101 protein-coding genes (2 of these 101 cut by a window edge) are annotated in these 115,343 nt (G+C 48.5%); 68 read left to right on the plus strand and 33 right to left on the minus strand.

Annotated elements, in window-relative coordinates; translation table 11 throughout:
- A protein-coding gene (locus ICL55_RS26655) for an efflux RND transporter permease subunit (RefSeq protein WP_188103327.1) crosses the window boundary here: on the plus strand, positions 1–980 show its final stretch. 2,203 nt of this gene lie to the left of the window's left edge; only the last 980 of its 3,183 coding nucleotides appear in the window; its start codon lies off the left edge, out of view; the stop codon is at positions 978–980.
- 67 nt (positions 981–1,047) lie between these two features.
- On the opposite strand, the gene ICL55_RS26660 is transcribed toward ICL55_RS26655, so the two are convergent.
- A complete protein-coding gene (locus ICL55_RS26660) occupies positions 1,048–1,431 on the minus strand; it encodes an SdpI family protein (RefSeq protein WP_188103329.1) in 384 nt (127 codons plus the stop codon).
- Between the two features lie 102 nt (positions 1,432–1,533).
- Positions 1,534–4,239 carry an AsmA-like C-terminal region-containing protein gene (locus ICL55_RS26665; protein WP_188103332.1) on the minus strand — a complete coding sequence of 902 codons (2,706 nt, stop codon included), beginning with the start codon at positions 4,237–4,239 and terminating at the stop codon, positions 1,534–1,536.
- 131 nt (positions 4,240–4,370) lie between these two features.
- On the opposite strand from ICL55_RS26665, the gene ICL55_RS26670 reads away from it, so the two are divergent.
- From ICL55_RS26670 to ICL55_RS26740, 15 genes are all read left to right on the plus strand, one after another.
- A complete protein-coding gene (locus tag ICL55_RS26670) occupies positions 4,371–4,967 on the plus strand; it encodes a TrmH family RNA methyltransferase (RefSeq protein WP_188103334.1) in 597 nt (198 codons plus the stop codon).
- Between the two features lie 158 nt (positions 4,968–5,125).
- A complete protein-coding gene (locus ICL55_RS26675) occupies positions 5,126–5,836 on the plus strand; it encodes a hypothetical protein (protein ID WP_188103336.1) in 711 nt (236 codons plus the stop codon).
- A gap of 4 nt (positions 5,837–5,840) precedes the next feature.
- The gene (locus ICL55_RS26680; RefSeq protein ID WP_188103338.1) at positions 5,841–6,539 is read left to right on the plus strand and encodes a hypothetical protein; all 699 of its coding nucleotides are present in this window, start codon (positions 5,841–5,843) and stop codon (positions 6,537–6,539) included.
- A gap of 157 nt (positions 6,540–6,696) precedes the next feature.
- Positions 6,697–7,479 carry a hypothetical protein gene (locus tag ICL55_RS26685; RefSeq protein ID WP_188103340.1) on the plus strand — a complete coding sequence of 261 codons (783 nt, stop codon included), beginning with the start codon at positions 6,697–6,699 and terminating at the stop codon, positions 7,477–7,479.
- Positions 7,480–7,491: 12 nt separating this feature from the next.
- Positions 7,492–7,752, plus strand: coding sequence for a hypothetical protein (locus ICL55_RS26690; protein ID WP_188103342.1), 261 nt, complete (start codon positions 7,492–7,494; stop codon positions 7,750–7,752).
- A gap of 338 nt (positions 7,753–8,090) precedes the next feature.
- The gene (locus tag ICL55_RS26695) at positions 8,091–10,916 is read left to right on the plus strand and encodes a PKD domain-containing protein (RefSeq protein WP_188103344.1); all 2,826 of its coding nucleotides are present in this window, start codon (positions 8,091–8,093) and stop codon (positions 10,914–10,916) included.
- A gap of 178 nt (positions 10,917–11,094) precedes the next feature.
- Positions 11,095–13,554, plus strand: coding sequence for a hypothetical protein (locus tag ICL55_RS26700; protein WP_188103347.1), 2,460 nt, complete (start codon positions 11,095–11,097; stop codon positions 13,552–13,554).
- A gap of 6 nt (positions 13,555–13,560) precedes the next feature.
- Complete coding sequence (locus tag ICL55_RS26705; RefSeq protein ID WP_188103349.1) at positions 13,561–14,652, plus strand: DUF928 domain-containing protein; 1,092 nt, start codon at positions 13,561–13,563, stop codon at positions 14,650–14,652.
- Between the two features lie 10 nt (positions 14,653–14,662).
- Complete coding sequence (locus ICL55_RS26710) at positions 14,663–15,184, plus strand: hypothetical protein (protein WP_188103351.1); 522 nt, start codon at positions 14,663–14,665, stop codon at positions 15,182–15,184.
- On the plus strand, positions 15,181–21,828 hold the full coding sequence (locus tag ICL55_RS26715) for a PA14 domain-containing protein (RefSeq protein WP_188103353.1): 6,648 nt from the start codon (positions 15,181–15,183) through the stop codon (positions 21,826–21,828). The genes ICL55_RS26710 and ICL55_RS26715 overlap by 4 nt, the downstream gene beginning before the upstream one ends.
- 23 nt (positions 21,829–21,851) lie before the next feature.
- Positions 21,852–22,640: a hypothetical protein gene (locus tag ICL55_RS26720; protein WP_188103355.1), complete on the plus strand. Its 789-nt coding sequence runs from the start codon at positions 21,852–21,854 to the stop codon at positions 22,638–22,640.
- A gap of 16 nt (positions 22,641–22,656) precedes the next feature.
- Positions 22,657–30,879, plus strand: a complete 8,223-nt coding sequence (locus ICL55_RS26725) for an RHS repeat domain-containing protein (protein ID WP_188103357.1) — start codon at positions 22,657–22,659, stop codon at positions 30,877–30,879.
- Positions 30,880–30,885: 6 nt separating this feature from the next.
- On the plus strand, positions 30,886–31,110 hold the full coding sequence (locus tag ICL55_RS26730) for a hypothetical protein (protein WP_188103359.1): 225 nt from the start codon (positions 30,886–30,888) through the stop codon (positions 31,108–31,110).
- A 311-nt stretch (positions 31,111–31,421) separates the two neighbouring features.
- A complete protein-coding gene (locus ICL55_RS26735; protein WP_188103361.1) occupies positions 31,422–32,462 on the plus strand; it encodes an RHS repeat domain-containing protein in 1,041 nt (346 codons plus the stop codon).
- Between the two features lie 3 nt (positions 32,463–32,465).
- Positions 32,466–32,915, plus strand: coding sequence for a hypothetical protein (locus ICL55_RS26740; protein ID WP_188103363.1), 450 nt, complete (start codon positions 32,466–32,468; stop codon positions 32,913–32,915).
- Between the two features lie 49 nt (positions 32,916–32,964).
- Here ICL55_RS26740 and ICL55_RS26745 read toward each other — a convergent pair whose 3' ends face one another.
- A complete protein-coding gene (locus tag ICL55_RS26745) occupies positions 32,965–33,237 on the minus strand; it encodes a helix-turn-helix domain-containing protein (protein WP_223151617.1) in 273 nt (90 codons plus the stop codon).
- Positions 33,238–33,463: 226 nt separating this feature from the next.
- On the opposite strand from ICL55_RS26745, the gene ICL55_RS26750 reads away from it, so the two are divergent.
- The 15 genes from ICL55_RS26750 to ICL55_RS26820 all read left to right on the plus strand — a co-directional run bounded on the left by ICL55_RS26750 (position 33,464) and on the right by ICL55_RS26820 (position 45,502).
- A complete protein-coding gene (locus ICL55_RS26750) occupies positions 33,464–33,691 on the plus strand; it encodes a SymE family type I addiction module toxin (RefSeq protein ID WP_188103365.1) in 228 nt (75 codons plus the stop codon).
- Positions 33,678–33,836, plus strand: coding sequence for a CHC2 zinc finger domain-containing protein (locus ICL55_RS35675; protein ID WP_188103367.1), 159 nt, complete (start codon positions 33,678–33,680; stop codon positions 33,834–33,836). The genes ICL55_RS26750 and ICL55_RS35675 overlap by 14 nt, the downstream gene beginning before the upstream one ends.
- Before the next feature lie 2 nt (positions 33,837–33,838).
- Positions 33,839–34,549 carry a toprim domain-containing protein gene (locus tag ICL55_RS26760; RefSeq protein WP_281392630.1) on the plus strand — a complete coding sequence of 237 codons (711 nt, stop codon included), beginning with the start codon at positions 33,839–33,841 and terminating at the stop codon, positions 34,547–34,549.
- 15 nt (positions 34,550–34,564) lie between these two features.
- The gene (locus ICL55_RS26765) at positions 34,565–34,996 is read left to right on the plus strand and encodes a hypothetical protein (protein WP_188103369.1); all 432 of its coding nucleotides are present in this window, start codon (positions 34,565–34,567) and stop codon (positions 34,994–34,996) included.
- Positions 34,941–35,792: a hypothetical protein gene (locus ICL55_RS26770; RefSeq protein WP_188103371.1), complete on the plus strand. Its 852-nt coding sequence runs from the start codon at positions 34,941–34,943 to the stop codon at positions 35,790–35,792. The genes ICL55_RS26765 and ICL55_RS26770 overlap by 56 nt, the downstream gene beginning before the upstream one ends.
- Before the next feature lie 227 nt (positions 35,793–36,019).
- Positions 36,020–36,814, plus strand: a complete 795-nt coding sequence (locus tag ICL55_RS26775; RefSeq protein ID WP_188103373.1) for a tyrosine-type recombinase/integrase — start codon at positions 36,020–36,022, stop codon at positions 36,812–36,814.
- Positions 36,811–37,083 carry a site-specific integrase gene (locus tag ICL55_RS26780; protein ID WP_188103375.1) on the plus strand — a complete coding sequence of 91 codons (273 nt, stop codon included), beginning with the start codon at positions 36,811–36,813 and terminating at the stop codon, positions 37,081–37,083. Before ICL55_RS26775 ends, ICL55_RS26780 begins: the two co-directional genes overlap by 4 nt.
- Before the next feature lie 12 nt (positions 37,084–37,095).
- Positions 37,096–37,674, plus strand: a complete 579-nt coding sequence (locus ICL55_RS26785) for a tyrosine-type recombinase/integrase (protein ID WP_188103377.1) — start codon at positions 37,096–37,098, stop codon at positions 37,672–37,674.
- A 1,386-nt stretch (positions 37,675–39,060) separates the two neighbouring features.
- The gene (locus tag ICL55_RS26790) at positions 39,061–40,068 is read left to right on the plus strand and encodes an RHS repeat-associated core domain-containing protein (RefSeq protein WP_188103379.1); all 1,008 of its coding nucleotides are present in this window, start codon (positions 39,061–39,063) and stop codon (positions 40,066–40,068) included.
- Positions 40,069–40,081: 13 nt separating this feature from the next.
- Positions 40,082–40,468, plus strand: a complete 387-nt coding sequence (locus ICL55_RS26795; protein ID WP_188103381.1) for a hypothetical protein — start codon at positions 40,082–40,084, stop codon at positions 40,466–40,468.
- Between the two features lie 503 nt (positions 40,469–40,971).
- Positions 40,972–42,027 carry an RHS repeat domain-containing protein gene (locus ICL55_RS26800; protein ID WP_188103383.1) on the plus strand — a complete coding sequence of 352 codons (1,056 nt, stop codon included), beginning with the start codon at positions 40,972–40,974 and terminating at the stop codon, positions 42,025–42,027.
- A gap of 50 nt (positions 42,028–42,077) precedes the next feature.
- The gene (locus tag ICL55_RS26805; protein WP_188103385.1) at positions 42,078–42,635 is read left to right on the plus strand and encodes a hypothetical protein; all 558 of its coding nucleotides are present in this window, start codon (positions 42,078–42,080) and stop codon (positions 42,633–42,635) included.
- A gap of 571 nt (positions 42,636–43,206) precedes the next feature.
- Positions 43,207–43,659, plus strand: a complete 453-nt coding sequence (locus ICL55_RS26810; RefSeq protein ID WP_188103387.1) for a hypothetical protein — start codon at positions 43,207–43,209, stop codon at positions 43,657–43,659.
- 847 nt (positions 43,660–44,506) lie between these two features.
- Complete coding sequence (locus tag ICL55_RS26815) at positions 44,507–44,938, plus strand: hypothetical protein (protein ID WP_188103389.1); 432 nt, start codon at positions 44,507–44,509, stop codon at positions 44,936–44,938.
- Positions 44,939–45,013: 75 nt separating this feature from the next.
- Positions 45,014–45,502, plus strand: coding sequence for a hypothetical protein (locus ICL55_RS26820; RefSeq protein ID WP_188103391.1), 489 nt, complete (start codon positions 45,014–45,016; stop codon positions 45,500–45,502).
- Positions 45,503–45,641: 139 nt separating this feature from the next.
- Here the strand turns inward: ICL55_RS26820 and ICL55_RS26825 are convergent, their stop codons facing one another.
- A complete protein-coding gene (locus ICL55_RS26825; RefSeq protein ID WP_188103393.1) occupies positions 45,642–46,250 on the minus strand; it encodes an FMN-dependent NADH-azoreductase in 609 nt (202 codons plus the stop codon).
- Between the two features lie 107 nt (positions 46,251–46,357).
- Between ICL55_RS26825 and ICL55_RS26830 the strand changes: the two genes are divergently transcribed.
- The 3 genes from ICL55_RS26830 (at position 46,358) to ICL55_RS26840 (ending at position 47,853) form a co-directional block, all read left to right on the plus strand.
- Complete coding sequence (locus ICL55_RS26830; RefSeq protein WP_188103396.1) at positions 46,358–46,738, plus strand: winged helix-turn-helix transcriptional regulator; 381 nt, start codon at positions 46,358–46,360, stop codon at positions 46,736–46,738.
- A 168-nt stretch (positions 46,739–46,906) separates the two neighbouring features.
- Complete coding sequence (locus ICL55_RS26835) at positions 46,907–47,350, plus strand: SMI1/KNR4 family protein (RefSeq protein ID WP_188103398.1); 444 nt, start codon at positions 46,907–46,909, stop codon at positions 47,348–47,350.
- A 104-nt stretch (positions 47,351–47,454) separates the two neighbouring features.
- A complete protein-coding gene (locus ICL55_RS26840; RefSeq protein WP_188103400.1) occupies positions 47,455–47,853 on the plus strand; it encodes a DMP19 family protein in 399 nt (132 codons plus the stop codon).
- Between the two features lie 162 nt (positions 47,854–48,015).
- On the opposite strand, the gene ICL55_RS26845 is transcribed toward ICL55_RS26840, so the two are convergent.
- Positions 48,016–50,901 (minus strand): SGNH/GDSL hydrolase family protein, encoded by a 2,886-nt coding sequence (locus ICL55_RS26845; protein WP_188103401.1) that lies wholly within the window; start codon positions 50,899–50,901, stop codon positions 48,016–48,018.
- Between the two features lie 12 nt (positions 50,902–50,913).
- Positions 50,914–51,345, minus strand: a complete 432-nt coding sequence (locus ICL55_RS26850; protein WP_188103403.1) for a hypothetical protein — start codon at positions 51,343–51,345, stop codon at positions 50,914–50,916.
- A gap of 489 nt (positions 51,346–51,834) precedes the next feature.
- On the opposite strand from ICL55_RS26850, the gene ICL55_RS26855 reads away from it, so the two are divergent.
- From ICL55_RS26855 to ICL55_RS26865, 3 genes are all read left to right on the plus strand, one after another.
- Positions 51,835–52,218 (plus strand): hypothetical protein, encoded by a 384-nt coding sequence (locus tag ICL55_RS26855; RefSeq protein ID WP_188103405.1) that lies wholly within the window; start codon positions 51,835–51,837, stop codon positions 52,216–52,218.
- 353 nt (positions 52,219–52,571) lie between these two features.
- Positions 52,572–52,892: a YrhB domain-containing protein gene (locus ICL55_RS26860; protein ID WP_188103408.1), complete on the plus strand. Its 321-nt coding sequence runs from the start codon at positions 52,572–52,574 to the stop codon at positions 52,890–52,892.
- Positions 52,889–53,476: a hypothetical protein gene (locus ICL55_RS26865; RefSeq protein WP_188103410.1), complete on the plus strand. Its 588-nt coding sequence runs from the start codon at positions 52,889–52,891 to the stop codon at positions 53,474–53,476. The genes ICL55_RS26860 and ICL55_RS26865 overlap by 4 nt, the downstream gene beginning before the upstream one ends.
- A gap of 514 nt (positions 53,477–53,990) precedes the next feature.
- Here the strand turns inward: ICL55_RS26865 and ICL55_RS26870 are convergent.
- Positions 53,991–56,366 (minus strand): ribonucleoside-diphosphate reductase subunit alpha, encoded by a 2,376-nt coding sequence (locus ICL55_RS26870; RefSeq protein ID WP_188103412.1) that lies wholly within the window; start codon positions 56,364–56,366, stop codon positions 53,991–53,993.
- Between the two features lie 92 nt (positions 56,367–56,458).
- Positions 56,459–57,433 (minus strand): ribonucleoside-diphosphate reductase small subunit, encoded by a 975-nt coding sequence (locus tag ICL55_RS26875; RefSeq protein ID WP_188103414.1) that lies wholly within the window; start codon positions 57,431–57,433, stop codon positions 56,459–56,461.
- Positions 57,434–57,872: 439 nt separating this feature from the next.
- On the opposite strand from ICL55_RS26875, the gene ICL55_RS26880 reads away from it, so the two are divergent.
- Both ICL55_RS26880 and ICL55_RS26885 read left to right on the plus strand, forming a co-directional pair.
- Positions 57,873–58,514, plus strand: coding sequence for an ABC transporter ATP-binding protein (locus ICL55_RS26880; protein ID WP_188103417.1), 642 nt, complete (start codon positions 57,873–57,875; stop codon positions 58,512–58,514).
- Between the two features lies 1 nt (position 58,515).
- Entirely contained in the window at positions 58,516–59,637 is a 1,122-nt protein-coding gene (locus tag ICL55_RS26885) for a hypothetical protein (protein WP_188103419.1), read from the plus strand.
- Positions 59,638–60,117: 480 nt separating this feature from the next.
- Here the strand turns inward: ICL55_RS26885 and ICL55_RS26890 are convergent, their stop codons facing one another.
- Both ICL55_RS26890 and ICL55_RS26895 read right to left on the minus strand, forming a co-directional pair.
- Positions 60,118–60,687, minus strand: coding sequence for an NADPH-dependent FMN reductase (locus ICL55_RS26890; RefSeq protein WP_188103422.1), 570 nt, complete (start codon positions 60,685–60,687; stop codon positions 60,118–60,120).
- Between the two features lie 16 nt (positions 60,688–60,703).
- Positions 60,704–62,257, minus strand: a complete 1,554-nt coding sequence (locus ICL55_RS26895) for a hypothetical protein (protein WP_168869649.1) — start codon at positions 62,255–62,257, stop codon at positions 60,704–60,706.
- A gap of 154 nt (positions 62,258–62,411) precedes the next feature.
- On the opposite strand from ICL55_RS26895, the gene leuC reads away from it, so the two are divergent.
- The 7 genes from leuC to ICL55_RS26930 all read left to right on the plus strand — a co-directional run bounded on the left by leuC (position 62,412) and on the right by ICL55_RS26930 (position 68,823).
- Positions 62,412–63,809, plus strand: coding sequence for a 3-isopropylmalate dehydratase large subunit (leuC, locus tag ICL55_RS26900; protein ID WP_188103424.1), 1,398 nt, complete (start codon positions 62,412–62,414; stop codon positions 63,807–63,809).
- A gap of 32 nt (positions 63,810–63,841) precedes the next feature.
- A complete protein-coding gene (locus ICL55_RS26905; RefSeq protein ID WP_188103427.1) occupies positions 63,842–64,591 on the plus strand; it encodes a methyltransferase domain-containing protein in 750 nt (249 codons plus the stop codon).
- A gap of 12 nt (positions 64,592–64,603) precedes the next feature.
- On the plus strand, positions 64,604–65,203 hold the full coding sequence (leuD, locus tag ICL55_RS26910) for a 3-isopropylmalate dehydratase small subunit (protein WP_188103429.1): 600 nt from the start codon (positions 64,604–64,606) through the stop codon (positions 65,201–65,203).
- Positions 65,204–65,240: 37 nt separating this feature from the next.
- Positions 65,241–66,320, plus strand: a complete 1,080-nt coding sequence (gene leuB / locus ICL55_RS26915; protein ID WP_188103431.1) for a 3-isopropylmalate dehydrogenase — start codon at positions 65,241–65,243, stop codon at positions 66,318–66,320.
- A 27-nt stretch (positions 66,321–66,347) separates the two neighbouring features.
- Positions 66,348–67,853, plus strand: coding sequence for a 2-isopropylmalate synthase (locus ICL55_RS26920; protein ID WP_188103434.1), 1,506 nt, complete (start codon positions 66,348–66,350; stop codon positions 67,851–67,853).
- Between the two features lie 122 nt (positions 67,854–67,975).
- Positions 67,976–68,338 carry a hypothetical protein gene (locus ICL55_RS26925; RefSeq protein ID WP_188103436.1) on the plus strand — a complete coding sequence of 121 codons (363 nt, stop codon included), beginning with the start codon at positions 67,976–67,978 and terminating at the stop codon, positions 68,336–68,338.
- A gap of 128 nt (positions 68,339–68,466) precedes the next feature.
- Entirely contained in the window at positions 68,467–68,823 is a 357-nt protein-coding gene (locus ICL55_RS26930; protein WP_188103438.1) for a hypothetical protein, read from the plus strand.
- 52 nt (positions 68,824–68,875) lie between these two features.
- Here ICL55_RS26930 and ICL55_RS26935 read toward each other — a convergent pair whose 3' ends face one another.
- Positions 68,876–69,562, minus strand: coding sequence for a M15 family metallopeptidase (locus tag ICL55_RS26935; RefSeq protein WP_188103440.1), 687 nt, complete (start codon positions 69,560–69,562; stop codon positions 68,876–68,878).
- 145 nt (positions 69,563–69,707) lie between these two features.
- Between ICL55_RS26935 and ICL55_RS26940 the strand changes: the two genes are divergently transcribed.
- The 9 genes from ICL55_RS26940 (at position 69,708) to ICL55_RS26980 (ending at position 77,452) form a co-directional block, all read left to right on the plus strand.
- Positions 69,708–70,490 carry an SDR family NAD(P)-dependent oxidoreductase gene (locus ICL55_RS26940; RefSeq protein WP_223151619.1) on the plus strand — a complete coding sequence of 261 codons (783 nt, stop codon included), beginning with the start codon at positions 69,708–69,710 and terminating at the stop codon, positions 70,488–70,490.
- Positions 70,491–70,565: 75 nt separating this feature from the next.
- A complete protein-coding gene (locus tag ICL55_RS26945) occupies positions 70,566–71,321 on the plus strand; it encodes a hypothetical protein (RefSeq protein WP_188103443.1) in 756 nt (251 codons plus the stop codon).
- 24 nt (positions 71,322–71,345) lie between these two features.
- Positions 71,346–72,197, plus strand: a complete 852-nt coding sequence (locus ICL55_RS26950) for a fumarylacetoacetate hydrolase family protein (protein WP_188103446.1) — start codon at positions 71,346–71,348, stop codon at positions 72,195–72,197.
- 6 nt (positions 72,198–72,203) lie between these two features.
- Positions 72,204–72,533, plus strand: a complete 330-nt coding sequence (locus ICL55_RS26955) for an L-rhamnose mutarotase (protein ID WP_188103448.1) — start codon at positions 72,204–72,206, stop codon at positions 72,531–72,533.
- 76 nt (positions 72,534–72,609) lie between these two features.
- The gene (locus tag ICL55_RS26960) at positions 72,610–73,437 is read left to right on the plus strand and encodes an amidohydrolase family protein (RefSeq protein ID WP_188103450.1); all 828 of its coding nucleotides are present in this window, start codon (positions 72,610–72,612) and stop codon (positions 73,435–73,437) included.
- 22 nt (positions 73,438–73,459) lie between these two features.
- A complete protein-coding gene (locus ICL55_RS26965; protein WP_188103452.1) occupies positions 73,460–74,242 on the plus strand; it encodes an L-fucose dehydrogenase in 783 nt (260 codons plus the stop codon).
- A gap of 57 nt (positions 74,243–74,299) precedes the next feature.
- Entirely contained in the window at positions 74,300–75,538 is a 1,239-nt protein-coding gene (locus ICL55_RS26970; protein ID WP_188103454.1) for a sugar MFS transporter, read from the plus strand.
- 64 nt (positions 75,539–75,602) lie between these two features.
- Positions 75,603–76,379 (plus strand): MbnP family protein, encoded by a 777-nt coding sequence (locus tag ICL55_RS26975; protein ID WP_188103456.1) that lies wholly within the window; start codon positions 75,603–75,605, stop codon positions 76,377–76,379.
- A gap of 8 nt (positions 76,380–76,387) precedes the next feature.
- Complete coding sequence (locus tag ICL55_RS26980) at positions 76,388–77,452, plus strand: cytochrome-c peroxidase (RefSeq protein ID WP_246496650.1); 1,065 nt, start codon at positions 76,388–76,390, stop codon at positions 77,450–77,452.
- Positions 77,453–77,510: 58 nt separating this feature from the next.
- On the opposite strand, the gene ICL55_RS26985 is transcribed toward ICL55_RS26980, so the two are convergent.
- The 4 genes from ICL55_RS26985 to ICL55_RS27000 form a co-directional block, all read right to left on the minus strand.
- On the minus strand, positions 77,511–78,083 hold the full coding sequence (locus tag ICL55_RS26985; RefSeq protein WP_188103458.1) for a DNA-3-methyladenine glycosylase I: 573 nt from the start codon (positions 78,081–78,083) through the stop codon (positions 77,511–77,513).
- Entirely contained in the window at positions 78,071–80,272 is a 2,202-nt protein-coding gene (locus ICL55_RS26990; protein ID WP_188103460.1) for a DUF4954 family protein, read from the minus strand. Before ICL55_RS26990 ends, ICL55_RS26985 begins: the two co-directional genes overlap by 13 nt.
- Positions 80,273–80,286: 14 nt before the next feature.
- The gene (gene glmS, locus ICL55_RS26995) at positions 80,287–82,122 is read right to left on the minus strand and encodes a glutamine--fructose-6-phosphate transaminase (isomerizing) (RefSeq protein ID WP_188103462.1); all 1,836 of its coding nucleotides are present in this window, start codon (positions 82,120–82,122) and stop codon (positions 80,287–80,289) included.
- A 267-nt stretch (positions 82,123–82,389) separates the two neighbouring features.
- Positions 82,390–84,759, minus strand: a complete 2,370-nt coding sequence (locus ICL55_RS27000; RefSeq protein WP_188103464.1) for a S9 family peptidase — start codon at positions 84,757–84,759, stop codon at positions 82,390–82,392.
- Between the two features lie 101 nt (positions 84,760–84,860).
- Between ICL55_RS27000 and ICL55_RS27005 the strand changes: the two genes are divergently transcribed.
- Positions 84,861–85,397 carry a phosphoglycerate mutase family protein gene (locus tag ICL55_RS27005; RefSeq protein WP_188103466.1) on the plus strand — a complete coding sequence of 179 codons (537 nt, stop codon included), beginning with the start codon at positions 84,861–84,863 and terminating at the stop codon, positions 85,395–85,397.
- A 167-nt stretch (positions 85,398–85,564) separates the two neighbouring features.
- Here ICL55_RS27005 and mgtE read toward each other — a convergent pair whose 3' ends face one another.
- Positions 85,565–86,941 (minus strand): magnesium transporter, encoded by a 1,377-nt coding sequence (gene mgtE, locus ICL55_RS27010; protein ID WP_188103468.1) that lies wholly within the window; start codon positions 86,939–86,941, stop codon positions 85,565–85,567.
- Between the two features lie 59 nt (positions 86,942–87,000).
- Positions 87,001–87,876, minus strand: coding sequence for a bestrophin family protein (locus ICL55_RS27015; RefSeq protein ID WP_188103470.1), 876 nt, complete (start codon positions 87,874–87,876; stop codon positions 87,001–87,003).
- A gap of 175 nt (positions 87,877–88,051) precedes the next feature.
- Between ICL55_RS27015 and ICL55_RS27020 the strand changes: the two genes are divergently transcribed.
- From ICL55_RS27020 to hutG, 6 genes are all read left to right on the plus strand, one after another.
- Positions 88,052–88,465, plus strand: coding sequence for an SET domain-containing protein (locus tag ICL55_RS27020; protein ID WP_188103472.1), 414 nt, complete (start codon positions 88,052–88,054; stop codon positions 88,463–88,465).
- A 357-nt stretch (positions 88,466–88,822) separates the two neighbouring features.
- Positions 88,823–89,314 carry a MarR family winged helix-turn-helix transcriptional regulator gene (locus ICL55_RS27025; protein WP_188103475.1) on the plus strand — a complete coding sequence of 164 codons (492 nt, stop codon included), beginning with the start codon at positions 88,823–88,825 and terminating at the stop codon, positions 89,312–89,314.
- A 38-nt stretch (positions 89,315–89,352) separates the two neighbouring features.
- Positions 89,353–90,921: a histidine ammonia-lyase gene (gene hutH, locus ICL55_RS27030; RefSeq protein WP_188103477.1), complete on the plus strand. Its 1,569-nt coding sequence runs from the start codon at positions 89,353–89,355 to the stop codon at positions 90,919–90,921.
- Positions 90,899–92,569, plus strand: a complete 1,671-nt coding sequence (gene hutU, locus ICL55_RS27035) for a urocanate hydratase (protein WP_188103479.1) — start codon at positions 90,899–90,901, stop codon at positions 92,567–92,569. Before hutH ends, hutU begins: the two co-directional genes overlap by 23 nt.
- 91 nt (positions 92,570–92,660) lie before the next feature.
- Entirely contained in the window at positions 92,661–93,890 is a 1,230-nt protein-coding gene (hutI, locus tag ICL55_RS27040; RefSeq protein ID WP_188103482.1) for an imidazolonepropionase, read from the plus strand.
- Between the two features lie 4 nt (positions 93,891–93,894).
- Positions 93,895–94,896, plus strand: a complete 1,002-nt coding sequence (gene hutG / locus ICL55_RS27045) for a formimidoylglutamase (RefSeq protein ID WP_188103484.1) — start codon at positions 93,895–93,897, stop codon at positions 94,894–94,896.
- Between the two features lie 180 nt (positions 94,897–95,076).
- On the opposite strand, the gene ICL55_RS27050 is transcribed toward hutG, so the two are convergent.
- Complete coding sequence (locus tag ICL55_RS27050; protein WP_188103486.1) at positions 95,077–95,895, minus strand: CHAD domain-containing protein; 819 nt, start codon at positions 95,893–95,895, stop codon at positions 95,077–95,079.
- 107 nt (positions 95,896–96,002) lie between these two features.
- On the opposite strand from ICL55_RS27050, the gene ICL55_RS27055 reads away from it, so the two are divergent.
- Positions 96,003–96,593: a hypothetical protein gene (locus ICL55_RS27055; protein ID WP_188103488.1), complete on the plus strand. Its 591-nt coding sequence runs from the start codon at positions 96,003–96,005 to the stop codon at positions 96,591–96,593.
- 97 nt (positions 96,594–96,690) lie between these two features.
- Here the strand turns inward: ICL55_RS27055 and purU are convergent, their stop codons facing one another.
- Positions 96,691–97,557 (minus strand): formyltetrahydrofolate deformylase, encoded by an 867-nt coding sequence (gene purU, locus ICL55_RS27060; RefSeq protein WP_188103490.1) that lies wholly within the window; start codon positions 97,555–97,557, stop codon positions 96,691–96,693.
- Between the two features lie 64 nt (positions 97,558–97,621).
- Between purU and ICL55_RS27065 the strand changes: the two genes are divergently transcribed.
- Both ICL55_RS27065 and ICL55_RS27070 read left to right on the plus strand, forming a co-directional pair.
- Positions 97,622–98,095, plus strand: a complete 474-nt coding sequence (locus ICL55_RS27065) for a metallophosphoesterase family protein (RefSeq protein WP_281392607.1) — start codon at positions 97,622–97,624, stop codon at positions 98,093–98,095.
- Between the two features lie 23 nt (positions 98,096–98,118).
- Complete coding sequence (locus tag ICL55_RS27070) at positions 98,119–99,177, plus strand: DUF4421 domain-containing protein (RefSeq protein ID WP_188103494.1); 1,059 nt, start codon at positions 98,119–98,121, stop codon at positions 99,175–99,177.
- Positions 99,178–99,435: 258 nt separating this feature from the next.
- Here ICL55_RS27070 and ICL55_RS27075 read toward each other — a convergent pair whose 3' ends face one another.
- The 3 genes from ICL55_RS27075 to ICL55_RS27085 form a co-directional block, all read right to left on the minus strand.
- The gene (locus tag ICL55_RS27075; RefSeq protein ID WP_188103496.1) at positions 99,436–100,017 is read right to left on the minus strand and encodes an LOG family protein; all 582 of its coding nucleotides are present in this window, start codon (positions 100,015–100,017) and stop codon (positions 99,436–99,438) included.
- Between the two features lie 15 nt (positions 100,018–100,032).
- Positions 100,033–100,662: an HD domain-containing protein gene (locus ICL55_RS27080; protein ID WP_188103498.1), complete on the minus strand. Its 630-nt coding sequence runs from the start codon at positions 100,660–100,662 to the stop codon at positions 100,033–100,035.
- A 90-nt stretch (positions 100,663–100,752) separates the two neighbouring features.
- Positions 100,753–103,026, minus strand: coding sequence for an aconitate hydratase (locus ICL55_RS27085; RefSeq protein WP_188103501.1), 2,274 nt, complete (start codon positions 103,024–103,026; stop codon positions 100,753–100,755).
- Between the two features lie 294 nt (positions 103,027–103,320).
- Here ICL55_RS27085 and ICL55_RS27090 point away from each other — a divergent pair, with 294 nt between their 5' ends.
- Complete coding sequence (locus tag ICL55_RS27090) at positions 103,321–103,542, plus strand: PspC domain-containing protein (protein WP_169224613.1); 222 nt, start codon at positions 103,321–103,323, stop codon at positions 103,540–103,542.
- A gap of 160 nt (positions 103,543–103,702) precedes the next feature.
- On the opposite strand, the gene ICL55_RS27095 is transcribed toward ICL55_RS27090, so the two are convergent.
- A complete protein-coding gene (locus ICL55_RS27095; RefSeq protein ID WP_188103503.1) occupies positions 103,703–104,110 on the minus strand; it encodes a hypothetical protein in 408 nt (135 codons plus the stop codon).
- Positions 104,111–104,177: 67 nt separating this feature from the next.
- Positions 104,178–104,999, minus strand: a complete 822-nt coding sequence (kdsA, locus tag ICL55_RS27100) for a 3-deoxy-8-phosphooctulonate synthase (RefSeq protein ID WP_188103505.1) — start codon at positions 104,997–104,999, stop codon at positions 104,178–104,180.
- A 253-nt stretch (positions 105,000–105,252) separates the two neighbouring features.
- Here kdsA and ICL55_RS27105 point away from each other — a divergent pair, with 253 nt between their 5' ends.
- Positions 105,253–106,191 carry an NAD-dependent epimerase/dehydratase family protein gene (locus ICL55_RS27105; protein ID WP_188103507.1) on the plus strand — a complete coding sequence of 313 codons (939 nt, stop codon included), beginning with the start codon at positions 105,253–105,255 and terminating at the stop codon, positions 106,189–106,191.
- 132 nt (positions 106,192–106,323) lie between these two features.
- Here the strand turns inward: ICL55_RS27105 and ICL55_RS27110 are convergent, their stop codons facing one another.
- From ICL55_RS27110 to ICL55_RS27150, 9 genes are all read right to left on the minus strand, one after another.
- Entirely contained in the window at positions 106,324–107,571 is a 1,248-nt protein-coding gene (locus ICL55_RS27110) for a sulfate adenylyltransferase subunit 1 (protein WP_188103510.1), read from the minus strand.
- A 33-nt stretch (positions 107,572–107,604) separates the two neighbouring features.
- The gene (cysD, locus tag ICL55_RS27115; protein WP_188103512.1) at positions 107,605–108,513 is read right to left on the minus strand and encodes a sulfate adenylyltransferase subunit CysD; all 909 of its coding nucleotides are present in this window, start codon (positions 108,511–108,513) and stop codon (positions 107,605–107,607) included.
- A 39-nt stretch (positions 108,514–108,552) separates the two neighbouring features.
- Complete coding sequence (locus ICL55_RS27120) at positions 108,553–109,236, minus strand: phosphoadenylyl-sulfate reductase (RefSeq protein WP_188103515.1); 684 nt, start codon at positions 109,234–109,236, stop codon at positions 108,553–108,555.
- 645 nt (positions 109,237–109,881) lie between these two features.
- Positions 109,882–110,301 (minus strand): RrF2 family transcriptional regulator, encoded by a 420-nt coding sequence (locus tag ICL55_RS27125; protein WP_078672022.1) that lies wholly within the window; start codon positions 110,299–110,301, stop codon positions 109,882–109,884.
- Positions 110,302–110,461: 160 nt separating this feature from the next.
- Positions 110,462–111,178 carry a 4-hydroxy-tetrahydrodipicolinate reductase gene (gene dapB, locus ICL55_RS27130; protein ID WP_188103517.1) on the minus strand — a complete coding sequence of 239 codons (717 nt, stop codon included), beginning with the start codon at positions 111,176–111,178 and terminating at the stop codon, positions 110,462–110,464.
- Between the two features lie 37 nt (positions 111,179–111,215).
- The gene (locus tag ICL55_RS27135) at positions 111,216–111,917 is read right to left on the minus strand and encodes a DUF5683 domain-containing protein (protein WP_188103519.1); all 702 of its coding nucleotides are present in this window, start codon (positions 111,915–111,917) and stop codon (positions 111,216–111,218) included.
- Between the two features lies 1 nt (position 111,918).
- Positions 111,919–112,827, minus strand: coding sequence for a ParB/RepB/Spo0J family partition protein (locus ICL55_RS27140; protein ID WP_188103521.1), 909 nt, complete (start codon positions 112,825–112,827; stop codon positions 111,919–111,921).
- On the minus strand, positions 112,824–113,624 hold the full coding sequence (locus ICL55_RS27145) for a ParA family protein (RefSeq protein WP_188103523.1): 801 nt from the start codon (positions 113,622–113,624) through the stop codon (positions 112,824–112,826). Before ICL55_RS27145 ends, ICL55_RS27140 begins: the two co-directional genes overlap by 4 nt.
- A gap of 67 nt (positions 113,625–113,691) precedes the next feature.
- Entirely contained in the window at positions 113,692–114,372 is a 681-nt protein-coding gene (locus ICL55_RS27150) for a metal-dependent hydrolase (protein WP_188103525.1), read from the minus strand.
- 387 nt (positions 114,373–114,759) lie between these two features.
- On the opposite strand from ICL55_RS27150, the gene ICL55_RS27155 reads away from it, so the two are divergent.
- Positions 114,760–115,343 carry the 5' end (the start) of a metallophosphoesterase gene (locus tag ICL55_RS27155; RefSeq protein ID WP_188103527.1) on the plus strand. The gene runs 685 nt beyond the window's last position, so only the first 584 of its 1,269 coding nucleotides appear in the window; the start codon lies at positions 114,760–114,762; its stop codon lies off the right edge, out of view.

Raw genomic sequence — 115,343 nt, forward strand, 5'->3', positions numbered from 1 at the left:
AAAAAGCGAAGAAAATGGGCGTGAAGATCTCTGACATCGCCACCGCTTTACAGACGTATATGGGGAGTGCTTATATCAACGACTTCACCGTATATGGCCGTAACTTCCGCGTGGTAACGCAGGCAGACTCCTCTTATCGCGGGGATATCAAGAACCTGGGCCAGTTTTATGTGCGCAACAGCTCCGGTGCCATGGTGCCATTGAGCGCGCTCACATCTTACAAAGTGATCGAGAACGCGCCGGTGATCTCCCACTATAACCTGTTCCGCTCTGCGGAAATCAACGGTAACCCGGCTCCGGGCTATAGTAGTGGTGATGCGATCAACGCCCTGAAAGAGGTGGCTGCGCAGGTATTACCGGAAGGGTATGGATATGAATTCTCCGGTCTGAGCCGTGAGGAGATATTATCCGGCTCCAAAACCGTATATATCTTTGCGTTATCCATCATCTTCGTGTTCCTGTTCCTTGCCGCATTGTACGAAAGCTGGTCTGTTCCGTTCTCCGTACTGCTGGCCGTACCTATCGGTGCGTTCGGTGCGATCACGGTACTCACGTTCCTGCCTAAACTGAGCAATAACGTATATGCCCAGATTGGTCTGATCACGCTGATTGGTCTGTCGGCAAAAAACGCCATCCTGATCGTAGAGTTTGCCAAAGAGCGTGTGGACAGAGGCATGGACCTGGTAACGGCCGCCGTGGAAGCTGCTAAGCTGCGTCTGCGCCCGATCATCATGACATCGCTTGCGTTCCTGCTCGGTATCATGCCGCTGGTATTATCTTCCGGCGCCGGCGCCGAAGCCCGTAAAACGATGGGCTGGACGGTACTGGGTGGTATGTTTACTGCCACCTTCCTTGCTATCTTCATTGTACCGGTACTGTATGTAGTCATCACCCGACTGGCATATGGTAAAGAGAAACTGAAGAAAATGAAAGAGAATTATCAGGCCGTACCGGAGCATGACATACAAGGCAAATTGTAGTTGTAGTAAGTACATAATAGCTGCCCCCATTGACGGTATGTCAATGGGGGCTTTTTATGGATGGGGGTTATAAGTTGTCGTTGTCTTCCGGTGATTCCGGCTCTATTTGCTGGAGACGCCATTCTGTATAGCCAACCATGTACATAGCGCCTGTCACCACTGCTCCTACGGTGATGTACCAGAACCAGTCGGTCTGGCTGTCGAAGAAGAGGGCGCAGGCGAGCCCGGTGGGTATCAGGATGATACCGATGCGCCTGGAAATATAGGCTGCATGCTGATTGGCGGCCTGCCACATTTCGGGGCTGCGGGTAGCCAGGGCACTACGATAGCCATACCACGATCTGGTGCTTTTAGGAGGATAACGCCGGATAAAATACCCCATGAAGACGAAGATGATCCCAGCGAAAATAGCTGCATTACAGTAGGTGGAATGCACGAAATTCATGAACATGGGAAAGGGGTTTGGTTACTATAAGTTACGAAAAAATAACGGGTACAATAAAAAAAGCTCCTGCGTATGGCAGGAGCTTTTTGATGATCAGTAATAATGCATTTATTGTTTCGTAGAATCGGCGGCTGGTTTCTTCTTGCCAAACAGGCCGTTGAGCGTGTTTTTCACGGATTCTCCGGCTTGTTTGCCTACATTTTCCAGTGGTTTGCCACCGGTGTGGGCAGAATCTTTTTTGCCGCTCAATTGATTTTTAAGTTCGTCTTTTAAGGCGTTGACTGCATTGTTTTTGATCTGTTTTACGGAGTCGCGTACCACGTTTTTCACGGTGTCTATTTTATTTTTCACCAGTTCGGTGGCCTGATTTTTCAGGTTGTTGGCGCTTTCTTTCAGATCTGTTTTCAGGGAAGGCTTCATGATGTTACCCGCCATGAGTACCTGCAGATGAACGCTGTCGCCCAGATTTACGGGGATGCCTTTGTTCTGTGCCTGTGACACGAGGTTGTTCACCAGGCTGTTGCCGGCAGCGCCCATGAGGCTGCGGGGCAGCGCCAGTTGCAAGGTATAGTCGAGCGACTGGTCGAAGCCGTGAGAACCGGCGATGTTCATGGTAACGCCGTTGACGGCTACTTTGAACGGATTCACTTTTACGCGGCCGTTTTCGAAGGCGAAATAGTTTTTGATATCGCGCAGGGAGATGTCTTTCAGCTGGGAGACGTTGAGCGTGTTGGCCAGTTGATCTACCGGTGCGAACTGTTTCAGGAAGCCTTGTATCAGCAGCAGGTTACCGTCGCCGGTGAGGGTATTGAGCACGGGGCTCATGTCTTTACCCAGTTTACCGTGCATTTTCAGCTGAGAGGTGATTTTACCGGAGAGGAATTTACCGATAGGCATCAGTTTCTGGACCGTATTGAAGGTGTTGAAAGTCTGTTGCACGTCGAGGTTCTGCACATCATAGGCGATGTTAACATCCGGATTGGTCTTGCTGTTTTTGGTGCTGTAGCTGCCGTTGATTTCCATGGTACCCTGCAGTGCGTTGGCTTTCAGCTGTTGCATGGTGAGGGTTTCATCTTTCAGCAGCAGGGTGCCGGTGACGTTGTTCAGTTCTGCTTTATCGTACAGTACTTTGCCTACGGCTGTTTGCAGGCTGATATTCAGATTGGCCGGAACGGCGAACGGCATCATGGCTGCGGAGTCCACTTTGGCGGGAGCTGCGGCGGTGTTGGCAGCAGGCGTGGTGGTAGCGCCCATGAACTTGTTCACATTCACCTGATCGGCTTTGAAGTTCAGTTTACCGTCGAGGGGAGCGTTTTTAAACGTATAGGCGAGCAGGTTATTTACTTCACCGTTAGCATCGAAGTTGGTGCCCAGGTATTGACCGCTCAGTTCTTTCACGGTCACGTTTTTGGGGTTGAACTGCAGGAAGAGGTTTTTTACGTTCACGCCGTCGGGGTAGTCTTGGCTTTTGTACAGCATATTGCTGAGTTGCAGGGTACCGGCGGCATAGAAGCGGTCGTATTGTTGTTTTTCGATGGCGCTCATATTGCCTTTGGCGGAGATATCTGCATCGAGGAGGCCGTTGAGGGTGGTGCCTGTCCCCAGTTTCACGAACTGTGTGATTTTAGACAGGTCTATTTTGCCTTTGGCGGCGCCGTCCAGGTACATGTCAGATACCGGTGTTTTCACCAGCAGGCGCAGGTCCAGCGGGGTGTTGTCCATTTCGAGGTGCGCAGTAGGCATATCCACTACGGTATGGTCGGGCACACCATCGGGGTTGCTGACTTTCATCGCGATCTGGATATTTTTCACTGGTTTAGGCAGGTCAGGATATTGGAAGAAACCGTCTTTTACGTGGAGGTCCAGTCCGAAGGCCGGCATTTGCGCCGGAGAGTAGTTGCCTTTTACATATCCGCCGAAAGCAGCGTTGCCGCTGGTTTTGATTTTATCGAAATCAGCTTTGTAGATGGCCGGCACGAGCGACAGGATGTCTTTGAAGTTGGTAGAAGGAGCTTTAAAGCTGAGGTCCATGCCGTAGGTGGAATCATTGACCAGTTTAAAGAAGCCTTGCAGGGCCACTTCCAGGTTGTTGAGGCCTGCTTTACCTTCTTTCAGTGTATACGTGCTCGTGGTATTATCTATCTGAATATCAGCGTCCAGTTTTGTTTTTACACTGGAGAGATAAGGGATAGGGCCATAGCGGAAAGTGATGCCATCCGCTTTGGTGCTGGTAGACAGGGTAAATTTGTCCTGGGTGAAGTCACCTTTACCCTGATGGGTCAGTCCGTCGATGATCAGCTGCATATTGCCCTGCTGGTCGTCGTAGTTGATCAGCGCGTCTTCAATTTTATATTGCTGAAGGCTCAGGGCGAAAGTGGTTTTGCTGGTATCTGCCGGCGTGGCCTGTGCAGTATCCGGTTTGGTGATGTTCCAGTTGGCCGCCCCGTTTTTATGTACAACTGCGTATATGCGTGGGTTGATAAGGGCTACGTTATAGATGTCCATTTTACCGCCTTTGATGACGCTCATCAGATCGAGGGCTACATCTATCTGTTTTACAGCCAGCAGGGTATCTCCTTCAAATTCGCCGGTACCGGTTACCTGGAGCTGGTCCAGTCCCACCGCCAGCCGTGGGAAATGCCGGAACAGGCTGATATCCACATCTTTAAAGTCTACTTTGGCTGTCAGGTGTTTATTGAGTTCTGTTTTCACTTTGGCGATGATCTTGTCCTTAAAGAAATAAGGAATGGCGATGGCCGCCAAAATGAGTACTACCAGTGTAACCGCTACAATCTTCAGGATTTTTTTGAGCATAGGTTATCTTTTGATTTTTATGAATGTGAAGGTAGTTTTTTCCGGGAAAGGAGCAAAGCCTTCGGGGAGGTAACCTGGCAGCTTCCTGTCATTTTTAGTATTTTTGCGGTATTCGCGAAAATATCAGACGTATGACACCAGAAAGGAAGGAGCGGTTATTGACCACCCTGAACAGGCGGCAAGCCAATTTAACCGTTGTATTGGAAGATGTGCAGGACCCGCATAACGTTTCTGCCGTATTACGTACCTGCGATGCCGTGGGCATCCAGGATGTATATGTTATCACTACCATGGCCCCACGCCAGAAGAAATGGGGACATAGGAGCAGCAGCAGCGCCGCCATGTGGCTGACGATCCATCAGTTTGACAATGTGGAGGAGTGTATGACCGCACTGCGTGCCAAATATGATAAAATATATACCACCCATCTGACTTCAGATGCCATCAGTCTTTATAATATCGACTTCACCGGCTCCGTAGCGCTGGTATTTGGAAATGAACAAATGGGTGTCAGCGAAAAGATAAGGTCCTTGTCGGATGGGAATTTCATCATTCCGCAAATGGGCATTATCAAGTCCCTGAACATATCTGTTGCCTGTGCGGTGAGTATCTATGAAGCCATGCGTCAGAAGACACTGGCCGGTCATTATGATAAGCCGGGCTTACCCCCTGAACAATATAACGCCCTCGCCGAACAGTGGGGGTATCAGCAGGAGGAGGGGGAATAAACCCCTCCTTTTTTGTGTTGAAAATGCTGTATCTTGTAGCTGCCTATACTGAATGAGTGTGTTGTTAACTGTTTATACCTGAAATGTACCTCCCCGGGTAGATAATTTTATAACTGGTGGATAGCTGGAGAAGCTATTAGCATAAAGTATGTCCAAAAATGAATGATTTTCTGCTGAAAGTAGATCGGGTAGCCACGGTAGAGGAAGCAATGGCATTGGAACAGCTGGGGGTGGATCTCATTACGGTGTCTGTGATGGAAGATGTCCGGTTTCCTGATACCAGAAGTGTGGATATCCCGACAGCATTAGCTATCCGGAATGCGTTACAGCATTGTAAACTGATAATAGAATTTCCGCATGATGTACGAGCGATTGACACGGTTCCGATACTGAATGAAATTTCTCCGGTTTGCGTACAGTACAATGGTTACGGGTTGCCTGGTGATGACTTTATTCATGAGATGCAACGGAGGGGATTATCGATCATCTATGCAGGTATAGAAGCTTCTCATGATGATGATGGATCGTGGGTTGCCGGTTTTCATAACGAGGCATCAAGGGAGCTGAATCGGGTTTATCTGCAGATTGATTTGATCCCTGAGTACAATGATTCCTGGGACTATTTAAAGCAGGAGGCTTGGAAGTATAGCGACTCCCTGCAGCAGGAAGATATATTGGAGATAGGAGAGAAATTTCCCCTCTTGGTTACTACGGATATTGATGCCTTTAACGTGAGAGAGATAATAGAAGAACTGCATACGGTAGAAGGAATTACGTTCATTCTGTGTGATGTGGCGCCGAAATGGGCGGTACATACGTTTGAATACGAAGATGTAGTCTTAATACTACAGCAGTTGAAAGAAAAGTAGTTTCATGAAAAAGTATTTCCCTGTACTCGTCATTATTGTGCTTGTTATAGCATGCAGCCATCCCAATAATTACCATTATTATGAAGACGGTGATACAATACGCATGTTGAGCCCTGAAAGACCGAAGACGATCAGTTTGGGAGGTGGTTACATAGATAGTTTGTTCAAGGCGTTATCGAAGGATTTTGATACAATTGGCTCAATCGTGAAGGATGCCGGTTATGCGGTGAAAACTGCGTATATGCCTACCCTTAAGCGGAGTATCCACCTCGATGATGAGGCCTATACCGCTGCTATGCTCGTATTTGGAGGTTGTGATATGACGCTTTTTAGCAACAGTGGCGATTTTTATGATTTTGTGCCTGTGGAAGAGCTGCCACAGCCATGTAAGGAGCTGGTGCGGGACCACGCGCTGGCGGAGGGCGCTAAGGTGTATATCCGTGGTACTGTGTTGCGATTGGACCGTAAGGATATCGTAAACCTGGATGAGTACTCATCAGTAGACAATCCTCTAAATATTACTATGCCCGAAACCGTTTCACGCATTAGCGGTAAGCAGGGGGAGGTATTTTACTTTATGTCTTCCATCAGAGATATGGACTACGCTTATATCGCTTTTATTTTCAGGCGGGGCGGCAAATACCAAATAAAGGCTTTTCAGGCGGAGTTGTGTGATGATGACTGGATCAGAGCGAATAAATAAAAAGGATGGGGGGATGTTGTTTGTTGGAAGGGCTATTAGTCCGGATTCCTTTGTGGTGAATCAATATGATATATTGATGAATGGGGATGTTAAGCGTGTGAAACGGGATAGCACTATATATGGTATTCCATTTTGAAAAAGATATTTGTAATTCAATATGCGATTTGAACAGCTAACATTTGACGCGGTACAAGCGCTGCTACGGTCAACTATAATACCCGTAGCCGGAAGAAAAAAGTTTGATTTTCTTCCTGATACTATATGGGACCATGCGAAGGCATCGGGTTGTGACATTGTGGCGAGACAGATTGAGAACTGGGAGATACATGATTTTGATGAGAATGATTTTCTCCGGTTGATCACTGAAAAATATACGTTTGATGCCGGTACCAGGGTGATATTTATATCGGATGAATGTTTTCCGGATAAAGCTGCATTCGTTTTTACTTTGAGCGACTATTTAACATTTGTAGCATACTTTGAAGAGCAGTTTAACAGAGCCTTCTTTCAACCATCGGATTATATTTTGATATTCCCGGATGAGAGAAAGTTGGTGATGATTCATCATGAAGGATATTTAATTTGTATCAGCGTGGGAGCATTTAATAGATTAACGTTAAAAGATTTGCCTTGCCCGTTCTGCGATGCCAGGCATGACTGGATCGTGCAGTTCAAATACGGCGAGTGCTGGCAGCATGAGTATGTATTGCAGGATGAATTAAAGTGGGGTGCTAATGAAACGGGGGATTCTTCAGCAAGAATAGTGCTGGTAGAGGGTATTGCGGAGCAGGATTGTCCGCATTGCGGAGCGGAAGAGGTGTATGCGAGAATATTTGTGGATGATAATAAAATTGTAGCAGTGAGTCTGGTGAAGAATTTCATCAGTTTTGTTGTGCTTGAAGGAGACTATATGGGCGATTATATTATTATCAATAAATAAAAGCGCTTGCTTATGATCATGGAAAAATTGAATAAATGGTCTGCACGATGGGGAAGTATCTTCGTTGTATCAGTAGGTGTGCTGTTGATTTTAATCACTGCTATCTGGCAATGGCGTGGAGGTACAAGCTATGAATATTATGATCTCAGACGGCATAATGGCGTGGTGGATATAACGCTGGAGATTAACTATGCACTCGGTAGCCTTATGCTACTTGTGGGCTTTAGGAAAGCGTGGTTGGTGAAATGGAAAAGCAAGGTAAAACAAAAATAGCCCCTACTCGAAAATATTAACCGGAAATATTTTTTAGAAATATTTTGTAATCTGGAAATTATTGTATCTTTATTGTGACCTTGATTTTGTAACCTTTATAATTACCTATACCAGTTTTTAAGTGTATTGTTAACTTCTTGCCCTGTTCGTTATGCAAGAAATCCAATCAAAATATAATTACCTATATGAATGCAGTTAATCCTGTGTCCATATTAGTCAATCTGTGAAGTTAAGTTTTATTGTTCCCTGATGTAGTATAGCCTGAAAGCTATGCCTGCTGGTCATTTGCCATCGCTGTAAAGTGGAGATCAATGATTGGTGTTAATATCCTTATGCTCATGAAATATATTCTATGCTGTTTGTTTGCCATCCTGATGTTGTGTCAGGCTAAAGGCCAGTCCGGTTTAACCGTCAAGCGTGATACCGTGATCATCAAAAATGAATTTGTACTGCAAAACAGTTCCCGATTAGTGCCGGGTATATTGTTTAATAACGGTAATGGTTATACGGAATTTAAAAAGATGCGCCTTGAAAACCTAGGAGATACCGCTATTGCTATTACGGGACAGGACACGATTCGCTTTAGAGGTGGCGGGGGCGGGAATGCTGGTACAGAGCCATTTCCGTTGATATTGTCTGTACGCTCTCTGAACGGTTCGCAGCAACAACTGAAATGGTGGAAAGCACCGGATGACCTGTATACTGTGCCCCGCGTAGGTATCCTTGGCGGCAGCCAGGGAACGGGTGATTATACCAGCATCCCGGCTAATTCCATTTCAGGGAGATTAACCAGTTACATTGCGTCGGTGACAACAGGTGGTGCGGTAACCAACTACAGTTATCCGGGATATAATACCCGTAAGATGATGCCCAATGGGGCTAATCAATGGGTGGACAATAACAGGAATATCACCAAAGCACTGGCTGATGGTAACAAAATTATCATCCTCGTTACACCGAGTAACGACGCTGATCCCCGCAACCAATACGGTGGTGTGACACCCCTGACTGAAACAATGGCCAACATTGCAGCGATAGAAGATGCCTGTAACAGGGCAGGTGCAACCTTGTTGGTGTTTAGCGGATTTCCACGCCACGACTTCCCCGAACAGTCGGCACGTATACAGCAGCTAGACCTGAGTAACCTGCTGTTGAAAAAATTTGATGGTCGTTGTGCATATGTTTATAAACTGCTGGAGGATCCCGCGAATCCCTATCAGCTTAATCCCATACTGGAGCGTGGCGATCATGCCCATCTCAATGACCAGGGCGCTGCGGTAGCTTTTGCGGTATTGAGGGACGTATTAACGGGGTACTATACTTCCAATACGGCCATCTCAAAATATGTGCTGCAACGCACACTCTCGCTGAACAGCCCCTTTGTGGAATCGCAGGTATTCACCACACCAAACGTTAACTACGCAAATATTGCACTCGACAATAACTTTTACCGGATACGGTATTTTAACCGTGACGGCACTTATTCTTCCTGGAGCAATGTGGTACAGGGAGTAGGCGGCGGCACCGGAGGTCCTGCCGTAGACGCGGGGCCGGACCAGACGGTTACCTTACCGGCTACACTGTCCCTGTCCGCTACCGGCAGTGATCCTTCGGGAAATATTACCAGTTATGTATGGACGAAACAGTCCGGCGGCGCTGCGAATATCACCGCGCCGAACGCAGCACAGACAACGGTAACCGGATTGGAGGCAGGTGTTTATGTGTTTCGCTGTACCGTCACCAATAACTCCGGCGCACAGGCGTATGACGAGGTGAATGTGACGGTGGCTACTGCTTCAGGCAACAAGGCTGCTAAGTTCAATTTCAGCGTCACTCAGCGACAGGTAGCGGGTTATATCAACCTGTATGGACATCCGCATTTAGGTGTCCTCTCCCAAACAGACCCGGCATCGGGCATAGGATTGAATACCGTCGCTGCATCAGCATGGGCGCCTAACGGCGCTGCCTCGGCGGTGGAAAACCTCGCCGTAGTGAATGATGGCGGCGGCTTTGTGGTAGATCAGGCAACCCTGTCAAGCGCCTTCTTTACGGCTAACAATACCGCGGTGAATAATCTTCAGCTGACAGGATTAACGCCAGGCAAGCTGGTTAAAATACTGGTGACAGGAAATGCGGTGTCATCTCCCCGCTATACCAAAGTGGCCATCGGCAGTGACGTGAAAGAATACAACGCCACCGGCAACAGCAGCAAGGCCGCCACATTCGATAATATAACGGTGCCGGCTGACGGAAAAATCAACATTGCTATGTATGCCAGTACCACCTCCGCTACGCCGTTCGGTATTGCCGCAGTAGTTACTGTAGAAGAAAAAACAGGCGAGGCGCCGGTTAACCAGCCACCGGTAGTGAATGCAGGCAACAGCCAAACGATAACGCTGCCGGCTACACTCAGCCTCTCAGCCACTGCCAGCGATCCGGATGGCACGGTTGCCAGTTACACCTGGACAAAAACCTCTGGCGTCAATGCGGTGATCACCACGCCCAATGCAGCCACCACCACTGTTACAGGGCTTACCGGCGGCACCTATGTGTTCAGATGTACGGTGACAGATGACAAAGGAGCTACTGCCTTTAGTGAGGTACAGGTAACTGTGGTGAATCCTAATGTCGCCAAAACAGCCAGCTTCAACTTCAGTCTGGGCAGCAAACTGGTAGCCGGATTCGTGAATGTAAATGGTAATCCGCATTTGGCAGTACTGAGCGGTACCAGTCCCTCCGGCATCGGTGTTAATACGATCGCCACGAACGTGTATGTGCACAACCTTAACGAAACGGCGAAAGACAACCTGAGTGTGGTGGATGACGGCGGCGGCTTCATCGTTCCGTCGGCAGTGCTGGCGAATTTAATCTTCACAGCTTCGTCTACACCAACGGACAATCTGCAGGTGACAGGCCTGACCCCCGGTAAACACTGTAAAATCACGCTGACTGCCAACGCGGTGTCTACACCCAGGATCAACAGGGTCAGGATTAATGGCGCCGTCCAGGAGTTCAATGCGGTACAAAACAGCAGCAAGGCTGCTATATTCGACAACCTCGTGATCCCGGCAGACGGCAAGATCAACATCGCATTTTATGCGAAGGATGCTTCCTCCTACGCGGGACTGGCCTCAGCTGTTATTATCGAAGAATATGTAAACTAAATAAGACATGGTGGCTGGTGAAAACTGCCAGCCACGGATAATATGACAAGATTGTAAGGTTCGACTACCCAAAAGAATTTATTCCAGTATGAAAGGGAGAATGCCTGGCCATACCCGTGGATACGCGTAGCGTATGCTCATATGTCCCGCATCCGTCTGTTCTGTTTAACGCTATACCATGATGAAGTCGCTATGTTCTATTCTATTGTTAATGCTGATGCTACAGGCAACGTTGTGGGCCCAGTCGCCCGCCGGTGAGCACCAACCGGTGTCAAAGCATCGCCCTCAGGCGCTACCGGCAACTGTCCCGCTATTACAGGGTTCCCTGATCAATGCTATCAATAACAGGGTACCCGGCACCGTTATAAAGGATGTCCGGCCGTCGGTTATTCCTGCCCTGCACCCTGTGGCCAAACAGGATTTTTACGCCTACGTGAAACAACTTTACGGGGATAAACAACTACAGCAAGTGCAGAAAGGTGTTGCACTGCTCAATGATACCGCCAGGATTGGCAGGTACCTGGATGAAAAGCTACGTGGATTCTATGCCCTGAAAGGTAATACGGATGTCACTGTTTTTTTGAAAGCCGGCGCTTATAGTAACCACTTCAAAGGTGCATCAGCGGAAGCTTTTACAGATAATGCCGCCGGCGCCCTCATGCCGGCAGGTATCAACGCCCGCATACAGGATGATGTAGTATTGGGAAATATCCCGGTAAACCTTCAGTTTTCACATATCGCGGGCCGGTCTTTTGTGGACCGTGCCGCGCTGAATAACGCACTCGGCAAAGTGTCCTTTGATAAAGACGCTTATCTGGAACGCATGAACGGCTATGTGAACAAAGCTTTCGATCTCAATAAATACTTTTTACAGGATATTGATGTAAGAGCTGCCTTTAAAGATTATGCGGATAAAAAATTGATAAAGCTCCGGGAAGATATGTCCCGCCTGACAATGGAAAGCGGACAGCAGCTGGCTGCACTCACCGGTCTTCTGTCACCGGACCAGCTGATTTATCTGGATAGTAACCAGATCAAAAACCTACTGCTCGATATCCCCGCTTTTAAAGTCGACGAAGCACAACTGTTGAGTCAGTTGCCGGATAGCGCATTGGCGCCGCAAACAGCGATGGCGCGCAACTACCTGCATAAACTATGGGAACTAAAATCTACCCTGTCGCAGGGACTGGCCGCGCAGCAAACGCTCGCTGCGCAGCAGGCGGTGGAAAACAGCATTCAGAAAAGCCTGAACAGCCACGATAGCAAAGTGAGGAATATCAAACAGCTGTTGCCGCTCAATTTCCTGCAACGCCTCCTGCTGCAAGCCAAAAGTCTACAAGCGGGCAAAATTGCTGCCGGCGAAAAAGGCGGTGCGGTGCAGGATCTCTTTATGGCCGGCGCAGCAGGCAGCTTTCTCAACAATAATAAATTCATGATGCTCGGCGCCGGCGTACGTAACGATGCGGCCGATATTAAAAATATAGGACTGAATGAAGGTGTGGACCCCTCTTCCTTTTCGCTGCAGTTTCTGCAACTGGGTAAAGGAGACGTGTCCGGCCCACACAGCCATATTGGCATCGTGAATGCCAATACCCGTAACGCCTCAGGGCACCAGCTCAATCCTAATACCCTCGCCCGCAATGTCTTTGTGGGAGCGGTGTCCGAACAGGTAAGCCTGGGAGAATACGGAACGATTGCGGCAGAGATTTCCAAATCGAACAGTGAATACAGAAATGCTGCTAACGGCAACGACTATGCGCTTACTTCCAAAGCCGCTGCGGTTACACTGTTCAACGATTTCTGGCAAACCGTTTCGGTAGGACTGGATTATTCCGGTACCGTCAAATCGCTGGACCTTTCACAGCGGGCATATGTCAGCTATTCCGGCCTCGGCTATAGTAACCCGGCGTCGCCGGGGTCTGCCAGAGGAACGGTCCGGTATGGTGTAAACCTGCGGCGCTCGTGGAATAAACGCCGCGTAACGATCGGTTTCCGCGCCGACTTACAGGATATGCGCATGTCTGCCATTACAGACAGCCGCTGGAAGAACAGCGCTTACACAGTAGATGCCCGCGTGAAAGTGAAAAAGAACTTCACCCTTTCTTCCCGTATAGGCCAGTCCGTGATGAAAGGCATCAGTGAGAAGGCTGACCAGCCGGGATATGTGAACCGGCACGTGAGCCTTACTTCGCAGTATAGCGGCAAACTCTGGTCACTTCCGCAGAACAATAATGTCACTTTCAGCCTGCAACAGATGGACATCTTGCCGGTAAAGAGCCTGCTGGTGAACCTGAATGTCAACCAGAGTTTTATCATCAATACCAATATGCTCACCTTAAGTGTGATGTACAATAAAGATGTGAAAGGGCAGGCGCTGTATGGAAATCTGCTGACAGCCGAAACAGGATGGAGTTATACAGTACTGAAGAAGATTGCCTGTACCAGCAGCATCACCTATCTGAATAACAAAGCAGTGGTGGAGCAGGCCGGCATCAAACAAAGCATCGGTACGGAGCTGCTGCCCAGACTGAACGTTAACCTTTACCTGGACTGCCGGAAGAACATGGTTAATACTTCCCAAAACTATCTCTTTGGAAATTTCAGCTCACAGCTGATGATACATTACTTATTGAATTGACAGGTTATGAGAAAATTTTGTATTGGATTATTGCTGATGATACTGTTGTTGCAGTTACATGCCAAGGCGCAGGTGTCATTTGCCTTTATGCCCGAGGTGCAGGGCAGGACGCTCGACGGCCTGCTACAGGTACGTGTAGGCGGTCAGGCAGCCGGCGGGCAGGAGGTAACGTTGAAAATAACGGTGACGGCTAAACCGGTGGGCACTGTGGTGTCTATCAAAACACCTGTTTTTCGGCTGCTGCCCGGCCTGAATACGTTACCCCCGGGATTGCTGGCCGGCGCCGATATCCGTTTCGGTAACAACCGCATTGCGGACATGTGCCGGCAGTCAGGATACTTTACAGAAGCGGAATATGAATATTGTTTTGAGGTAGTGGACGCCGGGAAAGGCACGTTAGGCGAACAGTGCTTTGACTATATGCTGCAGCCTTTTTCACCGCTTATCCTCGCTGCTCCGACGGATGAAGATGCCATCTGCGACAAACGCCCTACGTTTTTCTGGCAGCCGTTGCTGCCGGCTGTCCCGGGCATGATGTACCGGTTGATCCTGAGTGAAGTGAAGCCCGGTCAGGCTAAAGCAGAAGCGTTGCGTTACAACATGCCGCTGATCAACCAGCAGTTTATCAATATGCCCATGTTGTTTTTCCCGCCGGTAGCGAGAGAGCTGTCGGAAGGAAAAGAATACATCTGGCAGGTGACCGCCTACAGAGGAGATATGCTGCTGGCCACTTCTGAGATGTGGATATTCCGTGTGAACTGCACTGACAGTGCCGAAGTCCGGACGCCGGAGAGCTTCCGGGATATCGAAGATCTGGCGCTGGGTAATTTCTATCTCGCCAAAGGCACCCTACGTTTCGCGGTCCGCAATACCTACGCACCGGTCAAATTATCCTATAGCATTAGCGGTATCACGGATCCCTCGGCACGGATCCGCAAACTACCCACTATTCAACTGAAACACGGCAATAATCATATTCTCATTGACCTATCGGATAACAGTGCATTTAAGGATGGAAATTATTACCAGCTGGAACTGAAGCTGCCTGACGGCAACGAGCGTAAGTTGAGGTTCCTCTATAAGCAAGAAACGGAATAAACGGCTGCATATGAAAAAAGGAATAATCGCGATGGCCCTGCTGATGGCAGGATGTGTAAACAATGACCAGCAAAAGCTACAGGCACTTCTACGGGATACCCATAACGGACTGGTTACGGAAAAGAATATAGGCGGCACCGTAGTAACCTGCACTTACCTGCCTCGTTGCTGGGACCAGTTGACGCCTTCTGCAGTGGCTAATGACAACGAACTGTCGTTTAAAATCAATGTCCGCTCTGATAAGCCGGATATGAAAGAAAAAAGCGGACAGCAGGCGGCCAGCTACGGACTGGAAGAAGCTTTTCAGCTGGTGACGGACAACGATACGCTGTCGCCTGTGATCGCGCAACGCATTGCAAATGGCAATATGGGCGGCGTAGAATATTTGGTCACCTGGCAACGGCCGGTATGGCAGCAAAAGAAAGTCGCTGCGCTGATATTCAAAGACCAGGTGTTTACCACCACCAGACTGGTTTTTCCCCTGATGATAAATTCATTGTTACAATCGGACTCTCTAAGCTGTAGGCTATGATGATAAAAAATACTAAAGTAAAAAGGGCGCTGGCCTTGTTTTTTCTTTCACTGATGGTGACGGAAACCGCATTGCCACTACGTGCGCTGGCATTAACATCCGGTCCTGCACAGCCAGAACATACACAGTTTTCCCCCTATGGGGCCAACGATATGGTGGACTTATTTACGGGAGGATTCAAATACAATATCCCGCTGTTGGATGTGGATGGTTATCCCATCAATCTCAACTATGCTTCCGGTGCCGGCATGGACGATGAAGCCAGTTGGGTAGGACTCGGCTGGAACCTCAATGTGGGCGCTATTAACCGGCAGCTGCGTGGTTTGCCCGATGACATGGGAGGAGATATTATTACCACAGAACACGATACCAAACCTAAAATCACTTATGGTGGTAAAGGGACCGTGAGGATGGAGGTATTTGGGGGGAATATCATCAAGCTGGGCGGCTCCGTCTCAGTCGGTATTTTTAGTGACAACTACCTGGGCATGGGTGCAGAATTTGGCGCCAATGCGGGTTTAGGACTGCAGCTGGGCAACTCCGGGTTACTGAGCGGTGGGCTGGACCTGAACGCAGGCGTCAACTCTAACACCAGCAGCGGTGTGTCTACAGAAACCGGTTTATCGCTGGACGCGAATTTTCTGAAAGGCTATCGCGCCAACATCTCTATGGGCGTTTCTGCCACGCTCAGTTATAATACGCGTGAGGGTATCAAAGATCTGACACTGGGTTCTTCTTATACCATCGGTAAGAATGATTTCGGGACGAAACGCATATTCTCTTACAATACGCCTCCTTTTAATCCGAAAATAGGTGTTGGGTATGAAACCAGTAACGGTTCTTTTTCCCTGGATTTCGGTCCTAACGGGTGGGGGATCTTCACCGGCTTCGGTTTTACCGGTTATAAAACCGTGGCCAAGGTGCTTGATAAAACGAAAAAAACCAAAGCATATGGCTTTTTGTATGCAGACAAGGGCACCAATGTTCAGGAAGCAGTGATGGATTTTCAGCGGGAGAAGGAAAACCCAGTCATCGCTAATTTGCCTAACCTGCCATTACCCATCGCCACGCCCGATGTGTTTTCTTATACCAACCAAACCGGCAGCGGTCAGTTCCGGCTGAACAGAGGTAATGCGGGGATCGTATTCGACAATTATGCCACAGATGTTGCCAGCAACAAGTCCTTGTCCATGGAATATGGTGCTGGTGCCTATTTTCATGGTGGGATCGCTTTTTATGATCAGCAGATCACCAATACTACCAGCAAGTGGAAAAGAGAAAATGCCTTCCTGCCGTTATCGGATTATAAGTTGACCACCAGCGATTCTACAGAAGAACAGGCATATTTCAAGGTACTGGGAGAACAGACCGCGGAAGATGCAGGCTTCGCCTCCAGGATAAGAGGTACAGGCGTGGTGTCGGTGCCGCTTAGTAACAGGGCTGCCTTGGGACAGTTGAAAGACAAGCAGGGCGACACTTATTCTACCAATGGTGAATTAAAAAAGAATGGTCGGCAGATGCGGAATACCGTAGTAAGTTATATGACGGCCGGAGAACTTAGCAGAACAAAGGACAGAGGCACGATAAACTCCTATCCTATGCTGACACCTTCTTCCATGCTCCAGAATTGTGGACCTGGAAATCCTACTTCCATTTCCCGGGTGGTCGGTTATCGTAAATCGCATCATATCAGTGAGATCACGGTAACGGAGCCAGACGGTAAACGCGCTGTATATGGTATTCCCGTGTATAATACAAGGCAGGAGGAATATACGTTTGCCGTCAACCCACAAAACAAGCCGGATACCGGAAAGAGTCTTATTCCGGTGGAGATGAATGGTGACAACGGATTCAAACATGATTATGGCCGCGATAACTTTTATCAGCATGAGAGCCAGCCGGCATATGCGGCCTCTTACCTGCTGACACAACTACTGAGCCCCGATTATGTAGATGTGGGTAATGATGGCATTACCGCTGACGACCTGGGTACTGCGATTAAGTTTAACTATTCGAAATTACCGGACGTATACAAATGGAGAACACCCATAGAGCCGGGGAAAGCACAGTACAGCCGCGGCCAGCTGGCAGACGGAGACGACGATAAGGGTAATGTGGTATACGGCGAAAAAGAAATATGGTATCTGCAATCTATCGAAACCAAAACCAAGGTCGTTTATTTTATTACGGAGAACAGGGATGATGCCAGGGGAGTTGCCAATCTGTATGGTACCAGGAATGATGCAAATGCCATACAGCGCCGGCTTTCTGAGATAAGGGTATATTCCAAAAGTGATCCGATGACCCCTATTAAGACAGTGGTTTTCCGTTATAATTATAATTCGTGTCAACAGGTGCCTAATAACCCCACTGGTATGGGAAAGCTGACACTGGATTCATTGTATTTCACGTACAATACCTCTACCCGTGGAAAGCACCACCCTTATACCTTTAAGTACAACAATGTTTCTGAATACAGGAATATGTCCTCAGATCGTTGGGGTTATTTCAAAGCGAAGTATGATAACGCCTCTTTCGGTTTTGGCAATTTATTCAATGATGAATTTCCTTATGCAGTGCAGAACCGTGGGAAAGCCAACGAAAATGCGAAAGGCTGGAACCTGAATAAAATTACCCTGCCAACGGGCGGTGAAATTGAAGTGGATTACGAGGCCGGTGATTATGCCTATGTGCAGGACAGACGGGCAATGGTGATGACCGGCATTAAAAATCTGATCACTGATAGTCTGGGTGCGACTACCAGCGATCTGGCGCTGGCCCATGGTTTCAGGGTAGATGCTCCCGGGCCGCTCAGGGGTAATAGCGACGCCAGTATCCTGCGAAATTTTGTGTCCGATTATATGGGAGGCAGAAATGACTTTTATGCCCGGTTGTATGTGAATGTCACAGATCATCCCACTACCGATGGCCGGGAAGATTATGATTTCGTTTCCTGTTATGCGGAAGTCACGAAAATCAGGGATAACCACGACGGAACGTATAATATTCTTTTTAAAGATATGAACGAAGGGCGGGTGACGGTCAATCCATTCATTATGGCTGCCTGGCAGAAAATGAAACTGGAATATCCGATGTATGCCTATCCGGGTTATAAAAACCGTATATCCAATGACGTGGGTATAGAAGAAGCTTTGTCTGCATTAGTGAGTGCGGTGGGCAACCTGGCAGAGTTGCGGCAGAATTTTTATGAGCGCGCCATGAGGAAACGCTTTGCTTCCAGGGTAGATCTGCGTAGGAGCTTTGTCCGCATGGCCAAAGGTGATGGTATTAAAATCGGTGGTGCACCCCGCGTAAAAAAGGTGAGTATTAAAGATAACTGGTCTCAGATGACAGGGACAGCTGCTCCTTCCGCCACTTATGGACAGCAATATGAATACCGTATCACAGAAAACGGTAAAACTATCAGCAGCGGTGTAGCCGCTTACGAACCTTACACCGGCGCTGATGAAAATCCGATGCGCATGCCTGTGCCATATAGCCAGGAATCGAAAGGTGCGTTGACCAATTATTTTTATCTGGAAGAGCCTTTCGGGGAGTCATTGTTTCCGGCGCCACAGGTAGGATACCGCAATGTAGTGGTACGGCAGCTGGATGCAAGTGGGAACGTTGATCCCCTGGCGCGTACAGGTTGGAGCCAACATGAGTTTTATACCGCAAAGGATTTTCCGGTGATCGTGGAGTCAGACACGAAGCCCGATATGCGGCGCTATGGTCCTTCCGGATGGGCGTCGTTCACCGGCGGTTCGCAGGTATATGAACTGGCCATGTCTCAGGGATACGTGGTATGGTTGAATGATATGCATGGTAAACCCAAGGCCGAAAGGGTCTTTAATCAGTCGGGCGCTGAAATATCTTCCAATGTGATTTATTATAAATCTTCTCCGCTGGATGGCGGCAAACAAAGGCTCAATAGCACCGTGACCACCATCAATGAAAACGGCGTTATTAATCAGGAAGAAATGTTGGGCCGGGAGATTGAAATGATGACCGATATGCGCGAGCAGGAGAGCACTGATCAGGGGACTTCTATTCACATTGGTATAGATGTGATTCCTTTTATCTGGTTCCCGCTACCCATACCACACTGGCCACGTAAAGAAAATAACAGTTATAAATTGTTCCGTTCTGCATCTACCCTGAAAACCATTCAACAAACGGGCATTGTGGATCGTGTAGTCAAGACCGTGAATGGCTCTTCGGTAACGTCCGCCACCCTGGTTTTTGACAGAAATACTGGTGCGGCTGTTGTAACCAGTACCACCAATGAGTATGGTGACCCGGTGTATAGCGTGAATATGCCGGCCTATTGGGTGTATAATAAAATGGGTGGTGCGTACCGGAATATACAAACGCTGCTGACAACCAAAACAGATGCCAATGGAGCCATCACATCTAATACGAGCTACTTCACGGCGGGTGACGAACTGTTGTCACAAATCGGTGGGCAGCGATGGTGGGTAGCTTATTCCCCTGTGCAGAATGGAACAACAAAACAGTTCCGTCTGATCGATGATAATGGCCAGGTGGTGAAGAATTATAATGGCCGGGTACGGATCCTTCGTTCGGGATATCGTAACCAGACTGCGGCTGCCACCGCCACGCTGTTGTGCCTGAAGAACCCCATTGCCGGAAATCGTTTGGGAGTATTGACAACCGAAACAGGAGCACCGAATACATATCAGGTGATCGATGCTAAGACCTCCCTGTTTGAAGAAGAGTGGAATGCCAGTTTGTGTGGCTGTCCGCCGGGTTATGTTCCCAGCGAAGACGGTACTTCCTGTGTGCTGTTGCCGGTGGAGACGCCCAATGACACGCTGAAATTGACCTGTATGGCGTCGTTGCCACGTTATGGTGTGCAGGGTACCATTTTTAATACGGGACCAGGAGTATGGACGCAACCGAGAACAGATGGTATCTGGGGTACCGGTTGTTCTGTTGGTGGTACCATGAAAACCGCTACAGCCCGGGAAGTGATGCCGATGGTGGCAGGAAGTTGCAATCCTACCATTTGTGGCAGGCTGAATGCGTCGAGTGTTTGGCTCAAGGGGGCTGAAGGCCCGTTGGACAGGTATTGGCTGGGACTTGAAACCTGTGTTTCTGTTCCGGAAACGAGACGGTATTCCATTGGTTACGCCGCGGATAATCTGATCCGTATCTATGTTGATGGCAATCTGGTGGTAAACAGGGATACCAACCCCGACAGTGATGTGTACGAACTATGGCGGGTTATTCCGATAGATCTGGGCAAGGGCTCCCATACCTTAAGGATAGAGTTTATGAATGATACGGGTACTCCTCAGGCCTATGATGCTGCGGTAGGTGTGGAGTTGTATTGGGCCACTCCCACTGAGCTGTCAACGTCAAGCACCCTGATAGCCTTGTTTAATACCCGGGATCTGGTCAACTCTAATACGCCGTATAACACCTATATCACCAATAAAGATGGCTCCATTCGCCTCACGCGCTACACCTGTGGCGGCGCCCCGATCCGGATGGATTGCAGCAAACCTTTTTCCTGCGGTATCACCCCAACATTAAACCCCTATCTGACAGGTATACTAGGTAACTGGCGACCTGCTGAAGACAAAGTGTACCTGGTGAACCGGGCAGACCAGAACATCTTTGCTGCCAACGGAGGAGGGCTTAATCTCCGCAATAGTGGCGGATATAAGAGCTTTATGCCATATTGGTTTTACAACAGTGGCGGCGGTAGTGCCTGGAACGCCTATACGATATTAACAACTCCGTGGACGACCAGCCGCTATGTTACTGCTTATGATAAGTATGGCCAGGAGTTGGAAAATAAAGATGCCTTGTTGCGCTATAGCAGCGTGTTGTATGGTTACGACGGCGCTGTGCCGCTGGCTGTGGCCAACAACGCCCGCAAACGCGAAATCTTCTATGACGGATTCGAGGACTATAATTTCTTTTATCTCTGTTATGGTACTTCAAGCTGTATGAAAGATAGTTTCACCATCCGGAACGCCATAGCTGGCGGAACATCGTCACCCATTGTCAGCAATGAGTCGCATACCGGTTTGTATTCTTTGAAACTGGAGAAGCCAATAACCCTCACAACGAAGGTGCACAACGTGGATAAGAAACCGGGATACGGTAACTACACCGCCTGGGATGGCCTCGGGCAATACATCCGCAAGCCGGGGCCGGGATTGTATGAAGATGGATTTCAGCCGGTGCCTGGTGGCAGATACATTTTCTCTGTATGGGTGAAAGACAACGCTGCTCCCGCTAGTGACCCCAACATCACGGTGACCGCCAACGGGCAGGGTATCCAACTGACGAAAAAAGCCGTGGTGGAAGGCTGGAAACTAATGGAGGGAGCGTTCACGGTGAACGCTACTGCCAGACAGTTAACGCTCAATATCCCTACTGCCACTAACGTGCTGGTTGATGATATCCGCATCTTTCCCTATGATGGTAACATCAAGACTTTCGCGTATGATGATAAAGCGCTGAAACTGATCGCGGAGCTGGATGAAAATAACTATGCCACCTTTTACGAATATGATGAAGAAGGCACACTGGTGCGGGTGAAGAAAGAAACGGAAAGAGGCATCATGACATTGAAAGAAACCAGATCAGCCTTCAGAAAAGCAGATTAATTCAAAAATGAAATTATCAGAATATGAAAAAGATCATGTTGTTGGTTAGAACGTTGTTGCCGCTGCTACTGGTGGTAGGGGTAGTGATCGCAGTGGCGTCTTCTCCGGTATTTAAACCGGTATTAAGAGAACCTGCCACCAATGCAATGGCGTGGACAACCTACCACTTTACACAGGACGAAAAGGCAACGATGATGTCGGTGTTTAACCTGTACGCACATATCGATACCTGTCGTACGCTTTACCTCAGCGGTAATATCAGCGCCACTGATCCGGCAGACAGCACTGCCAATATGAGTCAGGCATTTCGCTTTTGCCGCCGCGGGGAGGAATTGTATTACCAGCTGGGCGATGTGGAGATGATTTCCCTGAAAGACCGATTCATCACGATCAGTCATCAGGCAGAGAAAATCATCGTCTCTGCACCGAAGAAACTGGTGGCGCCTTTTCAGCTGCCGGTGGATACGCTGATGAAAATATGGGAAAGTGAAAACTACCGGGTGAAAGGTAGTATTCGTGGGAAGGATTCCGTGGTGAGCCTGCATTGCGCCAATCATGCATCGTGTAAGGAATACCGGTTTGTGTTTGACCCTTCCGCAACAGCTCTCCGGGAGCTTTATATGCGGATGACCAATCTCGATGACCCGCTCAATGAAGCGATGGACAGGGAGATGCGCATTGCAATGGATACGTGGAAAGAAGGATATGTTCCTGATAAGCTGTTACAGGTTGATACTTACCTGACCGGCGATCAGTCTTCCTGGCAGCCGGCTGGTAACTACCGCCATTATGAATTGATCAATAAGTTTTAATTGTTAATCCGAAGATATGTCCCTATACCTCAGAATGAAAACATGGGTACCCTGCCTGATAACAGCTTTACTGCTGTTATGGGCAGGCATGGCCCATGCAGCCATTGAGCCTTATCAGCAACAGCTTTCGGGCAAATTGAAAAAAGGTGATACGCTGATTGTGAAGGATGAGAAGTTTGAAAATCCGGCCTACGACTGGCGGGCTATCCGCAACAATGGTGTATTGGACCGTATCACTTTTATGGTCAACCCAGATACCGTGGTGACCTTCAAAAAGAATTTCTCCTGCAAGGTAGACCTTAAAATAGAATACTGGAGCGGCCCCGGACAGGATAACCCCATTACGCTGCCCGGCATACCCCTGACCATCCGTTATGATACAACGGCAGGAGCGGTGTACCAGCTGTCTGACCAATATGATTTTAAGAATGCCTACAGAATAAAAATCACCATCAACGATATCAGTAGTGCAGAGCTGGGAGAATTACCGCCTGTATTTCTGCTGCGGGCACAGGTGGTGGTAAACCGCGATTATCTGCCGCAGAAAGACCATCAGCTGGAACCAGTGGTGTCTCTCGTACCTATGGGCATGCAGGCAAAGACGCTTACGGCAAATGCTGCTGCCAATGCCAATGCAGGTACCGGTCAGGTGCAGATCAGTTGGGATGCCAATGGTGCACAGAAGTTTGACCTGGAATGGACCTTTGTGGATGAAGAGTCTGTGTATGGCCGGATGTTGGAACAATTTCCCAGTCAGCCAGACGCCATGATGGCGATGATTTTCCGCAATAATTCCAGCCGGGTGACCGTGATGGAGAATAGCTACCGTATTCCTGTCACACAGCAATACAAGTTCCTGCTGGTACGTATTCGCACGGTAGATGAAAGTAGTCAGTACAGAACAGAAGGCCCGTGGGTGTATACCTGTAAACTGGATGGTGTGCAACAGCCTGGCGTTATTGCACTGGATGCAGCCTGGCATCAGCCGAAGCTGAACTGGCAGTACAGTGTCAGCTTCGCTGAAGATGGTAAACGCAAGGAAGTGATGAGTTACCTGGATGGTACCCTGCGGAACCGCCAGACCGTGACACTGAACAACAGCGATCAGGTAGCCGTGGCTGCGGAATCTCTACTAGACGATTTTGGCCGGCCAGTGGCCAGTATTCTGCCCGCTCCGCTGGCAGCCAATAAAATTGACTATTATCCACTGTTGAATAAAAGCCTGAGTGGAGGCGCCTATACCGCAACCAATATTTTCAAGGGACTCACTGGTAACTGCATCGGGAAACCAGATCCGTTGAATACTTCCAGTGGCGCCGGGTATTATTACTCTTCGTCTAACCAAGCTCTGGGTGGGGATTTCAGGAAATATATTCCCGATGCGGAAGGGTATCCGCTTGCTGTTACTTCCTATACAGCAGACAATACCGGTCGTATCAGTCAGCAAGGCGGCGTGGGTGCTTCCCTGCAGCCAGACCCCGTACCTGCCAATAGCCATGCTACCCGTTACTATTACGGCAAACCGGAGCAATGGGAGCTGGACCGCATCTTTGGTAACGACGCCGGTTACGCGAACCACTACCTCAAAAATATGGTGGTGGACCCGAACGGCGAGGTCGCTATCAGTTATCTGAATGCCGCCGGTAAAACGGTAGCGACGGCGCTGACCGGTGCTAATCCGAATACAAGCCTGTTGCCACTGAATTCCCGTCCGGCAGCGGTGCGGGCTACCGTTACGCTGTTACAGCCTGGACGCTTTGTGTTTGATCCGCAGCTGCTGAAGCTCACTGCTTCCACTACTTACCTGGCTTCAGTGCCTAATGTGACCGATAACCTGACCTTCAATATGCCAAGTCTGATCAAAGGGTATCAGCAAAATGGCGTAAGCATCTGCAGTAACTGTTATTATGAACTGAAAGTAGTGGTGGCAGATGATTGTAATAATAAACTGGTAGAAATGACGGATGTGAAGACCGGTAAAGAGTTGTCGGATTGTAGCGCTACTGCGGATTATACCAATACCATCGCTGTTCCCATCAATAAGATCGGAGAATATTATATCACGTTTGAGCTGGCGCTGAATCCAAAGGTAATTGAAGCTTACACAGAAGATTTTATCACCCGTAATACCAATCTGAAAACACAGTTTCAGTTTGTGATGGAGGCATTGGCCAGAGAAGATTTTGCCGGTTGTTTTTCAGAATGTACAACGTGTAAGGCCGCGCTGGGGGCGAAGGATGATTTCGTGAATGCGCTTCGTGGACGGCTGCAGCGCGATGGGGTGGACGTGGTGGCCAATGCATCAGTCATCAATACCTGGGCACAGGGACTGTATGATGCTTTATACAGTAACTGTATGACTTTGCGGGCGACCTGCATGCCATCACCCTGTGATAAATTGAGGAAATTATTGGAAGCTGATGTGAAACCCGGCGGACAGTTTTCTCCTTTTGATGCAGATGGCAATCCGTTGGAAACAGATATTAACATTGTTTTTAAAAACTGGCGAAAGGTATTTCCGGAACGGCAACCAGGGACCACTGAATACGAAAGTGAGAGAATCGACCTCGAAGATGGTTCCTATACCAGTCCGTATGACGCCAACTTTGGCTGGGCTATGGTGAAACGTTACTGGAAAGAAGAATGGGCGGCGAAATTTATCGGTGAGCATCCGGAGTACTGCGCCCTGCTGTACTGTGAGCAGAACAGCAGCTATATGGCCTGGGACCAGCGTGCGCAGGAGGTGTATACCAGTGCCGCTGATATTCCTGTGATAGCGCCGGGATTACAGTATAGTTATACAAATGGGCACTGGCTGGCAGATGTGGACCCTTTCTTTACAAATGGTCCGGGAAACAGCATGGCCACAGCTTTTAAAGCAGACCTGGATAATTACACGCGGAATGTGTTGGGTGTGAAGGATACGCGTTTGTACAATAAAGATCTTAGTGCTTATGTGGATTACCAGCTGTATTGTGCAGACTCTTTAAATACCACTAATACCACCGGTAACAATCTCGAGGGAAGCGTACGGTGGAACAGCTGTTCACCGGCTGCTGGCTGCCGTGTGCCTGACAGAGAATGGCAGCAGTATGCGGAGTATTATTTTCAGTTGAAGGAGCGCTATTATCAGCGGGCCAGGAATGCCGGGCCTTGTTCGGGGAAATGTCTTGTAGGGGCTTATCCGGGTGCAACTGTTGGGGGAGCGTCTGTGGCTGATCAATGTGCCAGGTTTGATGTCAGTATGTTTAGTTACTATGAGACCTGGCCTCCTGATGATATTCATCCATTGATTTATCTGGAGAAGGTGAGCGGGCCACCAATTCCCAAAGGGATTACGCTGATCATTAACCTGTACAGCCCGAAGGACCCTGCCAACCCCGGCGGCCCTACCGGCTCTATACTAGACGATACAGAGTTCTTTACCTATAACTCTCCTACAAAGAAGCTCCTCACTTTAAACTCATATCCGTTGAGGACCTTAACCATGGAATGTACCGGTTATGTAGCAGAACCGGATTCTTGTCCTGCCGGGTATAAAAATAAAGTATCTCATATTAATAATCTGGGATACAAACCCGCTGCTACTGTAAACCTTGATTCCAGTCTGGCAGCAGGAAGGGATTCTATGAATGTGCATATAGGCCGTGCCTGTAAGGCAAATGTGGATAATTTCATCACCAGCCTGTCGGCATCACCGGCTTACCAATCGCTTGCACCTGCTGTCAAAACGCAATTCCGCGCCCGTTTAGAAGAAGTATGCCGTAACGGTAGCGACAATACACATGTAAATGGTTCCAGTTCCGTAAAACCTGGTAACCTGAATGCAGATGGCGATGCCTCCTTCGAACAGGTGGTACGCCGGTACCTGGGCAACTTTGATCTGGTTAAGAATCCATGGGTACAGGACGGATTGTATCCCTATGATGTCCCGGTTCAAAGTGTGGTCAAAGTGATCAGCAATACAGATGAGGCTATCTGTAATCGTCTGAATATACTGATACAGGAAAAAAACAACACGCAGCCGGGCGCCACGCTGTATAACTTCCTTGTGGGGAAATATGGCGCTAATATGACGCTCACAGAGCCGGAATTGAACGCGTTGATAAAAGGTTGCAGCAACTGTCGCCGGCTGCTGGACAGAGCCATTAAATTGCCGGTCTTCCTGGATGGCAATGCCATCGGGTGTATCAAAGCGGATGCTTTTCATGCCGCAGAAAGTGCTTTCAATGCAGCATTTGGAGGTGCCCCTGATACAGACCATCCTAACTATGAAGACGTATACCGCAATTTCATGAACCAGCGGTTTGGTTTTACCCTTAGCTATATTGAGTATAAGAGCTATAAAGAGAAGATTGCCGGTACTCCTTCAGAAATGCTGTGCAACAATCCGGTGTATGACGTAGTGACGGTAAATCCCTACCAGTGCATGCTGGAATTGACAGATGGCGCCGTGGCGGGTGCGTCACGACTATATGCAGCTTATGTCGATTCTGTGAAGAGAGTGTTCCGTAATGAGTATGTGGCGTTATGTGGCAGTGTTCAGCCGAAAGTGTCGCTGGAAACATCACAGCAGCATTATCATTATACGCTGTATTACTATGACCTGGCGGGTTCACTGGTACGTACCGTTCCGCCGGAGGGGGTAGATATTATCAATGATCAGGAGATGCTCGACAGAGTCGACAAGGCCCGTCGTGTAGATTATAGCAGCTGTTCCTATAACGGCCCGGCAGCCAATACCGATGCACAGGCCGCGCTGGACATGCTTTCTACGGCTGTTACCAGCACCGTTAACCGTTCTGTGGAATTCTGGTTGCACAGTGAAAACGGCAGCGCTTCGCAGGTGATCACCCCGGCAGGAAACAACAAGATTTATTTCTATCTCTGCCAGAGTGATAAATACCTGAGTGTATCCGTCTATAATCTGGAGTACCCTTCACAAACGAAGATCGATATCCTGTCGTCTAAACATATGACAGTAGATCTGAGTTCCATATTGCCTTTGGGGCAGTTTACCCATGTGGTGGTACAAGGCGCTAATCTGTCCGACCCATCAGCGCCGCTGAATATTTTCGTCAATGGCCGTGCCTTTACGCCGCTGGCAGACCCGCCATCATCAGCCTGTGGGTGGACGATTACCGTCGGTCCCGATGGCATCTCTTCCTTTACCGCAGACTTGACGCAGCTGAAGCAGCTGCGTGTATACAACCGCGAATTATCTGGTGCTGAAATAGCGGCCAATGCGCAGGAAGTATGTATGGGTATGGCGCCGTTATACAGCAGTGGCCTGTTGCGGGACAACATGATCTGGTCAAGGTTTAACACCCCTGTACCGGGATCACCTTCTACTGTACCGGGCCAGGGCACCACGGAAGGACAGGTATTGGCGGTTTATCCCCGTCACCGGTTAACCACCGACTATGCCTACAACTCACTGGGGCAGGTGGTGCAACAACGTACTCCTGATGCCGGTATGAATTATTTCTGGTATGATTACAAAGGCCGCCTGGTGGCATCCCGGAATGCTATCCAGATTGAAAAACCAGACCAGTACAGCTATACAGCTTACGATTTATTGGGTCGTGTAGTGGAAGTGGGAGAAAAGAAAAATGCGACCAGTCTGGGTAACGCTGATTTTGTGCCACCATCGATCCTGAATTCGTTCGAAGCTTCCGGAGCCGTATCACAGATCACGCGTACCTACTATGATGACAAAATACCCGGAACACCTTACGATCAGGCCAACCTGCGTAAAAGAGTGGCCGCCAGTTTGTATAGAGAAACACCGGAATCTGAAGCCGTGGGTACCTACTACAGTTATGATGCCGCCGGCAACGTGAAAACCCTGTGGCAGAAACTGTATGGGCTATACGAAGTAAAGCAGACCGACTACAACTATGATCTCGTCAGCGGAAAAGTAAATGCCGTACGGTACCAGTTCGGTAAGCCGGACCAGTTCTTTTATAACTACGAATACGATGCAGAAAACAGGTTAATAGGCGCCTTAACGGACGTTGCACATGCCGGCGATGGGTGGAAGGTATTCCCTCGTAATGGAGCCAACCGCAATGCCAACTACCGCTATTACCTGCATGGTCCGCTGGGCCGTACAGAAATCGGTAAAGAGGTACAGGGCATCGACTATATCTACACGCTGCAAGGCTGGCTGAAGGGTATCAATGGCACCGGCCTTCTACCAACGCAGGAAATGGGGCAGGACGGCGCCCCCGGTGCACGGAGCACTTTCGCCCCGGATGTGATGGCCTACTCACTGGATTACTATAGCGGCGACTATAAGCCAATTGATGCTTCCGCTAATGCGCTGGCCATGAAATATGCTGCTTCCGCCGACGATATCACCGGTCATAACCTGTATAATGGTAATATCAGTCGCACTACGCTGGCACTCAGTAAGTTGAACAGCGGCTCCCCGGTGGGCTACAGTTACCGCTACGATCAGCTCAACAGGCTTGTTCGTATGCGGCAGCATCAGCAGCCTGTCGGTACCACGTCATGGGGAATGGCGCAGGCGGTAGATGATTTCAAAGAAGATATCAGCTACGACGGTAACGGCAATATCCTGTCGTACCTGCGTAACGGTACCCGCGATATCAGCGTTCCCATGGACAACCTCACCTATTATTATCCCCGTAACGGTGATGGTAAGCTGGTGTCCAACCAGTTGCGCCATGTTAAAGATGCAGTGGATGATGCTGTCTACAAATTGGATATAGATAATATGCGCGACGATAATTATCTTTATGATAACATCGGTAACCTGGTAAAAGACCAGGCGGCAGGTATCAATGTCAACTGGAATCTGTACGGCAAAATCAGTAGCATCCGATTCGATGATGGCAGCTCTTTGGAATACAAATACGACGCCAGCGGTAACCGTACCTATAAAGCCTTCCTGAAAAATGGTGTCACCACCCGTACCTGGTATAGTCGCGACGCACAGGGTAATCCCCTCGCCGTCTACAGCGATAACGGTAGCAGCCAGGTATACTGGAAAGAACAGCAGCTGTATGGCAGTTCCCGCCTCGGTATGTGGATGCCTGAAATGGCCGTCAGCGGCGGTACAATCGGTAACGCTACTACGCTTTGGGGACAGACAAATCTGATCCGGTATGAGCTGTCTAATCACTTAGGGAATGTGATGGCGACTATTTCTGATGTTAAGACCGGTACAGATGCGACGGTGTTCTCAGCGACGGACTATGCGCCTTTTGGGATGCAGATGGTGGGGAGGAAGTGGAGTCTGAGCGGGGGGTATAGGTATGGGTTTAACGGGAAGGAGAATGATAATGAGGTGAAGGGAGAGGGGAACCAGCAGGATTATGGGTTTAGGATATATGATCCGAGGGTTGGAAAGTTCTTGAGTGTAGATCCACTCACCGGAAAATATCCCGAATTGACGCCATATCAGTTTGCAAGTAATAGGCCAATAGATGGTGTTGATCTTGATGGATTGGAATATTCCCCACCAATGAAATTCAATGAAAATGGAAAGACCGTTGTCGATTCTAAGGCTGCTACAGAACAACATACAGGTCCGCACAACGTAAATACATTGGCAGTTGCAGGGCTTGTGGCCGCAGATATGTTAACCGATGGAGCACTAACTCCACTAATATTTGCGTCGAGTGTTATTTCTCATACTCCTTCTAAGAATCTTGAAGGACGTCAAGCACAAGAGGAACGAGGAAAAGAGGCCTTAACGAACTTAGCGACGACTTTGGCGTTGCAAAAAAGCTTAAGTCTTGCTGGTAACGTGCTCAACTTAGTTGTGAAAAATGCTTCGAAAGCGATTTATACCAGGTTAGGATCATTAAAAAGTCCAGCAAGAGAAATTTTACCTGGTGAGGATATTCCTCTCCAGGCTGGTAAGCAGAATAGATCTTTTTTTTCCGAAAAATTCTCCGATATTAATACTGGAGCATATGGCGATCAGTCAACTAAATATATATGGACTATCGATGATGGAGGTATTAACATCGGCTACGAGAATACCCCAATTGGAGGAAATTCTGTAATTAAACATACCAACCTGAGTCCAAAAGCTTATTCTGGAGGAGAGGCGTGGTTTACAGATTCGAAGACTGTTCATATAAACGCTTGGTCTGGACGATTCGGGGCCGGTGCAAAAATGACAACTGAACAGTATAATGCTTCTATAGATGGATGGAAAAGTTTGGGATACAAAGTTGTTGCTGAACCGTATATGCCTAAATAGATAATTATGGATAATTATATAAGAAATTCGCAGATCTTGATTGAAAATAATTGGATAGAAGTTGAGCCTATGTCTTTTAGACATAATATTGATAAAGAATTGGAGATATTATTTGACACTTCTGACCAGATTGAGATATACAAAAAAGGAAAGCGAATAGGCGGATTCTATATTAAGGATTCCGATTATTTACTTCAAATTATTCATGGCTTAACTGGTGGGTCTATTTGAATCAGACAATTCTTTTTCAAGTAGGAATTCTCTACGATTTACCTTAGTAAGCATTGTATCAAAATCATGTTACAGTGCTTGTCAAACTCTTTTCTCTTCGGATGTCTTTTACCTTTTAGTGAACTGAAAAAAATAGCAGCCATACAGTAGCTTGCTTTGGTATGTGGGTGCCTGAAATAATCGTCAGCGGCGGTACTATCGGCAATGCCACTACGCTGTGGGACAGACGAATCTGATCCGGTATGAGCTGTCTAATCACTTAGGGAACGTGATGGCCACTATTTCTGACGCTAACCACCGTGCTCTCAGCGATGGACTATGCGCCGTTCGGGATGCAGATGGTGGGGAGGAAGTGGAATTTGAAAGGGGTATATCGTTATGGGTTTAACGGGAAGGAAAATGATAATGAAGTAAAGGGGGAGGGGAACCAGCAGGATTATGGGATGAGGGTGTATGATCCGAGGATAGGGAAGTTCTTATCTGTAGACCCACTATCCAAATCCTATCCATGGAATAGTACATATGCTTATGCAGAAAATAGGGTAATAGATGGTGTTGACTTAGATGGAGGAGAGGTTTTACATTACTCGCTGAATTTGAAAGATGGCAGGGCGACATCAATTTCTTTAGATAATGTTCAGCGTACAATTCCTTGGAATATAGAAACCATTTTGGAAACCAAAATGAGAATAGATGTTCCTGCTGAACAGTTTGGGAAGGCCTACGTATTACACTTTGGATATTACCGATATGCTTTTGGTAGTATGCGTGAGATGGCTGGTGCAATTAAAGGGCTTAATAAGTACTTGGATAATGGTGGTAGTTTGGGCAGTTTGCATTCGCTTCCTGGTGTGCCTTACAATAAAACATTGGAATATGCTGATGAATTTGGAGAAAGTTTACAGAGGGTTGGTAATCTTGCAGGAGCTGGCGCAACATTAGGCGTCGGACTTAGAAATCTAGTTGGATATTTTGGTTTTGAGGTGCCGTTAGGAGGACGTTATAAAGATATTCCTAAAAAGGAATACTTTGATAATCATGAATTACCATCAAAATCTACATTGAAAAAGTTTGGTATTCCAGCTGGCGATGCACCTGCAGTTCAGATGGAAACACCAGCTCATAATTTAACAGGAAGTTTTAAAAATACCCGTAGTGCTCGTGAATTTAGAGCTCGTGAAGCATTATTGATAGAAGAAAAGAAATATAACGAATTGTGGAATTTTGTTGAGAAAGATTACAGACAGGCAATGAAAAATGCAGGTTATGAAGTCAATGAGAGGGCTCTTAATCAGGCGAAAAAATATTTCTTCGAGGAAACAGTTCCAAAATTAAATACTAATACTAAATAAGCTATGATATTAGATATTCTGCCGTATGAAAGAGTCGGAGATATTTATTTAGGCTCAAAGAAAGATGCGATAAATAAAGCTCTGGGTGATAAATTTGTGTTTATGACTTATGATTATAGTACGGATACTGCTGATTACTATAAGGAGTATGGGCTCAGTTTTGATTATGATGATCTAAAGAACTGTATCTCGATCAATGTAGAAGCTCCGTCAGTAGCCATTTATGATGGTATAGATGTGCTTAGAACTAGTTTTTCAGATTTAAAATCCATGTTCATAAGTAAAGAGAAGAATGCTTTTGTTGATGATAATAATGTTCTGTTCCTTGACTTAGGAATAGGGTTGTCATTTGGTGATGGTGAAGAACTGGAAGGGCAATCTCCAACAGTTTTGACCATATTTATTAAAGGCTTGTTTGATAAGTACATTCAAGAATATGAACGCTTATGGTAAAAGAGCTTTTGCACATAAATAGTAAACCCCGGTCACCGACCGGGGTTTACTATTTATGTGCAAAAGCCTTTTTAGTTCTAGCGTTCTGTAATAGGCTGTCGATAGTATATAAAATACAGTGTTTATCCTCTTCAGGTAGTGAGTTGATCTCATTAAGACGCTGTAACATGGCAGGGTCTTTAAATGTACTGCTACTGGAGGCTTCACCGAGCAAATAACCGACAGTAGTGTCCAGGAGTCGGGCGAGATTTTTAGCGACTTCAATGGAAGGCAGCATCTCATCCCGTTCATACTTGCCAATGACAGTGTATGAAGTTTTCATCTGCTTAGCTAACTATTGCTGGGAGAGGCTTTTAGCCTCCCTGCACTCCCTGAGTTTTTTACCGAAAGTAGCCATTTTTAAACTGGATTAGGTACTAAATGACCGTATTCTACGGTGTTTTTGCAAATAAATAGTACTAATAGGCTACAGAAAAATCTGAAAAAGTTTGTCAAATAAATATGATTAAGTGTGTTTGTATTGGATTGGGTACAAAAAATATTTTTTCATGGAAACACGAAATAAAACTACGCGGCGTGCGAAGGTGCATGGCCGTTGTCAGGAAGTGTACAGGCTTTATCCTGATGGTCGTTCCGGTTACCGGGAAGTGCCGTTATTACGAATCGGAGGTTTATGGATGGAGAAGGTAGGTTTTAAGGTGGGTGACCAGATAGAAATCAAAGTAGAGAATGGAGCCCTGGTCATTAAAAAGCTGCGTGGTCATGGAAATCGCTGAGATCAAGCAACAGCTGTCGTTATCAACGGTACTACAACACTACGGGTTAAAACCAGATAAGCACCTTCGCCTGCATTGCCCGTTCCATGATGATAAGACACCCAGCCTGCAGGTGTATACCCGAAAGCCGCCACGGAACGACTGATACTGACGGAAGCGATTATAGACGCAGCTACGTTGCTCCAACAATCCGCTGTTACCAGTTCTTATAGTGTGTTGTCCTGCTATGGTACGAATGGGTTTACACAGGAACATCAGGCAGCCATCCGGAGCCTACCCCACTTAAAAGAAATCATTTTTGCTTTTGATGGTGATGATGCAGGCCGCAAGGCTGTTGCTAAATACGCTGCGTTGCTGCGGGACCAGCTGCCGCAGGTAGTTATCAGTAGCCTGGAGCTGCCAGCAGGAGACGATGTTAACAGTGTGTTCCTGTCTCATGAACCGGGTGTTCTGGAACATCTGTTAAATGAACGAAAGGATTTTTTTGCTTCATCTGAAAAAGTAATTACTACACCCGCGACGGTGGCCACTTCTGTGGTGGTATCACCAGGACTTGATACCGGTAATCCCTATAAGCTAGGCTACAGTACTGAAAAGATAAATTATTATGTGCAGGGAGGGTTGAGTAAAGTGCTGGACAGCATGAAAGTTACGCTGGTAGTGGAACGTAGGGATAACGGGCAAAAGAGCCGTAATAAGGTTGACCTTTATGAGGACCGTCAAATCGATAAGCTGGCCCGTGAGGTAGGTGAGCGGCTGCAGTTGGACGTGTCCCTGTTGGAAACCGATCTTCACCGGTTAACGGACCTTCTGGACAGTCATCGGGAAAAGGAGCTGGTACCACCTGTTGCAGATTAAGGTCCGGCTAACGGTGTGTATCCACTGACAGAGCAGGAACGCAGCACCGCCACAGCCTTTTTAAAAAGCCCTGATCTACTGGCGCGGTTAAACGAACAGCTGGGCAGGACTGGTATAGTAGGTGAGGAAAAGAACCGATTGTTTTTACTGCTGATCGCCCTTAGTTATAAAATGCCTGAAACCCTCCATGCACTGATACAGGGCAGTAGCGGCAGCGGTAAGACACGGTTGCTGAAACAGATATCAGACTGCATGCCACCGGAGAAAGTCACCCGGTTGACACGTGTCAGTGATAAGGTGTTGTATAACTATCCGGAGCATTATTTTATGAACCGGTTGTTATGCCTTGAAGATATAGACGGGTTGAGCGAAGAAGCAGAGTTTGCGTTCCGTGAGTTTGCAAAGCAACGGAGAGCTGAACAGTGCTACCAGCATCAAATTGGATAACGGGCAGATCACCAGTGGACAGAAAACAGTAAAAGGCCCTATTGCATCACTGGCCTGTACTACACGGGGGGAAATCTACGAAGATAACATGAGCCGTGTGTTCCTGCTGGCGGTGGACGAAGGCGCAGATCAGACGAGCCGTATCATAGGTTACCAGAACAGTAAAGCGTCCGGCCAGTTAGATGGCAGGGAAGAAAAGGAGGCACAGCGCTTCATACAACACCTGGTACGGGCTATAGAGCCCCATGCTGTTATAAATCCCTATGCTGGCCGTCTGGAGCTTCCATCTGATGCGCATAAGATCCGCCGTCTGCATGATCTGTTTTTGAACTTTGTCAAGATGATCACGTTGGTACATCAGTACCAGCGGGAAAAAGATAGTAAGGGTCGTTTAATTACGGAAATCCAAGATCTTGAAATGGCCGTAGATATTATGTTCGACAGCATCGTGCTGAAAGTAGATGAACTGGATGGAAGTCTGCGGCAGTTCTTCGAGCAGTTGAAAGGTTGGCTGCGCAAGGAGTACGGCGAAAGCTGTAAGACGGCAGCGTTTACCCTGCGTGAAGTGCGTCAGGCCCTCCGGTGCAGCAAGATGCAGGTGTTCCATTGTTTTACAGATCTCCATCGTCTGGAATATGCACGTCAGCAGGGCGGCCATGCCAACCGTGGTTTTACCTATCAGGTAATCTACTGGGATAATTACGCTGCATTGCGTGCCCGTGTAAAACAACATCTGCAGCTGCAGATCGATGCCCTCAAAGATGTTACGTCAGCCCCCTCCATGTTACACCAGTGAAACACCAGCGAAACGCCAGAATCCTTTGCCATAGCCTAAATGTGCCCTGGCGTAACGCGTAACCAAAAAATGCTCAAGGGTCTTTTTGAAAAATGTCCTACTGATAGCCCTTGCATCATAGCATTAACTACAAATAATTATTTACGGTAAAAAAGTATCAGGAAGTAATGAGGCAGGTCATAGACTGTTTTAAAACTTACCTGTCCATACTTGGGTATAGTGCAGGTATGCAGCGAATGCTGCCTGCCTGTGTGCATGATTTTTTTGAGTATGGGCAGTACAGCGGCCCGGATGTGGTCCGGGCGCCGGACATCATCCGTTTTTATGAATGGCTGCACGAGCGTCCGTTAAAGCGTGGCGAAGGTGCGTTGAGTGAAGTGATGATCTATCATTACGTGTATGCGCTACGGGTGTTCTTTAGCTGGCAGCAGCAGACAGGCGGTGTTATCATTAACCCGGTGAGTTGCCTGCGGTTCAAAAGCCCTGTTGTAGGCCATCGTGAGCCACTGACGGTTGCGGAGGTACAAACACTGTTCTCTGCTGCGACCACTCTTAAAGAACGGGCCGTGCTGCATCTTTTTTACAGCTGTGGGCTAAGACGCAGCGAGGCCGTGCGGTTGCAGCTATCAGATGTTCACTATCGTGTGCAGCTACTGTATGTACGGTCCGGCAAGGGAGAGCGTCGGCGCGTGGTACCGTTGACGGGGCGTGTGGCGCGTGAGCTGGAACAATATGTTTTACAGGAGCGTGGCAGGTCCCGGTATAGCGGTGCTGCTTTTATGCTGAACAGTGCAGGGCGGCCCATGCGAGGTAAAACTTATGTAAGCCTGCTCAAAGCCCTGTTGCGTAAAGCGGGACTTAGTGCGGAGATCAGCCCGCACTACCTGCGCCACAGTATAGCGACGCATTTATTACAGGGAGGTATGAGCATGGAATACGTACGTGACTTTTTAGGTCATCAGTGCCTGGAGTCCACGCAGGTCTATGCGAGGCCCGGCCCGCAGCAAATACAATCGTTATGACCTTACAGCAGTATCTTGAAAAACATTATACGCCTGCCACGGCAGCGGGTTATCACCGGGAGATCAGGATTTTTTTATGTAACTACGGTCATGCCGAAGCAGCAAGTTATAATGACCTGATAGCCTATGTGGGTGTGCTTCGGGAGCGTTATGGCAATGCCTCGACGCTCAACCGTATCCTGTGCAGTATTAAAGCGTATTATGATTACCTGTGCCATGAGGGCAAGCGTAGCGATCATCCAGCCCGTACGATCCTACTAAAAGACTAGCGTAGCCGTGATGTGCAGCTGCAGGACCTGTTCAGTCCTGAAGAGCTGGAACAGTTACTGGAACGTAAAGAGCGATATAAGACGCTGTTTTACCGTAACCGGGTGTTAATGGGACTATTGATCTATCAGGGGTTAAAGCCGCAGGAAATGGCTCTTTTAAGTCTGGAAGATATCAGTCTGGGGGCAGGTACCATCTACATAAAACCCACCGCCACCACCAACAACCGCACGTTATCGCTGAAACCGGGACAGATCCTGTTAATATACAGCTACCTGCATAGTGTACGTCCGCAGTTGCTGAAAAGCCATGATAGTGATGCGTTGCTGATCGGCCACAGAGGCCAGCCGATGAGCGCGGATGATATAGTAAAGCATGTTATCAGGAGCTACCGGAATATGTATCCCGGACGTGAAGTGACTGCTCAATCTATCCGTGGCAGCGTGATCGCTAACCTGCTGGTGCAGGGTCATGATATAAGTGTGGTACAGCGGTTCGCAGGGCATAAATATCCATCCAGTACGGAGCGGTATAAACAAAGCCAGGTGGAGGTGTTGAAAGCAGCGATAGAACAGTATCATCCGATGAAATGAAAAAAATCATTATTATTGTACAAGTAACAACTATTGTATAGGCTAACGACCGGTTCGAATCCGCTCGGGACCTGAGCCCTTGGTCTCGAATCTAGTCGTCCCGACGAAGAGCATCTGACTGTTAATCAGAGGTCTTTAAATACCTAGGTGTCGAATCTCCTCCTTCGCACGGAAGTACGACAGACTCTGACTCTGTTGTACCTGGTTCGAGTCGCTCGAATCCAGTCATCCCGCCAAGGGGCACCTGACTCATAATCAGGGTGCCCTTCTTCCAAAAAATGTATAGAGCAACTGCCTTCTAAGCAGTAGGTCATTGGTTCGAATCCAATCCGGAATACAGTGTGGGTTCAACTCCCATCTGGGGTTATTATTGTTTTTTAATTGGCCCAAGTGGAGATGGCGGGAATCGAACCCGCGTTCCAAGTTTTTTATCGTGGTTCGAATCCAGTGGGGGTAGCAAAAAAGGACAGAGTTCGAACCACTGGAAAAGGCAGTTAGGGGCTCGAATCCCTTCTTCTCCGCCCGCTGACTCTTCATCAGCTGGTCTATGAGCATCAGATTGTGGTGCTGAGGAGCGTGTGCCCAGAACAGGAATCGAACCTGCACAGGTAAAGTTGGCGTTGCGATAGAAATGCAGTAACCCCGTTTATGCAATATAAAGCCTTTATGTTAAAGGAAAATCGGTCTCCCTCTGGCCGTCGGCGGCAAAAAAGACGCGCCAGGGTTCCGCTGCGCTCCACCCTGTCACGCTTTTTGCGCGCTCGCCGTCCGCCGGTCGGGCAGCCTGCCGGTCTGGCGGGCAGCTTATCAGGACGGCTGTTTTTATGGCCGCCAGCCCTCAGCTGCCCCATTTTTGTCTGCCCCCTGCCGTCCCCCCGGGGCCTTCCATTTACGATTTTGCCGTCCGCTGCGCTCCCGGCCAGACAAAGGTCGAAGGCGCGGCCTGCTGTGGCTCCGTGCGGGCGGGCCCTTCGGGACCCTCGCCCACACTCTCACCCCAGCGGCCCCGGGGGGAGTGGCGGCGGGGGCGGCGGAGCCCTGATTAAGCGGGAGATTATAGCTGCCAGAGGTCAGTTCCCTGATCCACCAGCGGGAGAACAAGCTGCGCGAACACCAGCGATAGTTCTTCGATCATCGTTGAATAATATTGCTTGCGTCCGGAAGAACGGAGGATGCGATCAGCCGCAGTACATGGGCTGAGCACTGGTCCGCTGCCTGGCGTTAGGATATATGCCTCGACGTTAGTAACGCATCCTCCGTCCTCCCGGACGCGCTTGCCGCGCGAGCGCCCATCCGGATTTTTTTCTTTCAACTGAAAAAAACAAATGAGGGAAAAGGGATATATTTATGGGAGTTCTTTGAGTAAGCGCTGAACAGAGCGGCGGCGTGCCTGGTGATGGCGGTAGTGGCGGTACAGATGGAACGGCGCGGGGATATAGGTATGGGTTTAACGGGAAGGAGAATGATAATGAAGTAAAGGGGGAGGGGAACCAGCAGGATTATTGGATGAGGATATATGATCCGAGGGTTGGAAAGTTTTTGAGTGTAGACCCGTTGACGAAATCTTATCCATGGTATACACCCTATCAGTTCGCAGGAAATACTCCGATTCAAGCAATAGACAGGGATGGCGCTGAGGAAGAGTTAAGTCAATTTGGTAGTGCATTTAGACAGAGAGCTGCAATGCAGAAAGCACACGCCGAGCAAATTGCAGCGAAGATGTGGAAGATTCCAGAAAGTCACATAGCGATATCAGACATATACGGAAACGGTTGGATTGGCCCAGAATCTAGAACCAGAGAAAGAGTAGCCGGAATAAAACGTGATTACGATGTCGCCCTAGGTGAAGCTCTGCAAGGGCCTATTGCATCTTTAATGTATTCAATTAGTGGGGATGAAGATGTATTTAAGGGACAAGCTGTTGATCAAATATACATGTCGTTTGGTGGGATTCCTGCGGAGAATTCTAGTGTGTTTCCACGAAAGGCGAATACAGAGGGGGTAAAGCAACTTCCATATACAGGGGCAAGATATAACAGATTTTTTGGAAAAATGCATCCAATGGTAAAGACAGTAGCAGAAGCTATAGATCAAGCTATGCCAAATACCGTTTTATCAGTCGAGAGAGATATGATAGATCCTAAAACAGGACGGACATTGACAGATTTGGATGTTGAACTAAATAACTTTGTGATTGAAGTCCATGATGGCAACGGAAAGAGTAAGCGTACTCAAATTAATGACAGGATTAAGCCGAACGCTGGTGGAAGGACTGTTATTTTCTTTAGTCCACCGATGGGAGGAGCAGTAGAAAAAAGCTTGAGAAAAGATAACACACCAGTATTTAGAGATATCAAAGAGTTATTGAAATTTATAACCCCTAAAAACCCTTAAATGTAACAGGATTATGAAAGATGCAATTTTGATTACAGGTTCTACATTTAAGTTATCCGACTTATTAGTGTATGCAAAAAATGCTATTAAATTCGAAGAAGTAAATGAGGCCGAAATTGAATGCAATATACCGTATCAGGTTGGAACCTATTTTTCTATTTCGAAGAATAATAGTACCATAGATCTAATGGAGCCTGGTGAGATAGAATATTTACAATCCGAGTTTGGAGTATTTAATTTTTTTCATTGTCTATTTTATGATTTTCACTATTTACAGGTTTTGCTTGCTTCTATCCCGCCCGATATAAAGGTTATCATTGATAATGATCATGGAAGACTTTTGAAGAAAGAGGAGGTCTTGAAATTTAACTCATATGAGGAATTTGCCATGTGGCCATAGGGATTTTCCGAGTTCGATTATGTAGTTTGGTGTTGGGAATATAGTAATACTATAAAGGAGTAGGGGATAATTTACTCGAGGTTAGGAAACACACATTATACTCAACGATGTACTTGCCAAACGAGTGTTATCGGATTGAGATCTACAAGCAAAGAAGGCGAGTAATCGGATTCCGTATTGGAATCCGATTTTTTACTTGAAATTATTCATTACTTAGCTAGTGAGTCTATTTGACTTAGACAACATATTTTTCGGGTAAGAATTTTCTAAGCTTCATCTTGGTAGGCATTATATTAATAGTAAATTACAGTGCTTGCCAAGTCTTTCTCTCTTCAGATGATCTTTTTAGCGATCCGGAAAGAACAACAGCTATACAGCAGTTTCGCCTTGGTGTGTGGATGCTTGAAATGAGCGTCAGTGATGGTGCTATCGGTAACGCTGCTACGCTCTGAGGGCAGACGAACCTGATCCGGTATGAGCTATTTAATCACTTAGGGAATGTGATGGCGACTATTTCTGATGTTAAGACCGGTACAGATGCGACGGTGTTCTCAGCGACGGACTATGCGCCTTTTGGGATGCAGATGGTGGGGAGGAAGTGGAGTCTGAGCGGGGGGTATAGGTATGGGTTTAATGGGAAGGAGAATGATAATGAGGTGAAGGGAGAGGGGAACCAGCAGGATTATGGGATGAGGGTGTATGATCCAAGGATTGGGAAGTTCTTATCTGTGGATCCGTTAACAGCCAATTATCCTGATTTGGGTGCTTATACTTATGCTGCAGATAATCCAATCAGGCTTATTGATGTACAGGGTATGGGCCCTAGTGATCCACCTGATCAATCTTGGCCTCCGCGGCAATCCACAGGGGGAAAGGTAGCGGAATTTATATATGCAGTTTTTTATGATTTTCCGTTTTATACTGAAAAAGGTAAGAGGTATTCAAAAGAGTTATTAAATGCTACAATGCCTTCGGCTCTGGGAACTATAAATGGGACTGCAAGTAATGTTACCTTTTCTACCCGGTCAGCTGAAAGTATAGGGTTGAATGAGGAACATGCAAAGGCATTTAATAATACAACCACGGTTAGTGCCCATGGGTCGGCGCGTATGATTGGAGGAGGTAGTTCTGGAGCGGCGCCTGCTTTGGCTGTGGCAAGTGATGGATTGGTTGCTCTGAAATCAGTGACTTTACCACTTCGCTCTGCTTTAACCTTGTTGTCAAATGCAGCGTCGTCTCAAGGTAGTTCAAATGATGACGGGGCAGAAAAGCTTTCAGATTTTAAAGAAGACCTACCTAACCCTTTTAATGGGATTGATAAGAAACATTTAGGGGCGGCAATTGGAGATATGAATGGTCGTCCCATCATAGATCCAAGAAGAGGTAAGGTGTGGGACCACTTAGATGACATATCTGGTCATATGAGAAGTTTGAATGGAAGAATAAGAGAGTTAGAGAAGTTAATAAATAATGGAAAGTTTATGGGAGGTGTTCTTGATGAGGCTAAAACTTGCGGAGCAACCTACAAAAACAATATGATTCTTATCGGACGATGTTAACGAATGCTGCAAATGAAACTGGTACTAAACTAAATTTGAAGAAAGAGTAGATGAGTAAGCAAATGAATGAGGAAAAACTGATTTGGAGCGAGATAGATAATATAAATGACAGTAGCACTAAACTGTATAAGTATTTATATGATCTATATTATACAGACCGTATCAAAAGCGTGTCTTCAATAGAGAAGGTTTTAGCATCTTATTTGGGTGATAGCCGCTCTAGTATAAGGCGGGTTGCTATTTATGGATTGCTATTTGGATTAAAGATTCAAAAAGAAAAGTATCGCACTAAAGCGATACAATTTATCAATGAGCCTGATAGTGATTTAGATTTGAGAATGTTTAGTTTGTCTGGCTTATCGCAAGCTTACATGGGGACTTCAGATGTAGCGCTTTTAAAATTGTTTTATTCGCTGTATGGTTCGGATGAAGATACTGATATGAGGGCGACTTGCTTTGCCGGAATGTTAAGAATATTAGGGTTAAGTACAATGGAGATTACGCAGATGAATGGAGATGTAATTATTACGCAGGAGGATATAAATTTGGAAAGGTTTACTCAACAGCTTGATGAAATTAAAACAATAGTTGCGGACAAGAAATCTTAAGTAACACTAGTAGGTTGCAATGATGCCTTCAGCAGCACAACTGATGGTATCGTTATTTAAGAATTGCTTGTAGTTTAGATTTAGCGAGGAAAGCATCCGGGAGTGAGTATACGCACTCTTTATCTCTGTCTGAAAGTTCGTTAATCGCATTAAGCCGCTTTGTCATCTTAGGGTCTTTAAGTATGTTGGTGTTATTTGCCTCTCCAAGGAGAAACCCGACTGTAGTATCTAAAGCATCGGCCAGTTTTCTAACTACATCAATGGAAGGCAGCATCTCATCCCGTTTGTAGTGGCCTATGAATATGATGAAGAAGCTAAGAAGTATGTTAGGAGTAGACAAAGTAGGTTATGGAACCACTATTCAGGAGAAAGGTGGATATAGCCCGACTATGGTTTATGACGATGAAGGTAATTTAAAATCTTCTCTTAGTGCCGGAGTAAGGAAAGAACCCGAGGTATTATAAGGATATAATATTAAACAATGGATATACATCAATTTATCAAAAAGATTAACAATTTGGTTCCTTCGGTAGAGCAGATATTAGACGGGCGAAGAAAAATGAATCATTCGATGAGCTTAGAGGAAGCGGAGGAATATAGGGAAGATTCCCTTCTAAGGTATAGTGAGGAAAATGCTAATACTCGTAATGTTTTGGAGGATTTGATTTACAATACAAATGTTTCAAGTATTGGTATAGGAGCAATTAACTTTGACTCGGATATTGAATTTATAGAAGAAGACCTGGGTTGTTTTGCATTCTATAACGATTATTATAATTTTTGTATTAGAAGTTGTGATAATATGATTGTATGTATTACAAAAGACGTGTCAGACTTGCATGTTGTATGTAATACAGCAAATCAATTTTTATCGTTTTTATATTTATACAATTGTTATGATAGATTTATAACTAGAAAAATAATTTCAGGTGAGAATCTTTCTATCGAATTTGAGAAATTAGTAAAAGAGGGATTTTCTAAAAGGTGGATAGATGAGTTGATTGATTTGAAAGGCATTTTTTAGTCCTGGCATTCTGTGACAGGCTGCCGTTAGTATATAAAATACAGTGCTTATCTTCTTCAGACAGTGAGTTGATCTCATTAAGGCGCTGGTCGGAAGTTAGGTTAAGTGGAGGTACAGGTTGGGTTCAAACAGGTAAATTGAAAATTAAAATCAGACAACCTATAAGCGATGAAAAAAAATAACAGGAAAATAGGATTACTATTTCAATCATGTGTAACGTTGTTCTTGGAGCTTTGTATGTTCTACAACCAAAGAATACGAGCAAAAAGGCTTATACATATTTAGATCAAAAAAGTCCAGAATCTTCTGAATTATACTCAATGGAAAATTATCAGAAGATTTTTATTGAGAAGAATGATAGTGTTTACAGACAGTATTTTAATAAATACTATGTGAGTACCCTGTTCAGCCTTTTCTATTGGCTTGTACCTACCATTTATTAAAACCAAGTAAGGAAAATGATCGTGATATTGAAGCAGTTTTGATAGAGTTGAATGGGATGTATAGAAAAGCTCCAGTTTTGAGTATTAAAAGTGAGACGTTTTTAACTGCGGAAGCCCCTGCGTATATCAATGACTCCACTTATTTATACAAACTTGATAGGTTCAAAATAGAAGGGGACGGAATGTCATTGATAAAAACCGATACTATACATTTGAAGGTGAGCCTAAAGGATAACTTAAAGGTTAATTATGGCATTGCTACGCGAATGTTACAATAACTAAATAGTAACCTTGACCCATATAGCATGAAAATGGTTTGATGTTTATTATCCCTTTTCTGATATTGGGTAGGAATTATATCATTCAGGAAGTGATAATTGATATCATCTTTAGATAAATAACCTATGAAGTGTTTTGGCCTTTTAGGGCTGGTGGTGCTGGTTGGCTTTATTATGATGAGCGCAAAGCAAAGTAATAAAACGTACATCCATTTGGACTGCCCTTATAAATATGATTCCGCGGTTGAGATGAACGTTTTTGTTCATGTGGATAACGTGCCGGAATATCCGGGAGGTGATGTTGCCATGTTGAAGTTTATTATCGAAAGATTTAAATATCCGGGGCAGGAGGAGTGGCAGGCTTCTTTTAAACTGCGATTGGTGATAGATGTAAATGGCGCTGTGATTGCTGCCGGAATAATGGGGAAATCCAATGATGACCTGACTCTGGCGGAGAAGGAGTTGGTACGGGTTGTACGTGAAATGCCTCGATGGAAGCCCGGCTCGTGCAGGGGGAAGGTGGTACCTGTCAGCGTTTTATTGCCAGTTTATTTGTAATATCATGATGCGTTGACTAGGGTGGAGAAGAGCCTGGTCTCAATCAAATAATCGCTATCCCTATTTATTATAAACATGAGTCGCCGAATTTTTTTAGGTGCAGTAATTTTAGTGGTTGTCTTATTCAGCTGTCTACCGGTAAAGCATACTGGCCGCAACATTGTCACGGGAAAGGATACAGTTAGCATTATCCATGACACGATTGGGGAACCTGATTTTTTGGTCACTTTGAAAAATAAGGATTCTCTTTATTTTCTGTTTAAAGGTGATTTTGAAGATACTGTTGTGTTGATGCATAATCATGTAAAAATTGGAGAGCATCCGGTATTTAGTAAAGATTATCCATTTCCAGGTCAGACAGATCATACCAGTTTAATGGTTGGTCTGCTTCGTCAGCCTGGAAAGAATAAAATTGAAATTAACCTGGCTGCGTTGAAAATAGGGCTGCGGTTTGATTTAGCGCCGCATTATCCGATTTGTCTGATTGAACACTACAAGGGGAAGTGGATAGTCAGGTATCGAAAACATATCGTAAATATTCCTATTACGATTATACGCATGTAACGAAATTAAATACGAGATAGAAGGAGAAGGCAGCAGGCATTATCAGCTTTTAGAATTAGCTATTCGTACAAAGCAGAACATTTACTTTATTTTTTAACACATCGGGCCCATCATCATGGACCCAATGTGCCTGTTGTCCTTACACCGCAATGGCAATGCTCCCCAATCCGTTTTCCAGCGCCGCGTCGGGTCCTATGATAGCTTGCCCCTCAGCTCTGAAAACGCCCGCTATATCAATGCCGATTAGGCTGAGGAAAGAACGTACATAGGGTTCCGTGAAATCATAGTTTTTCAGGTCGCCTTCTGAATAAATCCCACCGGCAGTCGTGGCGATATACCCCTGCTTGTTTTTCAACAAACCTGCCGGTAATAAGCCTTTTCCGGTATACTTAAAGGTGATTCCCACTCTGGTAATGTGGTCGAAATAGGCTTTCAGGGTGGAAGTGACGGAGAAGTTGTACATCGGGGTCTCTACAACCAGGATGTCGGCGTCCAGTAGTTCGCTAATCGCTTCGTCCGAATACCGGATATTATCCAACTGTTCGGCTGTCCGGTTTTCTGCAGGGGTGAAAAAGGAATCGATGTGTGATTCATTTAGGTGGGGCGGCGGATTTAGGGCCAGGTCCCGTACTGTTACGATACAGTCAGCGTGTTTTTCCTTTATCTTCTCTATGATAGCATTTCCTAACTTCCTGCTGACGGAAGCATCCGATCTCGGACTGGAGATGATGTGCAATATTTTTTTCATTTCTTTTACTGTTTGAGAAGTCAAAACTACCTACATTCGCTAATAAAAGATTAGTAGTAAACAAAAGGTTAGTAGTAACCTACACGTTATTTAACCCGGATAGGCGTATGGAAAATCCAGATTCAAGAGAAGTGAAATGTACCGCTCAACTGTCTGCGGTAGAAGATGCGATGTATGTGCTAGGGGGCAAATGGAAGCTCCGTATTATGATTGCCGTGGTAAATGGCCATCACCGTTTTAATGAATTACAGCGTAGGATTAATGGTATTTCAGCGAGGGTATTATCAACGGAGCTAAAATCCCTGGAATTGAATGGGCTGGTGACGAGAGCCGTCAAAGCCGACCAGACACCAGTGGTGGTGGAATATTTGCCGACCGAATATGCAGCAACGCTGAAGGAAATAGTCGCTGTATTGTCGGACTGGGGATCGAGCCATAAGAGAAGAATTACAGGGAAAGGTGAGGCGCTTGTTGCTAGAGAAGATTAATGAAAGTGGTTGCCAACAGGTCTTTTTGCATGTCGGGCATATTTTGTAGCAGCATCAACTTATTCCTCCGGGAAGGTGGTTGAATTCCGGGAATGATCATTATTCTTCAACAAGCCGATTTAGCTGACGTTTAAAAATTGCTATATTTATACTAATCCCTATAGCCAGATGATAGAAGACATACTCTCCACCCTGAAATATAACAATATACAATTACAACCCTGTTCAGATGAAGATATAGTCATGCTGGAAGATATGCACGGGATAAAGCTTCCCGTAGCATATAAACAATTTCTGGCGGTAGCAGGGAGGGGCGCTGATACGTACATGGCAGGTTCTGATTGGGAATATGAAAAGCTGGATAGCGTTAATAGAGAGGCTATAGCATTATTGGCCTGTCATGGTTGTCAAGATCTGCCGGATAAAGCGTTCATATGTTGGATGCATCAGGGTTACCAATTCGCTTTTTTTGTTTGTGACGGAAATGATGATCCTGCAATATTTTACTACAATGAAACAGCAGGCCGGGCTGATTTTGTTCAAACCTATGATCGACTGAGTGACTGGTTGTATGATGAGCTGGTACTTGCTTCGCTGGAAATACCAGGTTAAAAAAACGTGGTCCTCCTGTGGGGAAAAAGTAACATTAAATATTCAATAAACAGGTAGAGATGGACTGCAATCGGCATTGCAACCTGGTGCTGATTTATTAATTAATGACAGAATATATACCTATACAGTATACAGAACAGGTAAGTAAAGCTTTTGAACTAGCGGTAGGTGGATTAACGGAAGAATGGTTTCAGCTGCAGGATGATAGTTGGTATCAATATGTAACAGCACTTCCTTTGCAATTGCGGGTTGTCTATCTGATTGAGGTTCTGGATGCACAGGTTTTTAACGGTGGTTTTCATCAGTATTTCTCGAACCGGTATGGTATGTTTGCGCTTTCAACCATTGATGCGCTAAGAACAATTGGGGCAGCAGAGAAAAGTTCATTGTTGGAAAAGGCATACACTTTAGTTAATCCAGAGTTTGAGCCGGATGTGTTCAGACAAAAACTCGTACGAGGTGAGATAGAAATGCTGCGTGATAAAACCGTTGTCGCCAGGTAGATGATCTTGATATCGAGTATTATGGTACTTATGAACGGGAGGATTTGCTGGTGTTATTAGAGGATTTTATCAAGGTACATCCGCTAGAATAAAGTGCCTGTTATATAACCAGCAGCCCGGTCTTCATAAAGCCCGGGCTGCTTAGTTTAATCTAAATATCATCTAATCTTCTTGCACGATCAACGCATTAAGATAAGAGTTGTTTCCATTGGTAGCTGAATTGGTGGGAGCATACACAGCTATCTTGATGTTCCCTGAAGCATCTGCCACAGCACTAACAACTGTTTCACGGGACGTGTTATTTGCTGCATCCTGTAATAGCTCTGAACCGCCATTTACACGCCATGCGCCATATCTGATCTCTCCAACCGCAGCACTGCGCGAAGCGTATAATTTAAGAGTGTAGGAACGACCGGGAATAAGCCCTTTGATCAGCAGGTTATCCGTGCCGGTGGTGTATCTCACGGAGTAGTTGAACCAGAAGGCCCTCAGGACGATATCCGGAATAACACCGCTGTTATTGCCGGTGGTGCTGCCGGTTGTGTCGGCTGCCTGCGCGCCGCCCAGGGGTGACCAATAAGTCGAAGAAGTGCTGACGTTATCAACGGTCCAGTTGGTAACAGGGTCGGTCATGATAATACGCTGATTAACGCCGGGGTTGTACACATTGAACCAGCCAGGTATCGACGTGGCCGCGGTCTTACTGAAATGCACCCGGAGCGTTTTTTTGCCGTTGTTATTGGGATACACTTTAACGGTCGCCTGTGCGCTTAATCCGTCTCCGTCGGTGGTGGTGCCGGATACGTTAAAGATAAAAGTGCCGTTGGTCAGACCGGAGAGGCCGGCAGTTGGGCCGGTGCTGTTATTGATGGTAACGGTATTGGGGCCGGAAATCTGTGTCCATTGGTAAGAGGCCATGGTGGCGCCATTAATAGGTACGGCGGTGAGTTGCATCGTACTCAGGGTGGTGCTGCTATCCCGCAGCGTCAGTTGCGGAATGGCCGGCAGGTTACCCATAACGCCGATGTCTATGAGACTGACGTGTGCAAAGGCGCTGTTGCCGCCGGTACGCATCACAATATCAACAGAATCTACACCGGTGATGTGATTGAAGGTGACGGCCCTATTATAGTCGGGAGTACCGGCGCTGGCGTAGCGATTGTCCACCGACTGTGCAGTGGCCCAGGTCTCATCTCCCAGCCGTGCCTGTAAGGTACGGGGAGTGGTATTATCATCCAGGCGGGCGCCCCACAGTTTGATATAATACATATTGGTTTTGATAAGTCCTCTGATACGGAAGGTGACACCATCCGGGTTTTTAGACGAGTGGATGAACATATTATCATATATGGCTTCCATGGGATAATCGCCCACAGGCACCAGAAAACCATTGTAGTTGATGGCCTGGGTGGCGGAGGAACCGAATGTTCCTGTAGGGGAGCCAAGTAGCTGAATGCTCATTTTGGTGCCGGCGTTGGTGGTGGTCCGCAGGCGTGCGATAGCTGCCTGGTCAGCGAAGCCGGTGACGCCACCGATGCCGTACCAGTTGTTCCAGTATTTCCCCCAGCTGTCAGGTGAAACGGTAGGTTTGCCGTCTTTGCCGTTGGAGCCGTTGATGGTATTGACGCCGTCGCCGCCCAGGTCCACAAGCAGCCGGTAGCTGTAATCATTGACGCCGGGGATAGCAGGGTTGTGTTTTTCTTCCAGTGTGGCGATATTGGAGTAGGGGGTAGAAGTACCGTCTTTTAATTCTGCTTTTATACGGAAGAACTGTTTGACAGTATCAAAGCGGGGAAACGACCGCTTTACCACATTACCTTCCTGCTCCTGCGCAAAGATTGCCCAGTTGGTCTTATCAAGGGAAGAATCGATCACGTACCGTTTTACACCTTTGACGGCCTGAAAATAATCGAGCCATCTTTCAAAAAGTGCATTGGCGATCAGCTGATTGCCTGCGCTGGTAAGGTGTATGCCGTCTCCTTTATTGTAGATAGGTAAGATGGCGCCGGGTGTGGCTGGGTCAACAAGGTCTTTAAAGCCTTCTACATACCGTTGTGGCCATATACTTCTGATGCTGTCTGCCAGCTGACGAAGTAATCCCTGTTGCGCAGGTGTGTAGCTGGTACGGGGCTGCGTGGTTTCAAAGAATACCGGTACGCCTTTGAGCATCGCAAGGGTGTCAATCGTCTTCAGGTTCACAATACTCTCGTTGACGGTTATACCGGCAGATGGATCATTGGAAGGCAACGATACAAAAATGAAGTCCGGGCCCATACTGAGGGCTGTTTCTATATTATGCCCAAGGGTGCCGCCGTTTAGAATAGGCAATAGGTCTTTACTGCTATATCCAGCTACGGCCAGGTTCTCCCAGGTGGGATTAAAGGTATTGGCAGTAAGCCAGGCCGCAATTTTATCGCCGAGGCGGTCAGGATAATTTAAGCCATACCCTGCCAGCGTGGAAGAGCCGATACCCACCACTCTGGGATTGATGTACAACGTTTTGGCGTTGGTGCCCCACCGTAGGAGGAAGGCTTTGCCGCTGCTTTCTGAAACGCCCGCTTTCGGCAGGACGGTAGCAGGAGCTACGGGCGATCCGATGTTGACATCGCTGCCATCCAGGGAGAGGTCTATACCACCCAGCGCTTCAATGTAAATGTTGTCGTTAGCTTGCAGCGCTGGATAGAAAACGATCTTGCCGTTCTGGTCATCGATATTAACGCCGTTGGTATTACGCCGGTACTGTAACAGGCCGTTTCTCATGACTTTGATGACGTAGTTGGCCAGTGCGGTATGTTGATAAACGCTGTCGCCGGCAATAGGATATCCGGGATCTCCTACCCTAAACTGGATCGTTTTTCCCAGCTTTCTGAAAAGTGTTTTCCCGTCGCCGGTGTTGAAAAGATAGCCGTTAACGTCTCTGGTTTTGTTTCTCAGCACCAGTTCGGCGTTGAGGATTTTGATGGAGTCTTTTTCTATGCTGATGGGGCCTTGGGCGCTGGCAACAATTCCTGTCAACAGGAAAAAAATGGACAAAATAAGTTTGTTCATGATAAAGGGATTTTAACGTGCATTCACATTGATAATCGTACTGAGCGCTTCTATGTAAATGGTCTCCTGCTGTGCCAGCGGGGGACGGAAAGTGATCCTGCCCGCCACGGTGTCGATCACCAGCGGCTGTTGCAGCAGACCGTTGCGCCATACTTTGATGTTCTTTTGCTGAAGGTCGGGGTGCGTGTAGGTACTGTCGCCTGCTGCCGGAGAACCTGCATAGCCCACGGTAAATTGAATGACTTTGCCTGCTTTCCGGAAGGTGGTGGCGCCATTGGACTGGTTATACAGGAAACCCTGCACCTGCCTGCTTTTGTTGCGGATAACCATTTCTCCGCCGCTTATTTTTAATGAATCTTTTACAGCACTGATGGCTGACTGGGCTTCTGCTCGTCCGAATGACAATACGGTACAGAGGAATAGCCCCGGAAAATAACGTAACATAATGCTTGCTTTAAAATAAAATAATAAAGGGCTGTTGGTAAATAGTATAGGTATCCTTCTAAAGCTGCATGTTGAATCGTACCTGTAGTTGGTATTAGGGTAACTGATCGTATAGGGACTACAGATAGGGTAACATTCTCAATACATGCATCGAATATACGTTTTTTTTGTTGGTTGATATATAGATATTGTTTTTTTTTAAAAGAAGATAACCCTGGTTTTATGAAAAATCCAATCTCAAATATTTACCTTTAGTTTAATGTCTATGCCTGATGAAATGCCTGCTAATATTATTGTTTACTTTTTTATGTGCCTGTTCGGAGTAACAGTCGTCCAAAGAAGTTGTGGTAAACCATTTGGGTGCTGTCGTTCAGAAAAGGAAGAGATGGTATGCTAAAATTATATCAAATTGTAATGGCCGGATGATAGGAGAAGAGTTTAAGAGAAGATAGAACAGGAATAAAAAAAACAAAATATCGGATAAGTGCTATGAAGATAATTGTTACCGAGGCAGGAGAGAAATACATCGTGTTTACGAGTCATCGTGGTCAGGGGACAGGCTTTATTTGTGAGCAGCTTTTTGAGCCAGGAAACACATACTGGGTTGAATTCGATTTTATGGAAGAGCTGAATACCCGCAAGAATACAGCCATTGGAAGTAACAAGGGGCCTGGGTTCTATCGGGATGGTGATTTTACAATCGTCGTTGGAAGTGTGGAAAGTATCTCTGAGGATGACGAGATCTGTCTGAGAGTAGACGCCAGTTGTATTATCCTGGTGTACAAGAATGATGATCTTATAAAGGAAGGGGATCTCCTGGAGATCAGGGTTCGCAAAGATCAGTTTGGAATAATGAGCCATTCATCCTACTGAAGAATAAAACACAATGAACGCCCAGCTCCAGCTTAAACGTTTATCAACATGAACAAGACAAGTGTACCATTTTTTTACTAGCACTTTCTCTTTCCGGTAATATCGTCCTAGGTTGCTTTTTGTATCACGCAATAAATATAAATGACAGCGTGTACACCGATATGAAAAGTCCATCCTGTGAGGAATTATCCAATCCAGAAGAAAAGAATGACAGTGTTTACCGGAGATACTTCGATGAATATTTCGTGAATACGCCGGTGCAATCCTTGTTGTTGGCTTGTACCTACGAATGTTAAAGCCAGGAAAAGAAACGGATGGAGATATAGAGATAGCGCATTTTCCAACTAAGTAATATGATAACAAAAGAAATGGCCATTGAAAAAGTAGAGATTCATTTAAAAGAGATGTCTCTGCAATCATTGTATACCTTTGTCCTGCTTTATGATTACATCGTAGCGTTTGAATATGGTTGGGTTTTCTCTTATCAAAATAAGACCTATATAGAAACAGGTAATGTGTTCGATAAGTTGGGAGGAAATGCTCCGTTGATTGTAAATAAGTTTGATGGAAGCATCACTGTCACGGGAACTGCTCACAGAAAAGAGTATTACATTGATGAATATGTTAAAAAACAAAAAAGAAAAGAGAATAGTGATAAAAGGATAACCCGATGAAACAACCACGCTACTATCTGTTAATAACTGCCCTTGCGATATTTGCCTGCAACCATCCAACCGCTGTTCAGCAGCCAGTTGATACGGTAAAAAAAAGTGTACCTCAAAATACGCAGCCGGAAAAACATGAACCGGTAGTTGTACTGTATGAAAAAGATGACGACAATATTTTGTTCGTAGAAGATGATACCCGCCTGGGTAAATTAGGGTTCTATTGTTACTCAGATTTAAGTATGGTGGAAAAGAATGGGAAACCTGCCTGGATAGACGACATCACACAAGTGCCGGAAGATGAGCCTTTGCTGATGTTGAATGGGAACCCTGTTGCGCTCTCTCAGAAGATGAAAGACTTGCGCATCCTGATGCCTACCTATATCCAGACCTTCGAAATGAAGCATATGCGGTATCTGATGATCAGCCTTAATCTGATTTCATTTTCTACAGGTGGTGGTTGGGCGCATATTTTATTAAAAGTAGATGCTGGAGGCAAAGTGGTGAAGGATAGTTACTTTGAAACCGCGGAGATGGTGGATGCTGAAACTTTAAAAGATGCTAATGGAGATAGCGAGCCGGATTTATTGTAAGTGATTAAGCGTAATGAACAAGTGCCAGGTCTCACGGTGAAAAATCGGCCACCCTGGAGAAAAAATATGCCCGGATGGAGCTTTTTGTAAAGCTAAAAAAATACCATTGCGGCCAACGAGTTATCAAAGAGATGTGTATACGATAGGTGAAGGAAGGATAGTCCTGCAATAATTTGTAAATCATAAAATTGCAGGTGTAGTAAAATATTGAAGGTGGTCTTGTGAACATTACCTCACCGGTATTCCCATCTATGAAATACAGCTTGTGGAGAAGCGCTGCCGCCCGCTAATTAAACAGACTGGCCAGCTGCGAATTTTTCTGCATGAAATCGTTGACGGCAGGCACTTTTTTGATGATCTACATCGCCTTCTGTTCTGCTTTTCTTTTATCCCTGGAGACCTCTTTATATTCTTTCAGTTGCCGGGCGTATTATCCTGCATATACAAACGAAAAATCCCCGGCTGTTGAGACCGGGGACATTGCTAATTATACTTATAAACCCTTTTCTGGTAATCAGGCGCTGCAGGTTACGCAACCTTCTTCCATGGTGCAGACAGCTCCTTCCGGGATGTCGTCGATGGAAACGTCACCGCCTTTGGCGATAACAGGCTGGATTTGCTGGCCGCCTTGTTTTTCAACGGTAAACTGTACCGCCTGGGTAGCTGCCTGTGTACGCAGATAATACATACCGGTTTTGAGGCCTTTTTTCCAGGCATAGAAGTGCATGGAGGTCAGTTTAGCGGCAGTAGGCGTATCTACGAACAGGTTGAGCGACTGTGACTGGCAGATGAACGCGCCGCGGTCGGCCGCCATGTCAATCAGGCTACGTTGTTTGATTTCCCAAACTGTTTTGTACAGTTCTTTGATGTTAGCAGGGATCTCGTTGATATTCTGGATGGAACCGTTAGCGGAAATGATTTTTGTTTTCATGTCATTATCCCACAGACCCAGTTCCACGAGGTCTTTCAGCAGGTGTTTGTTCACCACCACAAATTCACCGCTCAATACGCGACGGGTGTAGATGTTGGAAGTGTACGGCTCGAAGCACTCGTTGTTGCCCAGGATCTGGGAAGTAGAGGCTGTCGGCATTGGTGCCAGCAGGAGGGAGTTGCGGATACCATCTTTAATGATGGATTTTTTCAGCGCGTCCCAGTTCCAGCGGGAAGAAGGTGTGACGTCCCACATATCGAACTGCAGCACGCCTTTGGAGGCTGGTGAGCCCGGGAAGGTTTCGTAGTGACCGTCTTTTTTAGCGAGATCGTTGGAAGCGGTGAGGCCGGCGAAGTAGATGGTTTCAAATATTTCGCTGTTCAGTTTTTTGGCTTCGTCGCTTTCAAAAGGATAACGCATCAGGATAAACGCATCAGCGAGGCCTTGTACACCCAGGCCGATCGGGCGGTGGCGCAGGTTGCTGCGTTCTGCCTCTTCTACAGGGTAGTAGTTGTGGTCGATGATTTTGTTCAGGTTCAAAGTAGCCTGATAGGTTACTTCAAACAGTTTCTGATGGTCAAATACGCCTTCGTTGACGAAGCGGGGCAGCGCCAGGGAGGCGAGGTTACATACGGCCACTTCGTTGGCGTCGGTATATTCGATGATCTCGGTGCAGAGGTTGGAGCTCTTGATGGTGCCCAGGTTCTGCTGGTTGGACTTGCGGTTGGCGGAGTCTTTATACAGCAGGTATGGTGTACCGGTTTCAATCTGAGCGTCCAGGATAGCGAACCACAGATCCTGTGCTTTCACGGTTTTGCGGGCGCGGTTTTCCTGTTCGTATTTCTCGTACAGGGCTTCAAATTCTTCGCCCCAGCATTCGTGCAGTCCGGGTGCTTCGTGCGGACAGAAGAGCGACCAGGTGCCGTTGGCTTCCACGCGTTTCATGAACAGGTCTGGCATCCAGAGGGCATAGAAGAGGTCGCGGGCGCGCATTTCTTCTTTACCATGGTTTTTACGCAGGTCCAGGAATTCGAAGATATCGGCATGCCATGGTTCCAGGTAGATAGCGAAAGCGCCTTTGCGTTTACCGCCGCCCTGGTCCACATAACGGGCCGTGTCGTTGAATACACGCAGCATCGGGATGATACCGTTGGAGGTACCGTTGGTGCCGCTGATATAGGAACCGGTAGCCCGGATGTTGTGAATGCTCAGGCCAATACCGCCGGCGCTCTGGGAGATCTTAGCTGTCTGCTTCAGGGTGTCGTAGATACCTTCGATGCTGTCGTCCTGCATGGTGAGCAGGAAGCAGGAAGACATCTGCGGTTTCGGTGTGCCGGCGTTGAAGAGGGTAGGCGTGGCATGTGTAAACCAGCGCTCGCTCATCAGGTTGTATGTTTTGATCGCAGATTCGATGTCTTCTTTGTGGATACCTACAGACACACGCATGAACATGTGTTGCGGACGTTCCACCACTTTACCGTCTGTTTTCAGCAGGTAGGAGCGCTCCAGTGTTTTGAAACCGAAGTAGTCGAAGGCAAAATCGCGGTCATAAATAATGTTGGAGTCAAGGGTGTCTGCATTTTTCTCAATGATGTCCCAAACTTCGTCAGACAGCAATGCTGCGTTCTTACCGGTTTTAGGATCAATGTAGTTATACAGTTTGCGCATCGTTTTGGAGAACGATTTTTCTGTATTCTTATGCAGGTTGCTTACAGCTATGCGGGAGGCCAGCAGGGCGTAGTCCGGGTGCTTGGTGGTGAGGGACGCTGCTGTTTCAGCCGCCAGGTTGTCCAGCTCTGAAGTAGTTACGCCATCGTATAAACCCTGGATCACTTTCTTGGCCACGTCTATTGCGTCTACATATTCCGTATTAAAACCGTAGCACAGTTTTTCGATACGGGCAGTGATTTTGTCGAATTTCACTGCTTCTTTTCGTCCATCTCTCTTGATTACGAACATGGGTTTGTGAATTTAAGAGGTTAGATAAAATTGGGTTATTTTTTCATTTAGTCATTTCAATATTTAAATGACTAAATAATCAAATGAATAAATTAAAAGTCTTCTTCCAGGCTGAAGGTCTGCGCTTCTTTGCTGCCGCCCATTACGCCTGACTTCTGATAGTCACCCACACGTTTCTCAAAGAAATTGGTCTTGCCCTGCAATGAAATCATTTCCATGAAGTCAAAAGGATTGGACGCGTTGTATATTTTGCTGTAGCCCAGCTCGGACAGCCATCTGTCGGCTACAAACTCGATGTATTGAGACATCAGGTCTGAGTTCATGCCGATCAGGGCTACCGGTAAGGCTTCTGTAATGAATTCTTTTTCATAGCTCACCGCATCACGGATGATGGTGTGTACTTGTTCTTCGCTGAGTTTATTTTCCAGCATGCTGTACAGCAGGCAGGCAAACTCGCAATGCAGTCCTTCGTCACGGCTGATCAGCTCATTGGAGAAAGTCAGTCCGGGCATCAGGCCTCTTTTCTTCAGCCAGAAGATAGAGCAGAAGCTGCCGCTGAAGAAAATACCTTCTACGGCTGCAAAGGCTACCAGACGCTCTGCGAAAGTGCCGTTCTCGATCCAGCGCAGCGCCCACTCTGCCTTTTTCTTCACCGCAGGCACGGTGTCGATGGCGTGGAACAGCCGGTCTTTTTCTACGGCGTCTTTAATATAGGTGTCGATCAGCAACGCATATGTCTCGGAGTGGATATTTTCCATCATGATCTGGAAACCGTAAAAACAACGGGCTTCCGGGATCTGTACTTCACTCATGAAGTTTACGGCCAGGTTCTCGTTCACGATACCATCACTGGCGGCAAAAAAAGCAAGTACGTGGGATATAAAGTGGCGCTCGCCATCATTCATGCTGGCCCAATCTTTCATGTCTGCACTCAGGTCTATCTCCTCGGCCGTCCAAAAACTCGCTTCGTGTTTCTTATACTGCTCCCAGATCCTGGGATATTTGATCGGTAATAAGACAAAACGGTCCTTGTTCTCTTTTAAAAGAATTTCATTCTCGTTACTCATAATAATATTTTTTATATCGGGTCGCGGTTCTCGGTTTTTCCTAAATGGGGTTGGTATACTGAAAAATTCGCATATCTCACATGTACCACCTGCCTGTTTCCAGCATCTATATCCTAAAACTGATTACGTCCGGGATTACAAATGTAAGGAACCACTTCAGCGAGGGGAGTTTTAGTTTTCAACAGGTGTGGAAAAACAATGTGAACATTGTTGGAATGCAGTGCCGGCACATGTTTCACGGGGTTGTGGATAACGCTGGGTATAACATTTTTTTTGCATGAAAAAAGCATGACATTTTGGGGAGATAAATACCCAAACCGGCTAAAAGTATGATGATCAGCGTAAAAAAAGCCGCTGGCAAATTTTTGTTAAATTGAATACCGGAATATATTATTATATGGATTAATTTTTCATATTTACGACTGATCAACTTATACGTATGCCCGAACCGGTTATTGCCCTTCATGCTGTCAAAAAAAATTACCAGGATGTGCCTATACTGGACATCCCCCATCTGGAGCTGCCAGCCGGCATATACTGGCTACAGGGCGAAAATGGCGCGGGTAAAACCACCTGCATGAAAGTAATGGCCGGCCTCATACCCTTCAGAGGGGAAATCCGGCTTCGCGGGGAAGTCAGCAGCAAAGACCATCCGGTGGCCTTCCGCCGCCTGATCAACTACGCCGAGGCGGAACCGTTCTACCCCGCCTTCCTCACCGGCCGCGATCTGCTCGAACTCTATCTCGGCACCAAAGGGGGCGACCGCCACCTGATCGGCGAAATAGCGGAAAGAATGGGTGTGCATATCTTTGTGAATAACCCGGTGAGCACCTATTCCAGCGGCATGCTCAAAAAATTGTCGCTGCTGCTGGCCTTTACCGGCAACCCGGCGGTGATCCTGCTCGATGAACCCCTCATCACCATCGACACCCGCACCCTGGCCATCATGTACGATCTGGTCCGCACCCGCCATGCCGATGGCGTTACTTTCCTTATCACCTCCCACCAACCGCTCGACCCGGAAGAGGTCACCATCACGGGCACCCTGCGGATCGCGGATAAAAATATTACGCTCAATTAACATGCGTTCAGTTACGGCCATCCTGCAAAAAATATTCACCACCCAGTTTTATATACAGAACACGGGCTTCTTCCTCGTATTGTTCTACCTCCTGTTCGGCGTGGTAGACAGCAGCAGCCTTGTCAACTATCACAAAGGACTCATGATAGGCTTCCTCGAAGGCCCCTCGTTCCTGCTGATCGTCTTAGCGCTATGGGCGCTGTACTGCCTCAAGTGCGTAGGCTTCGTGATGAAAGTGATGCAAAGCCAGGGCTACGAGTTCCTCTACCCGACCATGGGCAGCATGGACAAAAACAGGCGGCTCCGCGAATGGCTGCTGGTCCACAATACTATCTACCTGCCGGTATGGATCTACTCAGGAATAGCCATGGTAGTAGGTTTTCGCTATCACTACTACGGATCGTCCCTCATCATCCTGCTGTTTAATGCGGTCATGGCCCTTTGGCCGCTGGCGCTGTACGACAGAAAACTGTTCCAGCCGGATACTTTCTTCTTTACAGGGTATCTGCAACGCTGGATCAACCGCCGCTTTACCAAACCACCAGTGCTGTATTTTCTGTATGAACTGTTTACACAGTTTCCCCGCCGCATCCTGACGGCCAAACTGGTATCGGCCCTGATGTTATGGCTCACCTTTTTCCTCATGCAACAGGGCGATTACTTCGAGCTGCGCGGTCTTCAGCTGGGCGTCATGTTAAGTGTGTTGCTGCACCTGCAGCTGCTCACACATCACCGCGCCTTCGATGATACCTGGCTCAATTTCATGGAAAATCTGCCTATCAGCACCTTCCGCCACTATACCCGCATGGCGGCTGTTTACCTCATCATGTGGATACCGGAAATGGTGATGATCACAGTCAACGCCTATACGAAAACATCAGCGCTGTCATTGCTCATGGTCTTCTGCCTGGCGCTGTCCCTGTTGATGTTCTTCCGCGCTCTCCTGTATTTTCCGAAGATGAATAACGAACTGCACGTGCGGTATGTGCTACTCACCTGTTTTGTCGTGCTGTTTATGGTGCTGGGGCATGATGAATGGCTCGCTATCCTGCTGCTACAGGCGCTTTCAGCGATTATCTTCTTTAGGAAATACCGGCAATACGAACCTTATATTGAATCGTAAATAAAAGGAGCGTCGGCAAACAATTCAAATCAATTCATATTTGCATTCACCCGGCGCCATATTCCCAACATTTTCATCATCGCCATATTTCCCATTCCCCATTCCCAGGGCTGAAGCCCTGGGCTATGATGTTATTCAGATTCTTTTATGGCTGCTTATAATAGTAACTGGTTGGATGTAGTGATGCAGAAATAGTCAACGGAGTATGTCTATTTATGGCAGCATTATTTTAAATGAATGGGGCCGACCAATTGGCCAGCCCGATTCATTTAAAATCTAAAATGTTTATGGTAGGTGCTCATTTACGCACATCCGGATAATGTTCAATTCATGTAGGATTTATCTCTCATTGTCGCCAAACAGCCTTTAACCTGTAGCTAAGGAACGAAGCTGAATGAGGACCTGAAGAACATCGTAGCCCTGGACGTGAGCCCTGGGAACCCCGGATGCACGAATCCCCGAATGCACGAACGCGTTGATTTATTTTCCCTCACGAGGAAAACGATCGCTCAGCGCGGCCAGTGATTCCAGCATCAGCGGTAATTGTTTACGGATAAATTCGTCTGTCAGATTGCCGGTTTCGTCAAACTTATGCTGTGCATTGGCAATCATGATTTCCGGTTTGTTCACCACATGGGCATTGAGGAACACCATCACCTGCCGCAGATGGTACTGCATACGTGCAGTGCCTACGTTGCCCTGACTGGCGCCCAGAATAGCTACGGCCTTCTCGTTGAACGGTTTGTCGGGGTGTCTGGAAAGCACGTCTATCACGTTTTTCAGCCCCCCGGGAACAGAGTAGTTGTATTCCGGTGAAACAAAAATAACGCCGTCGGAGGCTTGTATTTTCTCCGCAATAGGTACTACCTGCTCCAGCAACTCCGTATGTACGTCGGCGTTATACATGGGAACGTGGTCGTAAAAAACCTGCTCAATAGTGATGTGTGATGGTGCCAGCATTTGCATGGCTTTGAGCGCCATCTCGTTGTAGGACCCTTTTCTGAGGCTGCCACAGAAGGCAATAAAATGATACTTTTTTTCGACAGACATTGGACTGTTTTAATGATTAAATTCTTCTTTCTTTATTGATGAACTTCCGGTGAATGACTTCCTGCACAGGGATGTTCTCGATCTTGCTTTCCAGCCACGAGATGATGTCCAGATACAGGAACGACCGGCGTTCGTAAGGATCTTCAGAGATCTGTTCCAGCCTGTCTTTCAGGTCCACAAAGGCGCTGCGCAGCTCTTTGGGATTGGCGTAAATATAACGGCGCAGGAACTTCATGATCGCTTCCATCACCAGTCCAAGGTCTTTGTGTTTGGAGATGAAGTGGTAAACGGATTTGATCAGATATTCTACGAGACTGTAATTCTCCAGTTCGTAGTGCGCGATAAGATGCAGTATACGGGCAAAACACTGAATATCGGCGCGCAGGTTGCCGATCTTCAGGTTGATGATTTTGTTGAGATAAAAAATAGCTTTGCTGTTATCACCGCTACCGAAATACAGGCAGGCGATCTTATAGTAAAACACCAACACCCGGTGCTGATCTATTTTCAGCGTGTGGTTGCTGATCTCTGACTCCAGCTCTGGTACCATGGCCAAACCCTGGCTGAAAGTGCCTTCCAGGAAGTAACGGTTGATTTTGGCGGTGTACAGGTATACAAATGCTGAGGTGCGCGTATTCTCATGAAAACTCTCTTCATTGGCCCGGATAAACGTTTCCAGGTCACACAAGGCAGACTTGAACTTCTCAAAATTGGACGTATAGAAGTGGGCGGTCAGCAGGTTATGCTGTGCTTTGATGTACAGGTCCATGTCGGTCTGCTGCAACCTGGGGTACTGTTTAAACAGGTCTACCCATTTCTGCGTATACCGGTAATACATCACAAAGTCCTGCAGGATATAGTAGTACCAGCAGGAGGCCTGGTACAGGTATATTTTCTCATAGAAGCTCATCTGCGAAGCGTCGCGCTGCGGCAGCTGGCCTTCAAAGAATGATTTCACCATGTCGGCGTCCCGCTCGTTGCGGGCATGCCCCAGTTTCAGGTATAGACCGTACATGCGGAGGGAGAGCGTGCTCAGTCGACTGATATGCGTGAGCTGATGCTCTATCTGGCGGGACTCGGAACTGAGGGCTTCTGCCCGGTTTTCGAGGCTTCTGGTGATATGCCGGGATTCAATCAGCTTCTCAAACTCCACAATCTCGTAGCTCATCATCACTTCTTCCTGCTCCAGTGCCATGGTTTTGGCTTTGGCCAGTACTTTGAGGCTCTGGTTGTACAGTCCTTTATTATAGAGCACCCGGGCATGGTCCAGCTGTTCCCGCAGGTCTATCAGCGGGTCTTTCTGTTTATACAGCTGTCGCAGGCTCGAGAGCAGGTGCTTATACAGGTGTGCCTTTACATTGGATAACTGCTGCTTCTTCAGGTCCGGCACTTTCTTCAATATCTGCTCCTCGTCGTAGTCCTTCATTTTGTCCAACGTATTGAACAGCTGAATGAACAATACGTCGTCTTTGGTATTATTCTTATTAAATGCCAGCTGAAAATTCCGCTTTTCGGCTTTAGTTAGCGTTTTTATTAATATGAATAAAGCATCACTTTGGCTGTTGGGCATCGTTAATAAATTCTTATAAGTAATTGATATACAATTTGTTGATGTATATCAACCTATTTTAAAAGTTGTAATTATAGCAAATTTAGCGATATGGCAATTAAATATTGCCCATTAGATTTGAAGGTATAAACAATTTAAAAGGAAAGCATTAAGGATGGGAAAAACGTTATTTGATAAGATCTGGGACAGCCATATCGTGATGAGTAAGCCGGAACATCCGGACGCGGTGTATATCAACACGCACTTTATCCATGAAGTAACCAGTCCCCAGGCATTCGACGGCCTTCGCAAACGCGGCATCCCGGTATTCCGCCCGCAGAAGACCAGGGCTACCGCCGACCACAACGTACCTACGCTGGACCAGCACCTGCCGATCAAGGAGGCCCGGAGCCGCCATCAGGTAGAGATGCTCACCAAAAACACAGCGGAATTCGGGGTGGAGCTGTACGGCCTCGGTCATCCCTACCAGGGCATCGTACACGTTATCGGCCCTGAACTGGGCATCACCCTGCCAGGCATGACCATCGTGTGCGGCGACAGCCATACCAGCACCCACGGTGCCTTCGGCGCCGTAGCCTTCGGTATCGGCACCTCCGAAGTGGAACAGGTACTGGCCACCCAGTGTATCCTGCAATACAAACCTAAACGCATGAAAATAGAGGTGAACGGTACCCTGAAAAAAGGAGTGCTGTCTAAAGATATCATCCTCTATATCATCTCTAAAATATCCGCTTCCGGCGCTACCGGCTATTTCGTGGAATATGCCGGCGACGCTATCCGCAACCTCAGCATGGAAGCCCGTATGACCATCTGTAATATGAGCATCGAAATGGGCGCCCGCGGCGGCCTCATTGCTCCGGATGAGACCACGTTCAGCTATATTAAAGGACGCCAGTTCGCTCCACAGGGCGCCGACTGGGACAAAGCGCTCGCTTATTGGAAAACACTCTTCTCCGACAACGACGCCCGGTTTGATAAAGTACTCACCTTCGACGCCGCTGATATCGAACCACAAATTACCTACGGCACCAATCCCGGTATGGGCATGGGCGTTACCCAGCATATCCCGGCACTGGACCAGGTGGAAGAGAAAGAAAGACCATCTTTCAAAAAATCACTGGAATACATGGACCTCGAACCAGGCAGCGCGCTGCTCGGCAAAAAAATCGACTATGTGTTCATCGGTAGCTGTACCAACTCCCGTATCGAAGACCTCCGCCTGGTGGCCGATTATGTAAAAGGCAAACGCAAAGCCGACGATGTGGTGGTATGGATCGTGCCCGGCTCCAAACAGGTGGAAGCACAGGCCATAGAAGAAGGTATCGATAAAGTGTTTGCAGAAGCCGGTTTCCAGCTCCGCGAACCAGGATGCTCCGCCTGCCTCGCCATGAACGAAGACAAAGTGCCAGCTGGCATGTACTGCATCTCTACGTCCAACCGCAACTTTGAAGGTCGCCAGGGCCCTAACGCCCGCACCTTCCTGGCCAGCCCGCTTACCGCAGCTGCCGCAGCCCTCACCGGCCGGGTGACCGATGTAAGAGACAATTTCTAAATATCGAAATTCCAAAATATCAAAATTCGAAAATGATCTGGGACGCCGACTTATATAAAACAAAACACGCCTTCGTGTTTGAATATGGCAACAGCCTGATCGGTGACTGGTTGCAACCACAGACCGGGGAAACCATCCTCGATCTGGGCTGCGGCACCGGAGAACTCACTGCTCAACTGGCAGCTACCGGCGCCCACGTTACCGGTCTCGATGCTTCGCCAGAGATGATAGCCACCGCAAGGCGGTCATTTCCGGAAGTGACCTTTGAAGTAGGCGACGCCACCAGCTTCACGCTGCCGCAACAGTTCGATGCCATCTTCTCCAACGCTACCCTGCACTGGGTACGGGAAAAAGAAAAAGCCATCAGCCGGATGCACGCACAGCTGAAGAAAGGCGGCCGCCTCATCATCGAAATGGGCGGTAAAGGAAATGTGGACAGCATCCTGCGTACGCTCGACAGGGTAATGCAGGCCAAAGGTTATCACTATGTGCCCTTCTGGTATTTCCCTTCTCCGGGTGAATATGCCACCCTGCTGGAAAACGCCGGCTTCCGGGTGGAAAGGGTCCATTTCTTTGACCGCCCTACTCAACTGGCCGATGCAGCCAATGGTATCATCGACTGGCTGGAGATGTTCGGCAGCCACTTTTTTGCGAACGTCCCGGAAAATGACAAACAGGCTATCCTGCAACAGGTGCAGCAGGAGCTGGCCCCGCAGGTGACCCGCGACGGACAGCTCTATGCAGACTATGTGAGACTGCGTGTAGCCGCCATAAAAATCTAAACAGACATTATTATGAGTAAAATATTTCAACATCTTGTTTCCGCTGCGGTACCTGTACCCATTGAAAATATTGATACCGACCAGATCATCCCGGCACGCTTCCTGAAAGCTACCACCCGGGAAGGTTTTGGCGAAAACCTGTTCCGCGACTGGCGCTTCGATGCCAATAATCAGCCTAAAGCTGATTTTGCGCTCAACAATCCTCTGTACAGCGGTAAAATTCTGGTGGCAGGTAAGAACTTCGGCTGCGGCTCTTCCCGTGAGCACGCCGCATGGGCCATCGCCGATTACGGTTTTAAAGTGGTAGTGAGCAGCTTCTTCGCGGATATCTTCAAGAACAATGCGCTCAACAACTTCATCCTGCCGGTACAGGTCAGCGAAACCTTCCTCGACCAGGTTTTCAAAGCCATCGAAGCAGATCCGAAAGCAGAGATAGAGGTAGACCTGGAAAACCAGTTTATCCGTATTGTAGCCACCGGTGAACAGGAAAATTTCGATATCAATGCTTACAAAAAAACATGTCTGCGTAATGGTTACGATGATATCGACTACCTCCTGAGCCTCCGTCAGGACATCGAAAAATACGAAGGCACCAGAGCATTCAACTTCTAACAATCACTAAAACAACAACATAAAAGCAACATCCTGTATGGGCGTAGAGAAGAAAATATTGGTAATACCCGGCGACGGCATAGGCCAGGAAGTAACCACCTGGGGACAGAAAGTACTGACTGCCATCGCTGCTAACTATCACCACACGTTTACGTTTGAAGAAGGTATCATGGGCCACGTGGCCATCGAAGCCACCGGCGACCCGCTGCCTGAAGAAACGCTGCAGAAGGCTAAAAGCAGCGATGCTATCCTGTTTGGCGCCATCGGCCACGCGAAATATGACAACGATCCCACGCTGAAGGTAAGACCGGAACAAGGCCTGCTGAAGATCCGCAAGGAACTGGGCCTGTACGCTAACCTACGCCCTATCAAGCTGTTCGACGAACTGCTGGAAGCTTCCAGCATCAAACCGGAAATACTCCGCGGCTCCGACATCCTCTTCTTCCGCGAACTCACCGGCGACGTGTATTTCGGCGAAAAGAAAAGAACAGAAGACCGCAACACCGCTTCCGATCTGATGATCTATCATCGTTATGAAGTGGAACGCATCGCCCGTAAAGCTTATGAGGCTGCCCGCACCCGCCGCAAAAAACTCTGCTCTGTAGACAAAGCCAACGTACTGGAGGCCAGCCGTCTGTGGAGAGAAGTGATGCAGGAAGTGGCCAAAGAATATCCCGACGTGGAAACAGAACATATGTTCATCGACAACGCTGCCATGCAGCTGATCAAAGACCCGAAACGTTTTGACGTAGTGGTAACAGGTAACCTCTTCGGTGATATCCTGACCGACGAGGCCTCCCAGATCGCTGGCTCTATGGGTATGCTGGCTTCTGCATCCGTAGGAGATACCGTAGGATTCTACGAGCCTATCCACGGTTCTGCACATGATATCGCCGGTAAAGGCATCGCCAATCCGCTGGCATCCATCCTGTCTGCTGCCCTCATGCTCGACATTTCCTTCGGCCTTAAAACCGAATCACAGCGCGTGATCAAAGCGGTGGAAGCAACGCTCCGCCAGGGCTACAGAACAATGGATATCGCCAACAAACACACCGAGAACGAATTCATCATGGGCACAGACGCCATGGGCGCTAAAGTCCTGGAAAACCTGAACTAATTTCTTCATCGAAAATATTACACTATCATGGATAAAAATCGTGTATACGTCTTTGATACCACCCTGCGTGATGGCGAACAGGTTCCTGGTTGCCAGCTGACTACCGTCGAAAAAATTATTGTAGCGAAAAAACTGGAAGCACTGGGTGTAGATATCATCGAAGCCGGCTTCCCTATCTCCAGCCCCGGCGATTTCCAGAGCGTGGTGGAAATATCCAAAGCGGTTACTGAACCCGTTATCTGCGCTCTCACCCGTGCTAACACCACCGATATCGACGCGGCAGCAGAAGCGCTCCGCTATGCTAAACGCAAGCGTATCCATACCGGTATCGGCTCTTCAGATATCCACATCAAACATAAATTCAACAGCACCCGCGAACAGATTGTGGAACGCGCGGTAGCTGCCGTGAAATACGCCCGCAAATTCACCGATGACGTGGAATTTTTTGCGGAAGACGCAGGTCGCGCTGACAACGCCTTCCTCGCACAGATGATCGAAGCGGTGATCGCTGCCGGCGCCACTACCGTGAACATCCCCGACACCAACGGCTACTGCCTGCCCGACCAGTACGGCGCTAAAATCAAATACCTGACAGAACACGTCTCCAATATTGATAAAGCCATTATCTCCGTTCACTGCCACAACGATCTCGGTCTGGCTACTGCCAACACCATCGCCGGCGTAATGAACGGCGCCCGCCAGGTGGAATGTACGATCAACGGTATCGGCGAACGCGCCGGTAACACCTCCCTCGAAGAAGTGGCCATGATCCTGAAAACACACCACGGACTGGGATATCATACCAATATCAACTCTAAAGGCATCTACGAAATCAGCACGCTGGTAGAGAAAATGATGCGCATGCCGGTACAGGCCAACAAAGCCATCGTAGGCCGCAACGCCTTCGCACACAGCTCCGGTATCCACCAGGATGGTGTGCTGAAACATCGTGAGAACTACGAAATCCTCAATCCGGAAGACGTAGGCATCAACTCCAACGCCATTATCCTCACCGCCCGCAGCGGTCGCCATGCCCTCAAACACCACCTCGAGCGCCTGGGCTACAAAATGGATAAGATCAACCTCGACGAAGTGTACCAACGTTTCCTCGAAATGGCAGACAACAAAAAAGAAATCAACGACGCTGACCTGCTGCAGCTGATGGGCGATGGTGATAGCAAAAACTATGGTGACAAAGCCATTAAAGTAACCTTGTTACAGGTGGTATGCGGTGATCCGCTGCGCCCGATGGCTACCGTGAAACTGCGCATCAACGGCGAAGACCGGGAAGCCAGTGCAGCCGGTAACGGTCCTGTAAACGCTACCATCAACGCTATCCACGCTATCATCAAAGATGATATCGAACTGGATGAATTCAGCATTCAGGCGATGCATGGCGGCAGTGAAGATGTCAGCAAAGTAAATATGCGCGTAAAACACAACGGCCAGTCGTTCTATGGTTTCGGTTACTCTACCGATATCGTGAATGCCTCTGTTCACGCCTATGTAGACGCGCTCAACAAGATATACTAACTATTGCCAACAGAACGTACAACGGAGTTGCGGTGAATAACCGGCAACTCCGTTTTTTGTGTAGCATGGTTTTTGTTGACTGCGTTCACACGAATCAACTAGAGTCATTTAAACTACACAGTATGAAATTTAACCATGTCTTGTTGGGCATTGTATGCCTTGCTGCCGCTGCGTGCCACAAAACTACCTGCACATCGGAGAATTATCCTCCCATAAAAGCGTCCCGCGTAGAAGGGACTGCTGACAGTATCCGGTTTAACCTGAGTTATTATACCTCCCGTTGTGAGCGTTTTTCCGGGTTTAAAGAATTTGATTCCGCCGGTGTTCATGTGGTGTACATCAAAAGTTTCTTCGAGTCATGCGATTGTACAGACACGCTTCAAAGAACAGAACGGCCATTTGCCGTTAAAACACCGGGCCCCGGCACCTACTACTACAAATGGGGGCCATTTAATGGCGCTATTGACACCGTCGTGATACATTAATAAGCGATATTCAACAGGAAAAACGGCGTTGCAGTAACTGACTGCAACGCCGTTTTTTTGAAATATCTGTAACCTGGTAGCATAGGGGGCGTTTTATCTGTGACCCAAATCTAAAAATCCCCTTGTTTATGAAATGTATTCCTATCTTTTGTTGTTTGCTACTGACGATCGCGGGGTGCAAAAAGAAGACCTGCGGCACAGATGCTCCAACCTTAAAAGCCACACGGATGGCGGGTACTACGGACAGCATCCGGTATAACCTGTACTATATTTCCGGTTCGTGTTACATTTATAAAGGGCTTCAGGAACGGGATTCCGCCAATGTTCATATGATCAGCGTACCGGAAGCCAAAACGGATTGTGAATGCGTTGGCACGGCTTTGCAGCGCCATGTGGCCTACGCGTTCAAAACACCAGCCCCCGGCGCCTATTACTACAAATGGAATAACACCAGCGACCGCATAGATACCGTGATCATACCATGAACTACTGGCTTATAACGCATAAACACCCTGGACCACATCGTAGCCCAGGGCTTCAGCCCTGGGGCGACAAAATATCCATCAGCGGATATTTTTTATAATCAGGGAGATAAAAATGCCACCACTCGGTGCTGGACCCTTTAAAACCGTGTTGTTTCATCGTCTCACGCAGCAGTTTGCGGTTAGCCGTTACCGTTGGGTCGGAAGGGACATAGTTCTCATGCGCTTTTTTAGTGAAGTCGTCAAAGTCGGTAGGCATCGCTACGGGTTTTCCGGTTTTAAGGTCTGCCATGGACAGGTCTACGGCTACGCCCCGGTTATGCCCGGACCCTTTGCGTGGATCGGCGGCATACAGGTCGTTGGGCACAATCCTGAACATCGCTTCAGTAACACGGTAAGGACGGTAAGCATCGTATATCAGCAGGGTATAGCCTTTTTTGTTCAGCGCTGCCTGTACGGCTTTCAGCTTCTCGGCGGCAGGCCGGCGCAGGTAGATCTTCGTGTTGGTATAGAGTTGTTGATGGGTGAAGTTGTTGGTGGTGGCGTATCGCACGTCCTTACGGATATGCGGGATAAAAGTCTCCAGGTCCACCAGCTGCTGGCTGCTGTCCTTTTTTACCAGTTGGGTATATTGCGCATGGGTACCCAATACCAGCAGGCCGTATTTATTGGGTTTGATCTGCTGGGCGCCGGCCTGATGTAAAAGGCTTCCCAGCAGTGCTGTCAAGATCAGTTTTCTCATGGTCTCAAATGATAAAAAGTCGTTCATTTGCTCCGGAAATTATTGAATTTTGCGAAAATTAGGCAAGAAAGTATGAAATACAGTGAAAATACAATTGCAAACCGCTTGGTAAAATAGGTATTTTAGAACCCTTAAATTTTTTAATATGGAGCTGTTCAGATTAGATCACAAAGTGGCGGTTATCACCGGTGGTGGTAGCGGCATAGGACAGGCGATCGCAAAATGCTTTGGCGCCCAGGGTGCAAGGGTGCATATTATTGAACTGAATGAAGAAGGGGGCCGGAGCACGGCAGAAGAAATCAGGGCGGCAGGCGGACAGGCGGAAGTACATGCCTGCAACGTGGCCGACCAGGCAGCGGTGATCAACGTGATGGACAGCATTGTGCAGCAGGCCGGTAAACTGGACATCCTGGTAAACTGCGCCGGCATTGCACATGTCGGCAATCTGGAAAATACCGGTGAGCAGGATTTCGACCGGGTGTACCAGGTAAATGTGAAAGGCACCTATAACTGCATGTATGCGGTGATCAAACAAATGAAAACACAGGGCGGCGGCGTGATACTCAATATCGCTTCCATCGCTTCCAGCGTGGGCATCCCCGACAGATTCGCCTACTCTATGAGCAAAGGCGCGGTACTCACCATGACGCTGTCTGCTGCCAAAGATTACCTCGGTAGCAACATCCGTTGCAACTGCATCTCTCCGGCAAGGGTACACACCCCATTCGTGGACGGGTTCCTCGCTAAAAACTATCCCGGCAAAGAAGCGGAAATGTTCGATAAACTGAGCAAAACGCAGCCGATAGGCCGTATGGCGAAGCCGGTGGAAGTTGGTCACCTGGCCCTTTACCTCTGCTCCGATGAGGCTGGTTTCATTACCGGATGCGACTACCCGATTGATGGCGGTTTTATCAGGTTAAATAATTAATAGATTGAATGTGATGAATCTAGCTGAAGGTTATTATCTTTCAATCTATTCATTCATCAATCATTAATAACGATTATGCAACATTTTCGTGTATGGCTGGCAGGGCTGGCAGTAGTAGCCTTTACCGCCTGTAATTCGGGAACCGGAAAAAAGAATAACGGCGCCGATACGGCTGCAGCACTGGTACCTGCTACTCCTGCAGGCGCTGTGGAAGTAGCTATCACAGGCAGAGATAAAGACACCCAGCAGATCACCATTAAGTTTCAGATAAAAGATCTGAAAAAAGAAAAATCATTTGAACAGACCGTCCTGAAAGATGCACCCGATGCGGAACTGTTTAAAGTCTTGTGGGACGAGCCTAACAGCGCCTACATCGGCGTACTGAAGGCGAATCATGCTGTAAGGTATTACCATGCCAGCCAGGATGATAAAGGAGACCTGAAAATACTGTGGGCCACTGCTCCGCCGAAACGTATCTGGGAATACATGGAAAACACCATGGGCCTGGGTAAAGTGTCCGCTTCTGCGGAGCTGACCAAAAAGTACAGCAAAAACATGCAGTCAGGTATGATCATCGCCGATTTCGTGGCGGAAATCAGACCGGACAACAGTCCCGACAGCGTGGAACTGTATGTGGAATTCGGCGGCGTACGCAAAAGCATGTACATCGGCATCCCCACGGGTTATCAGCCAACCATCCAGCAAACATCCGATGCTGACCATGTATACTTCTCACTGGTGAAAGATGGCAAGGCAGAACCCTTCATCGACCTGAAGGTGGAAAACGGTCGCTTACAGGTGAAAACACTGAAAGAAATCAAGAAAGACTAAAGGATAACAATTAAAAATATTGAAATGAAACTGATCAGGTTTGGTTTACCGGGACAAGAAAAGCCGGGCATTGTTACAGCAGCAGGCATGTTTGACGTCAGCGCTTTTGGAGAAGATTTTGGAGAACAATTTCTGGCTACCAACGGCCTGGAACGCCTGTCCCAATGGTGGGAACAGCACGGCGCTTCCTGCCCGCAGGTACCTGCCGGCACCCGTCTGGGCGCACCGCTGCAACGGCCGTCCAAAATCGTGTGCATCGGTCTGAACTACGCTGACCACGCCCGCGAAACCAATGCTCCGATCCCGACAGAACCAATCGTGTTCTTCAAAAGCACTACGGCACTGGTAGGTCCGAACGATGACCTGGTGATTCCACGTAACAGCGAAAAAACCGACTGGGAAGTGGAACTGGCCGTGGTAATCGGTAAAAAAGCCTCCTATGTGGAAGAAAAAGACGCACTGGACTACGTGGCCGGTTATTGCCTGCACAACGACTACAGCGAGCGCGCCTTCCAGCTGGAAAGAAATGGTCAATGGGTAAAAGGAAAAAGCTGCGACACCTTCGCGCCGATGGGCCCGTGGCTGGCTACCAAAGATGAAATCAAAGACGTCAACAATCTGCGTTTATGGCTCACCGTTAACGGGCAGAAAATGCAGGACGGCAACACGTCCAACTTCATCTTCAACGTGCAGTACATTGTTTCCTACCTGAGCCAGTTCATGACACTGCTCCCGGGTGATGTGATCTCTACCGGTACACCGGCAGGCGTAGGCCTCGGCATGAACCCGCAGGTTTACCTGAAAGCAGGTGACGTGGTAGAACTGGGCATCGATGGCCTGGGAACTTCCAAACAATCAGTAGTAGCCTATAAATAACCGCCTATGAAACGTTATTGTCTGGCACTCGACCTGGTCAACGATCCGCAGCTGATAGCCGAATATGAAGACTATCACCGCAATGTATGGCCGGAGATCAAAAAAAGCATTACCGACAGCGGCATCGAAAACATGGAGATCTACCGCGCCGGCAACCGCCTGTTTATGATCATGGAAGTGAACGATACTTTCTCTTTCGAAACCAAAGGCGCCATGGATGCTGCCAATCCTACCGTACAGGAATGGGAACAGCTCATGTGGAAATACCAGCAGGCTTTGCCGGTAGCCAAGCCGGGAGAGAAATGGATCATCATGGATAAGATTTTCTCATTGTAATATTTTTTCATTTGGTTATTTGGCCATTGATGGGATTCCGTAAAATGGTCAAATAACCAAATAACCAAGTGACCAAATGGTAATCGACGCACATCAGCATTTCTGGCAGTATGATCCCGTCCGCGACGCCTGGATAGATGATTCCATGCAGGTTATCCGGAGGGATTTCTTTCCGGAACACCTGGAACCCGTGCTGGCCTCCAACGGCGTACACGGCTGCGTGGCGGTCCAGGCCGATCAGTCGGAGAACGAAACCGCTTTCCTGCTGGACCTGGCCGATAAACATCCGTTCATCAAAGGGGTGGTAGGCTGGACAGACCTGCGCGGTCCCGGTGTACGCGACCGGCTGGCCGCTTATGCCGCTCATCCTAAGCTGAAAGGCTTCCGGCATATTGTGCAGGGCGAACCTGACACCAATTTCCTGCTGGGAGAAGATTTTTGCCGCGGCATCGCTGCGCTGGCGGAGTTCGGATTTACCTACGATATCCTCGTGTATCCGAAACAGTTAGCCGCCACGGCTGCTTTTGTGGAAAAATTTCCGGACCACCGCTTCGTGATCGATCACGTGGCCAAGCCGGACTTCAAAACCGGAGCACTCAACGAATGGGCTGCCTATATGCGTCGCATCGCCCAGGCGCCCAATGTATACTGTAAACTCAGCGGACTGGTAACCGAAGCCGACTGGCAGCACTGGCAACAGGAACACTTCGAACCATTCCTCGATGTAGTATTGGAGAGCTTCGGTCCTGACCGGCTCATGTTTGGCTCCGACTGGCCCGTTTGCCTGCTGGCAGCGGAATATGCCCAGGTGAAAAACATCGTCACCAGCTACATCAGCAAACTATCAACAACAGCACAAAACAACATTATGGGAGGCAACGCCATCTCATTTTATCATCTATAAAATAAAGCACAACACCACGCATATGGATTTAGGATTACAGGGAAAAGTGATTATTGTTACCGGCGGTGCCAAAGGTATTGGAGAAGGAATAGCCAAACTGGTAGCAGCAGAAGGAGGCATTGTCGTAATTGCCGGCAGAAATGAAGCAGACAACAGCAAAACCGTCAACGATATCATCGGGGCGGGTGGCCAGGCATATGGTATCCGGGCCGAGCTGTCCAATGTGGACGACTGCCGCAAAGTGATCGCTGAAACCATAGAAAAATACGGAAAAATAGACGGCCTGGTGAACAACGCCGGCGCTAATGACGGGGTAGGACTCGAAAGCGGTAGCCCGGAACGTTTTATGCAGTCACTGCAAAACAACCTGTCACACTACTACAACCTGGCCCACTTTGCGCTGCCATACCTGAAAAGCACCAAAGGCAATATTGTGAATATCGGCTCTAAAGTAGCTACTACCGGTCAGGGTAACACCTCCGGCTACGCCGCTTCCAAAGGCGCCATCAACGCGCTGACCCGCGAATGGGCGGTAGAACTGCTGCCACATTCCGTGCGTGTCAACACGGTCATCCCGGCCGAAGTATGGACGCCACTGTACGAAACCTGGATCAACTCTCTGCCCAATCCAAAGGAAAAACTGGCTTCCATCACCGCCAAAATTCCTTTTGAGCACAGAATGACCACCTCCGAAGAGATCGCCAACACCACCGTGTTCCTGCTGTCTCCCCGTTCATCACATACAACCGGACAGATATTATTCGTTGACGGAGGTTATACACACCTCGACAGGTCCATCAGCTGAGCATTTGCCAACTAAACTGATACATTACACTTTTACCTGAAAACAAAACTCTTCGTTATGGCCGGAGGCGCAGTAAGTAATTCCACCTATACCAGCAGCCCCTCAAGCGGGAAACAGGCTGGCAACTACCTTTTCCCGTTTATACTGGTAACCAGTCTTTTCTTTTTATGGGGCCTCGCATACGGCCTGCTGGACGTGCTCAATAAACACTTCCAGGAAGTGCTCAACATTACGCCTAAACGCTCCACATTGCTGCAGGGAGCTTACTTTGGCGCTTACTTTGTCATGGCGTTGCCTGCCGGCATGTTCATGAATAAATTCGGCTATAAGAAAGGGATCATCATGGGGCTGCTGCTGTATGCAGCGGGCGCCTTCCTTTTTTATCCTGCTGCCCGTGCGCTTAATTTTGATTTTTTCCTGCTGTCATTATTTATCCTGGCCTGCGGACTGGCCTGTCTGGAAACAGCAGCCAATCCGTATGTAACGGTACTGGGCCCAAAAGAGTCTTCCGAGCAGCGGCTGAACCTGTCGCAATGTTTCAATGGGCTGGGCTCCTTCCTGGGCCCGGTAATAGGCGGCGCGCTCTTCTTCGGCAGCGGAAAAGATGACCTGACTACTGTACAGCTCACCTACATCGTGATCGGCCTGGTAGTACTGCTGATCGCTGGTTTCTTCTGGCGTACCAAACTGCCGGAAATCAAGGAAGCAGAAGTGGAAGGAGAAGCGGTATTAAAAGACGAAAGACCGCTGTTTGCCCACAAACATTTTGTAGGCGGCGTAGTGGCGCAGTTCTTTTATGTGGCGGCGCAGGTAGGCGTAGGCGCACTGTTTATCAATTACGCCACCGAATACTGGCACGGAACCTCCAACGAAAAGGCAGCCTATTTGCTGTCTGCCGGGATGGTGTTGTTCCTGGCGGGTCGTTTCGTGGGTACTGCCCTGATGCGTAAAATCGCCCCCAATAAACTGCTGGCTATTTATGCGTTCGTCAATGTGCTGCTGTGTGCCTTTGTGATGACGGGCAGCGGCGCTGCTTCTGTTTACGCACTGATAGCCGTGTTTTTCTTTATGTCTATCATGTTCCCGACCATCTTTGCCCTGGGGGTAAAAGATCTGGGAAAACATACTAAAAAAGGCGCTTCTTTTATCGTCATGTCTATCGTGGGGGGAGCTTCTGTTCCTTACCTGATGGGTGTGGTGACTGAAAAGTATTCTACGGCCATTTCCTACGGTATCCCGATGCTTTGCTTTGTGGTGGTGTTCTACTATGGCTGGCGGGGATATAAGAGAAACTAAGCCCTCTTTTTAATCTTTTAATCCGCAAAATCATCGTATCTTCCTAAACACAAAAAGGAATACCATGATCTTGCGGATTTTTACTTCCTATATCTTCCGTTGTGTCCTGTTATGCCTGCCTATCCTATGGCTCTGCGGATGCGCAAAAAAAGATAAACCCTCTGACCCGCCACCGGCATTTTATACCCGGTTGTCGCTGGATATCTCCCATGAAATGAATGGTAGTCAACTGATAAGGAATACCACCACCTATACCAATCCGGCCGGCGAAAAATTCCTGATCACCAAATTCCGCTATTACCTCAGCAATTTCGCACTGGTAGATGACGCCGGGAAAACCATCCCGCTGGCATCGGCCTACTACCTGATAGACGACGCGGTAGACGCTACCAAACGCCTGGTGCTCGATAGTGTGCCGGCCGGCAATTTTACGGCGGTCCGCTTCCTGATAGGCGTAGACAGTGCCCGTAATAACAGCGGCGTCCAGTCCGGCGCTTTGGCCCCGGAAAACGGCATGTTCTGGACCTGGAACAGCGGTTACATCATGGCCAAGCTGGAAGGCACCTCCGACGCGATAACCACGCCAACACAAGGGTTCGAATGGCATGTGGGCGGCTTCAGAGGCGCTTACAACGCGCTGAGGACGGTGCAACTGCCGTTAAACTTCAGGGTGATACCATTCACGGCCGCCATACCACATTTCAATATGGTCGCCAATGTAGGCAAATGGTTCGCGCCCAACGAGGCCAGCTTCGCCAAGACGCCGATCATTATGGGGCCGGGCGAGGCGGCAGTCAACATCGCCAATAATTATCAACAGATGTTCTCCATTAAAAACTAATACCGCGGATGCGTCATAAAGCGTTATATATCGCTGCTGCCTTCGGGACATTGCTGATGTTCGCTCATGCCTGTAAAAAGGAAAACAGGGGCGGAACAGGCGGTTTCCGGACAGATCCGGTAACGCTGTCGCTGCCGCCGGGATTCCCCGAGCCGGTATATAACTTCTCCGGCAACCCACTCACGAAACAGGGCGTGGCGCTGGGCCGGTTTATTTTTTACGATTACCGTCTCTCAAAAGACAGCACCGTGTCCTGTGGCTTCTGCCATCAGCAGTTCGCCGCCTTCGGGCATTTCGATCATGCGCTGAGCCACGGCGTAGGCGGCCAGCAAGGTACCCGTTCGGTACCGACACTTTTCAATATGATCTGGCAGAAAGAATTTATGTGGGACGGCGGGGTGAACAATCTGGAGATACAACCACTGACACCGCTCACCGATCACAAGGAAATGGGGGTGGACCTGCAGCAGCTGTTGAAGAAAATGCAGGGCGATCCCAAATACCGGCAGCAGTTCAGCGCGGCCTTTGGCACAGAGGAAGTCACCAGTGAACGGATGTTCAAGGCCATTACACAGTTTGTAGGTACCATGATTTCCGGTAACTCCCGTTACGACAGCATCATCCGCAAAGTGCCCGGAGCGGCCTTCTCGCCGGATGAAGCAGTAGGCTACACCCTGTATCAGCAGAAATGTGCGGCCTGCCATAAAGAACCGCTGTTTACAGACCTGAGCTATCGCAGCAACGGACTGCCTTACCTGCCCGCACTCAATGATGTGGGCCGCATGAAGATCACCAGCAACACGGCGGACTACCTCAAATTTAAAGTGCCGTCCCTGCGGAATATCCTGAAAAGCTCTCCCTATATGCATGACGGACGTTTCTTCGATATCTACCAGGTGTTCGATTTCTATGATCATGGCGTAAAGGATACGATTACCACTGACGCCCTGGTACGGAAGGGTGTTTCGCTGACCGATCAGCAAAAACGGCAGCTGTATTTGTTCCTCAATACCCTCACCGACTATACGCTGATCAACAATAAAGATCTCTCTGAAATATTAATAGAGCCATAAAACAAAAGCGCCATCGACGTTACATCGATGGCGCTTTTGTCTTGTATTTACCGGAAGGCTATCCTTTGGATCTTTTGTAGCAGTCGGCTATATGATCATTCACCATACCTGTGGCCTGCATATAGGCGTAACAGATAGTAGACCCTACGAACTTGAATCCGCGTTTCAGCAGATCTTTGCTCATCGCGTCGGAGATGGCAGTCTTAGCGGGTACCTCCTGTAAGGATTTGAAATTGTTGACAATGGGTTTGTGATTGACGAAAGACCAGATATACTTGTCGAAGGTGCCGAATTCCTTTTGCACGGCCAGAAAGGCTTTAGCATTAGTAATCACAGCGTTGATCTTCAGTTTGTTGCGGATGATTCCTTCGTTTTCCAGCAGTTTGGAGATTTTTTTATCATCGTATTTGACGATCTTTTTCGCGTCCCAGTTATCGAAAGCTTTGCGATAGTTTTCCCTTTTGGTGAGCACGGTATACCAGCTAAGGCCGGCCTGTGCGCCTTCCAGGCAAAGCATTTCAAAGAGATGCTGGTCGTCATGATTGGGGGTGCCCCATTCATGGTCGTGATAGTCTTTATACAATTGATCTTTGAGGCTCCAGCCGCATCTGGTTTTTTCTACAGTTCCCATTCGTTGATGATTTTTCTGACCCGGTTTTTATATTCGCCCAGTTCGTTCAATGTCTCGTTGATAAAGGCATTGTCTTCGAGGCTACCTACCACTACATTCATCTCGTTGGCATTTTCGTAGGCCAGTTGGCGGAAAGGGTTTTTGTAGTCTTTTTCCCTTGAATGGCGGATGTTGTGAGCCATCCATTCCATGGTGCGGGTAGAGTCTTCCAGCCATTCTGCGAGTAATGCAGGGGTAAAGTTTTTCAAAGATACCTCTTTTATTTCCAGCATACTGGCAACGGCGTGTTGCAGTTTGTCGGAGGCGTATTCGTTACCGATCTCGATGTACTGTTCGTGCAGCTGCGGCCAGCTGGCGATTTTATTTTTCCGGATTTTCTGTTTGAGCAGGTTGACGGTTTCTGCTTTCATCAGTTGCCCGCCGATGTTGTGCCATTCGCCGCGTTTGGCTGTTTTGATGGCAGCCTGCAAAGCGAGGAACGACGGCTTGTTGGCGGCAATGATGTTTTTCATGCCGTAGAAAACGATCAGTTCGCGGAAGAGCGCATAGGCTTTGTGTACTTTCAGCAGCTGCACCTCACGGGAGCTGTTTTCCATACCACTGACCAGCACGGTCAGACGGGCCACTTCTTCCGGTTGCTGCAATAACAGTTCCCTGCCTTTTTTACGTATGTCCTTCTCCGTTAGTTCCTTCTTAGGCGTGTTTTCCGGCAGTGCGTACCAGGCTTTGCCTACAGCGGCTTCCATGACGGCCAGCCCCTGGAACATTTCTTCCACAGAGTCGGGGGCCAGGTAATCATATTCTATCTGCTGTGTTTTATCGATACGTTTGTCGCGGTCCACATACTTCCAGGAATTGCGGGCGATGGCGTACATATTATGCATGAACCAGTAGCCGGGCATGATTTTCAGCCGATTGTCATGTTCATCGTTCAGCACGAGGCAGAAAGGGATATTGATATGCAGTTCAGACATATAGTTACCCTTGGAGATGAGCGTGAAACTGGCGAATTTGGAATTGTGTTTCAGGCTAACGCACAGTCCCGGCCAGAACCCTCTGCCGGCAAGGATTTCACCGTCGGCACCGCGGGAGTTGTGGTTGGAGCCGATAGTAGCACCGGCAGCCATATTGCTTTGTCCCATGATCAGCGCAGCACAGAGGAACGAGTTGTTATGGTGCTGTTCATGTGCGGGAAATATCAGGGAGTTGAGTACTTCGCAGCAGGAGATGGTCGCGTTGTTGCCGAGGTACGAGTTGATCAGACGGGCGCCGTATTTCAGCTGCGAGTGGGAGGCCATCACAAAACGGACGGCTTTCACACCATAGAACACGCGGCAGCCATAGCCGATGATGCCATTCACCAGTTCGCATCCTTCTCCGATCTGTGAAGCGGCATCGCTGCTGCTGTTGATGGTCAGGTTTTTCAGCTTGTTGGCGCCTTTGAGGTAAGCATCCGTACCGATGGTGACATCTTTGATGATCTTACAGTTTTTGATCACGCAGCGGTCGCCTACCATGCCGTAGTAACCGCGGCGTTTATCGAACTGCTTTTCGGTGAACGCTTTGAACTGCTGTTGCAGCTGCTGGTCATCGCGCGACCGTGTCCAGAGGTAGGCGTCGCCGGGCAGCATGCCATCGAAGGGCATGACGCTGCGACCGCCGTTTTCGTTGCAGAGCTCCAGCTGTATACGGCCGCTTTCAGATTCGCCTTCTTTTAAAATACCGTTCCCAAACTTGGCATAGTCGGTGGTGGCCATTTCGTTGACATTGGCGACAATTACTTCGTTGCCGAGAATATAGTGGGAGAGGTAGTTGACATTATGTACCACTACGTTGTCGCCGAAGTCGCAGGCGCAGATGGTGCTGTTGTACAGTCCTACCGGCAGCCGCAGGTTATGGAACTCGAGGTAATACGGTTCCAGTTTACCGATGCGTACCATGCCAAAGAAATGGCAGTGCTGCACCAGCTGCGGATTAAATTCGTTGGACACAAAAATATTGTTCCAGTCGTCTGAACTGTTATCATTGCGCACGAGGGCTTCCACCTCATGCGCCAGCAATCTTCTGTATTCGCCCTGCCGGCTCCATTGCTCATTACGCAGGTAGTATTCGTCTTTTCCCTTGGGTAACGGGGACTCAATAAAGTTGTACCCCAGTTCGGATAGTGGTTTCTTTTTGATATTGTTCATGGATACGATCTAGGTTATTCAACAGTCACACTCTTCGCCAGGTTTCTCGGTTTGTCTACGTCAAACCCTTTCATGACGCCGATGTGATAGGCGAGCAGTTGCAAAGGAATAACGGAGACAATAGGTGCAACGAGTTCATCTGCTGAAGGTACAAAAATAACGTCATCTGCCATGGGCGGAATGATGTGGTCACCTTCCGTCACAACCGCTATCACTTTACCTTTGCGGGCTTTGATCTCTTGTATGTTGGACACGATCTTTTCGTAGTAGCTGTCTTTGGTGGCTACAATCACAACAGGCAGGTTTTCGTCTACCAGTGCGATAGGGCCATGTTTCATTTCCGCAGCGGGATAACCCTCCGCGTGGATGTACGATATTTCTTTCAGTTTGAGCGCGCCTTCCAGGGCAACGGGGAAGTTGTAACCACGGCCCAGATAGAGGAAGTCGCGTGCATCTTTATATTTGGCAGCGATCTTTTGTACCTGATCATCCAGCTTGAGCGCGGTGGCTACTTTTTCAGGGATCTGGTCCAGTTCATCGAGCAGGTGCTGGAAACGTTGGGTGGTGATGGAACCTTTCTCTGCGGCTATTTTCAGGCCTACGAGGCAAAGCACGGCCAGTTGCGCCGTGAAGGCTTTGGTGCTGGCTACGCCGATTTCAGGGCCTGCATGCGTATAGGCGCCGGCGTGAGACAGGCGCGCAATGGAAGAGCCTACCACGTTACATACGCCGAGGATGATAGCGCCTTTCTCTTTGGCGGCTTCAATGGCTACCAGCGTATCGGCTGTTTCGCCGGACTGGGAGATGGCGATGATCACATCACCGGGGCCTACCACCGGATTACGATAGCGGAACTCGGAGGCGTATTCCACTTCCACCGGAATGCGGCACAACTCTTCGATCATGTATTCTGCCACCAGGCCCGCATGCCATGAGGTGCCGCAGGCTACCACGATGATGCGTTTGGCGTTGCTCAGCGTTTCAGCATACTCGCGGATACCGCCCATGGTGAGGGTACCTTTTTTAGCATCGAGACGGCCACGCAAACTGTCAAAGATGGTTTGCGGCTGCTCAAATATTTCTTTCAGCATGAAATGCGCAAAGCCGCCTTTTTCAATGGCTGCCAGCTCAATATCCAGCTTCTGTATATACGGTGTTTGCCTTTCGTTGGAGATATTTTTCAGGATCAGCTCATCGGCTTTAATGATGGCAATTTCGTAGTCGTTGACATAGACTACCTCCTTGGTGTATTCTACGATAGGAGAGGCGTCGGAAGCAAGGAAATGTTCTCCCTTACCTACCCCGATCACCAGCGGACTGCCTTTGCGTGCGGCGATCAGCGTGTCCGGATTATCTTCGTCGATCAGTACGATCACATAAGCGCCAACCACCCTTTTCAGGGCGATACGCAGGGCTTCTTCCAGTGGGCACTGATTCTGTTTTTTGATCTCTTCAATAAAATGCAGCAACACCTCTGTATCAGTATCGCTCTGGAAAACATGTCCCTGTTTGATCAGTTCCTGTTTCAGTTGTACATAGTTTTCGATGATACCATTATGTACCATCGACAGTTTTCCGTCACTGGAAACGTGGGGGTGTGCGTTGCGGTCACAGGGCTCGCCATGCGTCGCCCACCGGGTATGCCCGATGGCGATGGGGCTGCGCATGTCATAGCTGGACGCGTATTCTTCCAGTGCTGCCACTTTATCTTTCTTTTTGTATACCCGCAGTCCGTCATTGATAATGGCTACGCCAGCGCTGTCGTAACCGCGGTATTCCAGTCTTTTAAGGCCTTTCAATACTACCGGGTATGCTTCTCGGTGCCCGATGTAAGCTACAATTCCACACATGTGTTTAAGAGTGTTTTTTGATGAGGGTGTTCATGCAATATCGCATTAATTGTTAAAATAACATCACTTGATGTTAATAAAATATAATATAAGATATGGTTTCTACGCGTGCGTTTTTCACATAACGTGCATCTCGCAAAGTGGAAATTAAAATGAAAAAAGGGAATATCGTGCGCGATTAACCGAATGTTAATATCCGGATCATCGTTCACTATATTCCCCCTTATAAATTACATAGGATGAATGTATTATTTACATCCCATGTGGTTATTTCAATAATGTATTATCGAACAAATGTAAGATTCTTTTGTATTCATCGGTCCAACTGCTGGGTGTTGTAAATCCGTGGTCCTCCACAGGATATACTGCCAGTTCCCAGTTATCTTTCCCCAGTTCTATCAATCGTTGTGACAATCTTACGATATCCTGGAAGTGTACGTTGGTGTCTACCATGCCATGACACATCAGCAGTTTGCCTTTCAGGCCTCCCGCAAAATAGATGGGGGAAGAGCGGCGATAGGCTATACTGTCGGTGAATGGCTCATTCAGGATATTGCTCGTATAGCCGTGATTGTAATGCGCCCAGTCAGTAACGGAGCGTAAAGCGGCACCGGCTGCAAACACGCCTGGTTTGGTAAACATCGCCATCAGCGTCATAAAGCCGCCGTAGCTGCCGCCATAAATTCCTATGCGGCTGGCGTCAACCTGCAATTTCTCTGCCAGATATTTGGCGGCATCTACTTCATCGTCCAGATCTTTGCCGCCCATATACCGGTAAATGCCGGTACGCCAGTTGCGGCCGTAGCCGGCACTGCCGCGATAATCTACGTCCAGCACTGTATAACCTTTATCGGTCAGCAGGTTATGGAACATGTACTCCCGGAAATAACTGCTCCACCACTTATGCGCATTTTGCAGATAACCCGCGCCATGTACGAAGATAACGGCGGCGCCGTTTCTCTTCGCCGGATCAGGCGTATACAACCGCGCATAGACAGGCTGGTTGTCGCGCGCGATAAATGTAATCACCTGCGGATCACGCCAGGGATAGGATTTGAACTCGGCCGACTGTGCCAGGTTGGTCACCTGCACGGGTTTGCTGCCGGGAGTGTTGGGTTGCAGATACAATTCCCACGGCTTGGTGGAATAGGAATAACGGTAGGCGATCCATTTTTCATCTGGAGAAATACTGACTTCGTTGGCCCCCTGCATCGTGGTGATACGTTCTGCCTTGCCACCGTTCACGCCTATACGATAAAATTGTTTTTCGCCGGGATGTACTTCGTTGGTGGTGATGTAAAAATGTTTTTTATCGTTGGACAGATAAACATCCTGTACTTCATAATTGCCCTGGGTGAGCTGTTGGGTTTGACCACTCACTACCTGCGTAGTATACAGATGAGAGTAACCGGTGGCCTCTGATTGGTACCAGCAGGTGTTTTCATCGGTCCATCCCAGGCTGGTGTTAATTTGCCATCCGCTGATACCGGGACCACCGATCCAGGCTTCGTCACGCTGACGGTTCAGTGATTTTACCTTACCGGTAGCGGGATCAATCAGTACGATCCAGCGGTCTTTGTTGTCGAGAGAACGTATGTCGGTAATAACATGCGTGCCCTTGTCTGACCACAACGGTGCATTCACGAGTACGCCTCGTACTTTGGCGCTGTCTCTGCCGGGATAGTCTTTGCTGTAATCCGGCAGGTCTTTAATGCCGGGCAGGTCGGTGACTACAATCGGCAATACGGTATCTTTTTCACGGTCGTAAAGGTAGCCGTCAATGGCTGCCTGCGGTCCGCCTACCTTATCACGGGAATGGATATCCGTAGTAAAACCGGTAGCGGTGACAAACTCCGGAACGATGGTATTTTTACCGCCTGCTTCCTTGTACAACTGATAGGTAATGTAACGGCCATCAGGGCTTATTTGTGCACCGTCCAGCTTTTTATCGCCGAGATAGAGCTTACGCAGTGGCTTGGTTTCGTTTTGTTTATTGAAAGCCGTGGCAGCGTCTTTTTTCGCTTTTTTGTCGCGGATAACGGCCAGCAGTTCCAGCTGTTGTGCTTTCAGGTATTTCTCCTGATCGTTGCCTTTTTCGAGATCGCTCTTTTCTGCCGGCGGTTTGTCGCCGGTGGTGAAGTTGGTCAGCTGGGTGGTGAGGCCGGTCGACCTGTTCCAGGCAAAGAGATTCTCGTTTTGCGTATACACCACCTGCTGCCCGCCGAAACTAAAAACAGGATTGATTTCTGCGGCGGTGGTCTGTGTGATGCGGATGGTTTTGCCGGACTTCAGTTCCACCAGATATACATCTCCCTGATAACTATAGGTGAGCAGGGTTTTGTCAGCATTATAGCTGCCTCTCGCCCGGGCTGCGATCAGTCCGCGGTCGGCGGCGGATGTCTTTACCGGCGTAGGGTTTTTGATACCGGCGGCATAGAGGGAATCGGAGAGTTGCTGGTCAGGATTCCAGCTGAAATAGACGGTCTGATTGTCGGTTCCCCAGAATACATTATCGGGGGAAGTGCCTATCCATTTAGGATCGCGCATAATTTTTTCTACCGTAAGGGGCCCTGGTTGCTGGGCATATAGACTGTTGGCTGATAAAAAAATAATGGCGGGCAATACCCATTTTGTCATAGCGGTTCAGTATTTTGTTGGGTGATAAATGTAACGGTTTAATCATAAATTGCTACAAATTTTAGATAGACGCCAATTGGCTGTCTTTCACTATGCAGCTTATGCGCTTACTGCCCATCATATTTTGCCTTTTCATACTGGCAGCCTGCAAATCCAAGGCGCCGGTACGGCAACCGGTACCAGTATCGGAAGACACCACTTTCCTGACAGGTACGTTCTACCTCGTCCGGCATGCGGAACGTTATTCCGGCGGTATGGATACCACGCTCACGCCGGAAGGTTTTCAACGCGCCGGTTTTTTATATGAACGGCTGAAGAATGCCCATCTCGACAAGATTTACCTGACGCCTTACCGTCGTTGTATCCAGACGGCCGACAGCCTGCGGATCAAACAACACCTGGACACCTGCTTTTATCAGGCAGATACTACCGGAGAATCACTAATTTATGAAATCACGCGCCATGGCGACTGGGGAAAACGTATCCTCGTCATCGGCCACAGTAATACATTGGTGCCGGCATTGCGCGGCCTGCGCGCCAGGCCACACATGGCGGCTATCGGAGAAGATGAATATAACTGGTTGTTTATCGTCCGTAAAACATCGGCAGGCACCACGCTGACGGAAGACTGCTACTGAGCACGGCCAGTTCACGCAAAGGCGCAAAGGCGCTAAGCAGCAAAGAATTACATTGTAGCGAGCTAAGAAAGCAAAGGAGCGGAGACCAAATTTGGTCTCCGCTCCTTTGCTTTCTTATAATTCTTAAAAAATCTTTGCTGCTTTGCTGCTTAGCGCCTTTGCGTGAACTATAACAAAATACCCTTCATCAGCGTATAAGCCACGGAGAAATAGATCAGCAGCCCGGTCACGTCCACGAGCGTGGCCACAAACGGGGCCGAAGAAGTGGCAGGGTCGGCGCCGGCTTTCTTCAGGAGGATAGGCAGCATAGAGCCGGAGAGCGTTCCCCATAGTACTACGCCTACCAGTGAGAAGCCTACGGTGGTGCCTATCAGTACGGTATGTTCGCCATAAGTATGGAAAAGGCTGTTCCAGAGCAGGATACGGATGAAACCGATGCATCCCAGCACGCTGCCCAGCAGCAGGCCGGAAATGATCTCACGCCGCATCACGCGCCACCAGTCGTTGATACTGATTTCACCGAGTGCCATGGCCTGGATGATCAGGGTGGAGGCCTGTGAGCCGCTGTTACCGCCGCTGGAGATGATCAGGGGGACGAACAGCGCCAGCACCACGGCTTTGGCTATTTCGTCTTCAAAGAAGCCCATGGCGGTAGCGGTCAGCATCTCACCGATGAACAGTACCACGAGCCAGCCTACACGTTTTTTTACCAGCTTCAGCAGCGGCATATCGAGGTAGGGCTCGTCCAAAGCTTCGGTACCACCGATTTTCTGGATGTTTTCGGTATGTTCTTCGTTGGCGATCCAGAGGATATCGTCGATCGTGACGATACCGAGTAATATGTCGTTGTCGTCTACAACAGGCAGCGCCACGCGGTTTTCCATCCGGAACACCTGCACGGCTTCTTCCTGGTCGTCGTTGGCACGGAGGGATACGAAGCGGTCGTCCATGAGGGTATGCACCACCGTATCGGTGGCTACCAGCAGGAATTCGCGGATACGGAAGTCATCGAGCAGGTGGCCCCGCTCATCGATCACATATATCACGTCAATGGTCTCACTGTCTTTGCCGTGTTCCCGGATATAATCCAGTACCTGTTTGACCGTCCATTCTTCCCGGACAGCGATATAGTCGGGCGTCATGATACGGCCTACGCTGTTCTCCGGGTAACCCAGCAGGGAGAGGGTGATCCGTCGTTCTTCAGGGTCCAGTAGTTTGATCAGTTCTTTTACCGCTTCGCTGGGCAGTTCTTCCAGGAAAGCGGTACGGTCATCGGCCGGTAGCTCGTTCATCAGCTCGGCGATTTTGGCAGGGGGGAGGGCCCTGATCACATCTTCCTGCAGGGGGAAGTCCAGGATACGGAAAGCCGCTGCCGCTCTGGTGATCGACAGTTGGTTAATGATGATGCCCGCATTATCGGGATCTTCATGGATCAGTTCTGCTATATCCGTAATTAACTGGTCGTCCAGGTACACCGAGAGCTCGCGATAGTTTTTTTCTTTCTTCAGTGTGCTGAATTTCTCCAGTAATGCTTCATTTTCCATGTACTAATTTGACTCTATGCGCGAAAATAAGTTAAAATAAAACGCCTCCGGGGTTATCACTATAATAATTCTCCGATGTGTTTACGGATATTATTGGAAATAGTATCAGTGGGCAGGTCGTTGGCATCAAAGCCAAACGGGTCCTCAATTTCTTCCGCGATCAGCTCAAGGCTGGCCAGTACAAAAAAGATGAATACGACCATGGGGATAATGAGATACCCCAGGCTGAACACATACCCGAAAGGCATGGTCATGATATAGAAAAAGATGAATTTTTTGATGAATACACTGTAACTGAAGGGGATAGGGGTGCTTTGGATACGCTCGCAGGCGCCACATACTTCGGTGAAGGTCTGTAACTCGTTGTTGAGAACAATCAGCTGTTCGCCGGTCAATTGTCCGTCCCGTTGCAGCTCGGCCACTTTCTGCATAATACGCACCGCCAGCTGGTTGGGTACATGCTTCGACAGGTCCAGTGGCGCCTGCCCTGCGGGCAACGCCTCCATCTCTTCGGCTTTGTAGATTTTCCGCAGATGGTTTTTCAGGCCAAAGGCATAGTTGGGGATCATGACCCGGAAGAAAGCCCGGGCTTCGGTATTGCCGGCCGGCAGCATGGCCTGCAGCTTAATGGCCAGGTTGCGGCTGCTGTTTACCAGCGAGCCCCATTGGCGACGGCCTTCCCACCAACGGTCATAGGCGGTGTTGGTCCTGAATACCAGCAACAGGGAAATCACAAACCCCAGCAGATTGTGCATCAGAGAGATGTTCTTGACTTCGCTGTTGGCCGACAGCTTCCAGACCGATAGCTCCAGCCAGGCTACAATAGCGGAATAAATGGCCAAAGCTATAAACATGGGAAAGAGCTTCCGTACCGTATCTGCTTTGTGGATACGGAAAATAAAGGTAAACCAGTCCTTCGGGTTGTAATTGATCATTTTACTATTTTGACATTTTGGTATTTTGATATTTAGGAAACCCCTTAAATGATCAAACAACCAAATAACGGAATAACTAAATAAATTGGGCCGCAAACCTAAAATTTTTCAACATGATTTTGATAACTTCTTCCTTTAACTTTACTTTACGCCTTCTTTTATTTGAATAAGTGCTATGATAAAGCCATACTTGTACATTGATAAGTCTAAGGGAAAAGGCCGCGGCGTATATACCAAAGAAAGGATACCCGCCGGTACCAGGATCGAAACGTCACCCGTGCTGGTCCTCTCTTACGACGATACAGAGATCGTTGACAAAACGAAGCTCCATAACTATATTTTCCTCTGGGGGGTACGCGAAACACGCTCCTGCATTGCGCTGGGCTTCTGCTCCATCTACAATCACGACTATAATCCCAACTGCGAGTACGAAATGGATTTTGATGCCGAAACCATGAGCATCATTACCCGCCGCGACATCAAAAGGGGAGAAGAGCTCTTTATCAACTATAACGGCGACGTGGAAGATGATTCCCCCGTTTGGTTCGATATGAAACGTATGAGAGAAGACCAGGCAAAGTCCAAATAAGATCACCGGAAGGAAAACTGTCACTCAAAACAGTTTTCCCCTTCAATACATCCACCACGGGCTTCGGCCCGGATTTCCTTCTGCAACCAGGCCCGTGGCTGATATATTGAAAAAATTTCCGACATCCCTTGGCGCTTGGTTATTTTTTCTTAATATTGTATAAGTACTTATATAATTTGTCTTTCTGTCAATAATATAACACAGGTTGATGATAACCGCGGATGACCACCAATGGCTGCTCACCGCATGTTTATCATCTTTTTTTGAGATAAATATATAAGCGCTTATATAATTCATATAGATCTAACGGATACCAAAAATCAAAAAATCCGTCAATCAAAAAATCCGTCAATCGCCATGAGTTTTTATCCTTCACTCGGGTATCTTGTCTTCGGCAGCCGCCTGCGCCGGCTCAGCGAATACTTCCTCGCGGAAGTCAACAAGGTATATGAACAGGCAGGCATCCCCTTCGATGCCAGCTGGTTTCCCGTATTCTACCTGCTCTCCGGCCAACAGCCGATGCCTATCATTGACATCGCGGCGCAGCTGGAAATATCCCATTCTGCCGTTAGCCAGATGGTGACCAACCTGCGCAAAAAAGGACTGCTCAAAACCACGCCCTGTAAAGATGACGGCCGGCGCCAGCTCGTGGCCTTCACCAAAAAAGGGACAGACATGCTGCAACAGATACAGCCCATCTGGCAGGCTATTTCCACGGCCATGGAAGAACTGGTCACGGAAAACAAACAAAGCCAGCAGCTGCTGGCAGCCATAGCACAGGTGGAGCAGGCGGTACAACAACAGCCCCTCTCGGCAAGAGTGATCAAATCCATTCAAAAGAACGACTAATCATACACCAGCAATCTTTATCTATAAATCAACTAACCATGAGTGTTATTTTCAAATATGGTATCGACCAGCTGACGGTAGGCGTGGTGCTCGACATTGCCGCAGGCAAAATAAAAGGCATCCTTACACCGGAAGTCATCACCAAAGTCAATACCAGCAACGGATACGTACAACAGATCGTATCGCAGCATACGACGGTGTACGGTATCAATACCGGCTTCGGTCCTTTATGCGATACCAAGATCTCTGAAGAAGATACCCGCGCGCTGCAGTACAATATCCTGCAAAGCCACAGCGTAGGCGTTGGGAACCCTATCCCCGAAGAGATCGCCCGTATCATGCTCATCACCAAAGTGCATGCACTGGCACAGGGATACTCCGGCGCTGCCCTCTCCACCCTGGAACGCATCATCTGGCATATCGAAAACCAAGTCACGCCACTGGTGCCTGAAAAAGGCTCTGTGGGCGCTTCCGGCGACCTGGCCCCATTGTCACACCTCTTCCTGCCGTTAATAGGCCTCGGAAAAGTCTGGTACAAAGGTCAGGTGACTTCCATGGAAGCAGTGCTGCAACAGGAGGGCATACAGCCCGTAGTGCTCGGCCCTAAAGAAGGACTGGCACTGATCAACGGAACACAGTTCATCCTGTCTTTCGCCGTGAAAGCGGTGCAACGCCTGTACAACGCACTGGAGGCCGCTGACATCATCGGCGCACTCTCCCTCGAAGGCCTCATGGGCACCCACAAACCTTTCGACCCACGCTTACACGCTATCAGGCCTTTCCCCGGTAATCAGCTGGTGGCGCACCGCCTCAAAACCATGCTCGATAATTCCGAGATCATGGCTTCGCATGTGGACTGTGGCCGGGTGCAGGACCCTTACTCCCTGCGTTGTATGCCGCAGGTACATGGCGCTTCCCGCACAGCATGGCTGCACCTCCTGGAACTCACTACCATCGAGCTCAACGCGGTGACCGACAACCCGATCATCTTCAGCGATACGGATACGATCAGCGGTGGTAACTTCCACGGCCAGCCAATGGCGCTGCCGCTGGACTACGCTACCGTAGCGGCAGCAGAACTGGGCAATATCTCCGACAGACGCAGCTACATGATGATCGAAGGAAGATACGGCCTGCCTAAACTGCTCATCGAAGACGCCGGCCTCAACTCCGGATTCATGATACCACAATACACGACCGCCGCCCTGGTAACGGAGAACAAAACGCTCTGTTTCCCTGCCAGCGCCGATAGCGTGCCCACCTCCCTCGGACAGGAAGACCATGTGTCTATGGGCTCCATCAGCGGCCGTAAACTCAATCAGGTAATCGGCAACCTGGAATACATCCTCGCTATCGAACTGCTCTATGCTGCACAGGCAGTGGATTTCCGCCGTCCGCGCAAATCCGGTCCCATCCTGGAAGCAGTACATAGCTATACCCGCGAGAAAGTCAGCTTCGCTCACAAAGACCGCATCTTCGCATACGATATTGAAGCATTACACCAAATCATCACGGACCAGTCTCTTGTGCGCGTAGCCAACGAAGCAGCGGCACAACATCAATTACCTTTAAATGGCATCTACCATGACCAGTTTGGACTTTATTAAACAATACGCGGCACATCCGCACTACAAAGCGCCCCGTGGCGCACAGCTGCATGCTAAATCCTGGCAGACGGAAGCTCCGCTGCGCATGCTGCTCAATAACCTCGACGCGGAAGTAGCCGAAAACCCCGATGAACTGGTGGTGTACGGCGGTATTGGCCAGGCTGCCCGCAACCGCGAAGCACTGGAGAAAATTATTAAAACCTTACTGGAACTGGATGAAGAACATTCACTGCTGGTGCAGTCCGGCAAACCGGTAGGCATCGTGCGTACCCACCCGCAGGCACCCCGCGTGATGCTGGCCAACAGTAACCTGGTACCCAAATGGGCTACCTGGGAGCATTTCAACGAACTGCGGTCCAAAGGCCTCATGATGTATGGCCAGATGACCGCCGGCAGCTGGATCTATATCGGTACACAAGGTATCCTGCAAGGTACCTACGAAACCTTTATGGAATGCGGCCGTCAGCACTTCAACGGCAACCTGGCGGGTAAACTGATCGTTACGGCCGGTATCGGCGGTATGGGCGGCGCCCAGCCACTGGCCGCCACCATGGCCGGCGGCGTTATGCTCGCTGCTGACATCGACCCTACCCGTATCCAGAAACGTATCGATACCCGCTATATCGACCGCATGACCTACTCCTACGAAGAGGCAGTAACATGGGCCAAAGAAGCGATGGCTAAAGGACAGCCGCTGTCCATCGGTCTCGTCAGCGATGCCGGCGATATGCTGGAACGCCTGCTTAAAGACAATATCATCCCGGACGTGCTCACCGATCAGACTTCTGCACATGACCCTATCAATGGGTATGTTCCTAACGGCATGACGCTGGAAGCCGCCCTGGAACTGCGTAAGAAAGACCCTGCCCGCTATCGTGAGCTGTCGCTCAAAAGCATGGCCCGCCACGTAGGCTTCATGCTGGAGATGCAACAGAAAGGCGCCGTTACTTTCGACTACGGCAACAACCTCCGCGAGTTTGCCAGAGAAGGCGGAGAACCCAACGCCTTCAACTTCCCCGGCTTCACACCGGCATATATCCGTCCGCTTTTCTGCGAAGGCAAAGGGCCGTTCCGCTGGGTAGCCCTCTCCGGTGACCCGGAAGATATCTACACTACCGATCGCGCACTGATGGAGGCTTTCCCGGAAAATACACACCTGATCAACTGGCTGAAACAGGCACAGGAGAAAGTGGCGTTCCAGGGACTGCCCGCCCGTATTTGCTGGCTCGGTCTTGGTGAAAGAGAAAAAGCAGGCCTTATCTTCAACGAACTGGTACGAACAGGCAAAGTGAAAGCACCGATCGTCATCGGCCGTGATCACCTCGACTGTGGCTCTGTGGCTTCACCTAACCGTGAAACAGAATCGATGAAAGACGGCTCCGACGCTGTCAGCGACTGGACACTGCTCAACCTGATGTCCAACACCGGCGGCGGCGCTACCTGGGTGTCTTTCCACCACGGCGGCGGCGTAGGCATGGGATATTCCCAGCACGCAGGGATGGTAGTACTGGCCGATGGAACAGACCGCGCTGCGGCCTGTCTGAGCCGGGTGCTGTTCAACGATCCGGCAATGGGCATCTTCCGACATGCAGACGCTGGCTACGAAAAAGCACAGCAATGGGGCGATAAATTCGGCATTAATATTTAACTATTCGGTTATTTAGGTATTTACCCATGTAAGGACCCCTTTAAATGAGTAAATACCTAAATAACCGAATAACCCAATAAAAAACGTTCCCATGAAAATACTACTCGGTCCTTTCTCGCAAATCCTTCCCCTTAGCGGCTTGTCGCTGAAAGGTACTTTGCAGGACGAACAACTGACCGTTATCGAAAAAGGCGGTGTAGTGATCAACGCAGGTAAGATCGTGGCCATCGGGCCATACAAAGCGCTGCTGCAGGAACATCCCGACTGTGAAGTGGCTTTCATCGATCAACCCATGGTCCTGTTGCCGGGCTTTATCGACTGCCATACGCATATCTGTTACGATGGCACCCGCAACCGTGATTACGCGATGCGCATCGCCGGGAAGAGTTACCTGGAGATAGCCCGCGCCGGTGGCGGTATCTGGGACTCTGTCACCAAAGCACGTGTAGCCGATCTCGTTACCCTCGTGGAAAATACGGTTGCCAGAGCTAACCGCCACTTGCTGGAAGGCGTTACCACCATAGAAGTGAAAAGCGGCTATGGGCTTAACTTTGAAAGTGAAGTGAAGATGCTGCGCGCTATCCGGCAGGCGTCACTGCATACGGCTGCCACCCTGGTACCTACCTGCCTGGCCGCCCATATGAAACCACGTGATTTTTCCGGTACAGAAGAGGAATATCTGCAATGGGCGCTCGATGAGCTGTTGCCCGTACTGAAAACAGAATCGCTGGCAGACAGGGTGGATATCTTCATCGAAGAAACTGCTTTCTCTGCGAAAGCTGCGCTGACCTATCTGCAAAAAGCCCGTGAACAAGGCTTTGCCGCTACGGTGCATGCGGACCAGTTCAGCGCTGGCGGAGCAGCAGTGGCAGTGGCGGCTGGCGCATTATCGGCCGACCATCTGGAGGCCAGCAGCGACCATGAAATTGACCTCCTGGCAAAATCTGACACCGTGGCGGTAGTATTGCCAGGTGCCTCCCTCGGTCTGGGCATGCATTACGCCCCGGCACGCAGATTGCTGAATGCTGGTGCGTCGGTGGCCATCGCGAGCGACTGGAACCCGGGATCTGCCCCCATGGGCGATCTACTGGTGCAGGCCGCTGTGATGAGCGCAGCAGAAAAACTGTCGACCGCTGAAGTATTGGCAGCCCTGACATACAGGGCCGCGCTGGCACTGCAGCTGAAAGACGCAGGTCAACTGCTGGCTGGTTTTGCCGCGGATATGCAGGCCTACCCCACAGCCGATTTCAGGGATATCCTGTACTATCAGGGTAAAATGAAACCGGCGAAGGTGTGGAAAAAAGGAGAATTAGTTCAATGATCTTATGATAACAAAAGATAGTTACCGGCCAACAGCCCTCAACACATGGGCCGGCCGTATCGATGGTACAGAAACAGACCTGCTGCGCTGGCATCAGGTAGTCCGCACAGTAGACCTGTTGCAACAACCGCTTCCTGCCCTGCAAAAAGGACAGAAAGGGGTGGCATTCCTCGGATTTGCCTGCGATGAAGGGGTGCGCCGCAACAAAGGCCGCACCGGCGCCGTAGAAGGCCCGGGCGCCCTGAGAAAAGCAGTGTCCAACTTCCCCGCCCATTTTGAGGAAAACACCGTTTTGCTCGATGCCGGCGATATCGTTTGTGCCAATACCGAACTGGAAGAGGCACAAATGGTACTCAGCGAAGCCGTACAAGCACTGCTGACGGCCGGTTACCTGCCGGTACTGTTGGGCGGCGGCCATGAAATTACGTATGGCCATGCCAGTGGTATCCGCAAGTTCGTGCAGAAGAAAGGTAACGTCGGGCTGATCAACTTCGATGCTCACTTCGATATCCGCATCCCCGGCGAAGAAGGGCCCAGCTCCGGCACCGGCTTCTGGCAACTGGCGCAGGACTGTAAAAACAACGATGAAGCATTTAACTATCTCGCCCTCGGTATCCAGAAAAACGGTAACACCCGCCAGCTTTTTAATATCGCCGGCGAAGAAGGGGTGACCCATGTCGGCGCTGATGCTTTCCACCTAAACGATAAAGACACGCTGCTGGCAGCTATACAGCATTTCCTCAGTCAGGTGGACCATGTGTACCTCACTACCTGCCTCGATGTTTTTGCGGCTGCCTTTGCACCCGGCGTAAGCGCCACCGCTTACAACGGTATTCTGCCGGGAGGCATGTTCCTGCAATGTTACAGAGCTATCATGCATAGTGGGAAAGTACGGGGCGTGGATATCGCGGAACTGAACCCCTCCCTCGACCAGGACAACCGTACCGCTAAACTGGGCGCGGCCATCATCTTTGAAACACTGATGGCGTACTGCGGAGAAGAATAAAACATGTAGGGATTTTTTGATTTTCGATTTTTTGATTTTGCGAATAAAAAGACCGAAGAACAAAGCATTTACGGATTTTTTGATTTACGATTTTTTGATGTCGGGAATCATAAAATAGAAGACCGAAGCGAATAATAAATCGCTTCGGTCTTTTTATTCGCAAAATCAAAAAATCGCAAATCAAAAAATCCGTAAATGTTTTACGCTTTCTGCCAGTTTTTCCCTGGTCTCTCTTTGCAACAGCTTAATCAGCAGTGACACCTCTTCCGGCAGTTTAATCTTTTCCTTTCTGATATGCGTGGCGGTCGCTTTTACGAACAATAACAGTTCGCTGGCATCATGCCATTGCCCCAGCAATTCGCCGGCTTTTTTGGCGTGCCGTAGTTGTTCCCGGTGGCGATGTGTATGATGGGGTAGCTGCGTCACAATGCCCAGCTGATAATAAAGCCGTTTCAGGCGTTTACGCAGTTCATGCCAGGAGGCGGCAGGAGCGTTGCTTTCGGGCAGTGTTGTTTCATCGTACATCACGGTCACATGACCCACGATAGCATCGATGGCGGCTGTTTCATCGATGTCTGCAATAGCCGCTTTAAAGGCGTCTGGCAGCCGGGAAAGTTTTTTCACGGAAAGGCGTTCCACCGTAGCTTCCAATGCCCGGTCGGCAGTGGTTAATTGTGTTTTCAATAACAGGTGCGCTACGGAAAAACGCCAGCCGACGGTTTTTTCATGTTGCGTCAGGAACTGTTCCTGTAAGCGGGTGTCGCGGGAGATGCCGCCAATGTTCTGCAATAGCCGGACGGTGCGGAGATAGGAGCCTGTTTTCAGTTGATAACCGGGGATTTCCTTTGCCACCGCCAGCAGGGCGCGTATCTTCTTACTTCCCACCCGCAACTGATGGACAGCCTGCTGTCGCCGGGAGGGATGCGGGAGGGCTTCAAATGCGGTCACGATGGTGGCGCAGGCAGTCTCCATGTACTCGTGCAGAATGGATTTCAGCATTATCTTAAAGTTAACAAAAAAAGGAGGATGCCCCGGGAAAAAATAGGTAGAAATACGCACCGTTATGCTTCGCGCTTTTCATAGTTTTGCCCAAAATCCACACGATTATGCAAATCATCCCCAAAATGGCGGCCGTTGTATTGCTGGCAGCCATCGGACTTCCGGCCGTAGCGCAGAAGATCAAACTGATCGATGGCGATCTGTCTGCCCTGAAAAATGAAAAGCAACTGAACGTTGAATTCACCTACGATCAGTTGAAAGTCGGCAAATTCGACAATGAAGCAGATTACATCCAGAAGAAAACAACGGAATACAACCAGAAAGAAGCCGGCAAAGGCGATACCTGGGCCAAAGCCTGGAAAAACGATCGTAAAGACCGTTTCGAGCCCAGCTTTGCCTCTCTCTTTAACGAGAACAGCGACACGAAAGTAGGTGACTATTCCGGCGCTAAATACACCCTGGTTTTCCACACCACTTTCATGGAACCGGGCTTCAACGTAGGTGTTATGCGTAAAAACGCCTATATCGACGCGGAAGTGCTCATCGTGGAAACTGCCAGCAAAAAAACGGTGGCTAAAATCTCCGTGGACAATGCTCCCGGCCGTATCTTCGGTGGTTTCGACTTCGACACCGGCGAACGTATCAAAGAAGCTTATGCCGTTTCCGGAAAGAAACTGGCAAAGTTTATCAACAAATAATGGTCCGGCGTCTGACATCAAAAGATCATATATACAAAAAATCCCTGCTGATGGCTTATCAACAGGGATTTTTTGTTGGATGTCCTATAGGGGTATTTTAAAACACAATTGTCTTATTGCCATGTACGATCACTCTGTTATCGATATGTGCTTTCACAGCACGGGTGAGCACCTGCCGTTCTATATCACGGCCCAGCATCACCAGGTCGTCTACGGCATGTTTGTGGCTTACCCGGGCAACGTCCTGTTCAATAATAGGACCTTCGTCCAGTTCGTTGGTAACGTAGTGAGCGGTGGCGCCAATCAGCTTCACGCCACGCGTGTAGGCGTTGAGGTAGGGGCGGGCGCCGGCGAAAGCTGGCAGAAAGGAATGATGTATGTTGATAATACGCTGGGGATATTGTCCTACAAAGCGGGGCGACAGGATTTGCATGTAACGCGCCAGCACGGTGAAATCAACATCATGTTGCTGTAGCAGGTCTATGGCTGCCTGTTCCTGTGCGGCTTTATTACCGGCATCAACAGGCAGATAGTGGAACGGCAGGCCCAGCGAGGTGCATTCTTTTTCCAGTTTGGTATGGTTGGAGATGACCACGGGAATGTCTACCGCCAGCTCACCATTGCGCCAGCGCCATAACAGCTCCATCAGGCAATGGTCATAGGAAGATACCATGATGGCCATCTTCTTGCGCTGGTCGCTGTAATGGATCTGCCATTCCATCGCCAGCGGTGTGGCCACCTTTTCCTGAAAAGACTGCTCCAGACCGGCTTTGTCAGTGATGTCCAGCTGTATCTCCATACGCATGAAAAACAATCCTTCACGCGGATCGGTACTGTGTTGGCTCGCATCGAGTATATTTGCACCGAGTTGGAAAAAAAAGACAGAGACACCGGCTACAATACCAGGCCGGTCAGGACAACATATCAAAAGGCAGGCGATCGTTTGTACAGGGGTATTTTGCATAGATCTAAAATAAAAAATAATCATATAAAGCTATAAAGTATTTCCGTTGAAAAAAATCGGGCTAATGTCAGATACACACAGCTATCTGCATCCACAGGTATTTAAGTATTTTGAAGAGGTAGATGAAATATGGCATGCAGGCGATATCGGCAATGTAGGGCTGGCCGACCAGCTGGAGGCATTTAAACCTTTCAGGGCGGTGCATGGTAATATCGACGGCGCGGATATCCGTATCCGTTATCCGGAAACACTCCGCTTTACCGTGGAAGAGGTAGAGGTGTTAATGACCCACATTGGCGGCTACCCGGGGAAATATGCCCCCGGTGTCCGGGAGATGCTGAAGAAAGATCCCCCGAAACTCTTTATCTGTGGGCATTCCCATATTCTGAAAGTGATGCCCGACCCGGCATTGCAATTGTTACATATGAACCCGGGCGCCTGTGGCCAACAGGGATGGCATAAAGTAAAAACCCTGCTCCGGTTCCGGCTCGATCAGGGCCGCATTGAACAACTGGAGGTAATTGAATTACCCGGCTGATACTTATAACGACAAAAGAACTTATGACCAAATTTGTATTATTAATATTGATGATGATAGGTGGATGCATTCGTGTGGCGGCCCAGGGGAAATTCTTCAAATGGCTGCAGACAAAGAATGACACGGCTTACATCGAAGAGCATACGGAAGATATTACCTTCCGGCTCTATGGCTCCCGGAAATTCACCAGCTACGATATCATCGACAGAAAACAAAAAAAGAACATATTATACCGCCCTAATACCCCCTTCAATATCGGAGTGGGGGCCAACTATCGCTTTATCGGTATCAATCTGGGATTTAATTTCCCCTTTATCAACAGGCACAACGAAAGATTCGGCAATACCCGTTATATCGATCTGCAATCACATATCTACCTGCGTAAGCTGGTAGTCGATTTCTACGGACAATCTTACAAAGGATATTATATCGCCAATCCGGAGAAGGTTTTCGGGAAAGAATACGCGCAACAGAACCCTTATCCTCAACGGCCCGATATCCGCAACAGGGGACTGGGCCTGAATGTGCAGTATATCTTTAATGACAAACGTTTCTCTTACCGGGCGCCTAATCTGCAAAATGAATATCAGAAGAAAAGCGCGGGGTCTTTTATTGTGGGAGGAGAATTTTTTCTGGCGAACATCAAGGGAGACTCTTCACTCATTCCGTCCAATATCGTGGATACTACTTTCCTGCGGGAACAACACTATTACAAAAGTGGTATCGTGAGTCTGGCTGCCAATATCGGATATGCACATACGTTTGTTTACCGGCAACACTTTTTCCTGTCACTGTCAGTGACTACCGGCCTCGGCGCTGCTAAAACAGGGTTGCATTACGATAATGGGGAGGTAGGGCATAATGTGGGCCTCCAGTTCAGTAATACGATCCGGGCCTCCCTGGGCTATAATTCCAGCCGCTATTTTGCAGGGGTGCACTATGTGGGCATGACTACCCGCAGCAAAATGCCCGAACCGCATACCTATCAGGCTTTTGGAACGGGCAATTTCAGGGTAAGCCTGGTACGCCGTTTCGAGTTAAAGAAACCGCTGTGGAGAACCGGCATGTTATCTAAAGGATAAGAAACAAAATCACACTTCTTAGCAGCTGAGCACCTTCGTGAGCAATTTCCACTCACCTCTCCGCTCCTTTGCTTCTTCGCTGCTTAGCGCCTTTGCGAGAACAATCTCCGCTCCTTTGCTTCTCCGCTCCTTTGCTTCTTCGCTGCTTAGCGCCTTTGCGTGAGCAATCTCCGCTTCTTAGCTTCTTAGCTGCTTAGTGCCTTTGCGAGAACAATCTCCGCTCCTTTGCTTCTTAGCTCCCTTATTCCCTTTGCGTGCCTAGCTTTGCGCCGGTGTGATCCACTTCGGCTTTTCTGCTGGTTGGTACTGTTCCATCTTCGTCAGCAGCTCATCGATTTGATCGCTGTACAGCAGCATGTCCCGGTTGGAAGCGGAAAGGAACCCTTTCTCCGTCATGGTCTGCGACAGCAGATGCAGCGCATCGTAAAAGCCGTTGGTATTGAGCATGCCAATAGGCTTCTGATGCAGTCCCAATTGCCCCCAGGTGAGCATTTCGAACAACTCTTCCATGGTGCCAAAACCGCCTGGCAATGCAATGACGCCGTCTGACAGCTCATTCATTTTAGTTTTCCGTTCATGCATGGTATCTACCAGTACCAGTTCGGTGAGACCATTATGCGCCAGTTCTTTCTGTTGAAGGAAATGGGGCAATACGCCAATTACTTTTCCTCCTGCCTGTAAGGCGCCATCGGCTACAGCGCCCATCAGGCCTACTTTTGCGCCACCATATACCAGCGTGATATTGCGTTGGGCAAGTGCTGCGCCCAGTTGAAGGGCCTGTTCCTTGTAGGCCGGATCATGGCCGGCACTGGAACCGCAAAAAACGACGATACTTTTCATATGCATTTATTTCCGTTATAAGTTATTCAGTTCTGTCTGTATGTTTTGCCGCGCCTGTGTTTCATATTGTTGTTGAAAATCACGGGTGCGGTAAATGGCAGGCATCTCCAGAAAATGTTGTAATACTTTTTTTCTGCCGGGGTTATAGACGAGGTCAGGATAGACGCTGTATTCCTGGCGTATTTGCTGTGTATAGGCCTGGTAGGCTTCCGGCGAGGTGCCCAGTATCTGCAGGTCAAAGTCCAGGAAATAGTCCAGGTCCGGGTTGCTGCCGGTGTTAACGTGCGTCTGTGTGGCGATAATGAATGCTGCTACAGCATCGGTTTTCTCTGTGGGGAAAGTGGTCTGCCGGAGATATTCAACAGCGGCCACGGCGCTCTGCTGTTCGTTGTCGCGCTGTTGCACGTCGTACACGATATCATGAAAAAAGATGGCATACTGCACTATGTCCGGAGCTGTAAGCCGACCGGCATAGGCATTTTGCAGCGTCAGCAGCTGGGTGATGTGCTGCAGGTTATGATAGTGTCTTTCGGGGCCACGGTAGGCGGTCTGAATGTCCGCAAAGGTTTGTGAAGCGAGGGTATTGTCGGTCGTATACGGATGATTCAGCCGGGTCCAGATCTCGCTGATAACGGGAATGGGCATATGGTGATGATTTACCAGGGCAAATTAAAAAGAAAAACGGGCAGAAAGTTCTGCCCGTTTTCCACATATGTGATTCAACCGTAGGTTGAATTATTTTTTGTTTTTGGCTGCTTCTGCACGGATTACGTTCAGTGCGCCACCGGCTTTGAACCACTCGATCTGTTGTTCGTTGTAAGTGTGGTTTACAGCGAATTCATCGGTGCTGCCGTCTTTGTGATGCAGCACTACAGTGAGTTGTTTACCTGGAGCGAAGGTAGTCAGGCCCAGGATGTCGATGGTATCATCTTCCTGGATTTTGTCGTAATCTTCTTTGTTGGCGAAGGTCAGACCGAGCATACCTTGTTTTTTCAGGTTGGTTTCGTGGATACGGGCGAAAGATTTCACCAGGATGGCACGAACGCCGAGGTGACGGGGTTCCATCGCAGCGTGTTCGCGGCTGGAGCCTTCACCGTAGTTTTCGTCACCTACTACTACAGCGCCGATGCCGGCAGCTTTGTAAGCACGCATGGTAGCAGGAACAGCACCGTATTCACCGGTGAGGGAGTTCTTAACGGTATCGGTTTTATCGTTGAACGCGTTTACCGCGCCGATCAGCATGTTGTTGGAGATGTTGTCCAGGTGACCGCGGTATTTCAGCCATGGACCAGCCATGGAGATGTGGTCAGTGGTACATTTACCTTTTGCTTTGATGAGGAGTTTCAGGCCTTTCAGGTCTGTGCCTTCCCATGCAGCAAAGGCGTCCAGCAGCTGGAGACGATCGGAGGTAGGAGATACGATCACCTGTACTTTGCTACCGTCTTCGGCAGGAGCCTGGTAACCGGCGTCATCTACTGCGAAACCTTTAACCGGCAGTTCAAAACCGGTCGGTTCGTCCAGTTTCACGTCTTCGCCGTTTTTGTTTTTCAGGGTGTCAGTCAGCGGGTTGAAGGTGAGGTCACCTGCAATAGCCAGTGCTGTCACGATTTCAGGAGAAGCTACGAAAGCGTGGGTAGAAGCCAGGCCGTCGTTTCTTTTCGCGAAGTTACGGTTGAAGGAAGTGATGATGGAGTTTTTACGGTTAGGGTCATCGATGTGACGGGCCCATTGACCGATGCAGGGACCGCAGGCGTTAGCCAGCACTACACCGCCTACCTGGTCAAAGGTAGAGAGCAGACCGTCTCTTTCGATGGTATAACGTACCAGTTCAGAGCCTGGTGTGATAGTGAACTCGGATTTCATGTCCAGCTGCTTGTCGATAGCTTGTTTAGCCAGGGACGCGGAGCGGGAGATGTCTTCGTAGGAAGAGTTGGTGCAGGAACCGATCAGGGCTACTTCCAGTTTCTCAGGCCAGTTGTTTTCTTTGATCGCTTGTGCAAATTTGGAGATAGGCCATGCCAGATCCGGAGTGAACGGACCGTTTACATGAGGCTCCAGGGTATTCAGGTCGATTTCGATGACCTCGTCGTAGTATTTTTTAGGATCTGCGTACACTTCAGCGTCCGGACGCAGGTGATCTTTCACCGCATCAGCCAGGGCGGCAACTTCCGCTCTGCTGGTCACTTTCAGGTAGTCAGACATTTTGCTGTCGTAAGCAAACACGGAGCAGGTAGCACCGATTTCAGCACCCATGTTACAGATAGTGCCTTTACCGGTGGCGCTCAGGCTGTCAGCTCCTTCGCCGAAGTACTCCACGATAGCGCCGGTACCACCTTTTACGGTCAGGATACCCGCTACTTTCAGGATCACGTCTTTGGCGGAAGTCCAGCCACTCATTTTACCAGTCAGCTTCACACCGATCAGTTTCGGCATTTTCAGCTCCCAGGGAAGGCCTGCCATCACGTCTACCGCGTCAGCACCACCAACACCGATAGCCAGCATACCCAGACCACCCGCGTTAGGCGTGTGGGAGTCGGTACCAATCATCATACCGCCGGGGAATGCATAGTTTTCCAGCACTACCTGGTGGATGATACCAGCGCCGGGCTTCCAGAAACCGATGCCGTATTTGTCAGAGATGGAAGAAAGGAAATCGTAAACTTCTTTATTAGTGTCAACAGCAGCCGCCAAATCTTGTGTGGCGCCTACTTTGGCTTGTATAAGGTGGTCACAGTGTACTGTGGAGGGAACCGCAACTTTCTCGCGGCCGGCGGTCATAAACTGGAGCAATGCCATCTGGGCAGTTGCATCCTGCATCGCTACACGGTCCGGCGCAAATTCAACGTAGGATTTGCCTCTTTCAAAAGGCGTGGTAGTTGGTGCGTACAGGTGTGCGTATAAAATCTTTTCGGCAAGTGTGAGCGGACGGCCTAACAGCTGACGGGTCGCTTCCACTTTACCCGGTAGTGCCGCATACACTTTTTTAATCATGTCAATATCAAACACCATGGGAAAAAAATAATTTAAGAGCGGTTAAAAATTGCACGCAAAATTAACTAAAAACAACAAGTTTTTAAATTAATTACTGAAGATCCCGACAGAATTTACCATATCCACTATCCGAAAAACAAGCGGGGCAAATTGGGCACCACCTTTAAAAGAATTGTTAAAAAATGTTATATTAAGTTTTTACCCCCTGTCTGGAATAACCGGACACAGCCACCCCTCAGGCCGCACCCCTGTTAAATTACGGCAGTGACGGCCACTATTGTTTTTCCGGGGGAAATTTGATACATTTGAAACATGAACCGGATTAAAGACTTTTTGGAATGGAAGGCCTTTGGCGTATGTTCCGCCATCGGAGAGAAACTGGGCGTAGCCACCTCCAGGATCCGCTTCTTTTTCATTTATGCTACTTTTCTGACCATGGGGTCCCCCGTGATCGTCTACATGATCCTCGCCTTCTGGATGAATATGAAGAATTATATTCTCAACGGCAGAAGAAATCCGCTGCGTTACCTCTGATTCAATTAGTCATTTATTTATTTTTTCATTTATTGGGCTTGCATACGGGCAAAGCTCCCAACAGGCTGCTTTTATGGTATAAGGCCTCCTGAAAATGACAAAGAGGATGTAACCGGCGCCCCGGCCACATCCTCTTTGTCGTATATGCTTCATCCGGCGTCTATTCCAGATGGAAATTGGTCATACCATGATAATGGTTCTGCAATTCATTCAGCGTAATAGGCGCGTTCAGATTCCTTGTCTCATCGCGGTAATGCAGCTGCAGCAAGGGCTGATTGCCCGGCTCATGTACACGTACGGAGAACGGTCCCCGCACATATAATTTGCCTTTGCCATTGCCGGACTGGTTAGCTTCCAGATGGAATTGCAGTCTGAGTAAGGTAGCCTCGTCCAACGGAATAGAGTACAGGTTGTCGAGATCATACCAGAACTCATTCGTGTCATTATCGGTGGCCACAAGCACTTTTTTATCCTCATGATCCACCTGTAGAATCTTCCCCGGTTTCTCTACACCGCCGTAATTGGTAATTACCGTATCTCCGGTTTTTAAATGGTGTAAACTGATCATAGTGAGCTGTTTTTAGTGTTTCATGAATTTACACAAAACGAACCAAAACAACAAGGGGAAGCAGACCTTATAATTTCACCGCTACTTTCCGCAGTTCTACCAGTTTTTCCAGCAGTTCCTCCAGCAGATCGAGACGCAGCATGTTGGCGCCGTCAGATTTAGCGCAGGAAGGGTCCGGATGGGTTTCGATAAACAGCCCGTCTGCCCCGGTGGCAATAGCCGCCTTGGCGATAGTGCTGATCATCTGCGGATTGCCGCCGGTAACGCCGCTGGTCTGGTTAGGTTGTTGCAGGGAGTGCGTACAGTCCATGACCACCGGCTGTCCCAGATGTTTCATCACCGGGATGTTGCGGTAATCTACCACCAGGTCCTGATAACCGAAAGTGGTACCTCTTTCTGTCAAAATGATATGTTCATTGCCAGCTCCCTTGATTTTCTCTACGGCAAATTTCATGGACTCACCACTGAGGAACTGACCTTTCTTTACATTGACTACCTTGCCTGTTTCCGCAGCGGCCAACAGAATGTCTGTCTGGCGGCAAAGGAAGGCGGGTATTTGTAATACATCCACGTAAGCAGCGGCCATAGCGGCTTCGGCGGCGGAGTGGATATCAGAGGTTACGGGTACATTGAATGTTTTGCCCACTTTCTGTAACAGTTCCAGCCCTTCTACATCACCAATACCTGTAAAGGAATGTACGCTTGTACGGTTGGCCTTCCGGTAAGAGGCTTTGAATACGTAAGGGATAGACAGACGTTTGCAGATACCGGAAACTTTCTCTGCTACTTCCATCAGCAGTTCTTCTTCTTCTATCACACACGGACCAGCAATCAGGAAAAAATTTTCCGGATTGTATTGTTCTTTGAACAATGATTTTAAATGCTTCATAATTTTATAACTATTGGGTCATTAATCGCCATGCAAAGATAGTCTTTCCCGGCATTAACAGACCCCCGTATCCGCTGTTCTGCCCTATACGAAAAGTTAAAATTGTCATACTTTTGTAATCCGGGATTGGAAAGTCCACCCGTTGCAGTTTTTATTGTTATAGCATTGTCATGCGCGTGGGTACGTGGAACGGAAATATCGCCGAACCTGTTAATATTACGCTCTCAAATTATTGCTTACAATTTTCGTTTATATGAAGAAAGATAAGATCCTGGTTATTGGTGCCTGCGGACAAATAGGCGTGGAGCTGACCCTGGCGTTAAGGAAAATGTATGGAGATGCCAACGTGGTGGCATCGGATCTGCGCGAAGAACATGAGCTGCTGAAAGGAACAGGCCCGTATGTGTCGCTGGACGTGATGAACAAGGAAATGCTGCACGTATTGATCATCCGGCACAACATCACCCAGGTATACCTGCTGGCAGCCATCCTGTCTGCTACCGGTGAAAAAAATCCACTGCTGGCATGGCATATCAACATGCAAAGCCTGCTCAACGTACTCGATATCGCTAAGGAAGAAAATATTGATAAGGTATACTGGCCCAGCTCCATCGCGGTATTCGGTCCCAATTCCCCGATGCAGGACACGCCACAGCATACCATCATCGAACCAACTACCATCTACGGTATCAGCAAATTCGCCGGTGAACGCTGGTGCGAATACTACAATCACCGTTATGGCGTAGACGTGAGAAGCCTCCGTTATCCCGGCCTGATCAGCTACAAATCCGCTCCGGGCGGCGGTACTACCGACTATGCGGTGGAAATCTTCCATGAAGCAAAAGAAAATAAAAAGTACACCAGCTTCCTGTCAGAGAATACCTACCTGCCCATGATGTATATGCCGGACGCTATCCGCGCTACCATCGAACTGATGGAAGCCGATGCCTCCAAAATATCCGTGCGCTCAGCGTATAATCTCTCCGCTATGAGCTTCTCTCCTAAGGAGATCGCAGCAGAGATCAAAAAACATATTCCTGAATTTGCCATCAGCTATGAACCGGACTATCGCCAGCAAATCGCTGACGGCTGGCCTAACAGCATGGACGACAGCCTCGCCCGTGCCGACTGGGGCTGGAAACACGAATATGATCTGGAGAAGATGACGGCGGACATGCTGAAAAACATATAACCGTCACCGTGAGGATGCGGTGTTAAGCTTCGCATATTATTGTTTGATTTGAGTATAAAATAAGGCCCGGTGATATCTTCACCGGGCCCTTGTTTTTATATGATAGCCCAGGGCTTCAGCCCTGGGGACTGATTATATCAAAGTCCCTACGGCAACGGTGGTATTGTTGAACTCATCAATCAATATAAACGCGCCGTTAGCGGGGTTTTCTGCGTAGAGGTCAGCAAAGACAGGCTGGGCTGTTTTAAGGGTAATGCTGCCAATATCATTTAAGCCCATATCATTTTTACCTTCAATGTGTTGGTAACTGGTTACATCGATGACGAAGTTGATCTGCTGCACTTTTGCTTTCACACGGTTAATACCATGCTGGAGCAGGTAGGTTTTACCGGCCACCAATTTCTGTTGGTCCATCCAGCAGATGTTGGCGGTGATTTCTTTGCGTTGTTCGGGAATGTTGTCTGTTTTCACGAGCATGTTGCCACGGCTGCTGTCAATTTCATCTTCGAGGGTGATGACCACACTCTCGCGGGCATGGGCGGCAGGCAGCTGCTTTTCAAACTGCTCGATGGTTTTGATTCTGCTTTTCTGTCCTGATGGCAGGGAGATGATTTCATCGCCCACGTTGAAATGGCCACTGGCCACTTTACCGGCGAAGCCACGGAAATCGTGGTATTCGGTGGTACGGGGACGGATAACGCTTTGTATCGGGAAGCGGGCCGGGTGACGGCTGTCTTCCTGATCAAAGGAGACCTGCTCCAGGTAATCGAGCAGGGTAGGGCCCTGGTACCAGTTGATAGAACCGGTGCGGGTAGCCACGTTTTCGCCGTACAGGGAAGAGATCGGGATGAATTTCACTTCCTGTGCTTTATAGGAGGCGCTGGCCAGCAGTTGCTGGAAGTCTTCCACGATCTGATTGAAACGGGCTTCGCTGTAGTCTACCAGGTCCATTTTGTTGACACATACCACGAGATAGGGAATGCGCAACAGACTGGCGATAAAAAAGTGACGGTGTGTTTGTTCCACGATGCCTTTGCGGGCATCGATCAGGATGAGTGACACCTGCGCGTTGGAGGCGCCGGTCACCATGTTACGGGTATATTCAATATGGCCGGGCGTATCGGCGATAATGTATTTACGGGTAGGAGTAGAAAAGTAGATATGCGCCACGTCGATGGTGATGCCTTGTTCCCTTTCTGCCACGAGGCCGTCTGTCAGCAAAGACAGATCGGTGAAGTCGAGCCCTTTGCGTTTGCTGGCGGCGTGGAGTGCCTCCATTTTATCCTGGGGGATAGAGTTGGTGTCGTATAAAAGACGGCCGATCAGGGTACTTTTCCCATCGTCTACACTACCGGAAGTGGCTATACGTAAAACCTCCATATGCGTTCGCTTTTTTGCTGTAAGAAGTAAATGTTAAAAGTAACCTGCCTGTTTTCTTTTCTCCATGGCGGCTTCAGAGCGTTTGTCGTCTATACGTGCGCCACGTTCGGAAATTTTGGCTTCCATGATTTCTGCGATGATGTCTTCCAGCTTATCGGCTTCAGACAGTACGGCAGCGGTACAGGTCATATCACCCACGGTACGGAAGCGTACTTTCTGGCGGAAAGGCACTTCATCGGCGGTGGTGTTGAGGTAGGTGGAATAAGGCCAGTAGAGCCCGTCACGCTCGATGATGTCTCTTTCGTGGGCGAAGTAGATGGAAGGTATTTCCAGTTTCTCCCGGCGGATGTAATTCCATACGTCCAGCTCTGTCCAGTTGGAGATGGGGAATACACGTACGTTTTCACCGATATTGATTTTTCCGTTGAGGATGTCAAACAGTTCAGGGCGTTGCATTTTAGCGTTCCACTGACCGAATTCATCGCGTACGGAGAATATTCTTTCTTTAGCGCGGGCTTTTTCTTCATCGCGGCGTGCGCCGCCGATGCAGGCGTCGAATTTTCCTTCTTCGATGGCATCGAGGAGGGTAACGGTCTGCAGGGCGTTGCGGCTGGCATACTTGCCGGTTTCTTCCTGTACTTTGCCCTGGTCGATGCTGTCTTGTACGTTGCGTACGATCAGGTCGAGACCGAGCGTGTTCACCAGCCAGTCGCGGAACTCAATTGTTTCCGGGAAATTATGGCCGGTGTCTACATGCAGCAGCGGGAAGGGTACCTTCCCCGGATAGAAGGCTTTCTGGGCCAGTCTCACAAGGGTAATGGAATCTTTACCGCCGGAGAAGAGCAGTACCGGCTTCTCGAATTGTGCGGCCGTTTCGCGTAATATGTATATGGCTTCGTCTTCCAGCGCCTGTGGAAATTCCCAGTTTATCTGATGTGTCATGGGTGACAAAAATTTTATGATTGCAAAGGCTGTTTTCTTTTATCCGTGCAGGCCGCATTCTTTGTGCGACTGTTCCCACCACCACCGACCGGCGCGCGGATGTTCTCCCGGCTCGATGGCGCGTGTACAGGGTGCACAACCGATGCTGATAAAGCCTTTGTCGTGCAGTTTGTTGTAAGGAACGTTGTGTTGGGAGAGGTACGCCAGTACTTCATCATATCCCCAGTGGATGAGGGGATTGTATTTATAGAGGTGGCGTTGTTCATCCCATTCCAGCGTTTGCATGTCGTGGCGGTTTTCGGATTGTTCGGCACGTAGTCCGGTGATCCATACTTTTACGCCTTCCAGCGCCCTGTTGAGCGGTACTACTTTACGGATGCCGCAGCACTGTTTGCGGTTTTCCACGGATTCGTAAAAGCTGTTGGGGCCTTTTTCGCTGACCAGTTTTTCTACGGCCGCTGTTTCGGGGTAAAACACTTCGATCGGCTGTTTGTAACGGGCAAGGGTGACGTCCATCACGTCATAGGTCTCCTGGAACAGGCGTCCTGTGTCCAGTGTAAATACCCTCACGGGTAAATGGTTACGCCAGATAATGTCTGCGATTACCTGGTCTTCCTGGCCAAAGGAGGTAGAAAACGCCACGGCACCCGGATATTGCTCCAGGAGATATTGTATGGCTTCTACCACCGGCTTGTTGGCCAGTGCGTTGGTAATGTCTGTCATGTAATCTTCCTTAAAGATAATTGCCTAGTGCCAGCGCGTACTTTTCAGTGACGCCGTACACAAAAATACATAAATCCTATAAAAAAGATAGACTATTGTGTTGAAAATTTGTCGTTTGTTAGGGAATGAGCTATGGGCGCGGATTAGAGCGGTGGGGATAAACCGGGGCCCTGGTGCCGCGGGGCTGCATGGAATAGGGGAAATTGTTGCCGGGGCACGGGAACCCAGGGCTAAAGCCCTGGGCTATGATTGTTGTTCAAATTCGTTAAGTGCCATGTGCATTCATAATGGGTCCCGGACCGATGGTAATACGGTTGTTGAGAGAAATTTATCCAGATATATAGGCCTTCGGCCGATGTAAATGTGCTTGTTTTGGGGGATCAGGGATATAATGGCCTTCGGCCGATAGGAATGCGATTATTGCGAGAATTGCTTCCAGGTGTATTGATCCGGGATGGATATCTGTGGGCCTCTGGCCTCCCAATATTACCGCTGGCTTTAAAAATTAATAGGTGTCTCCACTACTAACATTCTCCTCATAAAAAGAATTTGAACAACCATCGTAGCCCAGGGCTTTAGCCCTGGGAAAAAAAATGCCGGCACGAAATAACTCGTGCCGGCCGGATAATTTGCTCGCTGCGCTGGTTATGCGTTGCGGGTAAGAATATCTTTTAATGTTTTTGTCTCCAGCAGTTTCAGGGTGGCGTCCCTTACTTTGCTCATCACTTCATTCAGGCCGCATACCGCTTCATCGCGACAGTTCTCGCAGCGCTCATAGTAGTTGAGGCTTACGCAGGGTAACAGTGCGATGGGGCCGTCCAGCAGCCGGATGATCTTGGCCAGTGCAATCTCTTTCGGAGGACGCATCAGATAATATCCGCCGCCTTTCCCTTTCTTACTGCCCAGAATACCGGCATTTTTCAGCTCCAGCAGGATGTTTTCCAGGAACTTGATAGAGATATTCTTCTCCTGTGCGATCTCGGAGATCAGGATAGGCCCTTTATCAACATTTTCTGCCAGATGAATGAGTGCGTGAAATGCGTATTGTGTTTTTTTAGATAACATACTGACTTATTTGCATCCCTGGGGATGACGCTATCGGTGCTGCAATGAACATTTTTGACGTAACAAATATAAGCTCTTCTTTTGAGTTTTATGTTTCGGCAGCCTACGTGGAGCGTGACAGGAATAAATAATAATTGATTTTCAGTTCATTATACAACCTCTACAGGTTCAGCACGTCTCTCATGGTGAACACGCCTGTCTTACCTTTCAGCCATTCCGCTGCCACAACGGCACCGGCAGCAAAGCCTTCGCGGGAATGTGCGGTATGCGTGATCGTGATATCGTCGATCGGAGAGGAGTAATGAATGGTATGGGTGCCCGGTGCGGGGTCTATTCTTTTGGAAATGATAGACAGCATGTCAGCCTGCTGTGTTTCTTCATTGACCCAGCCTTTTTTCCGGTCAACGGAAGCCAGCAGCTGTTCAGCCAGTGTGATGGCGGTCCCGCTGGGAGCGTCCTTTTTCTGGGTATGGTGGATTTCTTCCATCCATACGTTGTATTGCGGCTGAATAGCCATCAGGGCTGCCAGTTTCTTGTTGACTTCAAAAAAGATATTGACGCCGATGCTGAAGTTGGTGGCATGTAAAAAGGCGTGATGGCCTTTTTCGCATTGTGCATTCACTTCCGGCAGCTTCTCCAGCCAGCCGGTGGTGCCACTAACAACGGGTACATTGGCTTCAAAGCACTTTTGTATGTTATGGTAAGCTGTTTCGGGGGTGGTGAATTCAATGGCCACATCTGCCTGTCCGAGATGCTCCCTTTCCAGCAGATGCTGGGCATCGTGATCTATTCTCAGAATTACCTCATGACCTTTGGCAGTGGCAATGGCATCGATCGCCTTACCCATTTTACCATATCCGATTAGTGCTATTTTCATGACCCTTGCTGATATTTTTTAGTTGATGATGTGCTGGTTAACGACCTGCCAGCCAGGCAGACTTATGGTTTTTACGGCCACCGCCGATGGCGAGTTTAACGCTGATGCCTAAACCCTGATTGTTGATAATGGCCGGAGATACCCGCATACTGAGATCGTCAGACATGTCCCAGTTACGTAAATGCGCAAATACGGTGGCATCGGCGATATTAAGCGTATAAGCCAGTACAAAGAACAGTACGGAATAGTCAATATTCTGACGGTAGTAGTCACGATACGATTTCAGATACTGTGATGACATGTTGGCCAGCAGCGGGTCCGACACTTTGGTGTCCGGATTGCCATCTACCGACAGCCGGTAGGCATCACGGTATTTACGGTAGTTGTCCATATTCCATACGAAGAAGTAGGTACAGGTACCGATGGCGGCGTATACCAGTGGCATTTTCCAGTATTCGTGGTTGTAGGCCTGTCCGAGCCCCGGCAGTATCGCGGAATACAGCGCCGCTTTACGCGGGCTGTGCGGTGCACGTGGCGCCAGTTTGATAGACGCCGTAGTATCGGTCAGCTCAGTGCTTCTCGTGGTATCTTTTACCGGATAAGGCAACGTATCGATGGTATGGGCAGCACGACGGGTAGTGTCCTGCCCTTTCAGTACAGGCGCCAATACCAGTAATGCCAGGCATACCAGTACATGACGACGAAATAAACGGAATAATCTTCCAGCCTTCTTAGCCACCTTATAAATCTATTTTTTCCAGGATGCTATTCAGCTCATCGTCTGAATAGAATTCAATCATAATGCTTCCTTTGCCATTCTTGCCTCTCTCCAGCTTCACTTTAGTAGAGAAGTGGGAGCTGAGGTTGTCCTGTATTTTCTGGAAAGCGGGCGGCAGTTTAACTTTCGCCGCTTTCTGCTGGTTACCTTTATCAGCCTGGTTGATCTTGCGGGCCAGGTCTTCCGTTTGTCTTACAGACAGGCCGTTTTGCAGGATTTCGTTGTAGAGGAACAGTTGGTTCTCCACATTTTCCACGCCGGTGAGCACACGGGCATGGCCCATGCTCAGCTGTCCGTTGCGTACCGCTACCTGGATATCAGGTGGCAGTTTGAGCAGGCGGATATAGTTGGTGACAGTGCTTCTTTCCTTGCCCATACGGTCGGCCACCTGTTCCTGTGTCAGGGAACATTCTTCCATCAACCGCTTGTAGCTCAATCCAACCTCGATCGCATTCAGGTTTTCCCGTTGCAGGTTCTCCAGCAGCGCCAGTTCCAGCAGTTCCTGGTCATTGGCTTGCCGTACATATGCCGGGATGTCTTTCAGGCCGGCCATTTTGCTGGCGCGCAGGCGGCGTTCACCGGCAATCAGCTGGAATTTTTTGTTACTGATCTTGGCCACCGTGATCGGCTGGATGATGTCATGCAGCTTGATAGACTGGCTAAGTTCCTGAAGGGCAACCTCATCAAAGTCACGACGCGGTTGCTTCGGATTGGTCACGATCTGTTCCAGCGCAATACGCTCAATACCTGTAGCAGTAGCTACCGCGTTATCGCCCAGGGCGCCGGCAGTGTGCTTCAGGTCAGTGTCTATGTTCTGGAGCAGCGAGCGGATACCTTTCCCCAACGCCTCTTTCTTACTTGGATTGCTCATTTTAAGATTTTGTCTTTGGATTTAATTTTCGTGTAGTTATGCTTCTGCAGTATTTCCTTGGCCAGGTTCAGGTAATTGATGGCACCGGTGCTGGCTGCATCGTACATAATAACGGACTTACCAAAGCTGGGCGCTTCACCCAGTTTGGTATTACGATGGATGATGGTGTTGAATACGCTCTCCTCAAAATGCTGCTTCACTTCGTCCACCACCTGGTTGCTGAGGCGCAGACGACCATCGTACATGGTCATCAGGATACCTTCAATTTCCAGGTCTGTATTCAGTCTGCTCTGAACGATCTTGATGGTATTGAGCAATTTGCCCAGACCTTCCAGTGCAAAAAATTCACATTGTACGGGGATAATCACCGCGTTGGACGCCACCAGGGCGTTCACCGTGATCAATCCCAAAGAAGGGGAACAGTCTACGATCACAAAATCGTAATCATCCTTTACCGCGTCTACCACCTGCTTCATCACCCGCTCACGGCTGGGATGATTGATCAGTTCCAGCTCTGCACCTACCAGGTCTATATGGGAAGGCAATACTCTCAGGTTGGGCGTATCAGATTCCAGTATCACATCTCTGGCCTGAACATCGTTTACCATACAGTCGTACAGGCTCTGCTGCACATTACGCAGGTCAAAGCCCAGTCCTGTGGTGCTGTTTGCCTGGGGATCAGCATCTACCAGCAATGTTTTGAATTCCAGCACAGCCAGGCTGCTTGCCAGGTTGATTGCACTGGTTGTTTTTCCTACCCCACCTTTCTGATTAGCGATTGCGATTACTCTAGCCATTGTGTAATTTAAAAATTCAAAGGTTCATTTATAGGATAAAGGATTAAATAGCAAGATCGCCTCTTCCTCAAACCTCTATGGTACTGCCTATTTCAGGCAGCAGCAGCTCCACACCAGCTTCATCAAACAGCTGCATGACTTCCTTCTTGTCTATCCTGATATACCCGAAGGTGTCGTAGTGGATGCCGATTATTTTTTCACATTCAATCATTTCGGCCGCGGCAATGGCATCTTCCGGGCCCATGGTGAAATTATCACCAATCGGTAACACGGCAAAATCCAGTTCGGTAATACCCGGAATCAGCTCCATGTCCATGGTCAGCGCCGTATCACCACTGTAATAAAAATTGCCTTCGTCCGTGATAAATACAAATCCCATCGGATTGCCACCGTAAGTGCCGTCCGGCAAACCGCTGGAATGCTGCGCCACCACACACTTCACAGTACCAAAATCAAACTTCCACTTGCCGCCGGTATTCATCGGGTGCAGCTTGGTCAACCCCTGCTTGCCCGCCCAGGTAATAATCTCAAAATTGGACACCACCATGGCACCAGTCTGCTTCGCCAGCGAAATCAGGTCTGCCACATGGTCCTCATGACCATGGGAAACAAAAATATAATCCGCCTGTATGGCCTGCACGTCTACCTTGCTGGCCAGCTCATTGTGCGTAATGAACGGGTCAAAAAGTATCCGCTTGCCTTTTATCTCCACTGCAAAGCAGGAATGACCGTAATTGGTGTATCTCATGGTCTCAATTTTAGGTAAAAAAAACGAATTACCGGTTATTAATGATGAATTTAAGCTTTCGCCCAAAAAATCACTAACCGGGTAATTAAATGTTACAAGTTACCTGAATCGGACAAAAATACAACGATTAGCAACAATTCCGGCGCTGTAGTATATTTATTTATTCACAAAGTGTCCTGATGAGGACGAATACCGAGATAGGTGATATTTAATATATAATTAATATAAATGCATGGACAAACCCCGGTTTCGGGATTTAATTTAAAACCGGGCAATTTATCCGTTTGTTATTCGTCTGCATAGCTGCCGGCTACCCGTTTTAACTTTTTCTGACGGATAACTTGTGTTAATTTGCCTTTCTGTTATATTTTATATTAAATATTTGTAATGCGACCGGGACTGAATTCTATTATATTAGTCGTTTTTCTTCTTTTGTTGGACCTCTACGTGTTTCAGGCGGTAAGAGCCATGGTATACATGTCGCTGCCCCGGGTACGGACCATCGCCTACGTGGCCTATTGGTCGGTGTCTGCTGTCTGCATTATCATGGTCCTGTTGCTGCCCTACATTCATTGGCATAGCTGGCCGGCCCAGCTGAAGTCCTACCTGATGGCCATCTTCCTGGGACTGGTGGTAGCCAAACTGCTGGCGGTGGTATTCCTGCTGATAGATGATGTCCGCCGTGGCATCGTATGGCTGATACACCGTTTTTCCCCGGCCCAAAGCACCGCTGCGGCAGAAGGCGCCGTAAATGGTATCTCCCGCTCGCAGTTCCTGAGCCGCCTTGGCCTCATTGCCGGCGGCAGCCTGTTCGGCACCCTGTTGTACGGCTTCTCCAATAAATACAACTACCGCGTCCATAAACTCAAACTGGCATTCAAAAATCTGCCTGCTTCTTTCAGGGGGCTGCGTATTGTACAGATCTCGGACATCCATTCCGGCAGCTTCGCCAACCACGAAGCGGTAGCCAA

Source organism: Chitinophaga varians (genome assembly GCF_014529945.1).
In the GTDB taxonomy this organism is placed as follows: Bacteria; Bacteroidota; Bacteroidia; order Chitinophagales; family Chitinophagaceae; genus Chitinophaga; species Chitinophaga varians.

Excerpts from the sequence above, each read along its gene's own strand:
- ICL55_RS26660 (WP_188103329.1), bottom strand. The coding sequence starts at position 1,431 with ATGTTCATGAATTTCGTGCATTCCACCTACTGTAATGCAGCTATTTTC.
- ICL55_RS26665 (WP_188103332.1), bottom strand. The coding sequence starts at position 4,239 with ATGCTCAAAAAAATCCTGAAGATTGTAGCGGTTACACTGGTAGTACTC.
- ICL55_RS26670 (WP_188103334.1), top strand. The coding sequence starts at position 4,371 with ATGACACCAGAAAGGAAGGAGCGGTTATTGACCACCCTGAACAGGCGG.
- ICL55_RS26675 (WP_188103336.1), top strand. The coding sequence starts at position 5,126 with ATGAATGATTTTCTGCTGAAAGTAGATCGGGTAGCCACGGTAGAGGAA.
- ICL55_RS26680 (WP_188103338.1), top strand. The coding sequence starts at position 5,841 with ATGAAAAAGTATTTCCCTGTACTCGTCATTATTGTGCTTGTTATAGCA.
- ICL55_RS26685 (WP_188103340.1), top strand. The coding sequence starts at position 6,697 with ATGCGATTTGAACAGCTAACATTTGACGCGGTACAAGCGCTGCTACGG.
- ICL55_RS26690 (WP_188103342.1), top strand. The coding sequence starts at position 7,492 with ATGATCATGGAAAAATTGAATAAATGGTCTGCACGATGGGGAAGTATC.
- ICL55_RS26695 (WP_188103344.1), top strand. The coding sequence starts at position 8,091 with ATGAAATATATTCTATGCTGTTTGTTTGCCATCCTGATGTTGTGTCAG.
- ICL55_RS26700 (WP_188103347.1), top strand. The coding sequence starts at position 11,095 with ATGATGAAGTCGCTATGTTCTATTCTATTGTTAATGCTGATGCTACAG.
- ICL55_RS26705 (WP_188103349.1), top strand. The coding sequence starts at position 13,561 with ATGAGAAAATTTTGTATTGGATTATTGCTGATGATACTGTTGTTGCAG.
- ICL55_RS26710 (WP_188103351.1), top strand. The coding sequence starts at position 14,663 with ATGAAAAAAGGAATAATCGCGATGGCCCTGCTGATGGCAGGATGTGTA.
- ICL55_RS26715 (WP_188103353.1), top strand. The coding sequence starts at position 15,181 with ATGATGATAAAAAATACTAAAGTAAAAAGGGCGCTGGCCTTGTTTTTT.
- ICL55_RS26720 (WP_188103355.1), top strand. The coding sequence starts at position 21,852 with ATGAAAAAGATCATGTTGTTGGTTAGAACGTTGTTGCCGCTGCTACTG.
- ICL55_RS26725 (WP_188103357.1), top strand. The coding sequence starts at position 22,657 with ATGTCCCTATACCTCAGAATGAAAACATGGGTACCCTGCCTGATAACA.
- ICL55_RS26730 (WP_188103359.1), top strand. The coding sequence starts at position 30,886 with ATGGATAATTATATAAGAAATTCGCAGATCTTGATTGAAAATAATTGG.
- ICL55_RS26735 (WP_188103361.1), top strand. The coding sequence starts at position 31,422 with ATGGACTATGCGCCGTTCGGGATGCAGATGGTGGGGAGGAAGTGGAAT.
- ICL55_RS26740 (WP_188103363.1), top strand. The coding sequence starts at position 32,466 with ATGATATTAGATATTCTGCCGTATGAAAGAGTCGGAGATATTTATTTA.
- ICL55_RS26745 (WP_223151617.1), bottom strand. The coding sequence starts at position 33,237 with ATGAAAACTTCATACACTGTCATTGGCAAGTATGAACGGGATGAGATG.
- ICL55_RS26750 (WP_188103365.1), top strand. The coding sequence starts at position 33,464 with ATGGAAACACGAAATAAAACTACGCGGCGTGCGAAGGTGCATGGCCGT.
- ICL55_RS35675 (WP_188103367.1), top strand. The coding sequence starts at position 33,678 with ATGGAAATCGCTGAGATCAAGCAACAGCTGTCGTTATCAACGGTACTA.
- ICL55_RS26775 (WP_188103373.1), top strand. The coding sequence starts at position 36,020 with ATGCAGCGAATGCTGCCTGCCTGTGTGCATGATTTTTTTGAGTATGGG.
- ICL55_RS26780 (WP_188103375.1), top strand. The coding sequence starts at position 36,811 with ATGACCTTACAGCAGTATCTTGAAAAACATTATACGCCTGCCACGGCA.
- ICL55_RS26795 (WP_188103381.1), top strand. The coding sequence starts at position 40,082 with ATGAAAGATGCAATTTTGATTACAGGTTCTACATTTAAGTTATCCGAC.
- ICL55_RS26800 (WP_188103383.1), top strand. The coding sequence starts at position 40,972 with ATGGCGACTATTTCTGATGTTAAGACCGGTACAGATGCGACGGTGTTC.
- ICL55_RS26805 (WP_188103385.1), top strand. The coding sequence starts at position 42,078 with ATGAGTAAGCAAATGAATGAGGAAAAACTGATTTGGAGCGAGATAGAT.
- ICL55_RS26810 (WP_188103387.1), top strand. The coding sequence starts at position 43,207 with ATGAGCTTAGAGGAAGCGGAGGAATATAGGGAAGATTCCCTTCTAAGG.
- ICL55_RS26815 (WP_188103389.1), top strand. The coding sequence starts at position 44,507 with ATGAAGTGTTTTGGCCTTTTAGGGCTGGTGGTGCTGGTTGGCTTTATT.
- ICL55_RS26820 (WP_188103391.1), top strand. The coding sequence starts at position 45,014 with ATGAGTCGCCGAATTTTTTTAGGTGCAGTAATTTTAGTGGTTGTCTTA.
- ICL55_RS26825 (WP_188103393.1), bottom strand. The coding sequence starts at position 46,250 with ATGAAAAAAATATTGCACATCATCTCCAGTCCGAGATCGGATGCTTCC.
- ICL55_RS26830 (WP_188103396.1), top strand. The coding sequence starts at position 46,358 with ATGGAAAATCCAGATTCAAGAGAAGTGAAATGTACCGCTCAACTGTCT.
- ICL55_RS26835 (WP_188103398.1), top strand. The coding sequence starts at position 46,907 with ATGATAGAAGACATACTCTCCACCCTGAAATATAACAATATACAATTA.
- ICL55_RS26840 (WP_188103400.1), top strand. The coding sequence starts at position 47,455 with ATGACAGAATATATACCTATACAGTATACAGAACAGGTAAGTAAAGCT.
- ICL55_RS26845 (WP_188103401.1), bottom strand. The coding sequence starts at position 50,901 with ATGAACAAACTTATTTTGTCCATTTTTTTCCTGTTGACAGGAATTGTT.
- ICL55_RS26850 (WP_188103403.1), bottom strand. The coding sequence starts at position 51,345 with ATGTTACGTTATTTTCCGGGGCTATTCCTCTGTACCGTATTGTCATTC.
- ICL55_RS26855 (WP_188103405.1), top strand. The coding sequence starts at position 51,835 with ATGAAGATAATTGTTACCGAGGCAGGAGAGAAATACATCGTGTTTACG.
- ICL55_RS26860 (WP_188103408.1), top strand. The coding sequence starts at position 52,572 with ATGATAACAAAAGAAATGGCCATTGAAAAAGTAGAGATTCATTTAAAA.
- ICL55_RS26865 (WP_188103410.1), top strand. The coding sequence starts at position 52,889 with ATGAAACAACCACGCTACTATCTGTTAATAACTGCCCTTGCGATATTT.
- ICL55_RS26870 (WP_188103412.1), bottom strand. The coding sequence starts at position 56,366 with ATGTTCGTAATCAAGAGAGATGGACGAAAAGAAGCAGTGAAATTCGAC.
- ICL55_RS26875 (WP_188103414.1), bottom strand. The coding sequence starts at position 57,433 with ATGAGTAACGAGAATGAAATTCTTTTAAAAGAGAACAAGGACCGTTTT.
- ICL55_RS26880 (WP_188103417.1), top strand. The coding sequence starts at position 57,873 with ATGCCCGAACCGGTTATTGCCCTTCATGCTGTCAAAAAAAATTACCAG.
- ICL55_RS26885 (WP_188103419.1), top strand. The coding sequence starts at position 58,516 with ATGCGTTCAGTTACGGCCATCCTGCAAAAAATATTCACCACCCAGTTT.
- ICL55_RS26890 (WP_188103422.1), bottom strand. The coding sequence starts at position 60,687 with ATGTCTGTCGAAAAAAAGTATCATTTTATTGCCTTCTGTGGCAGCCTC.
- ICL55_RS26895 (WP_168869649.1), bottom strand. The coding sequence starts at position 62,257 with ATGCCCAACAGCCAAAGTGATGCTTTATTCATATTAATAAAAACGCTA.
- leuC (WP_188103424.1), top strand. The coding sequence starts at position 62,412 with ATGGGAAAAACGTTATTTGATAAGATCTGGGACAGCCATATCGTGATG.
- ICL55_RS26905 (WP_188103427.1), top strand. The coding sequence starts at position 63,842 with ATGATCTGGGACGCCGACTTATATAAAACAAAACACGCCTTCGTGTTT.
- leuD (WP_188103429.1), top strand. The coding sequence starts at position 64,604 with ATGAGTAAAATATTTCAACATCTTGTTTCCGCTGCGGTACCTGTACCC.
- leuB (WP_188103431.1), top strand. The coding sequence starts at position 65,241 with ATGGGCGTAGAGAAGAAAATATTGGTAATACCCGGCGACGGCATAGGC.
- ICL55_RS26920 (WP_188103434.1), top strand. The coding sequence starts at position 66,348 with ATGGATAAAAATCGTGTATACGTCTTTGATACCACCCTGCGTGATGGC.
- ICL55_RS26925 (WP_188103436.1), top strand. The coding sequence starts at position 67,976 with ATGAAATTTAACCATGTCTTGTTGGGCATTGTATGCCTTGCTGCCGCT.
- ICL55_RS26930 (WP_188103438.1), top strand. The coding sequence starts at position 68,467 with ATGAAATGTATTCCTATCTTTTGTTGTTTGCTACTGACGATCGCGGGG.
- ICL55_RS26935 (WP_188103440.1), bottom strand. The coding sequence starts at position 69,562 with ATGAGAAAACTGATCTTGACAGCACTGCTGGGAAGCCTTTTACATCAG.
- ICL55_RS26940 (WP_223151619.1), top strand. The coding sequence starts at position 69,708 with ATGGAGCTGTTCAGATTAGATCACAAAGTGGCGGTTATCACCGGTGGT.
- ICL55_RS26945 (WP_188103443.1), top strand. The coding sequence starts at position 70,566 with ATGCAACATTTTCGTGTATGGCTGGCAGGGCTGGCAGTAGTAGCCTTT.
- ICL55_RS26950 (WP_188103446.1), top strand. The coding sequence starts at position 71,346 with ATGAAACTGATCAGGTTTGGTTTACCGGGACAAGAAAAGCCGGGCATT.
- ICL55_RS26955 (WP_188103448.1), top strand. The coding sequence starts at position 72,204 with ATGAAACGTTATTGTCTGGCACTCGACCTGGTCAACGATCCGCAGCTG.
- ICL55_RS26960 (WP_188103450.1), top strand. The coding sequence starts at position 72,610 with ATGGTAATCGACGCACATCAGCATTTCTGGCAGTATGATCCCGTCCGC.
- ICL55_RS26965 (WP_188103452.1), top strand. The coding sequence starts at position 73,460 with ATGGATTTAGGATTACAGGGAAAAGTGATTATTGTTACCGGCGGTGCC.
- ICL55_RS26970 (WP_188103454.1), top strand. The coding sequence starts at position 74,300 with ATGGCCGGAGGCGCAGTAAGTAATTCCACCTATACCAGCAGCCCCTCA.
- ICL55_RS26975 (WP_188103456.1), top strand. The coding sequence starts at position 75,603 with ATGATCTTGCGGATTTTTACTTCCTATATCTTCCGTTGTGTCCTGTTA.
- ICL55_RS26980 (WP_246496650.1), top strand. The coding sequence starts at position 76,388 with ATGCGTCATAAAGCGTTATATATCGCTGCTGCCTTCGGGACATTGCTG.
- ICL55_RS26985 (WP_188103458.1), bottom strand. The coding sequence starts at position 78,083 with ATGGGAACTGTAGAAAAAACCAGATGCGGCTGGAGCCTCAAAGATCAA.
- ICL55_RS26990 (WP_188103460.1), bottom strand. The coding sequence starts at position 80,272 with ATGAACAATATCAAAAAGAAACCACTATCCGAACTGGGGTACAACTTT.
- glmS (WP_188103462.1), bottom strand. The coding sequence starts at position 82,122 with ATGTGTGGAATTGTAGCTTACATCGGGCACCGAGAAGCATACCCGGTA.
- ICL55_RS27000 (WP_188103464.1), bottom strand. The coding sequence starts at position 84,759 with ATGACAAAATGGGTATTGCCCGCCATTATTTTTTTATCAGCCAACAGT.
- ICL55_RS27005 (WP_188103466.1), top strand. The coding sequence starts at position 84,861 with ATGCGCTTACTGCCCATCATATTTTGCCTTTTCATACTGGCAGCCTGC.
- mgtE (WP_188103468.1), bottom strand. The coding sequence starts at position 86,941 with ATGGAAAATGAAGCATTACTGGAGAAATTCAGCACACTGAAGAAAGAA.
- ICL55_RS27015 (WP_188103470.1), bottom strand. The coding sequence starts at position 87,876 with ATGATCAATTACAACCCGAAGGACTGGTTTACCTTTATTTTCCGTATC.
- ICL55_RS27020 (WP_188103472.1), top strand. The coding sequence starts at position 88,052 with ATGATAAAGCCATACTTGTACATTGATAAGTCTAAGGGAAAAGGCCGC.
- ICL55_RS27025 (WP_188103475.1), top strand. The coding sequence starts at position 88,823 with ATGAGTTTTTATCCTTCACTCGGGTATCTTGTCTTCGGCAGCCGCCTG.
- hutH (WP_188103477.1), top strand. The coding sequence starts at position 89,353 with ATGAGTGTTATTTTCAAATATGGTATCGACCAGCTGACGGTAGGCGTG.
- hutU (WP_188103479.1), top strand. The coding sequence starts at position 90,899 with ATGACCAGTTTGGACTTTATTAAACAATACGCGGCACATCCGCACTAC.
- hutI (WP_188103482.1), top strand. The coding sequence starts at position 92,661 with ATGAAAATACTACTCGGTCCTTTCTCGCAAATCCTTCCCCTTAGCGGC.
- hutG (WP_188103484.1), top strand. The coding sequence starts at position 93,895 with ATGATAACAAAAGATAGTTACCGGCCAACAGCCCTCAACACATGGGCC.
- ICL55_RS27050 (WP_188103486.1), bottom strand. The coding sequence starts at position 95,895 with ATGCTGAAATCCATTCTGCACGAGTACATGGAGACTGCCTGCGCCACC.
- ICL55_RS27055 (WP_188103488.1), top strand. The coding sequence starts at position 96,003 with ATGCAAATCATCCCCAAAATGGCGGCCGTTGTATTGCTGGCAGCCATC.
- purU (WP_188103490.1), bottom strand. The coding sequence starts at position 97,557 with ATGCAAAATACCCCTGTACAAACGATCGCCTGCCTTTTGATATGTTGT.
- ICL55_RS27065 (WP_281392607.1), top strand. The coding sequence starts at position 97,622 with ATGTCAGATACACACAGCTATCTGCATCCACAGGTATTTAAGTATTTT.
- ICL55_RS27070 (WP_188103494.1), top strand. The coding sequence starts at position 98,119 with ATGACCAAATTTGTATTATTAATATTGATGATGATAGGTGGATGCATT.
- ICL55_RS27075 (WP_188103496.1), bottom strand. The coding sequence starts at position 100,017 with ATGAAAAGTATCGTCGTTTTTTGCGGTTCCAGTGCCGGCCATGATCCG.
- ICL55_RS27080 (WP_188103498.1), bottom strand. The coding sequence starts at position 100,662 with ATGCCCATTCCCGTTATCAGCGAGATCTGGACCCGGCTGAATCATCCG.
- ICL55_RS27085 (WP_188103501.1), bottom strand. The coding sequence starts at position 103,026 with ATGGTGTTTGATATTGACATGATTAAAAAAGTGTATGCGGCACTACCG.
- ICL55_RS27090 (WP_169224613.1), top strand. The coding sequence starts at position 103,321 with ATGAACCGGATTAAAGACTTTTTGGAATGGAAGGCCTTTGGCGTATGT.
- ICL55_RS27095 (WP_188103503.1), bottom strand. The coding sequence starts at position 104,110 with ATGATCAGTTTACACCATTTAAAAACCGGAGATACGGTAATTACCAAT.
- kdsA (WP_188103505.1), bottom strand. The coding sequence starts at position 104,999 with ATGAAGCATTTAAAATCATTGTTCAAAGAACAATACAATCCGGAAAAT.
- ICL55_RS27105 (WP_188103507.1), top strand. The coding sequence starts at position 105,253 with ATGAAGAAAGATAAGATCCTGGTTATTGGTGCCTGCGGACAAATAGGC.
- ICL55_RS27110 (WP_188103510.1), bottom strand. The coding sequence starts at position 107,571 with ATGGAGGTTTTACGTATAGCCACTTCCGGTAGTGTAGACGATGGGAAA.
- cysD (WP_188103512.1), bottom strand. The coding sequence starts at position 108,513 with ATGACACATCAGATAAACTGGGAATTTCCACAGGCGCTGGAAGACGAA.
- ICL55_RS27120 (WP_188103515.1), bottom strand. The coding sequence starts at position 109,236 with ATGACAGACATTACCAACGCACTGGCCAACAAGCCGGTGGTAGAAGCC.
- ICL55_RS27125 (WP_078672022.1), bottom strand. The coding sequence starts at position 110,301 with ATGTTATCTAAAAAAACACAATACGCATTTCACGCACTCATTCATCTG.
- dapB (WP_188103517.1), bottom strand. The coding sequence starts at position 111,178 with ATGAAAATAGCACTAATCGGATATGGTAAAATGGGTAAGGCGATCGAT.
- ICL55_RS27140 (WP_188103521.1), bottom strand. The coding sequence starts at position 112,827 with ATGAGCAATCCAAGTAAGAAAGAGGCGTTGGGGAAAGGTATCCGCTCG.
- ICL55_RS27145 (WP_188103523.1), bottom strand. The coding sequence starts at position 113,624 with ATGGCTAGAGTAATCGCAATCGCTAATCAGAAAGGTGGGGTAGGAAAA.
- ICL55_RS27150 (WP_188103525.1), bottom strand. The coding sequence starts at position 114,372 with ATGAGATACACCAATTACGGTCATTCCTGCTTTGCAGTGGAGATAAAA.